The 115,343-nt window shown below is 46.6% G+C and carries 120 protein-coding genes, 2 tRNA genes and 2 pseudogenes (2 of these 124 cut by a window edge); 58 read left to right on the top strand and 66 right to left on the bottom strand.

Annotated features, from left to right (window positions below; translation table 11 throughout):
• From IPL85_04720 to recR, 7 genes are all read left to right on the top strand, one after another.
• On the top strand, positions 1-465 hold the 3' portion of the coding sequence (locus tag IPL85_04720; GenBank protein ID QQS19551.1) for a hypothetical protein. 45 nt of this gene lie to the left of the window's left edge; the window shows 465 of its 510 coding nt (coding positions 46-510); its start codon lies off the left edge, out of view; its stop codon occupies positions 463-465.
• A gap of 45 nt (positions 466-510) precedes the next feature.
• Positions 511-1,353: a DMT family transporter gene (locus IPL85_04715; GenBank protein QQS19550.1), complete on the top strand. Its 843-nt coding sequence runs from the start codon at positions 511-513 to the stop codon at positions 1,351-1,353.
• 196 nt (positions 1,354-1,549) lie between these two features.
• A complete protein-coding gene (dnaX, locus tag IPL85_04710) occupies positions 1,550-3,067 on the top strand; it encodes a DNA polymerase III subunit gamma/tau (protein QQS19549.1) in 1,518 nt (505 codons plus the stop codon).
• A gap of 32 nt (positions 3,068-3,099) precedes the next feature.
• Complete coding sequence (gene dnaB / locus IPL85_04705; protein QQS19548.1) at positions 3,100-4,455, top strand: replicative DNA helicase; 1,356 nt, start codon at positions 3,100-3,102, stop codon at positions 4,453-4,455.
• 108 nt (positions 4,456-4,563) lie between these two features.
• Positions 4,564-5,751: a hypothetical protein gene (locus tag IPL85_04700; protein QQS19547.1), complete on the top strand. Its 1,188-nt coding sequence runs from the start codon at positions 4,564-4,566 to the stop codon at positions 5,749-5,751.
• A 34-nt stretch (positions 5,752-5,785) separates the two neighbouring features.
• Positions 5,786-6,079, top strand: a complete 294-nt coding sequence (locus IPL85_04695) for a YbaB/EbfC family nucleoid-associated protein (protein QQS19546.1) — start codon at positions 5,786-5,788, stop codon at positions 6,077-6,079.
• A 6-nt stretch (positions 6,080-6,085) separates the two neighbouring features.
• Complete coding sequence (gene recR / locus IPL85_04690; GenBank protein ID QQS19545.1) at positions 6,086-6,691, top strand: recombination protein RecR; 606 nt, start codon at positions 6,086-6,088, stop codon at positions 6,689-6,691.
• Here the strand turns inward: recR and IPL85_04685 are convergent.
• Positions 6,688-6,957, bottom strand: coding sequence for a DUF1653 domain-containing protein (locus IPL85_04685; GenBank protein QQS19544.1), 270 nt, complete (start codon positions 6,955-6,957; stop codon positions 6,688-6,690). The genes recR and IPL85_04685 overlap by 4 nt on opposite strands.
• A 58-nt stretch (positions 6,958-7,015) precedes the next feature.
• Between IPL85_04685 and IPL85_04680 the strand changes: the two genes are divergently transcribed.
• A complete protein-coding gene (locus tag IPL85_04680) occupies positions 7,016-8,023 on the top strand; it encodes a DHH family phosphoesterase (protein ID QQS19543.1) in 1,008 nt (335 codons plus the stop codon).
• Positions 8,020-9,423, top strand: coding sequence for a cysteine--tRNA ligase (locus tag IPL85_04675; GenBank protein ID QQS19542.1), 1,404 nt, complete (start codon positions 8,020-8,022; stop codon positions 9,421-9,423). The genes IPL85_04680 and IPL85_04675 overlap by 4 nt, the downstream gene beginning before the upstream one ends.
• 34 nt (positions 9,424-9,457) lie before the next feature.
• Here IPL85_04675 and IPL85_04670 read toward each other — a convergent pair whose 3' ends face one another.
• The 4 genes from IPL85_04670 to IPL85_04655 are packed head-to-tail and all read right to left on the bottom strand — an operon-like array spanning position 9,458 to position 13,844.
• Positions 9,458-10,579: an AI-2E family transporter gene (locus tag IPL85_04670; protein ID QQS19541.1), complete on the bottom strand. Its 1,122-nt coding sequence runs from the start codon at positions 10,577-10,579 to the stop codon at positions 9,458-9,460.
• Positions 10,580-10,591: 12 nt separating this feature from the next.
• On the bottom strand, positions 10,592-11,725 hold the full coding sequence (locus IPL85_04665; GenBank protein QQS19540.1) for a glycosyltransferase family 4 protein: 1,134 nt from the start codon (positions 11,723-11,725) through the stop codon (positions 10,592-10,594).
• A complete protein-coding gene (locus IPL85_04660; protein ID QQS19539.1) occupies positions 11,703-12,866 on the bottom strand; it encodes a glycosyltransferase family 4 protein in 1,164 nt (387 codons plus the stop codon). Before IPL85_04660 ends, IPL85_04665 begins: the two co-directional genes overlap by 23 nt.
• Before the next feature lie 24 nt (positions 12,867-12,890).
• Complete coding sequence (locus IPL85_04655) at positions 12,891-13,844, bottom strand: alpha/beta hydrolase (GenBank protein QQS19538.1); 954 nt, start codon at positions 13,842-13,844, stop codon at positions 12,891-12,893.
• 208 nt (positions 13,845-14,052) lie between these two features.
• On the opposite strand from IPL85_04655, the gene IPL85_04650 reads away from it, so the two are divergent.
• Positions 14,053-14,871: a M15 family metallopeptidase gene (locus IPL85_04650; protein QQS19537.1), complete on the top strand. Its 819-nt coding sequence runs from the start codon at positions 14,053-14,055 to the stop codon at positions 14,869-14,871.
• Between the two features lie 110 nt (positions 14,872-14,981).
• Here IPL85_04650 and IPL85_04645 read toward each other — a convergent pair whose 3' ends face one another.
• Together IPL85_04645 and IPL85_04640 are read right to left on the bottom strand one after the other, a co-directional pair.
• A complete protein-coding gene (locus IPL85_04645) occupies positions 14,982-16,181 on the bottom strand; it encodes a CapA family protein (protein QQS19536.1) in 1,200 nt (399 codons plus the stop codon).
• Between the two features lie 231 nt (positions 16,182-16,412).
• Positions 16,413-16,880 carry an adenylyltransferase/cytidyltransferase family protein gene (locus IPL85_04640; GenBank protein QQS19535.1) on the bottom strand — a complete coding sequence of 156 codons (468 nt, stop codon included), beginning with the start codon at positions 16,878-16,880 and terminating at the stop codon, positions 16,413-16,415.
• Between the two features lie 410 nt (positions 16,881-17,290).
• Here IPL85_04640 and IPL85_04635 point away from each other — a divergent pair, with 410 nt between their 5' ends.
• A complete protein-coding gene (locus IPL85_04635) occupies positions 17,291-17,890 on the top strand; it encodes a hypothetical protein (GenBank protein ID QQS19534.1) in 600 nt (199 codons plus the stop codon).
• Here IPL85_04635 and IPL85_04630 read toward each other — a convergent pair.
• The 4 genes from IPL85_04630 to IPL85_04615 form a co-directional block, all read right to left on the bottom strand.
• Positions 17,861-20,161, bottom strand: a complete 2,301-nt coding sequence (locus IPL85_04630) for an ATP-binding protein (GenBank protein ID QQS19533.1) — start codon at positions 20,159-20,161, stop codon at positions 17,861-17,863. The two genes, IPL85_04635 and IPL85_04630, sit on opposite strands and share 30 nt — an antisense overlap.
• Positions 20,162-20,251: 90 nt before the next feature.
• Positions 20,252-21,463, bottom strand: coding sequence for an ATP-binding protein (locus IPL85_04625; protein ID QQS19532.1), 1,212 nt, complete (start codon positions 21,461-21,463; stop codon positions 20,252-20,254).
• A gap of 186 nt (positions 21,464-21,649) precedes the next feature.
• Positions 21,650-22,420, bottom strand: coding sequence for a DNA translocase FtsK (locus IPL85_04620; protein QQS19531.1), 771 nt, complete (start codon positions 22,418-22,420; stop codon positions 21,650-21,652).
• A 185-nt stretch (positions 22,421-22,605) separates the two neighbouring features.
• Positions 22,606-23,580 (bottom strand): IS110 family transposase, encoded by a 975-nt coding sequence (locus IPL85_04615; protein QQS19530.1) that lies wholly within the window; start codon positions 23,578-23,580, stop codon positions 22,606-22,608.
• A gap of 380 nt (positions 23,581-23,960) precedes the next feature.
• On the opposite strand from IPL85_04615, the gene IPL85_04610 reads away from it, so the two are divergent.
• On the top strand, positions 23,961-24,257 hold the full coding sequence (locus IPL85_04610; protein ID QQS19529.1) for a hypothetical protein: 297 nt from the start codon (positions 23,961-23,963) through the stop codon (positions 24,255-24,257).
• A 35-nt stretch (positions 24,258-24,292) separates the two neighbouring features.
• Here the strand turns inward: IPL85_04610 and IPL85_04605 are convergent, their stop codons facing one another.
• Together IPL85_04605 and IPL85_04600 are read right to left on the bottom strand one after the other, a co-directional pair.
• Positions 24,293-25,333 (bottom strand): P1 family peptidase, encoded by a 1,041-nt coding sequence (locus IPL85_04605; GenBank protein ID QQS19528.1) that lies wholly within the window; start codon positions 25,331-25,333, stop codon positions 24,293-24,295.
• Positions 25,334-25,543: 210 nt separating this feature from the next.
• The gene (locus tag IPL85_04600) at positions 25,544-26,602 is read right to left on the bottom strand and encodes a transposase (GenBank protein QQS19527.1); all 1,059 of its coding nucleotides are present in this window, start codon (positions 26,600-26,602) and stop codon (positions 25,544-25,546) included.
• Between the two features lie 335 nt (positions 26,603-26,937).
• Here IPL85_04600 and IPL85_04595 point away from each other — a divergent pair, with 335 nt between their 5' ends.
• Positions 26,938-27,564 carry a hypothetical protein gene (locus tag IPL85_04595; protein QQS19526.1) on the top strand — a complete coding sequence of 209 codons (627 nt, stop codon included), beginning with the start codon at positions 26,938-26,940 and terminating at the stop codon, positions 27,562-27,564.
• Here the strand turns inward: IPL85_04595 and IPL85_04590 are convergent.
• Positions 27,495-28,418, bottom strand: a complete 924-nt coding sequence (locus tag IPL85_04590; GenBank protein ID QQS19525.1) for a DDE-type integrase/transposase/recombinase — start codon at positions 28,416-28,418, stop codon at positions 27,495-27,497. The genes IPL85_04595 and IPL85_04590 overlap by 70 nt on opposite strands.
• Before the next feature lie 332 nt (positions 28,419-28,750).
• On the opposite strand from IPL85_04590, the gene IPL85_04585 reads away from it, so the two are divergent.
• Both IPL85_04585 and IPL85_04580 read left to right on the top strand, forming a co-directional pair.
• Complete coding sequence (locus IPL85_04585; GenBank protein QQS19524.1) at positions 28,751-29,902, top strand: glycosyltransferase; 1,152 nt, start codon at positions 28,751-28,753, stop codon at positions 29,900-29,902.
• Positions 29,899-31,041 carry a hypothetical protein gene (locus IPL85_04580; GenBank protein ID QQS19523.1) on the top strand — a complete coding sequence of 381 codons (1,143 nt, stop codon included), beginning with the start codon at positions 29,899-29,901 and terminating at the stop codon, positions 31,039-31,041. The genes IPL85_04585 and IPL85_04580 overlap by 4 nt, the downstream gene beginning before the upstream one ends.
• 218 nt (positions 31,042-31,259) lie before the next feature.
• Here IPL85_04580 and IPL85_04575 read toward each other — a convergent pair whose 3' ends face one another.
• Positions 31,260-32,402: an ATP-binding protein gene (locus IPL85_04575; protein ID QQS19522.1), complete on the bottom strand. Its 1,143-nt coding sequence runs from the start codon at positions 32,400-32,402 to the stop codon at positions 31,260-31,262.
• A gap of 233 nt (positions 32,403-32,635) precedes the next feature.
• Between IPL85_04575 and IPL85_04570 the strand changes: the two genes are divergently transcribed.
• Positions 32,636-32,851 (top strand): hypothetical protein, encoded by a 216-nt coding sequence (locus IPL85_04570; protein ID QQS19521.1) that lies wholly within the window; start codon positions 32,636-32,638, stop codon positions 32,849-32,851.
• A 15-nt stretch (positions 32,852-32,866) separates the two neighbouring features.
• Here the strand turns inward: IPL85_04570 and IPL85_04565 are convergent, their stop codons facing one another.
• Positions 32,867-34,084: an ATP-binding protein gene (locus tag IPL85_04565; protein ID QQS20442.1), complete on the bottom strand. Its 1,218-nt coding sequence runs from the start codon at positions 34,082-34,084 to the stop codon at positions 32,867-32,869.
• A gap of 153 nt (positions 34,085-34,237) precedes the next feature.
• On the opposite strand from IPL85_04565, the gene IPL85_04560 reads away from it, so the two are divergent.
• Positions 34,238-35,140 carry an IS982 family transposase gene (locus tag IPL85_04560; GenBank protein ID QQS19520.1) on the top strand — a complete coding sequence of 301 codons (903 nt, stop codon included), beginning with the start codon at positions 34,238-34,240 and terminating at the stop codon, positions 35,138-35,140.
• Positions 35,141-35,237: 97 nt separating this feature from the next.
• Here IPL85_04560 and IPL85_04555 read toward each other — a convergent pair whose 3' ends face one another.
• The 13 genes from IPL85_04555 to IPL85_04495 form a co-directional block, all read right to left on the bottom strand.
• Positions 35,238-37,472 (bottom strand): hypothetical protein, encoded by a 2,235-nt coding sequence (locus IPL85_04555; protein QQS19519.1) that lies wholly within the window; start codon positions 37,470-37,472, stop codon positions 35,238-35,240.
• A complete protein-coding gene (locus tag IPL85_04550) occupies positions 37,472-37,651 on the bottom strand; it encodes a hypothetical protein (protein ID QQS19518.1) in 180 nt (59 codons plus the stop codon). The genes IPL85_04555 and IPL85_04550 overlap by 1 nt, the downstream gene beginning before the upstream one ends.
• A gap of 188 nt (positions 37,652-37,839) precedes the next feature.
• Positions 37,840-38,397 (bottom strand): hypothetical protein, encoded by a 558-nt coding sequence (locus tag IPL85_04545; GenBank protein ID QQS19517.1) that lies wholly within the window; start codon positions 38,395-38,397, stop codon positions 37,840-37,842.
• Positions 38,398-38,418: 21 nt separating this feature from the next.
• Positions 38,419-38,958 (bottom strand): hypothetical protein, encoded by a 540-nt coding sequence (locus IPL85_04540; protein ID QQS19516.1) that lies wholly within the window; start codon positions 38,956-38,958, stop codon positions 38,419-38,421.
• Between the two features lie 525 nt (positions 38,959-39,483).
• Positions 39,484-40,470 (bottom strand): Fic family protein, encoded by a 987-nt coding sequence (locus IPL85_04535; GenBank protein QQS19515.1) that lies wholly within the window; start codon positions 40,468-40,470, stop codon positions 39,484-39,486.
• A gap of 206 nt (positions 40,471-40,676) precedes the next feature.
• Positions 40,677-40,751, bottom strand: a tRNA-Gln gene (locus IPL85_04530).
• Between the two features lie 213 nt (positions 40,752-40,964).
• On the bottom strand, positions 40,965-41,888 hold the full coding sequence (locus IPL85_04525) for a flippase-like domain-containing protein (GenBank protein ID QQS19514.1): 924 nt from the start codon (positions 41,886-41,888) through the stop codon (positions 40,965-40,967).
• An 18-nt stretch (positions 41,889-41,906) separates the two neighbouring features.
• Positions 41,907-42,764, bottom strand: a complete 858-nt coding sequence (gene cyoE / locus IPL85_04520) for a protoheme IX farnesyltransferase (GenBank protein QQS19513.1) — start codon at positions 42,762-42,764, stop codon at positions 41,907-41,909.
• The gene (gene cyoD, locus IPL85_04515) at positions 42,761-43,162 is read right to left on the bottom strand and encodes a cytochrome o ubiquinol oxidase subunit IV (GenBank protein ID QQS19512.1); all 402 of its coding nucleotides are present in this window, start codon (positions 43,160-43,162) and stop codon (positions 42,761-42,763) included. The genes cyoE and cyoD overlap by 4 nt, the downstream gene beginning before the upstream one ends.
• A complete protein-coding gene (gene cyoC / locus IPL85_04510; protein QQS19511.1) occupies positions 43,162-43,752 on the bottom strand; it encodes a cytochrome o ubiquinol oxidase subunit III in 591 nt (196 codons plus the stop codon). Before cyoC ends, cyoD begins: the two co-directional genes overlap by 1 nt.
• Complete coding sequence (locus IPL85_04505) at positions 43,749-45,701, bottom strand: cbb3-type cytochrome c oxidase subunit I (GenBank protein ID QQS20441.1); 1,953 nt, start codon at positions 45,699-45,701, stop codon at positions 43,749-43,751. Before IPL85_04505 ends, cyoC begins: the two co-directional genes overlap by 4 nt.
• 109 nt (positions 45,702-45,810) lie before the next feature.
• Positions 45,811-46,839 (bottom strand): ubiquinol oxidase subunit II, encoded by a 1,029-nt coding sequence (gene cyoA, locus IPL85_04500; protein QQS19510.1) that lies wholly within the window; start codon positions 46,837-46,839, stop codon positions 45,811-45,813.
• A 53-nt stretch (positions 46,840-46,892) separates the two neighbouring features.
• Complete coding sequence (locus tag IPL85_04495) at positions 46,893-48,557, bottom strand: FAD-binding oxidoreductase (GenBank protein ID QQS19509.1); 1,665 nt, start codon at positions 48,555-48,557, stop codon at positions 46,893-46,895.
• Positions 48,558-48,671: 114 nt separating this feature from the next.
• On the opposite strand from IPL85_04495, the gene IPL85_04490 reads away from it, so the two are divergent.
• From IPL85_04490 to IPL85_04480, 3 genes are all read left to right on the top strand, one after another.
• Complete coding sequence (locus tag IPL85_04490; GenBank protein ID QQS19508.1) at positions 48,672-49,874, top strand: FAD-dependent oxidoreductase; 1,203 nt, start codon at positions 48,672-48,674, stop codon at positions 49,872-49,874.
• A gap of 191 nt (positions 49,875-50,065) precedes the next feature.
• Positions 50,066-50,752, top strand: a complete 687-nt coding sequence (locus IPL85_04485) for a UvrD-helicase domain-containing protein (GenBank protein ID QQS19507.1) — start codon at positions 50,066-50,068, stop codon at positions 50,750-50,752.
• Between the two features lie 20 nt (positions 50,753-50,772).
• A complete protein-coding gene (locus IPL85_04480; protein QQS19506.1) occupies positions 50,773-53,388 on the top strand; it encodes an ATP-dependent helicase in 2,616 nt (871 codons plus the stop codon).
• 131 nt (positions 53,389-53,519) lie between these two features.
• Here IPL85_04480 and IPL85_04475 read toward each other — a convergent pair whose 3' ends face one another.
• Together IPL85_04475 and IPL85_04470 are read right to left on the bottom strand one after the other, a co-directional pair.
• Positions 53,520-54,293 (bottom strand): aquaporin, encoded by a 774-nt coding sequence (locus tag IPL85_04475; protein QQS19505.1) that lies wholly within the window; start codon positions 54,291-54,293, stop codon positions 53,520-53,522.
• A gap of 91 nt (positions 54,294-54,384) precedes the next feature.
• Positions 54,385-55,578 carry a hypothetical protein gene (locus IPL85_04470; protein ID QQS19504.1) on the bottom strand — a complete coding sequence of 398 codons (1,194 nt, stop codon included), beginning with the start codon at positions 55,576-55,578 and terminating at the stop codon, positions 54,385-54,387.
• A gap of 134 nt (positions 55,579-55,712) precedes the next feature.
• Here IPL85_04470 and IPL85_04465 point away from each other — a divergent pair, with 134 nt between their 5' ends.
• Entirely contained in the window at positions 55,713-55,988 is a 276-nt protein-coding gene (locus IPL85_04465) for a hypothetical protein (protein QQS19503.1), read from the top strand.
• 233 nt (positions 55,989-56,221) lie between these two features.
• Here the strand turns inward: IPL85_04465 and atpC are convergent, their stop codons facing one another.
• The 9 genes from atpC to IPL85_04420 form a co-directional block, all read right to left on the bottom strand.
• Entirely contained in the window at positions 56,222-56,647 is a 426-nt protein-coding gene (gene atpC, locus IPL85_04460) for an ATP synthase F1 subunit epsilon (GenBank protein QQS19502.1), read from the bottom strand.
• A gap of 51 nt (positions 56,648-56,698) precedes the next feature.
• Positions 56,699-58,072: a F0F1 ATP synthase subunit beta gene (atpD, locus tag IPL85_04455; protein ID QQS19501.1), complete on the bottom strand. Its 1,374-nt coding sequence runs from the start codon at positions 58,070-58,072 to the stop codon at positions 56,699-56,701.
• Between the two features lie 11 nt (positions 58,073-58,083).
• Positions 58,084-58,953 (bottom strand): ATP synthase F1 subunit gamma, encoded by an 870-nt coding sequence (gene atpG / locus IPL85_04450; protein ID QQS19500.1) that lies wholly within the window; start codon positions 58,951-58,953, stop codon positions 58,084-58,086.
• Positions 58,954-59,051: 98 nt separating this feature from the next.
• On the bottom strand, positions 59,052-60,587 hold the full coding sequence (locus IPL85_04445; GenBank protein ID QQS19499.1) for a F0F1 ATP synthase subunit alpha: 1,536 nt from the start codon (positions 60,585-60,587) through the stop codon (positions 59,052-59,054).
• A 14-nt stretch (positions 60,588-60,601) separates the two neighbouring features.
• Complete coding sequence (locus tag IPL85_04440) at positions 60,602-60,985, bottom strand: F0F1 ATP synthase subunit delta (protein QQS19498.1); 384 nt, start codon at positions 60,983-60,985, stop codon at positions 60,602-60,604.
• A 97-nt stretch (positions 60,986-61,082) separates the two neighbouring features.
• Positions 61,083-61,637 (bottom strand): F0F1 ATP synthase subunit B, encoded by a 555-nt coding sequence (gene atpF, locus IPL85_04435; protein QQS19497.1) that lies wholly within the window; start codon positions 61,635-61,637, stop codon positions 61,083-61,085.
• Between the two features lie 38 nt (positions 61,638-61,675).
• Positions 61,676-61,885: an ATP synthase F0 subunit C gene (locus tag IPL85_04430; protein QQS19496.1), complete on the bottom strand. Its 210-nt coding sequence runs from the start codon at positions 61,883-61,885 to the stop codon at positions 61,676-61,678.
• 132 nt (positions 61,886-62,017) lie between these two features.
• Entirely contained in the window at positions 62,018-62,764 is a 747-nt protein-coding gene (locus IPL85_04425) for a F0F1 ATP synthase subunit A (GenBank protein QQS20440.1), read from the bottom strand.
• A gap of 71 nt (positions 62,765-62,835) precedes the next feature.
• A complete protein-coding gene (locus tag IPL85_04420) occupies positions 62,836-63,108 on the bottom strand; it encodes an AtpZ/AtpI family protein (protein QQS19495.1) in 273 nt (90 codons plus the stop codon).
• Positions 63,109-63,398: 290 nt separating this feature from the next.
• On the opposite strand from IPL85_04420, the gene IPL85_04415 reads away from it, so the two are divergent.
• The gene (locus tag IPL85_04415) at positions 63,399-64,529 is read left to right on the top strand and encodes an IMP dehydrogenase (protein QQS19494.1); all 1,131 of its coding nucleotides are present in this window, start codon (positions 63,399-63,401) and stop codon (positions 64,527-64,529) included.
• A gap of 1,178 nt (positions 64,530-65,707) precedes the next feature.
• Entirely contained in the window at positions 65,708-66,232 is a 525-nt protein-coding gene (locus IPL85_04410; protein ID QQS20439.1) for a hypothetical protein, read from the top strand.
• A 16-nt stretch (positions 66,233-66,248) separates the two neighbouring features.
• Here the strand turns inward: IPL85_04410 and IPL85_04405 are convergent, their stop codons facing one another.
• Entirely contained in the window at positions 66,249-66,872 is a 624-nt protein-coding gene (locus tag IPL85_04405) for a hypothetical protein (GenBank protein QQS19493.1), read from the bottom strand.
• 308 nt (positions 66,873-67,180) lie between these two features.
• On the opposite strand from IPL85_04405, the gene IPL85_04400 reads away from it, so the two are divergent.
• Genes IPL85_04400 through IPL85_04380 form a run of 5 tightly spaced genes read left to right on the top strand, consistent with a single transcriptional unit; the run spans position 67,181 to position 70,146 of the window.
• On the top strand, positions 67,181-67,423 hold the full coding sequence (locus tag IPL85_04400; GenBank protein QQS19492.1) for a glutaredoxin family protein: 243 nt from the start codon (positions 67,181-67,183) through the stop codon (positions 67,421-67,423).
• Positions 67,424-67,473: 50 nt separating this feature from the next.
• Positions 67,474-67,929, top strand: coding sequence for a GNAT family N-acetyltransferase (locus IPL85_04395; GenBank protein QQS19491.1), 456 nt, complete (start codon positions 67,474-67,476; stop codon positions 67,927-67,929).
• Positions 67,930-67,975: 46 nt separating this feature from the next.
• Positions 67,976-68,545: a cob(I)yrinic acid a,c-diamide adenosyltransferase gene (locus IPL85_04390; GenBank protein ID QQS19490.1), complete on the top strand. Its 570-nt coding sequence runs from the start codon at positions 67,976-67,978 to the stop codon at positions 68,543-68,545.
• Between the two features lie 6 nt (positions 68,546-68,551).
• Entirely contained in the window at positions 68,552-69,550 is a 999-nt protein-coding gene (locus IPL85_04385; protein ID QQS19489.1) for a hypothetical protein, read from the top strand.
• 26 nt (positions 69,551-69,576) lie between these two features.
• Positions 69,577-70,146, top strand: a complete 570-nt coding sequence (locus IPL85_04380) for a thermonuclease family protein (GenBank protein QQS19488.1) — start codon at positions 69,577-69,579, stop codon at positions 70,144-70,146.
• 14 nt (positions 70,147-70,160) lie between these two features.
• Here IPL85_04380 and IPL85_04375 read toward each other — a convergent pair whose 3' ends face one another.
• Positions 70,161-70,964 carry a glycosyltransferase family 2 protein gene (locus tag IPL85_04375; protein ID QQS19487.1) on the bottom strand — a complete coding sequence of 268 codons (804 nt, stop codon included), beginning with the start codon at positions 70,962-70,964 and terminating at the stop codon, positions 70,161-70,163.
• A 45-nt stretch (positions 70,965-71,009) separates the two neighbouring features.
• Here IPL85_04375 and IPL85_04370 point away from each other — a divergent pair, with 45 nt between their 5' ends.
• Positions 71,010-72,122 (top strand): beta-galactosidase, encoded by a 1,113-nt coding sequence (locus tag IPL85_04370; protein QQS19486.1) that lies wholly within the window; start codon positions 71,010-71,012, stop codon positions 72,120-72,122.
• Between the two features lie 74 nt (positions 72,123-72,196).
• The gene (locus IPL85_04365; GenBank protein ID QQS19485.1) at positions 72,197-73,096 is read left to right on the top strand and encodes a hypothetical protein; all 900 of its coding nucleotides are present in this window, start codon (positions 72,197-72,199) and stop codon (positions 73,094-73,096) included.
• Positions 73,097-73,106: 10 nt separating this feature from the next.
• Here the strand turns inward: IPL85_04365 and IPL85_04360 are convergent, their stop codons facing one another.
• Positions 73,107-73,856: an ATP-binding protein gene (locus tag IPL85_04360; protein QQS19484.1), complete on the bottom strand. Its 750-nt coding sequence runs from the start codon at positions 73,854-73,856 to the stop codon at positions 73,107-73,109.
• 98 nt (positions 73,857-73,954) lie between these two features.
• Between IPL85_04360 and smpB the strand changes: the two genes are divergently transcribed.
• Positions 73,955-74,443 (top strand): SsrA-binding protein SmpB, encoded by a 489-nt coding sequence (gene smpB / locus IPL85_04355; protein ID QQS19483.1) that lies wholly within the window; start codon positions 73,955-73,957, stop codon positions 74,441-74,443.
• Positions 74,444-74,684: 241 nt separating this feature from the next.
• A tRNA-Asn gene (locus IPL85_04350) sits at positions 74,685-74,759 on the top strand.
• 74 nt (positions 74,760-74,833) lie between these two features.
• Here the strand turns inward: IPL85_04350 and IPL85_04345 are convergent.
• Entirely contained in the window at positions 74,834-75,145 is a 312-nt protein-coding gene (locus tag IPL85_04345) for an IS30 family transposase (protein ID QQS19482.1), read from the bottom strand.
• Between the two features lie 5 nt (positions 75,146-75,150).
• The gene (locus IPL85_04340; GenBank protein ID QQS19481.1) at positions 75,151-75,768 is read right to left on the bottom strand and encodes an IS30 family transposase; all 618 of its coding nucleotides are present in this window, start codon (positions 75,766-75,768) and stop codon (positions 75,151-75,153) included.
• Positions 75,769-76,003: 235 nt separating this feature from the next.
• Here IPL85_04340 and IPL85_04335 point away from each other — a divergent pair, with 235 nt between their 5' ends.
• The gene (locus tag IPL85_04335; protein ID QQS19480.1) at positions 76,004-76,942 is read left to right on the top strand and encodes an aminoglycoside phosphotransferase family protein; all 939 of its coding nucleotides are present in this window, start codon (positions 76,004-76,006) and stop codon (positions 76,940-76,942) included.
• Positions 76,943-77,221: 279 nt separating this feature from the next.
• Here the strand turns inward: IPL85_04335 and IPL85_04330 are convergent, their stop codons facing one another.
• Positions 77,222-77,719: a hypothetical protein gene (locus IPL85_04330; GenBank protein QQS19479.1), complete on the bottom strand. Its 498-nt coding sequence runs from the start codon at positions 77,717-77,719 to the stop codon at positions 77,222-77,224.
• A 186-nt stretch (positions 77,720-77,905) separates the two neighbouring features.
• Between IPL85_04330 and IPL85_04325 the strand changes: the two genes are divergently transcribed.
• The 3 genes from IPL85_04325 to IPL85_04315 all read left to right on the top strand — a co-directional run bounded on the left by IPL85_04325 (position 77,906) and on the right by IPL85_04315 (position 80,721).
• Positions 77,906-78,889, top strand: a complete 984-nt coding sequence (locus tag IPL85_04325) for an IS30 family transposase (protein QQS19478.1) — start codon at positions 77,906-77,908, stop codon at positions 78,887-78,889.
• 347 nt (positions 78,890-79,236) lie between these two features.
• Positions 79,237-79,887, top strand: a complete 651-nt coding sequence (locus tag IPL85_04320) for a Type 1 glutamine amidotransferase-like domain-containing protein (GenBank protein ID QQS19477.1) — start codon at positions 79,237-79,239, stop codon at positions 79,885-79,887.
• Between the two features lie 186 nt (positions 79,888-80,073).
• Positions 80,074-80,721 carry a hypothetical protein gene (locus IPL85_04315; GenBank protein QQS19476.1) on the top strand — a complete coding sequence of 216 codons (648 nt, stop codon included), beginning with the start codon at positions 80,074-80,076 and terminating at the stop codon, positions 80,719-80,721.
• A 353-nt stretch (positions 80,722-81,074) separates the two neighbouring features.
• Here the strand turns inward: IPL85_04315 and IPL85_04310 are convergent, their stop codons facing one another.
• Positions 81,075-81,674 carry a Fic family protein gene (locus IPL85_04310; GenBank protein QQS19475.1) on the bottom strand — a complete coding sequence of 200 codons (600 nt, stop codon included), beginning with the start codon at positions 81,672-81,674 and terminating at the stop codon, positions 81,075-81,077.
• Complete coding sequence (locus IPL85_04305) at positions 81,674-81,850, bottom strand: antitoxin VbhA family protein (GenBank protein QQS19474.1); 177 nt, start codon at positions 81,848-81,850, stop codon at positions 81,674-81,676. The genes IPL85_04310 and IPL85_04305 overlap by 1 nt, the downstream gene beginning before the upstream one ends.
• Positions 81,851-82,076: 226 nt before the next feature.
• Here IPL85_04305 and IPL85_04300 point away from each other — a divergent pair, with 226 nt between their 5' ends.
• The 7 genes and pseudogenes from IPL85_04300 (at position 82,077) to IPL85_04270 (ending at position 85,217) form a co-directional block, all read left to right on the top strand.
• Positions 82,077-82,253 (top strand): hypothetical protein, encoded by a 177-nt coding sequence (locus IPL85_04300; protein ID QQS19473.1) that lies wholly within the window; start codon positions 82,077-82,079, stop codon positions 82,251-82,253.
• Positions 82,254-82,434: 181 nt separating this feature from the next.
• Positions 82,435-83,013, top strand: coding sequence for a serine hydrolase family protein (locus tag IPL85_04295; GenBank protein QQS19472.1), 579 nt, complete (start codon positions 82,435-82,437; stop codon positions 83,011-83,013).
• Positions 83,006-83,251, top strand: coding sequence for a hypothetical protein (locus IPL85_04290; GenBank protein QQS19471.1), 246 nt, complete (start codon positions 83,006-83,008; stop codon positions 83,249-83,251). The genes IPL85_04295 and IPL85_04290 overlap by 8 nt, the downstream gene beginning before the upstream one ends.
• On the top strand, positions 83,220-83,390 hold the full coding sequence (locus IPL85_04285; protein ID QQS19470.1) for a hypothetical protein: 171 nt from the start codon (positions 83,220-83,222) through the stop codon (positions 83,388-83,390). The genes IPL85_04290 and IPL85_04285 overlap by 32 nt, the downstream gene beginning before the upstream one ends.
• Before the next feature lie 352 nt (positions 83,391-83,742).
• The gene (locus IPL85_04280) at positions 83,743-84,300 is read left to right on the top strand and encodes an NUDIX domain-containing protein (protein QQS19469.1); all 558 of its coding nucleotides are present in this window, start codon (positions 83,743-83,745) and stop codon (positions 84,298-84,300) included.
• Between the two features lie 290 nt (positions 84,301-84,590).
• Positions 84,591-84,878, top strand: a pseudogene (locus tag IPL85_04275) (hypothetical protein).
• A gap of 90 nt (positions 84,879-84,968) precedes the next feature.
• Positions 84,969-85,217, top strand: coding sequence for a cytoplasmic protein (locus tag IPL85_04270; protein ID QQS20438.1), 249 nt, complete (start codon positions 84,969-84,971; stop codon positions 85,215-85,217).
• A 463-nt stretch (positions 85,218-85,680) separates the two neighbouring features.
• Here the strand turns inward: IPL85_04270 and IPL85_04265 are convergent, their stop codons facing one another.
• A complete protein-coding gene (locus tag IPL85_04265; GenBank protein QQS19468.1) occupies positions 85,681-86,361 on the bottom strand; it encodes a hypothetical protein in 681 nt (226 codons plus the stop codon).
• Between the two features lie 487 nt (positions 86,362-86,848).
• On the opposite strand from IPL85_04265, the gene IPL85_04260 reads away from it, so the two are divergent.
• The 4 genes from IPL85_04260 (at position 86,849) to IPL85_04245 (ending at position 90,268) form a co-directional block, all read left to right on the top strand.
• Positions 86,849-87,139, top strand: a complete 291-nt coding sequence (locus tag IPL85_04260) for a hypothetical protein (GenBank protein QQS19467.1) — start codon at positions 86,849-86,851, stop codon at positions 87,137-87,139.
• 364 nt (positions 87,140-87,503) lie between these two features.
• Positions 87,504-88,247 carry an SDR family NAD(P)-dependent oxidoreductase gene (locus IPL85_04255; protein ID QQS19466.1) on the top strand — a complete coding sequence of 248 codons (744 nt, stop codon included), beginning with the start codon at positions 87,504-87,506 and terminating at the stop codon, positions 88,245-88,247.
• A 318-nt stretch (positions 88,248-88,565) separates the two neighbouring features.
• Positions 88,566-89,117, top strand: coding sequence for a Fic family protein (locus tag IPL85_04250; protein QQS19465.1), 552 nt, complete (start codon positions 88,566-88,568; stop codon positions 89,115-89,117).
• A 377-nt stretch (positions 89,118-89,494) separates the two neighbouring features.
• Positions 89,495-90,268: a hypothetical protein gene (locus IPL85_04245; protein ID QQS19464.1), complete on the top strand. Its 774-nt coding sequence runs from the start codon at positions 89,495-89,497 to the stop codon at positions 90,266-90,268.
• Between the two features lie 199 nt (positions 90,269-90,467).
• Here the strand turns inward: IPL85_04245 and IPL85_04240 are convergent, their stop codons facing one another.
• Both IPL85_04240 and IPL85_04235 read right to left on the bottom strand, forming a co-directional pair.
• Entirely contained in the window at positions 90,468-90,911 is a 444-nt protein-coding gene (locus IPL85_04240; GenBank protein ID QQS19463.1) for a hypothetical protein, read from the bottom strand.
• A gap of 12 nt (positions 90,912-90,923) precedes the next feature.
• On the bottom strand, positions 90,924-91,910 hold the full coding sequence (locus IPL85_04235; GenBank protein QQS19462.1) for a transposase: 987 nt from the start codon (positions 91,908-91,910) through the stop codon (positions 90,924-90,926).
• Between the two features lie 347 nt (positions 91,911-92,257).
• Here IPL85_04235 and IPL85_04230 point away from each other — a divergent pair, with 347 nt between their 5' ends.
• The 3 genes from IPL85_04230 (at position 92,258) to IPL85_04220 (ending at position 94,010) form a co-directional block, all read left to right on the top strand.
• A complete protein-coding gene (locus tag IPL85_04230; GenBank protein QQS19461.1) occupies positions 92,258-92,719 on the top strand; it encodes a GNAT family N-acetyltransferase in 462 nt (153 codons plus the stop codon).
• A 96-nt stretch (positions 92,720-92,815) separates the two neighbouring features.
• Positions 92,816-93,073 (top strand): hypothetical protein, encoded by a 258-nt coding sequence (locus tag IPL85_04225; protein QQS19460.1) that lies wholly within the window; start codon positions 92,816-92,818, stop codon positions 93,071-93,073.
• A 121-nt stretch (positions 93,074-93,194) separates the two neighbouring features.
• Positions 93,195-94,010 carry a YitT family protein gene (locus tag IPL85_04220; GenBank protein QQS20437.1) on the top strand — a complete coding sequence of 272 codons (816 nt, stop codon included), beginning with the start codon at positions 93,195-93,197 and terminating at the stop codon, positions 94,008-94,010.
• Positions 94,011-94,180: 170 nt separating this feature from the next.
• Here IPL85_04220 and IPL85_04215 read toward each other — a convergent pair whose 3' ends face one another.
• Genes IPL85_04215 through IPL85_04205 form a run of 3 tightly spaced genes read right to left on the bottom strand, consistent with a single transcriptional unit; the run spans position 94,181 to position 95,288 of the window.
• Positions 94,181-94,495 carry a YdeI/OmpD-associated family protein gene (locus IPL85_04215; protein ID QQS19459.1) on the bottom strand — a complete coding sequence of 105 codons (315 nt, stop codon included), beginning with the start codon at positions 94,493-94,495 and terminating at the stop codon, positions 94,181-94,183.
• A gap of 26 nt (positions 94,496-94,521) precedes the next feature.
• Complete coding sequence (locus tag IPL85_04210) at positions 94,522-94,869, bottom strand: DUF1801 domain-containing protein (protein ID QQS19458.1); 348 nt, start codon at positions 94,867-94,869, stop codon at positions 94,522-94,524.
• The gene (locus tag IPL85_04205; protein QQS19457.1) at positions 94,866-95,288 is read right to left on the bottom strand and encodes a DUF1801 domain-containing protein; all 423 of its coding nucleotides are present in this window, start codon (positions 95,286-95,288) and stop codon (positions 94,866-94,868) included. The genes IPL85_04210 and IPL85_04205 overlap by 4 nt, the downstream gene beginning before the upstream one ends.
• A 513-nt stretch (positions 95,289-95,801) precedes the next feature.
• Here IPL85_04205 and IPL85_04200 point away from each other — a divergent pair.
• The 3 genes from IPL85_04200 to IPL85_04190 are packed head-to-tail and all read left to right on the top strand — an operon-like array spanning position 95,802 to position 98,122.
• Entirely contained in the window at positions 95,802-96,998 is a 1,197-nt protein-coding gene (locus tag IPL85_04200; GenBank protein QQS19456.1) for a DEAD/DEAH box helicase, read from the top strand.
• Between the two features lie 21 nt (positions 96,999-97,019).
• Positions 97,020-97,268, top strand: coding sequence for a hypothetical protein (locus IPL85_04195; protein QQS19455.1), 249 nt, complete (start codon positions 97,020-97,022; stop codon positions 97,266-97,268).
• A gap of 47 nt (positions 97,269-97,315) precedes the next feature.
• On the top strand, positions 97,316-98,122 hold the full coding sequence (locus tag IPL85_04190; GenBank protein ID QQS19454.1) for an aminotransferase class IV: 807 nt from the start codon (positions 97,316-97,318) through the stop codon (positions 98,120-98,122).
• Positions 98,123-98,253: 131 nt separating this feature from the next.
• Here the strand turns inward: IPL85_04190 and IPL85_04185 are convergent, their stop codons facing one another.
• On the bottom strand, positions 98,254-99,546 hold the full coding sequence (locus IPL85_04185; GenBank protein ID QQS19453.1) for an adenylosuccinate synthase: 1,293 nt from the start codon (positions 99,544-99,546) through the stop codon (positions 98,254-98,256).
• Between the two features lie 54 nt (positions 99,547-99,600).
• Positions 99,601-100,656, bottom strand: a complete 1,056-nt coding sequence (locus tag IPL85_04180) for a polyprenyl synthetase family protein (GenBank protein QQS19452.1) — start codon at positions 100,654-100,656, stop codon at positions 99,601-99,603.
• Positions 100,657-100,789: 133 nt separating this feature from the next.
• On the opposite strand from IPL85_04180, the gene IPL85_04175 reads away from it, so the two are divergent.
• A complete protein-coding gene (locus tag IPL85_04175) occupies positions 100,790-101,638 on the top strand; it encodes a zinc metalloprotease HtpX (GenBank protein QQS19451.1) in 849 nt (282 codons plus the stop codon).
• A 30-nt stretch (positions 101,639-101,668) separates the two neighbouring features.
• On the opposite strand, the gene IPL85_04170 is transcribed toward IPL85_04175, so the two are convergent.
• From IPL85_04170 to IPL85_04155, 4 genes are read right to left on the bottom strand one after another with little or no spacing between them, the layout of a single operon-like run.
• Complete coding sequence (locus IPL85_04170; protein QQS19450.1) at positions 101,669-102,742, bottom strand: diguanylate cyclase; 1,074 nt, start codon at positions 102,740-102,742, stop codon at positions 101,669-101,671.
• Between the two features lies 1 nt (position 102,743).
• A complete protein-coding gene (locus IPL85_04165) occupies positions 102,744-103,448 on the bottom strand; it encodes a hypothetical protein (GenBank protein QQS19449.1) in 705 nt (234 codons plus the stop codon).
• Positions 103,417-104,232: an orotidine-5'-phosphate decarboxylase gene (pyrF, locus tag IPL85_04160; GenBank protein QQS19448.1), complete on the bottom strand. Its 816-nt coding sequence runs from the start codon at positions 104,230-104,232 to the stop codon at positions 103,417-103,419. The genes IPL85_04165 and pyrF overlap by 32 nt, the downstream gene beginning before the upstream one ends.
• Positions 104,233-104,289: 57 nt before the next feature.
• Positions 104,290-105,474 (bottom strand): hypothetical protein, encoded by a 1,185-nt coding sequence (locus IPL85_04155; protein QQS19447.1) that lies wholly within the window; start codon positions 105,472-105,474, stop codon positions 104,290-104,292.
• 311 nt (positions 105,475-105,785) lie between these two features.
• On the opposite strand from IPL85_04155, the gene IPL85_04150 reads away from it, so the two are divergent.
• Positions 105,786-106,709 carry a DMT family transporter gene (locus tag IPL85_04150; GenBank protein ID QQS19446.1) on the top strand — a complete coding sequence of 308 codons (924 nt, stop codon included), beginning with the start codon at positions 105,786-105,788 and terminating at the stop codon, positions 106,707-106,709.
• Between the two features lie 177 nt (positions 106,710-106,886).
• On the top strand, positions 106,887-107,645 hold the full coding sequence (locus IPL85_04145; protein ID QQS19445.1) for an SGNH/GDSL hydrolase family protein: 759 nt from the start codon (positions 106,887-106,889) through the stop codon (positions 107,643-107,645).
• Positions 107,646-108,006: 361 nt separating this feature from the next.
• Here IPL85_04145 and IPL85_04140 read toward each other — a convergent pair whose 3' ends face one another.
• Together IPL85_04140 and IPL85_04135 are read right to left on the bottom strand one after the other, a co-directional pair.
• Positions 108,007-108,543 carry an NUDIX domain-containing protein gene (locus IPL85_04140; GenBank protein QQS19444.1) on the bottom strand — a complete coding sequence of 179 codons (537 nt, stop codon included), beginning with the start codon at positions 108,541-108,543 and terminating at the stop codon, positions 108,007-108,009.
• 24 nt (positions 108,544-108,567) lie between these two features.
• Positions 108,568-109,134, bottom strand: a complete 567-nt coding sequence (locus IPL85_04135) for a class I SAM-dependent methyltransferase (protein ID QQS19443.1) — start codon at positions 109,132-109,134, stop codon at positions 108,568-108,570.
• Between the two features lie 183 nt (positions 109,135-109,317).
• Between IPL85_04135 and IPL85_04130 the strand changes: the two genes are divergently transcribed.
• Positions 109,318-110,304 carry a transposase gene (locus IPL85_04130; GenBank protein ID QQS19442.1) on the top strand — a complete coding sequence of 329 codons (987 nt, stop codon included), beginning with the start codon at positions 109,318-109,320 and terminating at the stop codon, positions 110,302-110,304.
• 101 nt (positions 110,305-110,405) lie between these two features.
• On the opposite strand, the gene purB is transcribed toward IPL85_04130, so the two are convergent.
• The 4 genes and pseudogenes from purB to IPL85_04110 form a co-directional block, all read right to left on the bottom strand.
• Complete coding sequence (gene purB, locus IPL85_04125; protein ID QQS19441.1) at positions 110,406-111,818, bottom strand: adenylosuccinate lyase; 1,413 nt, start codon at positions 111,816-111,818, stop codon at positions 110,406-110,408.
• Between the two features lie 102 nt (positions 111,819-111,920).
• A pseudogene (locus IPL85_04120) lies at positions 111,921-112,879 on the bottom strand (phosphoribosylaminoimidazolesuccinocarboxamide synthase).
• Positions 112,880-113,123: 244 nt separating this feature from the next.
• Positions 113,124-113,528, bottom strand: a complete 405-nt coding sequence (locus tag IPL85_04115; GenBank protein QQS19440.1) for a YggT family protein — start codon at positions 113,526-113,528, stop codon at positions 113,124-113,126.
• Between the two features lie 98 nt (positions 113,529-113,626).
• Complete coding sequence (locus IPL85_04110) at positions 113,627-113,878, bottom strand: GlsB/YeaQ/YmgE family stress response membrane protein (protein ID QQS19439.1); 252 nt, start codon at positions 113,876-113,878, stop codon at positions 113,627-113,629.
• Between the two features lie 532 nt (positions 113,879-114,410).
• Between IPL85_04110 and IPL85_04105 the strand changes: the two genes are divergently transcribed.
• Positions 114,411-115,343, top strand: partial view of a CHASE domain-containing protein gene (locus tag IPL85_04105; GenBank protein ID QQS19438.1) — the 5' portion only. The gene runs 882 nt beyond the window's last position; 933 of the gene's 1,815 nt are visible here — the first part of the coding sequence; its start codon is at positions 114,411-114,413; its stop codon lies off the right edge, out of view.

Raw genomic sequence — 115,343 nt, 5'->3', positions numbered from 1 at the left:
ATACAAGAAGCGGAAACCAACTTGGCAGCCGCAAATGAGCTCTTGATAAGTCTCGTTGGTGACGATATTAAAGTTCAGGCTAAGGTCAGCGAAGAAGCACTGGGCAAGGTTATTGAGGGTGTTTTTGACGGGCAAAACATGGTCGGTAGCGATGGCAAAACCTATCCCGTTCCAGCAAACTATGCCAGTAAATCAAAACTGGTTCAAGGCGACATTTTGAAACTTACAATTGCCGATGACGGTGCGTTTTTATACAAGCAAATTGGTCCAATCCCACGCAAACAGGTTGTCGGACAATTAAAGCTCGAAGGTGGTCATTACTTCGTATCAGTAGGCACAAAAGATTACCGCGTCCTTCTTGCCAGTGTCACTTATTTTAAAGCAAAACCTGGCGATCAAGTTTCAGTCAACGTACCAGAAGACGATGCCAGCGCAGAGTGGGCCGCTCTGGAAGCTGCTCTCTAGGCAACTATGTGGCAGGTTGCTCTTTGTATCAATATGCTTCTGTTTGTGGCCTCGACACTTCTTAGAAGGCGTTTCGCGCAAGCACAAACTGTCCCCGCCAGCATTAGCGTCGCACTTTCATATCTGATTGGCTTAATGCCGCTGAGCATTGTTGCTGGGCTCATAGCACCGCATGACATCACCTGGTCTGTCTGGACATTGTGGCTGCTTCTTAGCGCAAGTTTTCTGGTGGCAGTTTTTGTGCTGTTATCATTTATGGCCATAAAACATATGCCGGCAGCATTAAACCAAACAATATTCCAAGTACGCATTATCATCACAATTTTACTCGGATGGCTGTTTTTGGGTGAAAAACTAACCATTATCCAGCTGCTGGGTGCCGGTTTAGTGCTTGTGAGTGGCGTCATCGCCGTTTGGGCACCGGCAAAAGCGCATCGCAACGGCACAAGCTCATATGAGCATATAGCCAAAGGTATTCTTCTGACACTAATATCCGCAGCTTTTCTCGGTGTCGGTGTCGTCGTCGAAAAAGCAGCTATCCAGTACATGGATATCGGCGCGTTTTTTATCTATGGCTTTGGGCTGCAAACTTTTTGGCTGACGCTTTTTGCGGCATACGATTATCACAAGCGTCGTTCAGTTCATATTTCAACCAGGCTGATTCGGGAATCTGCACTGCTCGGTACGGTGATAGCAGGGATTGGGATTAGTTATTTCATAGCTCTAGAAAAAGCAAATAATGTTTCTCTTATTGCCTCACTGTCAGCATTTGTACTGCCACTGACAGCCGTAGCAGCGCATTATTTTCTGCATGAAAGAGATAACGACAAACTGTTATGGGTAGCCGTCGCACTTGGCGCTATCGGTGTAATCATCACCTCATTCTAAGCAAAATGCCGCTCGCACTTATTACTGTAACTGAGCCTTTACGGCGAGTTCGCCTTATGTTTGCTCGTAGGGAGTTGGGGGGGAAAGTAGTTTCTTAGCCGAGTACAGGGTGGGGGATTGCATCAGCCCAGTTAAGTACTCGATTGTAATTACTACATTCGGAAATCGCTCACGCAGCAGCTATACTTAAGGGACAATGGGGAAAGCACTGTACAGAACATACCGGTCTCGGTCACTGAGTGAAGTGGTCGGTCAGGAGCACATTACTACCACACTCGGAAATGCTTTGCAGCAGGGTAAAATTGCTCACGCCTATCTTTTGACGGGTCCACGGGGGGTTGGCAAAACATCAGTCGCACGTATTCTCGCCCATGAAATTAACCACTTGAGTTACAGCGAAAAGCCCCACTTTGACATAATAGAAATCGATGCCGCAAGCAATAACGGAGTAGAAGACGTCCGAGACCTGCGCGACAAAATAATGTCTGCTCCCTCTAGTGCAACATACAAAGTATTTATCATCGATGAAGTGCATATGCTCAGTAAAGCCGCCTTTAACGCACTGCTTAAAACGCTTGAGGAACCACCCGCGCACGTTGTCTTCATACTTGCCACCACGGAGGCTCATAAACTCCCAGAAACAATAATAAGCCGGACACAACGTTATCGGTTTAAACCAGTGTCGCTAGAAAAAGTTGCCGCGCACCTGCGCCATATTGCGAAAAAAGAACAAATTTCCATAGACGATGAGGCGCTTCATCTAATTGCCGAGCATGGCGAAGGAAGTTTTAGGGACAGCATTAGCCTCCTCGATCAAGCAAGTTCGACAAGTAGCAATATTACTCGGGAGCAAATTGAACAGTTGCTCGGGCATGCTCCCTCAACCTCGATTACTCAGCTAAGTGATGCACTAAAAAACCAAACAGTACCGGCTACGCTTGCTGCACTGCACGAGCTGTCCGAGCAGGGGTATGAACCAGTTATGATTGCCCTACAGCTGGGGCAGATGTTAAGATCTCAATTTTTAGACGGCAACGCTCCTTCATACGCACTAGATTTGTTACGTGATTTGCTCGATGTCCCACCGGCTCATAATCCGCGGGCACTGCTAGAAATCACACTCCTAAAATACGCCGGCTACGCTAGCCCCAAGTTAAATGAAACAGAGGTCACAGAGGCGTCCCAGGTAAAAAAAGTAACTCCTAAACCCGAGTCAACAACTGTCAAAACAGTTCAAGAAAAAACTTCCTTGCAGGCTGACAAGCCCGCGCAAGCCCCTGAAACACCGACACAAGCTGACGAACCTATCGTAATTGACACGCCGCACCCACCGACCGCGGAGCGCTTAAGTCATGATATAGCACCTCAGAGTTCCAGCCCAACCACCGACAACCACAACATCGACACGCTATGGCAAGCCGTGCTACAAGATCTCAAGCAGACACATAACACACTATATGGCATTGCCCGCATGGCACGACCAAGCCTAGACGGCGATACGTTGACGCTAGAGCTCAATTTTTCATTTCATCAAAAACGTTTGAACGAACCACGCAATCGCAGCATCCTGGCTGCGCTAGTTGATTCGGCTCGTGGTGTTCCCACGGAAATCCGTTGCCTTACAAGTAGCGCCCCCAAGACGGCACTAGCAGGATCAGAAACAGTGGCAGCCATAAGCAATATCTTTGGCGGTGCCGAACTGCTAGAATCATAAAGCACGACAAATAAGAAGGGTCGAGAGAATAAATGGCCGTAGAACCACTACCACAGAATATCGAGGCGGAAGCATCGCTACTAGGCGCAGTGTTGATAGACACCGATGCCATCATAAAAATCGCAGACAGAATAACACCTGACGATTTTTTCGACGCCCGCCATGCCCGTATCTACGAAGCCTTGCGCGCGCTGTACGAAAAACGTTCTGCCATAGATGTTCTGACGCTCGCCGATCAGCTCAAAGGTAATGGTTTTCTGGAAATGGTGGGGGGGTCAAGCTATCTCACCGAACTGACAAATTTCGTGCCAACAGCGGCTCACGTTGAACAATACGCCGACATTGTCGCACAGAAAGCACTGCGCCGCCGTCTTATTTCGGCCAGCGCCGAAATGGCAGATTTGGGACGAGATGAATCAAAAGCACTTCAAGAACTCATCGAGGAAGCTGAGGCTCGACTATTTGCTGTTAGCCAACAACACGTCAAGCAAAGTGTCGTTAGCTTGGAATCAGTTCTTGCTGACAGTTTTGAGCGTCTCGACGACCTCCACAAAGACAAAAACAAGCTACGGGGTGTTCCCAGCGGTTACCGCGACCTCGACAATATTTTGGCTGGCTTCCAACGGTCAGATTTGTTTATTATCGCAGCTAGGCCATCAATGGGGAAAACCGCCTTTGTTTTGAACCTTGCCCACAAAGTAGCGACACTGGCAAAAGAATCTGTGCTCATATTTAGCCTAGAAATGAGCAAAGAACAGTTAGTTGACCGCTTACTCGCCATGGAATCAGGCGTAGACGCTTGGGCACTGCGTACCGGTAAACTAACCGATGACGACTTTGAGCGTCTCGGCGAAGCAATGGGTACCCTCAGCGAAGCAAAAATTTTCATAGACGACTCCCCCGGGATAACTGTGAGCGACCTACGAACAAAATCAAGACGCGAAGCCCACACCCAGAAGCTTGGCCTCATAGTCGTAGACTACTTGCAGCTTATGAGTGGCGGCGGCAAGTACAGCAACGAGGGCAACCGCGTACAAGAGATATCGGAAATTTCTCGCGGACTGAAAGGTATTGCCCGCGAGCTCAACGTTCCTGTCATAGCCCTCAGCCAGTTAAGCCGGTCAGTCGAAAGCCGCAACCCAAAAATACCACAACTATCAGACTTACGTGAATCTGGTTCTATTGAGCAAGATGCCGACGTCGTCGCATTTTTATACCGCGAAGATTATTACGAGCCAGAAAGTGAGCGCAAAAACATCATGGATGTTCTCATTAAAAAACACCGCAACGGTCCAACTGGCGGGGTCGAATTGTATTTTGACCGAGAAAAACAGCGTATTCGCTCGCTAGACAGTAGCCACGCGGCAATACCGTTTGACGCTCAGTAAAAAATCAGAAGCTCGCTTTCGGCTTGTTCGCTTCGCTCATTTTAGCGTAAAATATGGAAATCCGGTGGTACTTATGTGGAACTGAGGTTATACTTAGCTATAATACTTATGGACAGAATACTCAATTTCATAACCGTGCATTGGCGATTACTACTTGCGTGGCTCGGCCTCGCACTGTTAGCCTATGTGCTCCTTTTCCGTGGCTTAACAACACTGATACCAAACTATGCTCCGCTTGAACAAGCTTCGCAACAACAGTCAATCAGTCTTCGTACCATATACAACAATCCAGTAGATGCTCCCTATAAGAGTCTGGTGTGGATTGGGCATAAAATGGGTCACCAAAGCATTGCGGTGACACGCATAGCCGCAGCGTTAATTGCAGCGACTTTTGCGCTACTTTTTTACTGGGTCGCTGTTCATTGGTATTCTAAACAAGTTGCACTCCTCGCGACCATACTGTTTGTTAGTTCTTCTGGATATTTACATTTTGGTAGAATCGGTGCGGCATTTATCCTGCAGATGGCAACAATAGTTTTAATTGCCTGTACGTTTCTGCTACGCAAAGCCAAAAAAGAACGGCTTATGTCGTATGCAATTGCTGCTATTTTTGCGCTCTGTTTATATATTCCGGGAATGATTTGGTTTGAGCTTATTGGAATTGTGCTTATGCATAGGCGAATACTAGGTATTTTCCGACAACTTGGTGCGAACCACTCTGCGCTTCTCGTGCTGACTGGCGTTATTATTACTATTCCGCTAGTGATAGGGGCAGTCCGGTCGCCAAATGTCCTACTGACCGTGCTAGGGCTTCCCACTTCGCTCCCATCATTACAGCTGCTTTTTGATAATGCTATGCACCTCGGTTCTTCGGTAATATTTAAGGGCTATTGGCCGCCGGAATATTGGTTATACGGCGCTCCGCTGCTAAGTGCCGGAGAAATTATTTTGTTTATAGCTGGTTTTATTTTACTTTTTTCAAGACCTCGCATACGAGGAAATTACTTACTATTTGGTATGCTCGCGGTTTCGTCTGTGCTAATTGTTCTGGGTGGCAGTGCAGCCATGGCTATGATTATTCCGCTCATCTATCTTACAATTGCCGGTGGCATCTACTACTTGCTTGATCAATGGCTGAGAGTTTTCCCCAAAAATCCACTTGCTCGGCTTGCTGGTATGGCACTCCTCGTTGTGCTGGTTGGATCCTCGACCCTCTATCATATCAAAGCATATTACACCGCTTGGCCAAATGCCCCTGAGACAAAAGCTGTTTACACTATAAACAAGCCGTCATAATCTGTTACAATAGTATCTATAAACGGAGGTGAATATGAGTCGATTTGATCAAGCAAAAATGTTGCTACAAGTTAAAAAAATCCAAAAAGAACTACAAAAAATGGTAATTACTATCGAACAGGGCGATGGAGCCGTGCGGGTTGAAATAACTGGCGAACAAAAAATTAAAAAAATTAAAATTGACCCAGAATATGTCGACCTTGACGATATTGAACAGCTTGAACGTTGGGTAGAAGACGCTGTAAAAGATGCAATTTCAGAAAGTCAAAAAGTAGCCGCTGAAAAAATGCAGCCATTTATGGGCATGCTCGGCAATCTTGGCCTGTAAAGACCAATGAACATTCTTCCCGTTGCGCTTGAAACCCTTATTGAGGCGCTAGGCAATTTGCCTGGCGTTGGTTCACGTACCGCCGAAAGATATGCGTATTTTTTGGTACGGCATGACCGGGGAAAGTCTCAACAAATCGCCGCTGCGCTTGCCAATCTACACGACAGCGTCAAATATTGCCCTCGAACATTTGCTCTAATTGATGCAGCGAAGGATATTTCGCCGCTCTATAGTGATCCAAAGCGTGACAAAAGCCTAATTGCCGTCGTTGCCGAGCCGCTCGACATTGTCTCTCTTGAGAAAATCGGCGCTTTCCACGGCACCTACCACGTTTTAGGCGGTTTGGTTTCACCGATTGACGGTGTACTGCCCGAAGAATTGCACATCGCTCAGCTTATGCAGCGCATTGATGAAGATGACGTAAAGGAAATAATCTTGGCAACTAACGCCAGTGTCGAAGGCGAATCGACGGCCTTATACATCCAACAGCAAATTGGCGACCGGGAAGTTAAAATAACTCGTTTAGCGCGTGGACTGCCCATCGGTGTTGACCTAGAATACGCTGACCAGATAACCCTCAGCCGTGCCCTTGAAGGCAGGCAGCTGCTTTAGCCTGACGTGTGCTCAAAACGAGGAAGGGTGGCACCTTGCCATGCGACAGTCTCAAGCCAAATGCTCATCCAGCGAGCAAAATGAATATCTGGCGCCTCAATTGGCGAATAAATAACTTCGAACTCTAGCGTTTCCTCGTCAAACGCGATCGCCGTAACAATATATTCTCCGCCCTTATAGTGACGCCACCTAGATCCGACTGGCACAAGTTCGACCGCCTCAGTCAGCATTTCTCTTAGTTGTTTAACGCCTTTTTTGCTTCTCATATTGCCATCATACCACAACTACTTTGTGTATCAGTCACACCAACGTACAATACAAGGTATGGAAAACCAAATTCGTGGGTCAGTAGACGCGGCAGCTACAATCGTTATTGTCCAGGCTGATAACCCTGACGCGGATAGCCTCGGCAGTGCTCTTGCGCTTGAGCACATTCTCGGTGACATGGGCAAGAATGTTGTACTGTACTGCGGCGTCAACGTACCAGAATATCTTCGCTATATGCACGGCTGGGATCGGGTAATCGATTCGCTGCCAAGCCAATTTGACTTAAGCATTATAGTCGACACTAGCACTTACACACTACTGGATAAGCTTAATAAAAGCGGCCAGCTGACGTGGCTTAAAAGCAAACCGTGCATTGTACTTGACCATCACGCTACTGTTGAAAATAAAATTGATTTTACGCAGCTGCAAATCATCGATGAACATGTTGCTTCCACCGGGGAATTGATCTTTCATCTGAGCTCTTCACTTGGTTGGAATGTATCCAGTGAGGCTGCCGAACATATCATGACCTCCATCCTTGGCGACACGCAAGGTCTTATGAACGACTTGACAACCGCTGGAACGTACCGCGTCATGGCTGATCTGACTGAGCTGGGCGCCAACCGCCCACGGCTTGAGGAGCTTCGACGTGAGTATGGCAAAATGGTTGAAAAAATCTTTCGCTACAAGGGCATGCTAATTACGCGAACAGAGTTTTTTGCCGACGGTAAAATTGCCCTGGTACACATTCCTCAGCCCGAAATCAACGAATATAGCCCTCTCTATAACCCGGCACCACTTGTTCAGTTTGATATGTTGCAAGTCCGGGGCGTGGCGCTGGCTATTGTGCTCAAAAGCTATGATGACGGCCGGGTCACAGCAGCGCTTCGCGCAAACAATGGTTACCCGATAGCCGCTCAGCTTGCCGAGCATATGGGCGGAGGAGGACATAGTTATGCTGCTGGTTTCAAAATTACCGATGGCCGCAAGTACGCCGACATCAAGGAAGAATGTTTGCGCATGGCAAGTGATCTGCTTCTTCAAAAGTACCAGGATATCGCATGAAACTATACAACACGCTAACTCAAGGAAAAAATACGCTTCAAACGCTTGAAGCCGGTAAAATCAAACTTTACACCTGTGGTCTCACTGTATATAGCCAACCGCACATCGGAAATTGGCTGCCATACATATATTGGGATGTGCTGGTACGCACACTTCGTTCCGCTGGATTTAGCGTCGAACACACGCAAAATATTACTGACGTTGGTCATCTTACCAGCGACGATGATAATGGCCAAGACAAAATGGAAAAAGGGGCTCTTAGGGAAGGTATAACCGCCTGGGACGTGGCCAACAAGTACATAAGCGTTGCAGCCACAGAAGCAGGCCAGCTTGGGCTCCTGAAGCCAACACATTTAGTTCGGGCGACCGACATGATCCCCCAGCAGATTACTTTTGCGCAGACGCTGGCTACAAAAGGCTACTTGTACGAAATTCCGGGTGATGGAATGTATTTTGATACATCGAAGCTAACAGATTACGGCAAGTTAGCGCGACTAGATATTGACGGTTTAGAAGCCGGCGCACGCGTCAGCGTAGAAGGTAAAAAAAATATTACAGATTTTGCAGTTTGGAAGTTTTCACCGCCAGACAGTAGGCGAGACATGGAATGGACCAGCCCTTGGGGAGTTGGATTTCCGGGTTGGCATTTGGAATGTTCGGTTATAGCAAAAGAAACACTCGGCGAACAAATAGATATACATACAGGAGGCATAGACCACATACCGGTACACCACACAAACGAAATCGCCCAGACTGAAGCGGTGACGGGCAAACAATTTAGTGCCTTCTGGATGCACGCCAACCATCTAAAAGTCGACGGCGGCAAAATGGCGAAGAGTAAAGGAAATATTTACACACTGCGGGACATACTAGAAAAAGGTTACAGCCTGAAAGCATTTAAAGTGTTTTCACTTGGGAAGCACTACAGAACAGAGGGAAACTTTACCTGGGATAATTTGGAAGCTGCCCAAAACCGCCTAAATCATTGGCAAGAAGCAATGGCAACCCGCTGGCAGGAAGCGCTGATGCACATAGGCACGCAAGATATCAATCCAGCCGATTTTGACCAAGATATGCAGGCTGCGCTTGCTAACGATCTTGATACACCACGCGCGCTCCAGCTTGTCGACGAAATCGCAGATAAGGCAATCTCAGGGTTTGCTAGTGCTGCCAGCCTAGATAGCATTGCACGACTTGTCGATGAGCACCTGGGTATTTACATTGGCGAGGAAGATATTAGTAATGAGCAGAAGCAGCTGATAGTAGAACGGGGCATTGCGCGCACCAACAAGGACTGGAAGGCATCAGACAAACTGCGAGACCAATTGGCTACAGAAGGTATTGGGCTACGAGACACGCCGAGTGGTGCCGTTTGGTACCGACTGTCGCACCCAAATTGAACACACCACCGGCTTCTGAGCTATCTAAAAAAACTTATAGTGCGCCGCCGCGTGTCTTAGCGTCTTCAACGGTAGCTGGAGACAATATGTCCCGCCGCTCTAAATAGTCGAGAACAAGAATGCGGAGACATCCGGCTACCGGAATAGCAACAAGCGCGCCCAACAATCCACCGAAGTTGGCGCCCATAAGGACGGCTACAAACACGAGTAGCGGAGACATGTTGGTTGAGTTGGCCTGCACACGGGGCTGAACAACGTAATTTTCTATCTGCTGGTACAGAATGTAGTAGGCGAGAACAAATATTGCCGCGGCCGGTGAAGTAAAAAGAGCTACCAGTGTACAAATAATGGCGCCAATGGTATGGCCGACCATTGGTATAAGACCGCATATGAAGACAACGACCATTAGCGCGAGTGGGTAGGCAACGTGCATAGCAAACAACATGGGTACAATCAAAACTGCGGCAACAGCTGCCAAAATGACCTGACCGTTTACATAGCCGCGCACAACTTTATTCATATCCCCCGTCAGGCGATGAGCCCATTCGCGCCGACCAACCGGTAGTAGCCCCTCAAGTAGTTTTCCCCATTTCGGGCCTTCAACAAGCATCATCACAGTCAAAACTATAACGGTTAGCACAGCAAAAATACTGCTGCCGATCTTTGAAACTGCTGTTACCGCCGAACCACCGACATCGTCAAGTCGAGTAGACAGCTGAGATGACAGCTTTTCGACCTGAGAATCTAGGTTATATTTTTCTACAAACGCCCCAAGTGCACCTTCGCCGTTACGTGTATCATCTATAAGCTGCGGCAAATCACTAAAAAATCCGGCAGTTTGCTTGGCGATTGGCGGAACAACTGCGACCAAAAATCCTGTAAGCGTTAGTAGGATAACCCCTATAGATATACCAGTAGCGAGTGAACGTCGGTTTTTTTTCTTTGCAGGCAAGCGACTGGCTAGCCATTGCACTGGACTGTTCAGTGCCAGGCTTAAGAAAAATGCTGCTCCAATAAGTGTCAGCGTACCTGCGCTTTGCTTAATAGCAAAAAAGAGCAGTATCGTAAGCATAGTGAGTGAAATAACACGCACTATGGTATGAGTTGATATTGTTACCTCAAAATCTGAGTTTTCTTTTGGAAATAATCTTGCCATAAAAGCATTATGTCATGACCGAGGTCGTTTTTGCAAAGCTTGATTATACACTGCAACAATTTTAGGACCAATTTCGTCAATATCATACTGGCGCACATACTGTTGTTGTAGCCGCGCCATAGATTCCCGACCAGTATCGTCGTCCAGCCAGTTGGCAAGTAGTTTTGCAAATGCCTCTGTGTCTCGCGGGTTGAAAAGCTGTTTTTTGTCAGCGACAACACAGGCGTATCCCAAATTATCACCCGCCAAAACAACACCTTGGCTCGCTGCCATACCCTCAAGCAGACTTATCCCAAAACTTTCACCAGATGTGCTCGGAAAAACGACTAGATCACCACTAGCTAACAGTTCTGCTTTCTTGTTTTCTTCGACAAATCCAGTAAAAGTGACTACTTTTGAAAGTCCTTGTTTTTCTACAAACCGATTCAGCTCATTTAGAAGCGGCCCCCGTCCGGCTATTGTCACTTCGTATTTTACCTTGGTCAAGTTGGTGCTATAAAGTAAAGCAACGGCCTCCAGTAGTTCCCGTGGACCTTTTCTAGTGACAAGTCGACCCAAAAAAACTATTTTTTTGACCACATGTGGTTTGTTTTTACCACGTCTGGCAACAGAGAACTGGTCGTGATAAAACGGATTCGCCACTACAATACTGCGAAAACCATAATACCTGCCGGCAAAGACTTGTGTAGGGGCTGAGACCGCCATCATAGCGTCAAAACGTTTCGCGGTCGAGGTATTAATTTTCCCCAGTATGTCGCTTCCCAGTCGTGATGCACGGCTATACGGCAAAATATGAAAAGTGCCAACAACCGCAACTGAAGGCTTTACGCTGCGAATAAGCCGACCGGCCAAGAATGGGCTATACGGAGCTTGTACATGTAGCACGTCAAGTTTTAGATCGTCCAACAGCCAACGCAGCTTTTTATATGAGGCCGGTGCTGGCATAGACAGCTTGTTTCCGTTGAATCGAACGTTTATGTTAGTACTTACACTAAACATATTTTCAACATCGGTTCGGTGTGACTCCCCAACAATGTAATACACTTCATGCCCGTGTTTTTGAAGCCACCGACCAACACAGAGCATGTACTGCTGAATACCATTCGGATTATCTAGTGTGTCGTCAAGAACGAAGCCAATCTTCACGTTTCCTCCTTGGGTTATCTGCCAATTCTTTAATTGCTCTTTCGTACGATGCCAGATACATTGCAGCCACTTTGTGATATTCAAACTGCCTGACATGTTTCTTCGCCCATTTTATCCATAGATCTCGTATACCTGAGTCGTTCAGTAACAATTCCATGCGGTGAGCAAATTCTTTGCTATCGCGCGGGTCGACAAGTGAAAGTTGTCCCAGCCCGGTCATAACACTTTCGTATCCAGAGTTATTACCCGCGATTGTAACAAGCCCGCTAGCCATCGCCTCAAGCAGCACAATTCCAAAACTTTCTCCATAAATTGCCGGGGAACAAAACAGATCAGCGGCGTGCAATAATTCCAACTTTGTGCGGTCGTCAATGTAGCCATAAAAGCTAACCTGTTTTACTTCTAGTTGCTCGGCAAGTTCTTCGAGTTTTTCTTTGTCAACGCCGTCTCCAGCAATAACCAAACGCACATCGGGTTGTCGCTCCTGCAGAAGCTTAAACGCTTGTAAGAGATAATTGACACCTTTGCGTTTTTCAAGACGACCAATGTACAAAATAGTCTTGCCGCTGTGCGAAACCTGAGCTGCGTGAGCAGGGCGACGGAAATGTCCTGTGTGAATACCATTGGGGATGATTTGAATTTCAGCATCAGTCAGCGATCGAACATACTCGGCAGCTGCATTAGACACGGCTGTGTAGGCATCTATGTGCTTAAGTAATGGTTTTGTGTAGGGTATGATAACTTTTGCCAGCGCTCGGCTCGCAATAGTTTCCGGCAACTTTGCGTGAAACGTTGCAACGTTAGGACACTGGCTGCGGCTTAAAATTTGTCTACTCAGCACGGGTATCCACGGTTCATGAAAATGTAGTACGTCAAATTTTTCATATTCGAGGATGCTATCGATTTCATCGGTCAGCATGCTTGCACTGATTTGTGTGGTTGTTGCAGCAGCTTTAAAGTCTGTCGAAGTGCCAATAAAGACAACTTTGTGATCCCGATTTGTAAAGGGTTCTTTCGGTTGAGGCGTAATGATAATAGCTTCGTGCCCAAGCTTTATGTATTCTCGCTGCAAAGCTTTTACAACTTCCTGAACACCGCCACCTTTGGCAATACTGTATGGGCAAACCAATCCAATTTTCATACTATATCCTAGTATACCATTCGCTTACGCACGTTTTTTCTCTTTACTAGCTGACTGCCTTAATGCACTTCTTAGCTCTCTTGGAATGAAGGCAGCGGCCTCCTTCTTAGTGGCAATAACACTAGGGGCGTGCGTCTTTGACTGTAAAGAGGCGGGAAAGAAGTCTGCAAATACCACGCGCATTTGCTGTTCTATAACTTCATTGTCAAAATAGTTATCATGTGGCGTAAACACATGCCAGACAGGTAAATCAATATTTTTCTCACAGTTGTTGACAGTCAGCATTTCTACAGTCGTCCGCATATGCGTCCTGACATCGTTCTTGTGCCATAGGGTAACTTCTACGTCCATCATGGCGTTAAATATATCGGGGTTATTATTTGCCTGTTTAAACTTATGCTTTGCGTTATTCGTCCGTGCATAAGCGGCACGAAGCACCCGTTCGCTTAGAGCAGTGTGTCTAAAAATAATCGGAAATGGCGGAATTGAAACAACTTCTGCAAGATATTTATAAAATCTATATCGTGCCGGAGAAAACTTGAAATTATCCCGATGCATAAATCCCATAGCGCTAACAAGCACTTCCACTTTACTTGCTAGTTCTGGATACCGCTGCAGCATTCGGGTGGCGACTAAGAATCCGAATGAGATGCCGACAATGCTAACTTTTTTCCGTCTGTACCGCATCTTGATAAACGCAGCCATATAGTCGGCATAATTATCTAGTGTCGCCGGCTTGCCGATAGTATAAAAGCTGTCCATGCCACCAAACCCAGGTAGATCGGGGACGGTCACTGCTCCGTAGATATTAAAATTTTGCGACAGTCCCCACCAGCGCTCGAGCGAAGAATGATGGCCATAAATAACCAAAATATTACGCGCATTTTTATGACGAGCCGGTAAAAACATCATTCTGCCGCGCATACCGTTTATATGCAACGGCTCAATGTAGTCAGCTGCAGACGTTTTGTTTGTCATGACCCCTCGTTTTAGTAATCTTATCTGTTATCATACGTTTTTTGGCGCCCACTGACAAGCCCCTATAATCTTCGCGAACAAATAGTTGCTGGCAAGCGCACACTAGCAGGTAATCCAAAGTCATCCATCAGGGATTCAAGAGAACTGTTTACTGCGGGGGAAAAGCAACTTCTACTTTGGTTGGCGTGAGTCGGGTATACTAGTTGGTATGAAGAAACAGACCTGGGCAGTAGTACTACTTACTTTGGTAGCCCTTGTACTGGGTGGGTTAACGGTCATATCAGCACCAACTACAAAGAAGCAGCCAGAGCAGGCAAAAACTGCCGCTGCGCCATCCCCTGTAAAACCCACATCTGTCAAAATACTCATCCCGGGTGAAGCTCCTTTCGACGCACTCCACGAAGACTACAACACACCGAGCAGCCTTTGGGTGCTCGTAAGCAAGGCGCATCCCCTCGCCGACCCCAACTACGTTCCAGCAAACTTAAGTGTTCCAGATGTTAAAACTCGTAGCGACAAATCTGTAGCAGAGCAGTCACTGCGCTCAGATATTGAGCCCTCGGTAAAAAACCTCTTTTCTGCAGCTAGTACAGCCGGACACGACATTATGCTTGCCAGTGGCTTCCGTTCGTATGCTCTGCAACAAACATACTTTTCAAATTACTCTCGTCTTTACGGTGAAGAGTCCGCAAACAAGTTCAGCGCTAAACCAGGGCAAAGCGAACACCAGACAGGGCTTGCTTTTGATATAAGCCTTTCCTCGCGCGTCTGCTACCTCGAAATCTGCTTTGGCGACACCGAAGCAGGCAAATGGCTAGCCGCTCACTCCTATGAGTACGGTTTCATCTTGCGCTACCCGGCAGATAAAACTGCGATTACGCAGTACCAATACGAACCATGGCATTTTCGCTATGTCGGTTATGACCTCGCTAGCGCTCTACATAAAAACAACCTGACACTGGACGAAGCCTATCCCTACCTCCAAACAGCCTTAAGTGAACTAAATAAAACTAACACTGCCCCCTAACACAATTATTCTGCTTAACCCACGACTGGTAGTTTATTGTCCCGAGTATGATAACTACCGAGCTCCGGCTGGTTTTCAGCACCAGTGCTAGCACCTTGAGGAAGCGGCGGCTATGGCGTAATGACAACAGCCGCTTCAGTTCCTAGCGTAGATCGTACATAACTCTCCCGTTCGGCCTGCGTATACTGCGAACCGAACATATTCACGGACGTATCTCCACTATCTCTGAGCGTACGAAGTTGCAAATTTGACCGCGTCTCAAGCAGCTGAGCCGTTTTGTCTGCCGCTGCCCAATCGTAGCTCATAAACGTAATCTGTGCAGTTGGAGAAGACACAAGCACACCGCCATCCTTTTTTTGCGTGAGTGTGAAACCTGCAATCACGCCAGTTAGCTCGTTAGCCTTCAGTTGTGATGAAAGCATATTGCCTATGCTATACCACACAAGTGTTTTGCGTCCATCCGCTGCGGCAACTATTTTTACAGGCTGTAGCACATGAGGACCAGTCCCTATGACCACATCGGCACCGCTATCAGCAAGCAGTTGCGCCGCGGCTGTCTGGTCAGCGTTTACCACATTTGCATCTTCCGTCCCCCAATGTGCTGACACAATCACTGCGTCGGCATTTGCTCGGGCTTCGCTGAGCAAACGTTTGACCAGATCGGTATTATGGTAAATATTTACCCCATAGGAAGTAAGGTTTTTGTTATTGCTATAGTCAGCAAACGCCACAAACCCAACTTTGACACCATTTTTAGTAAAATACTGCACTTTGGCCTGTTCTTCTGGCGAACGGTTTGCGCCGCTGAAAGCCAACAAATGCAAATTTTCCCACACCGCTACGTTGGCATCAATAGCCGTTTGGCCCTTGTCATTCATGTGGTTGTTGGCCAGCCCAATCACGTTGCAACCCGCGCCCTCGACAAGGTCACGAGCAAATTCTGTCGGCGCGTTGAAAGAAGGGTAGCCACTCACGCCAAATTGCGCGCCAGTTGTCAAACCCTCGGCATTACAAAAAACAGCGTCGGCACTTTCATACAACGGACGAATGCCTGCAAAATACGGCTTAAAGTCATATGTCTCACCACGTTTCGCCTGCGCGATCACACTATCATGTGCTAGCATATCTCCCATTGCCGCAAACCTCAGCACACCACTCGGTTCGGGCGGTTTTAGCTGTGTTTTTTGTGTCGCAGTTATAACTGTTTCAACTTTATGAGATTGATCCCAAGCGTAGAGAGAACCTAAACCTAACGCTACAGCCACTAGAACCAGCAAAAGGTATATTTTTTTGCGGCCAAGTTGCTTCATGGTAAAAGTATAGCGCGTTGTCTTATACAAAAGAACTCCAAACCGCGTGGCTCACAATGACTCGCATTTTCTGCTCTAACGCAGTTCAAAAGTATCGCAGCAGCCCAACAGGGCATAGGCGCAGATGATGTACTAGGTCATGGGTAATGGGTAATGCGTGATGAGCTTAAATAAGCCAGCAGTGCAACAGGGCTCTGCCGGTAAGCAGCTGACTTGTGCGATATGGGCGTTCTAGAGCGCTTGTATTTGCTCAATGATAGAAGTGGTCGAGGTGTCTAGCTGCGTTCGCTCTAAAATGATGAATTTAGACTTGTCCATTAAATCGACGAATCTAGGGTCTGGGCCATCAGTCACATAATAGTCTGGCTGTAGTTTCCGGAGGATCTCGTGGTGATTATAATCAGTTACGTTCGGGTTTAACTCTGAATTGTCCACAATAACATAGTCAACTATCTTGAGACTATCCAATATGCGCGCCCTGTCTACTTCAGGAATGATTGGTCGGCTTGATCCTTTTCTGCCCTTAACTCTACTGTCACCGCTGAGTAGAACAACCACCACATCGCCGTACTGCTTCACTTGCTCAAGATAACTCAAATGGCCAACATGAAACAAATCAAACGTACCGCTGGTGAGAACAATTTTCTCACCACGGTGCTTGGCGCGTATTTTTGCTAAATCTTCGTATTTTAATATCATAAACGTCACTTTCTTTGTGTTGTCTTTTACTGAGAATAACTGCCTGTACCTGCACGGTCAATGCGTTTTTGTAAGTTTTGGTTTACGAAATAATAAATACAGTATCGGTAATATACCCAAGCTGTTAATAATTATAATAACAACAAACCACACCTGATCGCTATTTCTAGCAGCTTTCCAGAGGGCAAAGCCCTTCCATACCATGTCCCACACGAGAGCTACCGCCAATAATACGGCCTGCGTTGTTGTTATGCTATCTAAGTTTACCATCTTCTATTTAGTGAAAATTATCATCTGTGGTACGTATGAGCAATGATCTTTATCACACAAACATAATGTGAGAAATTAGTTTTTTTTGGCTAGGTAAACACGTATAGCGCTTAGGAACATAAAGTAATATTATTAGATTAATGAAAGGTAAAGGTACACTGAAACTTGAGCGGCTTTACGATCTTATACTGTCTGCTGGTGGAACTACAGGGTTAATAGCCATGGCTTGGCAGGCCAGCGAACGGGTGCACATGCTAAAAAATCCTGATCTTGCCTTGGGTTGTAACTTAAGCCCAATCGTAAACTGTAGTGGGGTGCTCGGCGATCGACTAGCCGCAGTCATGGGCTTTCCCAACGCATTCTTAGGGATGGTGTTCTTTTCAATATTAGCCACAAGTGGCTTAGTGTTATTGTCCGGAGGAAGGTTTTTGGGTTGGTATCGTCATTTTGTAATGGCTGTCTCATTGGTTCTGATTTTATTTAGCGTTTGGTTCTTTGGGGTCAGTTTGTACGTTTTAGGAAAAATCTGTATTTTCTGTGTCGTAGGCTGGGTAGTTATCGTGCCTATATTTTGGTATGGCCTGCTGTACTACTTGCAGTCAGCTACGGGAAGGTTTAAGCAGTCTACACTCCAGTTTACAAAGTTTGGACGTAAGCATCATGTTGATGTAGTCGTCTTTGTCTATGCAGTTATGATTGTGCTGTTTATCCTACGGTTCAAAGATTACTACTTCAACTAACTCACAGCTAGGCGTGGACGCTGCTGCTTGCGCCTGCAGATGTAGATATGGGTGCGATGCGGTTAAAACAGTTGGATGTAGCGAGCCCCGGAATTTGGGTTGCTCGGTGAGGTGCCACGACCACGAACAGTTGGCCGCTGCATTGTTGAGTAGGTCGTTCCAGTTGATTTCTTTTTGCTGTGAGCCAAACAGGCGCTCTTCTACCTTGTCGCGGAAGCTGGCACTCTCGATATCTTGTGACGTGCTGAATTTGCGTTCTTCTATGAGTGCGGCACGGATCTGCTTTTCGGCGTCAAAGTTGTTACCGGTGAACTGGAATGATATCTCGGTTTTGTCGAGCCGATCGCCGCTGTTGTCGCCCCGAGGGAAGTACAGCGTGATGAATGTTTCACGGACTGCCGAGGTGATTTGGATGTAGGTTTTGTCGCGTTTGTCGATGGCTTTTTTGTACTGCGGGTCGCTTTCGGAGGCGCGCTCGTCGATCATGACACTGATGACAGTGTTGACGGCTTTTAGTTCCTTGAAGGCTTCGATCAGGCTATCCCACGTTTGACGTTCGCCACTCATGAACAAAAAGCGGTTTTTGTATGAGTGTTCGCTCCAATACTGGCGGACTTCGTGCGACAAGCCTTCTTCGAAGTGGCTTGGCTCGGTGACGATGAGCGTCACTTGCTTGGCATTGATATCGAACTCTTCGATACCGGGGAAGACCTGGACTTTTTGATACAAGTCGCCAACGGTCGGTTTGAGCTCACTCTCTAGGTAAGCGCGCACTTCTTTGCGGGCGCTTTCTTCGTCGTAACTCTCGACCAATGCTTTGAGCTGGGCGTTCAAGTTTTGGTTTTGCTGGAAGAACAGGCGGTTGTCTTTGTCGGTCGCGAGGTACCAGGCTTCGCCGTATAGCTGCTCGCGTGCCGAGCGGATGTCTGTGACCTTGACGCCTGGACGGGCGATAATTGCCGTAATCTCGGTTTCATTTAACCCTTTGAGGCCGTTTGGGACAGACGAAAGTGACGATACGAGGAGTAGTCGGGCGACGTCTTCGACAAGCACATCACCGCGCTTGGCACTGTTGAGCTGCGCAACCGAGTTGCCGTCGAGGTTGTGGATGTCGTGACGAGTAGCAGGAGCCAGCGACGGATTGAGCTGCTCTATTTCGGTACGGAGACGTTGGTTCGACAGGTTGATATCTTGCGGTGAAATAAGTTGTAAGTTTGCTTTAGTTTCGTGGATATCCTGTACCATACTGCGGACGAGGCGGATAACGCCGCGCGTCTGCTGGAAGCCTTCGTTTTCTTTGAACCGGTTATACAGGTCGATGAACGATGGGTGAAACGGATAGTTTTTAACAATGAGCGATGCAAACTGGGCTGGCTCGACATTAACGAGGCCCATTTGTTTAGCTTCGGTCAGCACTTTTTTGTATTCATCTGCAACTTCGCGAATTGCATCCTCAGAAGGCATAACTTCGATAAGTTTAGTCTTAAGTATCTCTACCAGTTCGTTTGATTGGTTATTAACAGGCGTAAGGTCGAGTGACACACGGCGCATTTCACTGCCGAGGTTTTTTATCACCTCTTTGATCATCTCGCTACCTTCGGCGTGACTACCAGCGAGGTCGGCGACAACGATGAGGACATTCGCAAGGCGGCTGTCGTTGAGGGCATTAAAAAGGTTCGAGAGTGCGATACCGGTGACTTGGCTGAGGTCGGAGTTGCCGACAGTTTTTGACTTGGCGTTCACGAGGTAGGGAGGGATCTCGTCGAGCAAAATAAGCGTTGGCGCACCCTGGAGCATGGTAATCCAGGCTTCGGAGCCAGGTGCAGCAAATTGTGGATTGTAGTATTCTTTGAAGTCTTCTTCTTTGCCGAGCTGTTTGGCGAGTTCGCCCCAGATACCGAGGTTGGTGTCGGTTTGACGGCCGGTAAAGCCGATAACTCGTACGTCGCCTTCAAATGAGTTGTCGCCGAGGAATCGCTTGCGGTGTTCGGGGTGTTTTGCAAGCAAGCCCAGGGTAATCATGCTGTGGGTTTTACCACCACCCATGTTTTGGGTGAGCTTTACGACACCGTGGTCGTCCTGACCGGCAAAGCGGGCAAAGGCGGTTTTGAGCAGAACGTCGATACCTTCGGTAAAGTAGCTTTCGCTAAAAAATCGTTCGGGGTCGATACTGTCTCGGAATAAATGGCTGATTTCTAGGACGTCGTCTTTCGACGAGTTATCGAGTGCTGACTGACGAAATTTAATAAGATCCACAATATTTTTGCTCACAATACCCCTCTTTCACTACATATCATTACTTGTATTATAGCCGATAAACCACTGGTTCGTATCTGTTCGCGTTTTATATGTTTCATAGGCTCAACGGTCCTCGCCAAGTAGCCAGTCAATGGCATTTAGCTGTCGTATGCCACTATCGCTATACTCCCCGGCGTCCATGGTGAGGATGAACTTTGGAAAGTGGTCTTTGATGTTTTGGAGGGGACGGGTCTCGCGGTCGCGTGTCTCGGGACCTAGCATCGTTTCGGCGACTTGGTAGTATTCGGTATCGCCGCTATTGGTCTGGACAACAAAGTCGATTTCGGTATCGTTGTTTTTGCCTATCCAAACGTGGCGGTTACGGCGCAGCAGTTCCAAAAAGACGATATTTTCGAGGATATGCCCACGGTCACCGCTCATGGTTCGTCCCAGTATCATCTGGCGCAGGCCGATATCAACCAGGTAGTATTTACTATAGCGCTGCAGGAGTTTTTTGCCCTTCACGTCGTAGCGATCCACTTGGTACAGCAAAAAGCTTTTGGTCAGGGCATTTAGATATGAGTCGACGGTGGGGTGGGATATCTTGTCGCCGTTGCTGGTCATCGTGTCGGCAATTTTGCGCGGCGAGGTGGTGTTGCCGATGTTGTCCATGGTGAATTTGACGAGATTGAGCATTTTGGTCTCGTCCTCAGTGTTTAGCCGAGCGATGATATCCTTATACAGAACCGTTTCGTAGATGCCTTGCAAATAGGTGTCGACCGCTGCTTCACCTTCTTTGAGAAGGGTTGGGACATACGGAAACGAGCCGAAGTTGACGTAGTCGCTGTAGAGTTTTTGACGGTCGGTTTGCTTTGGAAATGCCGTGGCGTACTCGGCAAGTGATAGCGGCAGCATTTTGATCTCGATATAACGCCCCGACAGCACGGTCGAAAGCTCAGATGATAAAAAGTAGGCGTTTGAACCGGTGACGTATAGGTCGATATTTGGCTCGACATAAAGTCCGTCGACGAGTTTTTCAAACTCTGGTACGGTTTGGATTTCGTCCAGGAAGACATAGGCATGTTTGACGCCCTTTAGCCGCTCGGTGATATCCTGCCAGAGGTCACGCCAATTGATGTTTTCGAGCATGTAGCGTGGCGACTCGAAGTTTATGGTGATAATCTGGGAGTCTTTGACACCTGATTGACGAAGTTCATCCTGAAATAACGCAAATAATGTTGACTTACCACAACGGCGCACGCCTGTGGCAATTTTGATCACGTCTTTGTCTTTAAACTGACGTAGTGTTTGCAGATATTGTTCGCGTGGGATCATACTATTTACTATACTGCTAACTAAAGTTTTGTAAAGGGCGTTTTCCAAACATACTATTTCGTTATGATTTGGAAAGAGTGGTACTTATGGATACAAGCTGCGCTTTGCGCCATTTTTTAGTAAAGAAGATTCCTGTTCTCTCGCAAGCGTTAGAACACGAATCTTCTAACTAGATTATAGCAAACTCTATTTTTCGAGGTCTTTTATCCGATTAACTTCTCTAATGACTTCCTCGTCAGAGACATAGGCGGCCATAACATTCTGTTTCGGCGCTACAACTGATTCGGCAAATATGAGGCGACCTTGCCCTGTAATTTTTTCTGCACCCGAGTCGCCTAGTAGCCATTCACTGTCAGAAGCAGACGCTACTGCAAATACAAGTCGGCCAGATACGCCACCCATCAATTCACCTGGAAGCACATCCTCGCTTGGACGCTGTGTTGCGATATACATATGAATTCCAACTGCCTGGCCCAGCATCCAGATTTTGTTGAACGCATCACCATAGAACTTGTTATCTACCATCATCAAATCAGCAATCTCGGTGCAAAGTAGGATGATAAACGGGAGCTTGTCTTCGGTCTTTGCGTTGTACTCAGCAATTTTGTTCATTTTAGCATCAGCAAATAGTTCGAATCGTCTATCCATCTCTTCTATCAAGTCGGTTACTGCAGACTTTGCATCTTCGGGCGTAAGAGATAGCGGTCGCCACAAATACGAGATACCCTCATATGGAGTCAGTTGTACTTGCTTAGGATCAATCATGACGAACTGCAATTCATCAGGTGAGTAGTTTTGTAGCAGATTTGTGACGAAGGCTGCTTCGTCGTAGCTTGCATGCCCTGATCCCACATGTCCAGACGATATAAAGTGACCTGATTTTTTAAAGTCTCCGTAAACTGTTTTGCCGTCGTCGGTAGTGCCTACGAGGAACTGAAGGGTCGTGTCATCATTCATATCTAGATTATAGCTGAAAATATCATGTTCCTTTACGTACTGCCTCATTATACGTACCGAGCAAACCCGTCAAGGTCGTTCGTCCCAATGGTAAACGTCAAGGGGCGCTCCACCTTGACAGATTTGCCATGCGGCACCGTGTTTTAACTCCGTTACGTAAAGACCTCATATATTAAGTCAACACATTAATCCCAAAAACTGAGGTCGTAATTTTTCTCGGTGATCCATACCGCTCTCGCAATAGTGAGGAGCTTCCGCGCAACAACGCAGTTGGCGACCGTGTACCGCTTACCCTCAGCTCTTTTCTTGTCATACAGCGCCTGGAAGTATGGGTCGTGTTGTCTGGCTATGTTAGCGGCTATGAATAAGCTCCGTCTAAGATAGCTGGAACCGCGTTTCGTTAACCGCCCCGTGCTGTTTAAGCTTTTGCCGCTTTGCTTAATGCGAGGGTCGAGTCCAGCATAAGCAATAATAGACTTGGTAGTAGTAAAACGTCGCATGTCTTGTACCTCACCAATAATACTGGCAGCTACGTACGGTCCGATGCCCGGTATAGTTTGAAGCCGGCGAAAAACTATACCATCCGCCGAAACCGCTAAGTCTTTGTAGAGCTGCGCCCGTGCTTCTTTGATGGCTACCTGAACACCGTCAAGCACTTCTCTCAGCTCATCGCTCATTGTATCGTCAACGAGCGCACTGAAGTGGTTTTTGTATTGCCGGAACGAGCTGTTCAACACAGATAGTCGTTGGCAGCCACGACCATAATACTTGGTGGTTTTGTACGGATCGGGTGTATATGGCCTACCTTCGCCACGTAGTCCTAGTCGGGCGATCATGAGAGCGTCGGTTCGATCGGTTTTCTTCCCTCGTACCGATGCTCTAATCTGCTGTTTAGTAATGAGTGGATTGTAAACGCGACAGACGATACCGAGATCGAAACACGCATCAGCAAACGCCAAGTGGTAGCATCCAGTAGCTTCCACCACACAGACGAACTCATCGTCGGGATACGCACCAGAAAGCGTCAAGAGCATAGTAGCGACGTCTCTCGGTTCGTTTAGTATGGTTGCTGTTAACTCGGGCATTTCACGCCCCACAGAATTAACCACGGCGATATCTAGCTTCGCTTTAGCCGTATCACAGCCAATAAAAAAGGTCATAACAAATAACTCCTCCGGCTCACATAGTGAGCCCCAAGATTATGTAGTGGTAAAAGATATGGCGGCATCCGCTTCCCAAAAAAGGTGCAATGGGGATACAATAGACTTGTTCGTTATTGACCGTAGAAGAGCCTTGGTACACCTCCTGTCTGTGTCGACATACACGTCAGAACAGAGGTGAAACACCAAGGTTTTTCTCGTATAACCTCATCATAGATTGTTATCTCCAGAATGCAGGAAGCAATAGACTTTACGACGAGATGCTGCCGACTGAGGCAACTCCCAAGTAAGATAGCGATTGTCCTCCATACCATCCTTTAGTGTAGCCCTTAACAGATGTGAGGGCTAGGTATGAATATACAAGTAAAGGAGAAATAACAATGAACGTAGCAGAAATGCAATCACAAACTGTAGTCACCGAGTATAACGGGTGGAGTAATTACGAGACATGGCTCGCAAATCTGTGGCTCACGAACGATGAGTCAAACTATGCACTTTTGCAAGAAGCACTCAGCAAGGACATGTGGCGGACATATGAACAGGCGGAGTGGCTTGAGATGATGCTACGATACGAGCTTGACGACCAGATTGACGAACCGTGTCTGTGGCAGGATTTGCTACGAGCCGCTTTCGGTCGAATCGATTGGAGTGAGATAATTGAGAATAATATCGAGTAACTTTTCCAGTCCTGAGCATGACGATAAAAGGCTCGTTAAGAATTCGATTCAGAATGTGCTTTATCAGACGGTATTTTGCCTTCATGGGCATATTTATACAGTATCGATTCCGCCGAATAGCAGGCGTCGTAAATACTCTTCTGAACAGCTCTTGCTGCTGCTTGAGCAATCACATCGACATATAGTTTGTACCAATCGCCATCTTCAATTACCGCACCAATGTGCGAAAGATGTGGAGCAAGTTCTTCGGTCGAGAAAGCGAATACCGTATCGCCATCTAGCGAAGTATTGACCGGGTTGATAGCTCGCACCTGACCGTGTGTCGCGATCTCGGCAACGCGCCGTAAGTCTTCTTGTGTGTTTAGTGTAACGTTTATACCAACGATGGAGATTGTGGTATTTGATTTTTCTGTAATGTAGTTGCTAAATCCTTCAAATGTCCTGTATTTTGAGTCGTCATTGTCATGCCTATTGCCAGCGATGATAGCACCATCTTCGCCAATAATGTTTCCCATGGCGTTTACTACAGTCAGTGCCGTAACGATGACGCCGCCGCCAAGTTCAATTTTTGCTGAACCAACTCCGGCCTTCATGCACATGTTGACTCCGCCAGGGTTAAATGAGAACTTACCGACTGTCGTACCAGTACCAGCGCCGACATTTCCAGATTGCACAGGCTCGGTTGTTGCGTTATTGACTGCATCGATACCAAACTTTGGATTTATTTTTGCTACGTACATGCCGAGCGACTGAACGCATGCGCCAGAAATAGACGGTATGATGTTTTTACCAATCGTGTAGCCAACATTACGATCACGTAGTGCTTCTGCTATGTACGCAGCAGTTTCCAGGCCAAGGTGCGCGCCATCGGCGATGAACAAAGCATGCTTCCGATAAAATGATTTACCTTGTTCAAGGGTTGTCGTGTCGTACGTTCTAGGTGTGCCGCCATTGGATGTATAGGCGACGGGATAGTCTTTTTCGAAGAGAACGACCGTGCAACCCGTCAAATTATCTACGTCTGTTGCGTGACCAACTTTCACGCCTTTAATAGCTGTCAGAGTTTTATTATCCATAACTCAATCATAGCAGAGCTCATTATGATGCGAATATAGCATTGATTCAAAAAGCAAACTCAACATGTTGCAATTTAAGGTTCTTCCTTCTTCTGTATTCCTCATTATAAGAGCGCACGTCCCGTGTCAATATCGTTCGTCCCATTGATCAACGTCAGGGGGCTCCTTATTTGACCCGCTTTCGCGAAATTAAACTGAACCACCCACACTTCAACCCCCACCCCAGAGCAGCAGGCCATAGGCCTGGTGTAATTGTTCAAGTGCACTTCTAATCCAAGAAGTGCGTTTCTTGGGGTTCGGGTGTTGGTATTGTTTGCTTGGTTTGGTAGCTATGTACAGCAAGGCAATGCCAAGGAACATTAGCCACAGGATAACTTTTAAACTGTTGGGTTTGTTGAGGCGGGTACGACGAAACTCAAGGACATGTTTGAGGTCTTTGAAACTCTCCTCAATCTCGAACCGATGGTAGTAAATCCGGACAAGTTTGGTGCGGCTACTGGTCATGTCATTGGTCAGAATGTACCAGGGTTCGTCACTCTTCCCGTCCTTACGCGAGCGGACAACTCGCAAGCTGAGCCCATACAACCAGACAGTGGTGTCTTTCTCCGTTAGGTCTTGGATCTTCTGTCTCTGGCCGTCAAACTCGACATACCTGCCAGCTTTGACCCGTATGTAAAAAGTGGCACCCTCAGCAACCAAGTGGGTCACAATCGATTCGTTACCGAACCCTCGATCAAATACCAGCTTGGGCCAGAAGCCCAAGCGGTCTGCAAAGTCTTGGAGGGCATCAATAGTATGGCCAGTCAGGCTCCGAAACTGGCGTTCCTCGGCTCTAGCTTTTCGCAATGCTCGCTTCCTGGGTGAGGCATCTTTTCGTGCACTAAGACGGTCAGAGTAGGTGGTTTCCACAAAGCAAGGAATGGCTCGGCCAAGCCTGGTTTGCAGCGCTCCCACCAGCGCCATGAGACCGTTCATGTCAGAGTGGTCGACGTTGACCAGACTACTTGGCTTTACCAAGCCCAGACAGTCAAATACCCTACCGAGATGGTTAGCTAAGTTCTGGTTGGCAAGCAACCGCTCACTCTTGCGAGCAGCTGTATTGACATTAGTCTCTACTCGACGGGCGTTGCCCGTCGCACTTTGGAACGTCTGTAGACTGTATGCTTGTAGGCCAAACTGAAACTGTTTATGCCACTTCTTGGGCACGTTCGAGAGCAGTTTGTTTTGAATGATAGTACGCATGTCACGTACAATATCTGTTGACGGCATATATTTTCCTTGTTTGTTTTAGTGGATGACCAAGAAAAAGTATGCCGTCTTTTTTATCTACAAACAAGTTGCCCGGCTTACGCCGGGTTGAAGTGTGGGTGGTTCAGGAAATTAAACTTGAATGATTTGAAGGATGATTGTATCATAGTAGACTGGAAAGAATATATTTTAACATAAATGATAAGTCTTATTAACTTCGGTGCTTCTCCCTTCAGGATACTATTCTCTATAGTATTCGGCATTTTTATTGCTGTTATTTTTGTTAACATTGTGGCCTCTATGATTCGATTTTTTGTAGACTATCGCACAATACAGCTCGCAAAGAAGAGGGGTCTATGGCAAGATCTAAAATAAGAAAGATAAAAGACTTCACAGTGCTAGCAATCACGATGGTAGCAATCGGAGTCATTACTCTCATCGCTACTATCAATACCTCTGAAGTGATCTTCCGGCGCGACACACCACTCTCTGACGTAATAATCAACGTAGATTTAACAGATGATGCTCTGGCCAACAGAGAACTCATCACACAAGAATCTAAGTCATATGAAAAAGGAAGCTTCGGTATCCCTAAAAAAATTAAGTTTCCTGAAAGCAAGACCCACTATGACATTGTCGATTCACGAGTCGAGAATGGCGAGTGGAAGGCTACTAAAGGAATCGCGCATACCTTTATCACTGAGGAGCCAATACAAAAAGTGTTCGGCGAGGCAGTGATCTATATTAGAACCAATACGCCGACTACCCAAAACATTGGAGATATCATGAGTGGTGATCTTATAAACATCGTCACTACCGAAGGCTGGCAGCTCGGATACAAGGTAAAGGATGCGAGAGTTAATATACCTGAATTATCAGCTAAAACTCGTTCAGCCTCTACGATCGTAAAATCTCACCCCAAACGCGACTTTCGTAATACTTTCGCTAATTCCAGTGTAGCAGTCTCTGGGCTTTCTGCGTAGTAGCGCTGAAACTGGGCTGGGGTCATGAGGTCTGGTAAGCCCATGTGCCAGCGCCGGTTCATGTAATGTTCGGCGTACTTGTCGGCCTGTTTCTGGAGCTTTGGTATGTCAGATTGTTGGTAGTCACCCCGAGGAAAACACTCGCTTCTCAGTGATTTGTTAAAGTTCTCAATGTGCGATTGTTCGTTTTTCTTGTAGGGTCGGCTGTAGCGGTGTTCTGCGACAGCCTCGACGGCCTCACGAAAGGTCGTCTGAAATTCGCTACCGCCGTCAGACTGGTGCAGTAGGGTGCGACCATAGAACTGGTGGTGCTTGGTAAAGGCAGTGGCACCAGTGGCCATCTCTAGGTTATTACCGATGTAGACGCTGGGCTCCTTGGAAAATATGTCAATGGCGGTGTAGGCGTAGACGCCACCACCGAGATCGACGGTGTCATGCTCGACCACCTCACGCGGTGCGTGAGCCGTCACTAGGGCTTTGTGCTTCTTGTAGCGCTGCACACTAATAGCAGCTTTGGTAAAACGTCTGTGGAGGTACCGGTATACGGTCGAGAGGGCTAGGCTAATACCATGGTTTTCTTTGAGCTCTTTACGTATCTTGGCTCCACACCAACCAAACTCGTTACGAATGTCGACAATCTTCTGGATGACATATTCGGGAGTCTGAGCCCTAGGGCGACGCACCTTGCAGGCTGCTTTGCGACGGTGGAACTCACGGATACCAATCTGGCGAATCTTTGCCAGCCAGCGGTAGACGGTAGCCCTGTCCTTACTGACCACGATTGTTATTTGTTCCATGGTTGAACCAGCTCGGGACATATTCCAAGCTACTTCGTAGTGTGTTAGTGTACGCATGAGCGAAACTCCTTCCTTTGTTTAGTTAGTCCTAAACGAAAGTATACGGGTGTCGCTCTTTAGTTAGCTCCGCTTTGTCGCATTGTTAGTGGGAATTTTCCGCGATAGTAGTCATTTTGATAGATGATTTAAATGCTAAAGTCCGAACCGTTGAGGCTTCGTTGGCTAAAGTAGGAGAAAGAATTTAAAGTCATATGGATAACGAGTTAATATATACACTAATTCGTGACCTCACCAGAATATTCGCAGCAATAATGCTGTTCAAATATACCATATTTTTATTGACCGCACCTTTTCATCAAGTGAAGGAGTCCGTACGAAGATACAAGATTGTGAAGAATCGTAAACAAGAATTCGAACCCTTGGTATCTTTAATCATTCCTGCATGGAACGAAGAAGTCGGGATTATCAACACTGTGAAATCTGTTATTAGCAACACTTACCCCAACATAGAAATAATCGTTGTAAATGATGGGTCAACGGATACTACACACGATATAGTCACGCAGTTTGTTAAGAATTTTAAGAGACGAAAACGCAACGACAAGAAAAAAATCGTATACCACAGCAAGAAAAATGAGGGTAAAGGTGTCGCGCTAAACCACGCTATCGAACGAACTAAAGGTGAAATAATAATTACGATGGATGCTGATTCGATTGCAGATCAATTTATGGTTGAGCGGATCGTTGGATATTTTGAAGATCCATCAATAGACGCAGCTGTTGGCAATGTCAAAGTCGCCGGAGAATTTGGCTTCATAAACTTATTACAGAGACTAGAGTACTTGTTTGGTTTTTACCATAAACAAGCTCATTCCTTATTAGGCGCAGAGTACATATACGGTGGTGCCTGCGCAGCGTTTCGAAAGGAAACAGTCTTCGATAAAATCGGCCTTTTTGACACTTCAAGCATCACTGAAGATATAGAGATGTCCATGAGAACACGCGCTAACGGTCATAATGCGGTATACGCTGATGATGCTTTATGCTACACGGAAGGTGCGAGTACAATAATGGGTCTGATCAAGCAACGAACGCGCTGGAAAAGAGGGAGATTTGAGGCTTTTGGAAGGTATAAAAAGCTGTTTCTGTCTACAAAAATGCATCACAACAAATGGATGACGTGGTTTATTTTGCCTTTTGCACTACTAGCAGAGATACAACTCCTCTTTGAGCCAATAGGTGTCACTCTACTACTCATTTACAGTTACATCACTGGTGACTATAGCTCACTGCTTCTAGGCGCGTTATTCATGGGCATAATGTACTTGGTCGTTGGGCTGATGACAGAAAAAGCTAAGAACTGGTGGATTGTTCCTCTGGCACCATTTACTTGGATGATATTCTATATCCTAGTCTGGGTAGAATATATGGCTCTCCTCAAATCAATCGCGAGTCTCATAAGGGCGGAGGGTCTTACATGGCAACGCTGGCAAAGAAAAGGCATCAGTACTTCATCAAATAGCAACGGAGCGAAGATATGAAAATAAAAAACATAATTGTATATAACATAATTCTAGCAGTTGTAGTTTTTATAACGGCTCAGGTTGTCACTTTTCAGCTGACAGGTAGCTACATTCTCCAAAACAAGCCGGCATCTGCTCCAAAGTTAGCCAGTAAAAAATGTACAAACAATCCAATCGCTTCAAGAGGAAGTACCAACGACCCTCAGCTCAAAGCACTTGTTGAGTATGAAAATGTGTGCCAATCTGCTTTCGTAGATAACCTGATGGTGTTTACTAATATGCCCATATCGACCGAAGATGCAAACACTATGGCTGACGCAATGGCCGGAAGGCTGAAGCAATTTGACAAGTTCTCTGTTAAACCTATTGTGATTGTTGAGCCAGACACCGAGTGGGGACTTGTGGATTTTCATGAGTATGCAAACGGTTTTTATGACCTATGGATCAAAGACTATTTTGTTCGGCTAAAGAAAAATGGGGTTACAAATGAACAAATGGGCATCTGGATACCTTTTCCGGAGCCACAACAAGAGTTCTGGAACAACAATAAAGATCCTGATGATTTCGCTAATTCTGTCAACAGGTATTTTGAGACGCTTCGTACAGTATTCCCTGCAGCGCAAACAGGCATACTACTTGACTCACAGACGGGCGAGACTGATCAGGCTCCACAACTGCTTGCTTACACTCGGCTAGTCAAGGAAGGTCTTGTAGACTATGCCGGCCTCCAAGGCTTTCCGTGGCACCCTCGTGAAGAAAGCGATACACGCAGTAGCGTTATCTCCGCCGAAGTGTTTGCGCCAGCATACCTAGCAGAAGAAGTTGCTAAGTCTTTAAGAATCAACAAGATTATCCTAAATACTGGATCCTACCGACACAAGAAGGCAGAAAATGGGGGAGCTATTACGATAACTACTGACGAAAGGAAACAGACTCTTGACAGTATATTCACCGAAGCTTCTCGCCTTAAAGATGATAAATATGAGGTAACTGTCAATATATTTGCAGAAAATAAAATCGAAACCAAAGAAGGGGTAGACTGGTCTTACTGGCAGGCCGGTCTATATGAGCAATCGGATCATAAGCTGTTATTTACGAACTTAGTCTATGATTTGAACCAAAAGGGTATAAAGATCAGTATTTTCGACGCTCGGTAAATCATTATAGTCATCGAGCATGGGGTAATGACAAGAAAATCGACAAGGTGTTAAGGAAAGTTAGAGGGTGACACCAACTCGGCAATTTCCCATACTCACTGCTCCCAGTATCACTGCCAAGAATTTGCGCAGTGCCACAAACATCACAGCCACACTAATTTAATAAGTAAACGAAGGACAATTATGGGGAAAGTGCCAGACTAAACATAACCATCGTTTTAAGTAGTTGCCTCGTGATTTGAGATGAGTTTGTCGGCAAAATTATCTGGATTAATCGTATCAAATATTTGAGAAGGGTACATTTTGCTAAAAGCTAATGGGACACGTGCGGGTTTTTTAGTATTAAGCTTGCATTCGTAAGCTCGTATCTCTTCATTCTCTTCTTCGATGATATCGATTTCTCGCTGATCAGCGTTACGCCAGTAGTAAGACCGAACCCTGCGTTCTTCGGCCTGCAGATATTTAAGCCGCTCTATAACGCAAAAGTTCTCCCATAGAGCTCCAATATCATCTCTCGTTTCGAGCGGTTTAAAATTTTCAATTATTGCGTTACGGATGCCTAAGTCGGCAAAGTAGACTTTTCGTAAACGACCAACCTCAACTCTTTGATTCTTACGGTACTGATTCCTGCGAAAGATGATAAAAGCTTTCTCCAGTAAATCTATGTAGCGCATCACGGTTTCTTTACTCACAGACAATTTAGCTGCTAGTTCGCCATAGCTGACTTCTTGCCCAATCTGGTAAGCTAGCAGACGCAACAAATCGTTGATGACGGTCTGATCAAACATAACTTGGGGACCAAAGGCATCGCGATATACGTAATTGTTGGCAATGCTGCTCAATCGCGCGTGTGCATCTCGAGCTGAAAGATGCCACATCGCAGGGTATCCGCCCCTATCTAGCATAATGCGCCAGTTTGCATCCATCTCAACACGATTGCTTGATACTTCGTTAATACTTAGCGGATAGAGGATTATTTCTTCTGACCGACCAGTAAGTGGCTCTGTTATTTTATTTGCTAAGTCTAAGCTTGAAGATCCCGTCACTAAAATGTCAACTTCTGGGTAGGTATCATGGAGGAGTTTAATGGTTATGCCGATGTTTTCAACTCGTTGACCTTCGTCAATCACCACTAGGTCGGCGTTGCCGATATATGATTTTAGCTCGACTGCAGATTTGTTCGTAAGACTAATCACTACGTTTGGATCATCGCAGTTAAGATACAGTGAATTTGAATAATCTTTAGCAATTTCTTTTGCTAAAGTAGTTTTGCCGACTTGACGTGCACCATATAAAATAGCAACAAGTCCACTATGTAGAACTTTTTCTATTCGTGATTGTTCGTGTCTTGTGATGTACATGCGCGTATTATATCAAGAAAGTATGATTATCGCGAGTCAACATGCGAAAAAGTGCCATTTAAGGCGAACGCTTATGGTTTATATACTCAAATATTGATTAAAGTTGTGTAGGGTTACAAAATCTTACTATTACGTGCACGATACTACCTCATCCTATGAGCATTATTGGGGCAGCCAGGGCATGAGGGATTCAAACCTGAAATAACAGATGAGAATGTGACTAAAACCAAAATATGCCAATCTTTTGGCATATTTTACCACTGTTACTAAATTTGGCTGGGACGGAGTGTGAAGTTGCAAACACCTCAACCCCTGTTTTTGTGATAACCCACAAGACACTGAGATCCATCGAAAAACTCGTCGAAAACTTGAAGAAGCTCGGCGTCAAGGACGTCAATGGCGAGCTAGTCTACGACGAAGAGGAGGCTGGCTATGAGTATATTTGTTGAAAATATTCAGACTAGCTATACTTCTGTTTTTAATAACCAATCTACAACGTTTACCTTTTTGATACCCAAAAACTCCTCATTTATTAAATCTGTTGTCAAGATATACTTGGGATAATTATCATTAATCTTTTTGAATGGGGCGAGTTCTCGTTCAAGGGTTTTTTCGTTATCGTTGATCTGATAAGCCACCTGATAATACTCACGCTCCCCGCCTGGTTTTTGGACAATAAAATCGACTTCACTATCATCTGTTTTACCAACCCAAACTTCTCCCTCATTACGACGCAGCAGCTCAAGATATACGACGTTCTCTAGCCGATGTCCAATATCAGAAACCTGTGAGCTGCCTAGCATTATCTCTCGCAATCCCAAATCAACCACGTAATACTTATCGTTAGTAGTGAGCAATTTTTTACCCTTCACATCGTATCGGCTGACCGGATAGATTAAGTAACTTTTAGTTAAATATTTTAGGTATCGGATAACAGTCGCATGATACGTTTTGTTATCCTGATTAGTGAGAGCCTTTGCGATACTAGTAGCGGATAACGGGCTTCCTATGCTATCAAAGACAAATTTTACAACTCTCGTGAAGTCATCCTTGTCTCTAACCTCATACCTATTTGAAATATCATTGTTGACAATTGTTTCATATAAATCTTTCAAGTATCTGTTAGAAAGAGCGGGGTTCGTCTTAGATAAGGTTACTGCTTCAGGAAATGCGCTAGAAGATAGATATTGAGCTAATAGCCTATCATTACTTCGAGTATCGGGCATCGCTAGCCGGTATTCGGCGAATGAAAATGGTAAAACGTGGATAGAGATATACCTTCCCGTCAAAAGTGTCGCTAGTTCGCTTGATAACAAGAACGCATTTGAACCAGTCATGTATATATCTACGTTACTTTTCACAAATAACGAATTGACGACTCGTTCAAAATTATCTACAATCTGGATTTCGTCGAGGAACAGATAATTCATTTTGCCATCAACTAGCTTGGACTCAATGCTGTTGTGCAAAGAAAGCCAATCTGTGAGATCGACATTTTCGGCTTCTTCGAAATTTATTGATTGGATCTGGCGCTCGGCAACACTAGACTCAATAAGTTCTTCCTTAAACGATTGGAGCAACGATGACTTGCCTGAGCGACGAATGCCAGTAATGACCTTTATCAATCGCTGATCTTTAAGTTGTCGTAGTGTCTGTAGATACTGTTGTCGTTTTATCATGATACTTACTATAATCGAAAAATATCTCAAATACAACTTTTCGACTATAGTTAACCTCAGCTCGACATAAGCGTCTCCTCGTTTCGTCTAGATAACAGGACGTAAGTCTTGTTATGCTTTGTTTGTACAACATAAACAAAAAAAGGAGACGCCAATATGGAACTGGTAGCTTTATTCTACATCATTGATGAATTTTTTCAGGAGTTTGAACCGAAATGGCGGGCCGAACGGATTAGCTCTGGGCTATGCCAACGAAACAAGCCAGGGCGTCTTAGCCTGAGTGAGGTACCTACTATCATTATCCATTTCCATCAAAGTAATCATCGGAATTCCAAACACTACTATCTCAATCATGTTTGTACCAATCTGCGGGCTGACTTCCCAAAGTTAGTCAGCTATACCCGTTTCTTGGGGCTCATGAGCGAGGTTAATGTGCCACTACTCACGTTTCTGGCATGCTTGCTCAGTGTCCCGACTACGGCGAACTATATCGACTCAACTAAACTGGTCGTCTGCCATAACCGACGTATACGCAGGAACAGAGTCTTCAAGGGTTTAGCTGAACGTGGTAAGAGTAGTATGGGCTGGTTCTTTGGTTTCAAATTGCACCTAATCGTCAATGAATGCGGTGAAATTGTATCGTTCTACGTAACACCCGGTAATACACCCGACAACAGTATTGAAACAGTTACCAGGCTTGCCGACCGTATACACGGTAAACTTTTTGGTGACCGAGGCTACATTTCGAAAGATTTGTTTGCTGCGCTCTGGGACCAGGTTACGCAGCTTATTACGGGTATTAGGCGAAACATGAAGAACAAACTGCTCCCACTGTTAGATAAGGTGATGCTCCGTGGTCGTGGCATCATTGAAGCAATCAATGATCAACTCAAGAACCAAGAACAGATAGAGCACAGCAGACATCGAAGCCCCATTAACTTTGGAGTCAATCTAATTAGTGGTCTCATCGTCTATCAGTTACAACCAAAAAAGCCCAGTCTTAACTTTACAGATTCTGAGAAAAAGCTACTGACGCAACCGCTACTGTTGGGTGTGTAAGGCTGAGGCTTGTGCCGAGTTGAGGTTAGTTAACGGCGCGTTCAAAAAAAACGACAGAAGCCTTAACGTGACCAATATTGACAAATCATATACATTTTTACTGTATATTTGAGCATGTGCCGTAAACGTAGTTTAGGTCGTTATATAGACTGATTGATTTTTGAAGTGCATCTGCGATTTTAAGCATTCTTTCTGTTTCGACAATAGCGTCGCCGTGCACCGCTACGATCTCATCACTTACGCCATCGTACACAATTGCGTCAGTATTTGTCTTTAGCTGCGAAAAGATGTTATCGAGAAAGGTTGATTTTACAAAACCTTCGATAGACGGGAAGGATATAAATTTGTATTTGTCAGCAAAATCTATCGTACCATCTATACATGCAAGTCGTCTGTTAGCCTCAGCGCATGCGTCCTGTAATCCATCATTGCAATCGATGCTGATTTTGTTGAAAAGGTCTAAAAATGATTTGTTGATCGTTACAAGTTGACCGGCTTCAGTTGCGGCTGAGTCACAATTATTTGATGTTGCTGGCTTTGTTGTTGTGTCATACTTCGTGCCGTCTCCATCGTACCACGGAGAAAAAACTACTGCACCACATATACCATCATTGGCCGGAGTTACTCCGCCTATCCAGGCAGCGAAGCTTACATCAACTAGACAATTTGGGCTTCTTAATAAGCGGTCCCAATTACAAGATGCCACCCCCTTGTTTGTCATTGCGTCGAGCGTTATCCCACGCGCAGACACCTGCCCGCCTATACTAGCAATGCCATAACTGAAATTATGAATACTTGATTCATATATAAAGGTTTTTCCACCCTCACTAACAACTCCAGTATGGCCTAGCCATAGTTCAGAATTCTCAATTATACTCTCACCATCAATGGCCACGAAAGCCTTGTTGGCATGTAGGATCATGGTCTTATAGAGTGCGATGTAACCGCCGTTGTTGATAAAGGCGGCCTTGTAGGACGTTGACGTATTATCGGTGACTCCATCGCCTAACGTATCACCTCCGACGCTGTCATCGCTCAATACAGTGACGACAATGGGTGAAGTAGTAGTACCGTTGCTTCGTATCTCTCCTGCGCCACTTGTAGTGATGCCAGATGCACCGTCAGCAATCTTGATACTTGTTCCTGGGTTAAAGGTAAGTTGCCCCCTGATCGTAAGATTATTTATTACGAGAGCTGGCAAATTATGCTCTTTACGTAGCGTCCAAGAAGAGTCATGGCTAAGGTAGCTATTAACAAACTGAACACTTAATCCATTTTGATTATCTTTAATTATTTTATTTGCTTCAACTCCGTCAAAGGAAAGAATGGCAATATCTGAGTTTTCAAGATATGCCGAAGGGTTTCCGACACCACTAACCACAGGATGCCCAACACCAGCAAAGGTGTTGCGAAAAATCGAGGTATCGGTCTTGGAACGATCACGGATGTTAACCGTGCCGCCAAAGTAATTATCACTAAGAGATAAGGTTCCTTGGCTTGCCCCAGAGATAATGAGATCGTTTTGCGCGTACTGGAACTCAGTATGGCTTATTCGTAGCCTACGTGCATTGCGTGCACTCATTGCCACCCTATAGTAGTCACTGCTTCTGCTGCTGAGTTTTGTAAATCTGATTGGCTTATCGGGCGATCCATCCATCTCGACAGTTCCATTTTCTGAGACATCAATACCATACGATGCCACGCAGTTACTGATGGTATCGCCGATACTTACTACTACACCTGGCTGGATAGACAAAATCCCACCACTATTAACTCCAAGCGCTCTTGATCCGCGACACTCGCTTAACATGTGAACTTGCATGTCTTGTCCAATCGAAAGTGAGCCATCAATAGAAATTAGTGAAGCTTCAAGCACCTGCACACCACTAGCGGGGTTTACGAACCATGATTTATCGGCGGGTAAAACAGACTGACTAACTTTAAGCTTAGCCGTACCTAATGACTCAAATGTGTTAGAATCTACCCCGTTAAGCATAAAAACACTAAGGTCAGAAATGTTATCAAGATAGGCATTATGGTCTATTATACGATTACGCTTAAATTCAAGATTTGATTCACCACAATAATTAGCATAAATATCGCCGTGAAATATGTTGTCTGAGATACTCACCTGGCTATCTACAAGGCTACAACGTGTATGCAAAGACTCTTCAAAATCACGAATATCAGTGTAGTGCATATCCAGTGACCCATTACTCATGATAGCTACGCGAACGGCTTCATTTTCGTTGCCACCATTTGGATCACTACCCCCAAGAGAATCATTATGTCCAAAAGCCATGTAAATGTGTCGCGTAGGGGTGCCATTCATTATAAGTTTACCGCCCCCGAAACCTCGATTCCAACCTGGTTTACGTCGTATTGCCGTACCTTCAAAATAACTCCAGGCTGGATAGTCAGGCTGCCGCCATCGAGTATACCAACGTTATTAAGCATGTAAATGCAATGATCATCCCAAACCTGAACATCGGATATACGTACAGTATCCATATAACAAGTTGGTTTTTGTTTGGTTTTGGCAACTATTTGGTTGTTGCTGACCTCAACGGTATTTGGATTAAGTGCCAGAAGGTTGGCGGAAAAAAACAGGCAAAATGACAGTGATAATAACGGCGATAACACCAAAAATTTAATTGTGTAACCACTACGGAACCCGAACAGGCTATTAAACCGCCTACTCATAGCGGCTTGCCCTCAAACTTCAGGTCAAAGTTGTTTATGCGAACCTGTGCTTTCATGTCGCTATCGGGTTTTATGTCGAGAGAAAGCGTGTAATTTCCACTGCGTGCTACACTACGGGGATCGCCCTGGACTCCTGCGTCAAGAGGGGAACACGGTAACTGCAACGAGTCACCGCTAGAGAGTTTCATTAGAGTTGCCGAAACGGTTTGCTGGCATTGTTCGCCAGTTACTTTCACGATGACTGAATCAAGTGAATCGATACCCGTTGAGTTAATCCGACGATCTGTAACAATGAGTCTGACCACGAGTGGTTTATCTGTTGCGTTGCGTAGGTAGATGGATGTTGATGCACCAATACCTGGGGTAATTTCAGTGGCACGAATACCTCGAGTGCTGTTGACCCAAGAGCCCTTGTCGTTAAGCACTTCCAGTATATTTGATTTTCGATTACTTTGTGCCAGGGTAAAAGCTGACGGTATTATTGCATATTCAGCTATTAATACGAGAGTCAGAAACACAGGTAGTGTGATAGTTCGCAGCTGTGGAATTCGCATAACTTAGTTTTTGCCTCTAAGCTACTCTTGTGCGGTCAATTTGAGTGCAAAAGGGTTTGAGGTTACCTCAGCCCCAGATGTAATCGCATCCACATCCATACCGAATGATACAGTACAGTTTGTTGTTGCACCTGCGGCAAGTTTTGTACTTGAAATGACAGAACTATTAACTAGTGCTGTGGCTGTACCGTTTGCGGTAATCGAAGAATCACTACAGTTTAGTATAGCGTTAAGTTTGTCGTTATTGACGGTGCCACCGCTAAAGCTGATTGCCTCTGCAAGGCCGAGACCAATCGCAAGTGGTTTCGAGGTTGTGTTTTTGATTGTAAATATCTCAGAAGGAGTAGCAGTGTCCCCGACGATGATATTAAATGTAAAACCACTCAATTGGGTGCCATAGGCTGACCCAGCTTTACTGATCAATAGGCCCGGTGAAGCGCTAATAGTGTTGCCCGATAGGGTCGCCTGAGCTGTAATAAGTGCGTACGCCACACCCACTGGTATGAGAGCGAGGCTAGCAAGACCTAATGTCAATTTATTGAATAATCTATTGCGTATCATAGTAGCTCCATATTCTATTATCTTCTGTTGGGTAGCATTATATCACAATAATTTATTTAATGGAGTCTATGCCTCGCTGCCGTTAACTTAAGCCCCCACCAATAAAACCACTGGCATTTTGTAACGCTCCCAAGATACAATAGTACCCACTAACATAGTGGAGTACTTATGAAAAAAACAGTTCATCTCGAGCGTACGCTAACACTCCTGCACGACAAAACATTCATAACTCGTTACAAACGCAGCGTGCAAGATTTCACCCGGTCACGGGTGCTTACCTTTCAGGTCATTAGTCTTATGCTCCTAGCTCAAGGAAAGAGGTCCCTACAGTTGGCGCTAAACGAAATCATCCCTAAACTCGGTACTATACAATGTAGCATTTTCCGTCTTTTTCCCATCGTCTTGCGAAGATGTCGTCGCGTCCACGGAAGAGTGACCTATACAGTGTGATTTTATCTTCGCCTTGTGTAGACATATCTTATAAATGCAAGCTAATTAATGTTGTCGACGCGCTCTAGTTGATGTTTACGTATTGCTTATCACCCAATGCCCCGTCTTGTCCGAACCTACCCGAGAAACGATTCCACGGTCTTTTAAACTGACTAATGCACGCTGAACAGTTTTAGATGTCTTTTCGATCTTTTGGGCAATCTCTTGGTAGGTAGCGTAAGGGTTGCTCAGGATAGTATCTAGTACCGCTTGTTCGGTTTTACTGAGTGGTGGTTCTAGCGGTGTGCCAACCGAGCCTTGATTGTTCTTGAACTCCGCTACAGCTTCTGCAAGCGCAGTTAACATAAATTCAGCGAAGATAGCACTGTCATTTTCTTTTGTTGAGCGCTGGATTGCATCATAGTATTGACTTTGACGATTCGCAACAATCGTTTCTACCGGCAACCACCCAAACACTGGGTTTTCTTGGTATAAAAGTAGCGTTTGCCACATCCTGCCCATACGACCATTACCGTCGGCAAACGGGTGAATAAACTCAAATTCATAATGGAAAATACACGATTTTATAATTTGCGGTAAATTATCAGTCTTTGCCCAAAACAATAGCTGCTCGACTAGTAGGGGAACCTGTTCCGCAGGAGGCGCAACATGAATTGGGATGTTACCAGCAAACACGCCTACCCCGTGACTACGAAATCGACCCGATTCGTTTACAGTGTCCTTTGTCATGAGTTTGTGCTCAGCTAGCAAATCTTTTAGGCTATATGGGTCGCAGTCCAAGAGTCTATCGTACGCTTCCATGGCGTTTTTTACTTCGTTGATATCTTGCAACGGGCCAACAACGTTCTTACCATCTATAACATCAGCTACTTGCTCTAGACTTAGGCTGTTTGCCTCAATATAGAGCGATGAACGAATAGTCTTGATACGATTTTCACGACGAAGGTGAGGCGTGAGAACTTGCTCGCGAATAATATTAATACGCTCCAAATCCTGTGCTATCTGGTACACCAAGCTGGTAATCTTAGATGTAATTGTATATACCGGCGCGTAGTCTTTCATAGTTTAATTATATCACACAAACTGATAAATGTCCTGGTAAATGTCTAGGTAAGTGTCCTAGAAAAATACTCTTGGGTGCTGGCTAGAACACAATCAGAATAGAGAGATACGGCTTAAGGGATTCGAACCCCAGATAACAGAGGTGGTGAAATCGAGAAAACAAAAAATGCACAAAAATGTGCATTTTTCTTCTCTATAAAACTTCATGGCTGGGGGTGAGGGATTCGAACCCCCGAATGCCAGGACCAAAACCTGGTGCCTTACCACTTGGCCAACCCCCATTATTGATAGATAAATTTTAAAATGTACATTGGCTGCGAATGGTATCCGACTCACCTTTAACGAGCCCGCAGCTTTCATACTAGCAGGCTAGCTGCAAATCTGAAAGACTGCCTTGCGACCCGCCGCAGACGGCTCTCACACTTGGCCAACCCCCAACAAATAGTATCAAATACCAGATGTTATTCTACTTGAGATGACTAGCCAATACAACTTCAGAGTAGCTTTAACCGGCGGCAGATCATAAGCGAGATAAAACCAGGCACAATCGGCACCCAGTAAGTTACCAGACGAAAAGAGAGCGCGATAGCAAGCGCGGTAGTGCCAGCTATACCATAGGCTAGAAAGCCGCCGACAAGACCGGCTTCCACACCGGCCAAACCACCGGGCGTAGGCACCGCAGCCCCCATAAAAACTCCTGCGGTGTAGACAACAAACAGTGAAGGTGCATCGAGCAAGACGCCAAAGCTACGAGTGGCAAGGTGTAAAATTAGTAAATTTATGAGCGTTAGCGCCAACAGTGCGAGCGCTGCATACGCTAGTTTGTGAGGCTGTTTTTCGTAGTGCTTAAAACTTACAAGCAAATTATGTCCAAACTGTTTTAGTTTTTTGCGCACCGGCGCAATCAAAAGTAAGGCGCCAACCAAAATTACGATCCCAAGTAAAATCCACCCCTGTTTAAGCTGCCATCCCAAACGAAATTGCCCAGCAGCACCTGACGCAATAACGGCGCATAAAAGCGACAGATGGATAAAAATGCCGAGCAGGTTATTTATACTAACAACAGCTGTCGCCTGAGCAGTTGAATGTTTGCGGTTATGTAAGTACAAACCGTGCAAGCCCAAACCACCAAGCCCAGAAGGAATCAGCCGATTTATAGCCGCTGCCGCCAGTTCAACCACAAACAATTCCCGCAGTTTTAGCCGGCGAAACGCCAAAAAACTATATGCCGCCGCAGCCAGAAAGAATGTCAACGTAAGAAGCGGAATACTGGCTGAAAAATCGCTATGCGGAACACTGCGCATAACGCGCACGCTGTCGACAAACTTCTGCCAGTTCTGAACCACAAATATAATGATTGCCGCCGTGAAAATCAGCGAAACACCTGGCCGAACCCAGTTCTTTTTTAATCGAACCATAAGTATATTGTACTCCTCCTAAAGCAGTACGTGAGACATGGCTAGAAAAAAACAGAGTGCAATAAGTACCTGCAATGATCGCTTAAAAACAAGCTGTGCTGTTGCTTCTGTTGCTCGGCGCCAGTTTGGGCTAAACATTGGCTGCAACCAGTATAGACCCATGGTAATCATGGCTAGTCCAAACATAAAACCAGCTTTTTCCCACCGAGCTAGCAGAAAACAAGCTACTATAAACAGTAGACCGTAGAAGCGCATTTCCCATACAGTTCGGCTTAAACCTTTCGCCAGGGGCAATATGGGCAGATTAGCTCGTTTATAATCTTCCATGCGAAAAATTCCTACCGCGTAAAAATGAGGCATCTGCCAGACAAACATAATAATAAACAGCAGCAGGGCGGCTCTATCCAATCTTCCGGTCGCAGCGACATACCCAGCGAGCGGTGGCGTAGCCCCAGGGAATGCGCCCACAAAAGTACCCCAGTATGTCCGCCGTTTGGCATGGTAATAGACCGATGTATACAGCACGGCACCCGTCAGTCCGATTGCTGCCGTGGGAATATTTGTCAGCCAAAGCATCAGCCCAAAACCAAGCAAATACATAGCGGCCGCATAGTACAGAGCAATCCGGTAAGGTATGATGCCTGTCACTGAAGCCCGTTTTGCCGTACGGTGCATGCGGCGGTCTATATCACGGTCGAGATAGTTGTTTAGCACACACGACGCCGCGATTATTAGAAGCGCGCCAAATACAGCACCAACAAGGGCAGTAAAGTGCACTCCGTCCACCGAACCGTACAAAAAGCCGCCCAAGACCGCTAGCGTATTCCCGACTACAATTCCCGGCTTTGCGACCAGTATAAAGTCTTTCAATCTCACGGCTGTCTGATGCTTTCTTCGTATTCTATGTGCTCTGTTTGATTTGTTGGCATCATGTTGTAGTCAAGGTTTTGCATAATCCAGATAGAACCAACTACCAGGCACAGGACTACAAATATTGTAAATATACCTCCGTAGAGGTTCATTTTTAGTCGTCGTTCAGTCGACATATGCAGGAAAAACAAAACCTGAACGACAATTTGGCTTGTCGCCAGCACGGCTAAAACAAGTAGCAGAAAACCACGACTAAATATTAATCCGTCAGATACACGGTAAGCCCAGACGAGCGCAAAAGCAGAAAGTGTCAAAGCGACTGAAAGTCCAAACCCAGCGAGGTAAGTTGCCAGGCTGGCTTCACGAAAGTTTGGTAGCCTCTGTATGTAACTAGGTAGCTTCATTATATAACCCCCACCAGATACACAATGGTGAATATGCCAATCCAAACAATGTCTAGAAAATGCCAAAACATGGTAAACATTGTCAGTCGTTGCAATAACCGTGGGTTAAAAGTCCGTTGCTTCAAATGTAGCAGTATCGCTGCCAGCCATATGAGGCCTACAGAAATATGAAGTCCGTGCGTCCCAACCAGCCCAAAGTACGAAGAAAGGAAAGCACTGTTAGTCCAACTATGGCCATCTGAGACAAGTTTGCTAAACTCGTATACTTCCATACTAACAAAAAGCAAACCAAGCATACCTGTTATCCCGAACCAGAGGAACACACCATGTCGACTACGTCGGTGCGCGGCCAACAGTGCCAACCCACTCGCCAGGCTGCTTGCTAGTAGGATGAGTGTTTCGGCAAGAACAAAGGGCAGTTCAAAAATGTCGCTGCCCCCAACGCCACCAGCCGTGTTGCCGCGCAGCACAATAAACGTCGCAAAAAGGCTGGCAAAAAGTATACAATCGGTCATTAGGTATACCCAAAACCCAAATAAACCTTTGCTATCCGCGGCCGGCAACTGAGACGGCAAGCTTCCTTTACTCATACGTCCGCCTTTCTGGCCTCTTTGTCGAGCCGTTTGGCTTCCGTGGCAGAAACATTATAGTCAATGTCATCTTCAAAGGTTCGCCGGATGAGCAGGTAGGCCAGCCCAGCAGCAGCCAGAAGCACTAGCCACCATAAGTGCCAAATCACTGCAAAACCAAAGAGACAAGCAAGACCACCGGTAAACACACCAATGCTAGTATTTTTTGGTAACTCAAACGCCTCATAAGGTCCAGAAAACAGCGCTTTTTTAGTCTGTTTTGCTTCCCAGAAGGCGTCGCGTGTGCCTACGACAGGCAACCTAGCGAAGTTATAATGCGGCGCAGGTGAGGGGACTGACCACTCTAACGTTCGCCCATTCCAAGGATCACCAGTGTTGTCCCGTAGCTCCTTACGCTTCCATATACTATAGCCGAGCTGAAGCAACTGAAAAACAACACCCAGCCCGATTATTAACGTGCCGATACCGGAAACGACAAACAATCCCTGCCAGCCCATGCTTGGATCGTAATGGTCGAGCCGACGGGTAGCGCCCATAAAGCCAAGGATATATATTGGTATAAAGGTGACAAAAAAACCAACCACCCAACACGTTACTGCCGCTTTACCAAGTCTCTCATGCAAACGAAACCCAAAAATTTTAGGAAACCAGTAGGCAATACCAGCTAGGTAGCCAAAGACCACACCGCCAATAATGGTATTGTGAAAGTGAGCGACCAAAAACAAGCTGTTATGCACCTGGAAATCAATCGCCGGAACCGCCAAAAGCACTCCCGTAGCTCCACCTATAAGAAACGTCGTTACAAATGCCATAAACCACCACATGGGTGTCATAAATTCAATCTTCCCCTTATACATCGTAAACAACCAGTTAAATATTTTAACACCCGTTGGGACGGCAATAATCATGGTCATAATCCCAAAAAACGCGTTAACGTTGCCACCGGCACCCATGGTAAAGAAGTGGTGCGCCCAAACTAGAAAAGAAAGAATCGTGATAATCATAAGTGCCCAAACCATACTCGTGTAGCCAAACAGCCGCTTTCGACTAAAGGTAGCAACAATTTCGCTGAACATACCAAATGCCGGTAGTACCAAAATATACACTTCAGGGTGCCCCCAAGCCCAGATAAGGTTTATGTACATCATGGCGTTGCCACCAAGATCGGCCGTAAAGTAGTGCATGCCCATAGTTCGGTCTAGCGAAAGCATAAACAGCGTCGCCGTCAAAATGGGAAATACTATAACCGTAAGCATCATTGCACCGAGCACACTCCACGCAAAAACCGGCATTTTCATAAGGGTCATACCCTTACAGCGTAGCTTCAAGATTGTCACAATAAAATTTATGCCACTGAGCATACTGCCCACGCCGGCTATTTGAATACTCCACAGCCAGTAATCAACACCGGGACCAGGGCTATAAGCTAGTTCAGAAAGCGGTGGATACGCCAGCCAGCCGACGGCACCAAATTCACCGTAGAGCAGCGAAACATTTACCAGAACCACACCTGCCAAGTAGAGATAAAAGCTCATGGAGTTGAGCGTAGGGAAGGCAACGTCCCGTGCTCCGAGCAGGAGTGGCAACACCAGGTTAATAATGCCAAACATCAAGCCCATCGCCACAAAGAAAATCATAATAGTGCCGTGAGCCGTAAATATTTGCTGAAAATGTTCACTTTCCAAGAAACCATCACTCGTTCCGCTCGCTAGTGCTTGCTGTAGCTTCATCATAATGGCATCGCCAAAACCGCGTAGCAACATTACGACGGAAACGGCAATATACATGATTCCAATCCGTTTGGCGTCTTGCGTCGTTAGCCACTCTCGCCACAACCATTTCCATTTTTTAAAATATGTCAAAAGACCAATCGCCGTAAGCAGCCCGAGCACCAATCCGGCCTGGCCACCAAACTGAACCCAGCCGTGCCAAAAGTAACTCCATTCCATCCGGCCGAGAAAATCTGCAAAAAACATCAGCTATTCCTTCCCAGTAAGCTGCACTCGCAGCAAGACGTACCATATTCAACAAAATGCAAAATGGAAGCTGAGACACTCATTAGTGCATCCCTTCTGATTGCATCATTGGCATATCATGAGTTGGTTTCACCGGGGATGATGCTTTTTCCTCTGAGGGTTTTGTTTCATTTTCAGCCGTCTGCGTCGTACCATGTTCAGTCATATACTTCATTATAACTCGGTCGTACAGCTTTGTTTCCTCGAGCAGGTAGTGCAGGGTTGCCGATTTACCTGGCCGAGCAAGGACTTCGTAGGTTTGTTGGTTGAGCTTCTTGCCACTGCCTTTTACCCCAGCGACCCATGCGTCATAATCAGTCGTTGACATTGCCCGGGCGTTAAAACGCATATCGGCAAAGCCCTTACCACTAATATTAGCCGATAAACCCGCATAGGTACCGACGCTGTCGGCTGAGACATGAAGTTTTGTCGACATACCGCTCATAACATATATTTGCCCGGCAAGTTGCGGAATCCAAAAACTGTTCATCGGCGCATCGCTAGTCATAGTAAATTCCACTGGGCGGCCGACAGGGAAGGCAACTTCGCCGACGCTCGCGATTTTTTCTTCGGGATAAATAAACAGCCATTTCCACTGCAAGGCAACAACCTGCACCTGCAGCGGCTTTTGCGTGGATGAGAGTGGTTTAAAAGGGTCTAGACTGTGAGAAGTAACCCAAGTAACCGCCGCCAGAACCACAATGATAGCCAACGGTACGCCCCACCACAATGTTTCGTAACCCTTGTGTGAATCCCAATTTGGTTTGTAGTCTTTTTTGTGTCCTGCGCGGTAACGCCAAGCAAACGTAAACAGCATTACGTAAACCGGCACAAGTACAATCACCGCTAATCCAGTCGCAAATAATAGTAAATCACGTTGTCGGTTGGCAATCTCCCCACGCGTTTGCAGCAACGGAAACGAATGGTTTAGCGACAACATAGTTAGCACAGCTACGACGACAAGAGCACCTCCAACCAACAACCACGTCATCTTGACTCGGGATAAGCGAGGTACAGCTGGCAGCTGTACCTCTGCTAGCTTTTTCGTAAGTTTCTGCAGCGCCCTCATCATGCTTACGCATCATTGTACATGAAAAACCTGCAATCCGTCGACGAAAAAGTGTGTTAGAAGTGCTCTCTTATGTGCGAAAAACTGTAGTCCCAGTCGGAGTCGGTTTTTTTGTGCGGGTTAAAGATGTTTTCGGGATCAAAAATGTGTTTTACTTCTTTGAACAAGGCAAGAACAATCTTGCCGAATTGGGCTTCCAGCCAAGGGCCCCGCACGAGACCATCGTTGTGTTCGCCGCTGAGTGACCCATTGTATTTCAGAACCAAGTTGTTGACTTCCCTTTGACTTGGCTCAATTTTTTTTCGTTCACGGTCATCTTCTATTTTCATGAGTGGGATAACGTGGAAATTACCATCCCCCATATGTCCGGCAATCGTAGCAAACAGCTTGTATTTTCTGATAATTTTTTGCAGCTGAGGTAAAAACGCTGTGAGATGTTCTGGCGGCACGGCAAAATCATCAATGTACGGCGCGGTGTGCTTGTCTTTCACTGTACTGCGCAGTATCTGAAAACTGTAGCGACGCATTATCCAAAACTTTTCGCTTCTTCCTTCTGTGGGCGTTTCTTCGAAGCCGTTTATTTCGTAGCGGGCGCGGTAACGACCCAAATCACGGTGCAGGGCAGCAACTTTGGCGCGGACTTCTTCTTCGGTTTCACCGTTAAACTCAATCATAAGAATTAGTTTCGGTACACCACGGAGCAACTGCAGACCATCGGGTATAAGGCTCCACAGTAAATGAACAAATTTTCTAAAACCAAGCCTTTTATAAAACGCGGGCATAAACCGAAGACTTAGTAGTAAAGTCTGGTCGTCAAAACTTTCAAACGTAGCTGGTTTGTGTTTTAGAACCGCGGGGATAATATCGCCCAGATGGTTAATGTTCTTCAAAAAAAGCACTAGCAAACCAGAGTGGGGTCGGTGTGGAACCAACCGAAAAGTTGTTTCGGTCACAAGTCCCAGCGTACCTTCCGAACCAACTATGAGCTGCCCAAGATCAAATACTCCAGTCTGACGATCCCAGACATTCCACAGCCCATAGCCCATGCTGTTTTTGCTCACCTTGGGACGCGCTTCCTTGATGATGTCGTAATGCTCCTCGCACAAGTTGAAAATACGCTGATATATTTTACCCTCGTAGTCGCCCTGGTTAATCTTGGCCGCAAGCTGCTTTTTGGTGAGAGGCTTAACGACGTACTCTTTTCCGTCAGCAAACACCACTTTTAGCTCAGTCACAAACTTTTCTACTTTACCGTATTCTAACGATTTTTCGCCACCAGAATTATTAGCCGTAATGCCACCTATCATGCACAGGTCGCGGCTGGCCGGATACGATGGCATAAGCACACCTTTTTTCAGAGTCTCACGCTCAAAATCTCGATAAAAAACACCGGGCTGGGCGGTTCCCGAAAAACCCGTTATGGAACCAATTTTTGTAAAATGTTTCGCAAAGTCGACAATAATTGATTCATTGATTGCACCGCCCGCCATGTCTGTTCCGGCGGCTCGGGCTGTCAAAGATAGGCCAGGATGTTTCTTTTTGTTTGACGAGACAAACCGAACCAGCCGCTGCAAATCTGCCGAATTTTTTGGCGCTGCTACAAGCTCAGGCCGCAGCTCGAACATACTGGCATCATGACTAAACAACTCTAGTGCTTCGGCCGTATTGTCTAGCTCACCTTCAAACCCATGTTTAACCAGTTTTTCTTTTAGCCCATCCATATATACCTTAAGCTTATCACATTGCAAGCCAGTCGGAATAGCCAGAATATTAAAGAATTCGGGCGTATATCCTGATTAGTTTCTACTTATGCTTACTGGTACAATTAGGTGAAGATGAAAGAAGATAAAAAACTTCCTCGTACTAAGTTGGTCGTGGTCGGAGGTGGCTTTGCTGGCGTCCGAGCAGCCATTGAGCTCGGCAGGCAACCCCATCTAAAGGTTACTCTTGTGACTGAAACGCTTGATTTCACCTACTACCCAACACTGTATGAAACGGCAACGGGGGGCAGTAGCGAGCAATCCTCTATACCACTTGAACAAATACTAGCCGATGACCCGGTCCAAGTTATTGTCGGCAAAGCAACAAGTCTCGATAGCGCGAAAAATACGCTAACGCTAGAGGGTAACAAAACCCCAATCAGCTACGACAAATTGGTACTCGCGCTCGGTACTGTAACAAATTATTTTGGTATATCAGGTCTAGCAGAGTATAGCTATAGTATAAAATCTGTCTACGAAGCAGAGCGTTTTAAGCGCCACCTGCACGCACAGCTTATCGCTGAGCATGAGCCAGATCTAAACTACATAATCGTTGGTGGCGGTGCAACCGGTATTGAGCTGGCTGGTTCGTTAGGCGATTACCTGCGAGAAACCATGGCCAAGCATGGGCTTCCCGAACGACCGATACACATTGACCTAGTTGAAGCAATGCCACACCTAATGCCGCGGCTTCCGAAACCAGTTGGGAAAACCATAGAAAGGCGCCTGCGTAAACTCGGCGTTCGTCTGTACCTCAACAGTAAAGTGGAGGGTGCAAGCGCACAGGAGCTTACTGTTTCCGGAAAACCTATCCGTAGCCATACTATAGTTTGGACTGCCGGCGCCATGAATAACCCATTTTTTACTGATAATAATTTTGTTCTGAGCGATCGAAAAAAAGTGGTCGTTGATGAGTTTTTGCGCGCTGAAGGGCAGAAGAATATATTTGTCCTCGGAGACAACGCTGAAACGCCTTTCAGCGGCATGGCGCAAACTGCGCTTTATGATGCCGACTTTATTGCGCACAATTTTAGAGCCGAGAGTGAGGACAGGCCAAAACTTGCCTACCGCCCCATGGAACCTGCCTATGTCACGCCAGTTGGCGCAAACTGGGCTTCACTGGTTTGGAAAGATGTGCATCTTCACGGGAGGTTGGCGTACTGGTTACGCAATGTCGCGGACCTAAAAGGCTTTGCCGAGCTCCTTCCTGCTCACGAAGCCACGGTACAATGGAGTAGCACGCTCGACAGAGAAAATCTCTGCCCGATCTGTAGCTAGTTTGCCTAAAACACCCCGCAAGCTACTTAGCCCGGAAAGGCACCGCTCTCGCTCGCCTAACGCTAACAGTGGCCCTTAACACCAGGCTGTGGTTCAGTAAGGTATTTATTCCGATAACTCGGACGCACATAGTTAAGTTACTGGAATGTTATACTGTGGGAAATGATGCTGCTACAGAATGAGGGAGCGAAGTGAGCAAGTTCACAGATGTATATAATCGATTAAATACGGCGCAGCGCGCAGCAGTTGACGCGGTCTACGGGCCAGTCCTTGTCATAGCCGGGCCAGGAACCGGCAAAACACAGCTCCTAAGCGCCCGCGCAGCGCACATTTTGGAAGTAACAGATGCATTGCCACAAAATATATTATGTTTGACGTTTACTGAAAGTGGCGCGCAAAATATGCGCGAGCGATTGCTGTCTATTATCGGCCAAGCTGCCTACGATGTGCAAATAGGGACATATCATGCGTTTGGGAGCACAGTGATTAACCGATTCCCCGAGTATTTCACCGAGCTAAGGCTTGAACGACCAGTCGACGAACTCGGAAAACGTCAAATACTTTCAGAAATATTGGAATTAACCGACTACCGCAGCCCAATTAAACAAGTTCGACACCATCTTGGCGATTTGGTAAGCACCATCAGCGAAGTGAAACGCGGGCTGCTGAGCGCCGACAACCTGCGAGCCATTGCCGCCCGAAACCTAAAAGTCATCGAAGCGACCGCACCAGCCGTTGCGTCGACGCTCGCACCTTACCGAGCGCGAATGCCAGGGAAGGTAACGGTTGCACGGCCGCTGTATCAGTCAATTGTTAGCCTACTTGAAAGTGCAAAAACCCCGAACCAGAGGTTACTGTCGGTACTATTGAGGATATAGCAAAGCTCGCACAATCTGATTTGCTGCGGGCGCTAGAGCAAGCCGATGACGACAACTCGACCAAACCCCTGACTGCCTGGAAAAACAAATGGCTCGTAAAAGACACCGAGAATCAGTTCAAAATAGCGGGCGAGCTGGAAGCAAAACGTATTATTGCGCTCGCAGATGTACTTGAGCAATACCAGGCGCGGTTGAGTAATAAAGGGCTTTACGACTTTGACGATATGATTTTGCAGGCAATAAACGTGCTCGAAAACAATGATGATTTACGCTTCACACTTCAAGAACAGTACCAATTTATTTTGCTCGATGAGTTCCAAGACACTAATGCGGCGCAGTTTAAACTCGTGCGGCTGCTAACTAGCAACCCCGCGCACGAAGGCAAGCCAAATGTGTTGGCGGTCGGTGATGATGACCAAGCAATCTACGCGTTTCAGGGAGCTGAGTACAGCAACATGCTAGATTTTTATCATGCTTTCCGTGACGTCCAGGTAATTTCGCTAGAGGAAAATTATCGATCCCAGGTGAAAATTATAAGTACTGCTTCAAATATCGCTGAGCAAATTGAAGCCCGCCTTCATCATCATTTTGAGGGTGTCACAAAGCACATCCTCGCGGCTAACTCTGCGCTGCCTGAAGCATCGCTGTCGCGGCATGCATACCGAAGCGCCGTAGCAGAACGAACAGCAGTAGCAGATCAAATTGCCCAGCTAGTTCAGCAGGGGGTTAAACGGTCGCAAATTGCCGTACTGGCTCCAAAACACAAGTATCTAGAGCCACTCGTACCTTACTTGCAAAGTCGCGAACTGGCAGTGAGTTACGAAAAGCGCGAGAATATTCTAAGTGCGCCAGTTGTCCGTGAGCTTCTTACCATGAGCAAACTCATCCTAGCTCTCCGCGAAGGTAATCACGCCCGAGTCGACAGCCTTTGGCCGGAAGTACTGAGCTACGATTTTTGGGATTTCTCAACCTCCGACATTTGGCAAATGTCTTGGCAGGTAGGTAAGGAACAAAAAACCTGGAGTGAGCTACTGTTAAAAAGTCCTGAGTTTAAGCATGCCGCCTTGCTACTACTGACGCTCGCCGGCAAAGTGGAAACCGAATCAGTTGAGTACCTGCTGGATGCCCTTATCGGAACAACCGATGTTTCAACGCATGACCGCGAGCTGCCAAGTGTACGCAGCCCGCTTCGCGAATACTACTTCAAAACCCGCGGCGAAACAGTGCTGTACGAGACTGTAACACAACTGACTGTACTGCGCGCTCGTCTGCGCGAACATCAAACCGGAGAAGGCCAAGAACTAAAACTTGCTGATTTACTTATGTTTGTCGCAGCTTACGAGACTGCCGAGCAACCAATGCTAAATACCAGTCCATACAACCAATCTTCCGACGCCGTACAACTTATGACTGTATATAAGGCAAAAGGGCTTGAGTTTGACCACGTCTTTCTAATTGCCTGCGACAACGGTGTTTGGGGCAGCAAGGCAACGGGTACGGGCAACAAACTGACGCTTCCAGCCAATTTGGCACCGATTCGTCACGCCGGCAGTACCAACGACGAACGGCTGCGCCTGCTGTATGTTGCCGTCACCCGTGCAAGGTACGGGCTACACCTAACCAGCCACGAATACACGTTTAGCGGACGGGCGACTGACGCAGTCAAGTATTTCAATGAAGCAGTCAGTGAAAACCAGAATAAGCTGATACAAATATTACCGCCTGATAACCAACTCGTTATATATGACGACATCGAGCAGCCGAGCCTAGAGGCTTTGTCTATGAACTGGCAGCAACGACACTACAACGCTGCAGCGCCACTCAGCGAGCTACTCGCGGAGCGGTTGAAGCGGTACCAGCTCAGCCCCACTCACTTAACGCACTTTCTTGACCTCAAATACGGCGGTCCAGAAAGTTTCCTGCTCAGCACTATTTTAAGATTCCCGAGCGCACCGAGCATCGATGCCAGTTTTGGCAACGCCATACACGAAACGCTGCAATGGATGCAAAATGAGCTGAACCTTGGCGGCAAGCTACCTGGACAAACCACTGCGGTCCAGCATGCCAAAAAATACTTGAGTCAGGCCAGTCTGAGTGCAGAGCAACTAGTGGTGCAGTCTGACAGAGCCGACCATACGCTACGAGCGTTTTATAAGCAGCATGAAAAAGATTTTCATGCTGGAAACGTCGCCGAGAAATCTTTCCGAGATGAGGGAGTCATGGTCGGAAATGTGCACCTGGGGGGTAAGATTGATTTGCTCGAAATTGACAAAACCAACAAAACAATCACCGTCGTTGATTATAAAACCGGTCATCTCGGCACAGACCCTACCAAGCTACACCGTTACACACTACAACTCTACTGCTACAAACTGCTTGTCGAAGGGTCACATAGCTACCGCGGCTTCTCAGTAGAGCAGGGGAGGCTTGTGTTTGTCGAGCCAGGCAGCGACGGAAAGATAATGCAAAAAGCCGTCACGTTTACCAGTCAAGAGGTTGAGCGAACAAAACAACTCCTAGCTGCAATGTGGCACTGCGTACAAACGCTCAATCTGCCTGACACAACCGCCTACGGCGACTCCATGAAAGACATGACAGCATTTGAAAATTGGCTTATTGACTCGAGACCTCAGTAAGAACTTTCGCATCCCCTCAGACTCATATTGGAGCAGCCCTGAGTTACTTTTATCTATTACGTCGAAAAGGCTACACCGTACTAAAAAACCGCTCGTTATGGGCGGTTTTTTATGCATTAAATACTATTTGATTATTTCTTTGCGACCGTCTTTCGTTTGACGGGTGCCTTGCGAGCTGTCGTTTTTTTAGCAGCAGCACGCTGAGCAGAAACTGTTTTTACCGCCGAACGATTTGCCTTACGATCTTCTGCAGCTTCGGCCTTTGCTTCTTCTGCTTCAGCAACTTCTGTTTCTACAAAAAGCAGGTTGTATAGGTTAAAACCAATAACCGCGCCAAGCACTGGGCCAAGCACATAGGTACCCCAGCCAAACTGGTGGATACTGAAAGCAACTGCTGGATTTAGAAGACCCATAGAACCAAGTGATGCAATGAGCGCACCAGCCGTTAAACCGCCACCAATCATAAATGCCTTGAGACCGAGGTTGAGCTTTTGATAGATTGCAGCCGCCATTACAAAGGAGAACACAAACGTTCCCAGCACTTCCGCGACAAGCAATTTTGCGCTGTACGTGCCTTGGTTTTTCGCTTCACCTAGGTCGGTAAAGTAAACGAAAAGGTACCATGCAGCTGCTGCACCGGCAAACTGTGCTGCAATGTAGCTAAGCGCTTGCAATGTACGTAGCTTGCGTACTGTCCATAACCCAATGGTGAGTGCCGGGTTAAACACTGCACCAGAAATACCGGCGAGTGCTACCACCAGCAGCGTCAGTGACAAACCGGCTGCGGTTGCGACGAAATACGGATAGCTTAGTTGTGAATGGGTCACTGCTAGTACAGCCAGGGCTAGTACGGCGGTGCCCAAAAATTCACTCACGAGCATCGCGAGTTTGTTTTTACGAAACATAGTTATTATTCCTCCACTTATTTGTGATACTTCAAGCTTACAGAGATATCCCGCTTTTGTAAAGAGTCACGTTCTTCAATACAGAGATTCGCTAAGATTTTTCTGTAACAAGAAACGTCCTGAGGCTTCCGTCAGTCAAGGTTGCAGCGGTCGCAAATTGAAACGCAACCCCTGCAAAGAGCGCAATGTCAAATGCTCGATCGCTGTCTTTGCGACCTTTTGCCATTGTCCGTGCAAGCAACACTATGCGCGGCACATCAACAACAAATACTTGGGGAAGTTCAGCTTCTGATATGTTTGGAAATTGATCCTGTAGCTCCTGTAGCTGTTTTTTAAACGCTGGTTGAGAGAAGCTTTTACCTTCGCAAAAGTTTAACACAACAAATGCTTCATTGTGTCCGCCCCTGAGATGTTTGCTTGTTGATATGGGATAGTCAGCGCCAATCTTTTTTTGTTGCGTTGCTATATAATCCATAATTCTTTTGTAGCGAGTGACACCGTTGCTGCCTTTAAAATAGCTTTCATGTTCCACAGTGCCTGCCCAGCCGGCTTTAACTCTAGTAGCAGCCGATTCGTCGTATGCCAAACCTACATGCGTATATATTTTCTGTATTACATTAGTAATATTACCAAAGTAATCGATACCGTTCTTAAATATCTTTTCGAGATTATCATTTGCACCACAATCAGTTAGTTCATCACTTTGATGATCTCCTATGTGGGTTCCGCAAATGACTCCTTCCCCCATAAGCTTCTCTGCCACTTCTGTAATCTCTTCATCGACACTCTTAACATGGCTGTCTAGAGCATTTTTCATAGAGAGTGCTGTCAGATAGCCCGCACCAGCTATTTTTGCTCGCAAATGCTCGCCCGCTTTCGTCCATTTTTTGACAAATTTACCAGCCGCATTTGCAAACGTCGCCCACACGGCACCTCGGCCGTCCATACAACCATCGTCTTTGTCGGTGATTTTAGCCATACAAAAACCGCTCTCAATAATACCTACTGCGATGCTCTCTACTTCATCACTAAGCCGTTTTTCAGCTTTTTGCTTGGTATAACTTATCTTTGCGTCTTTAGCGCCAAAACCCATTGGAGGAATTTCTTTAACTAGATAATCTTTCATGTCATTTATTTCTCCGTTAATGTTGTTAGAACCAAGCGCAGCTGAGCCAATAATATACACAGTAGTATCAGTCACCGTTTCGCGAGGTGGCATTGAAGTATCACCCCAATTTTCTACAGGGGGTTTAGTTTGTTTAGTGCTAGATGGTTGTTTTGTCATGTTTACATGTAATATATATCACAAAAACTCCACCTATGGTACCTCGTTGACAAACTTTTGTCTATATATGTAAATATGCCGTGCAGTAAGAATAATCACTGGCACCAAAACACATAACAGTTATAGTAAGAATTATGATGGAATCAGGTAAAGATAGAGCACCTGGTGCAGACACCGTTTTAAGATGCGGTTTAGTGGGTGACGCTGCATTTATGGAGCAAACTTTACGGAGCCTACCGCCCCCAGTATTACAAGCTCTTCAAAAAACTGCCAGATCGTTATATCAACAACCAAACAGTGGCTACCTCAGCCCTGAGGCTGCATTCATGACTGGCGCTGCGGTAGCAATAGCAGTAATACGGGCGGAAGCAGCCGTAGCACAGGTTGAAGCAATATTTGTGGAGCACTAAGGTTTAGCATACCTGCCGTAGCTGCTACATCTGTATAGCTTAGCAGGCAGGGCAGTCATAGGCTTACGCTTATTTCTTGTGCAATACTTCGATCAATCCCATCCCCCCACAGAGTACTGAACCAAACTCAACGCATCCCCCGGATCGATCCACGTTGCTTGCCACTCATCAAATGGCATGACTGAACTCATCACTTACAGAGTTGCTGTAATAAAATATTAGCATCCGCTCATCTAGCCGCGGCGGTGGCGGCGATGGAGGTCGGCAACTTTGAGCCGAACCAGGTGGCGGTCAACCAGCTGATGGGCTTTTTCAAGTTCTACCTGATTTGTTGCCGATGCTTGAAGTTTGAGAGCACGCTCTAGCGCTTCTTTGGCTTCTGCTTCGGTAATCTCAGAACTATGGTCAGCGTCATCTACAAGAACATTGACAATTTTGCCGTCAATTTCTATAACACCGCCCGTAACCGCGTAAACCTCCAACAAGTCATCACTGTCTGTCGCTTTGCGGCGCACAGAAATAACACCGGGCACCGCAACCGTGACAAGGGGCTCATGGTCAGGAAAAACCGCAATATCTCCGGCAGCTGTCGGCAGCATCACTTCGTAAACGTCTTCATCTACTTTTGTTCCAGTTAAAGTGACTAAACGTAGTTTCATCGTTCACTCCGTTCACGTAGTAGCTTGTAGCATGTAGCTTGTAGCATGCGACTAGTCCTTTTTACTGCTTAATGGGCCGCCGGCCATGTAGAACCAGCTCTCTGGTTTATCGTCGTATTTGCCCGAAAGAATGTCGCGGCAGTCTTTTACAGTGTCCTCAACCTTAATGAAGACGCCAGGGTTGCCGGTGAATTTCTCAGCGACAAAAAATGGCTGAGCCATAAAACGCTGCAGGCGACGAGCGCGGTTAACAATAAGCTTCTGGTCGTCACTAAGCTCTTCCATACCAAGAATGGCAATAATGTCCTGTAGCTCCTTATACTGTTGCAATACGCGCTGAACCTCACGAGCAACCTCGTAGTGTTCTTGGCCAACAATTTCTGGATCCAAAATGGTCGAGTTACTGTCCAGCGGGTCAACAGCAGGGTAAATACCGATCTCAGTCAGCCCACGGTTGAGCACAATAGTTGAGTCTAGGTGAGCAAATGTTGTCGCTGGAGCCGGGTCGGTTAAGTCGTCTGCGGGGACATAAACTGCCTGGATAGAGGTGATCGATCCTTTTTTGGTCGACGTAATTCGCTCCTGGAGAGCACCCATTTCTTGCTGCAGGTTCGGCTGGTAACCAACGGCGGAGGGCAGACGACCAAGCAAAGCAGACACCTCGCTACCGGCCTGCGTAAAGCGGAAAATGTTGTCGACAAACAATAGGACATCCTTACCCTGGTCGCGGAAACTTTCTGCCATGGTTAAACCACTTAGTGCCACCCGAAGGCGCGCCCCAGGTGGTTCGTTCATTTGACCAAACACCATACTCGTTTTATCAAGCACACCTGCATCTTTCATTTCGTGGTAAAGATCGTTACCTTCACGAGTACGCTCACCGACACCAGCAAACACTGAGTTACCACTGTGGAACTTCGCAATGTTATTGATAAGCTCTTGTATAAGCACGGTCTTGCCCACGCCGGCGCCTCCAAAAAGACCGACCTTACCGCCTTTAGCAATTGGCGCAATCAGGTCAATCACCTTAATGCCGGTTTCCAATATTTCTGTCTTGCTACTCTGCTCGTCTAAGCTTGGCGGTTCACGGTGTATCGGCGCACGCTTGCCCTTTGGCGCTGGCAAGCTGTCTATGGGGTCACCAACGACATTAAACATGCGACCTTGCGTTTCTTCGCCAACCGGAACAGATATCGGTGTTCCAGTGGAGGTAACCGTTTCACCGCGCCTTAGGCCGTCCGTACTTTGCATAGAAACAGCCCGAACGGTGTGTTCGTCTAGATGCTGCGCAACTTCGAGCGTTAAGATTTCATTTGCGTGCTTGATTTCAAGTGCGTCATAAATGTTTGGTAGCTCATTACCCTCAAACTCTACGTCTACAACAACGCCGACCACCTGAATTACTTTTCCGTTAGTATTACTCATCAATATTCTCCTTATCCTTTCATCGCTTCGGCACCGCCGGATATTTCCGCCAATTCCTGGGTTATGGCCGCCTGACGGGCCTTATTCATTTCAAGTGTTAAATCATCGACTAGCTCACTCGCATTGTCAGTTGCGTTTTTCATAGCGAGCATACGCATGCTGTGTTCGGAAGCTCGCGCGTCAAGTAGCGCCTGGTATAGCTGCGCCTCAACTAGGCGGCGCACAACGCTTTCGAGCACAACTTCGCTACTTGGCTCATAGACAGCATCTTGCAGTGACTGACGTACTTCGGTGGGCGTCCAGCCGGCCGGTAAAATACGGTGCATGCGCGGGGTTTGTGTCATGCTGCTGACGAACTCTGTATATATTAGGTCAATGGCATCCACTCGGCCACTGACAAAAGCGTCATATGCCTGAGTAATTATTGCTGAGATTTCAGAGCCAGACGGCTGGTCGGACAAATTGTCGTACGAGCCAAGCAGGGAAGCTCCTTTTAAGCGAGCAACAAATTGCGATGCTTTACGGCCAACTGCAATCGTATGACTATTGTGGTTTTGTGCTTCATCTCGGCGCAGTTCTGACAAATAGGCTTTCAGCACATTTGCGTTATACGCTCCAGCCAGCCCTTTGTCGCTCGTGACCACAATATACAAACGGTTTCTAACTTGGCGTTCAGTAAACAGCGGATGGTCTTTGGTCGCACCTTGATTGGCAAGGTGTGTCAAAATTTCATTGGCAACTCGAGAGTATGGTGTCGAAGCCTTTGTGGCATCTTGCGCTCGGCGCATTTTACTCGCCGCCACCATCTGCATGGCTTTAGTAATCTGCTTGGTACTCTTGACAGAGCGAATCCGCCCTTTAAGCTGCCGTGTACTAGCCATTGGTAACCACCCGTCGCGGAATCAAGAAGTACAAACTAGCCGCACTGCGAATGACAGTCTCACGTACCCAGTTCATGATTCCAGATTCATGATTCATGCTAGCCCTCAAACCCTTTCGCGGCTGCATCGGCAACTTTCGCCAAAAGCTTTCCGGTTGGGCCACTAGACTCAACTTTTTCAGCCCCTGTGTTTAAGGCGTCCATTTCTTTGCCATGTTCTTTAGCGAGCTTGGCTAGCAAAGCAGCTTGGGCATCTTTGATTTTCTCGCGGGGCACGCGGTCAAAATGACCTTCGTTGACAGCAAAAATGGAGGCAACTTGTTCCCATATGCCAAGTGGGCTGTACTGTGGCTGCTTGAGCAACTCTGTCAGGCGTTGGCCGCGTTCAATCTGTTTTTTCGTGGCATCGTCGAGGTCTGAACCAAACTGGGCAAAAGCTGCAAGCTCGCGGAACTGGCTGAGGCCAAGTTTTAGACCACCCGCAACCGATTTAACCGCTTTTGTCTGGGCTGCACCACCAACGCGTGACACTGAAAGTCCTGCCGATATTGCCGGCCGTATACCCTGATAGAAGAGATCCGTTTCCATGAAAATCTGACCGTCAGTGATGGAAATAACATTAGTTGGAATATACGCAGAAATATCACCGGCTTGCGTTTCAATAATAGGCAAGGCTGTTAGCGAACCGGCGCCCAAATCATCATTGAGCTTAGCCGCACGTTCGAGTAGGCGTGAATGCAAGTAAAACACATCCCCAGGAAAGGCTTCGCGACCCGGTGGGCGGCGCAGGAGCAAGGACATCTGGCGGTAAGCAACGGCGTGTTTTGTAAGGTCATCGTAAATGATGAGGGCGTGCTTGGCGTTATCACGGAACCATTCGCCCATGGCGGCGCCAGCGTACGGGGCAAGATACAGCAGAGAGGCAGGGTCACTTGGACTTGTTGCCACCACAATGGTTTGATCCATAACGCCTTCTTGCTTCAGCCGCTCCACAAGCCGAGCAACTTTGGAAAGTTTTTGGCCAACAGCAACGTAAATGTTGACCACACCAGTCTTCTGCTTTCCTTGGTTAATCATGGTGTCAAGTGTAATAGCCGTTTTACCAGTTTGACGGTCACCAATGATAAGCTCGCGCTGTCCGCGACCAATCGGGAACATAGCATCTATAGACATAACTCCCGTCATCAGTGGCTCGTGGACACCTTTGCGGCCCATTACTCCAATAGCCGCGCGCTCGACGCGACCAGTTTCTTTAGCCTTTATGGCCGGTCCACCGTCCATTGGCTGACCAAGCGGATTCACCACGCGGCCAAGCAGCTCTGGCCCAACTGGAACCTCCAGCACTGTGCCTTTCAATTTCACCGCACTGCCTGCGACAACATTTTTGTCGCTACCAAGCAAAACTGCGCCAATTTCATCTTCCATAAGGTTGAGCGCAAAAGCCTCAACAACACCGTTTTTGGTCTGAATTTCCAGCACTTCGGCGTACCCAGCGTCGCGCAAGCCATGCACCCACGCCACACCGTCACCCACGCGAGTCACCACGCCGGTCGATTCCATATTTTCACCACTCTCCAAACGCGCAATGGCGTCTCGGAGACCTTTTGATACTTCTGTCACTGCTATGTCTGCCACTGTTGTCTTCCTTCCTATAGTTTCACGGCGCGTAAGGCCTGTAGTTTATTTTGCACTGTTCCATCATATGACGCATCAGGTGTTTGCAAGCGTATTCCGCCTAACACACGAGGGTCAATTATTTCACGAAGGTGTACTTCTGTACCGCCAGTTTGCTCTCGAACTGCTGCGCGGAGGGCATCATCCAGCGGGCGAGCCGAAGTGATAGTTGCTACCACAACACCGCGGTCTGCCAGGGCATCTTCGATAGCCCTTACAACCAGTGGCAGCTCGCGCACACGGCGCGATTCCATAAGGTAGGCAGCAACCTCCTCTACGACATGCTCCGGTACCACGCCATTTTGTGCCTGTGAAGCCACATAGGTAGCTATCTTGCGGCGGCTCAGTCTTGCTTGCATCAGCAGACACTCCGAATTTCTAGAGTCACGAAACGTAAGTCATGTGCTTGGCACGTTGACAACTGCCCCTCGGCTACTGACTTTTGAGCGTTGACTCTCACTTGTTTACCTCTTTGAGAGATTCGCTAATGATTTTCTTGTCAACTTGATCAGTCACGGTTTTACCAACAACTTTTTCAGTCGCAAGCGCAACCAGCTCTATCGTTTCATTGTGAAGCGCTTTTTTGGCGGCTAATACGTCTTTTTCAATCGACTCGTGTGCGGCAGCGACAATACGCTCAGCCTGTACCTTCGACTTTTCTTCACTCTTCGTCAGCATCCCAGACGCCTCAGCTTTAGCCGTTGCCACAATATCTGAAGCTTCGGCGCGAGCCTTTTTCAAAATTACCGTCATTTTCTCTTCAGTAGCAGCGGCTTGCTTTGCTGCCTCTGCGGCAGCGACGTTGCCTTCGTCAATTCGCTTCTGCCGCTCGTCGACCGCTTTCATAAGCACTGGAAAAACGTACTTGCTGAGCAACCATGTCAGCAGCGCAAAGGCTATTATTTGGAAAACGAGTAGCTTAACGTCAATGCCGAGTGCTTTCACTGGATTCGTCGCTTCTTCTGCCTGCGCCACTTCACTTGCAAATTGTGTAAATAATGTATGTATCACTTGGTTTTTCCTAACGTCAAACGTCTAACGTTCAACCCCTAACCCTTCGCCAAAAAGCCCACAATGATACCTATGATGGCCAGTGAGTCGGCAAAGACGATGGCGGTAATCATGAGTGTGCGCAACTCACCAATTTTTTCTGGATTGCGGCCAGCCGCACCCAATGCACCCTTACCGATAAGTCCCACACCCATCGCTGCTCCAAGAGCTGGAAGCGCGTAGGCAAGTGCAAATGCTAGATTTTCCATTGATATTTCTCCTTATTTAACTTGGTTGATTGTATATGGTTTCTGTCATTCCGACCGAAATGGAAGAATCTTCTCTGTTATTTAACTTTGGAAAATACTTCGACTTCGCTCAGGATGACACCTGTTTTTACCTCATTGCGCGGTAGCTACCTCTCTTTGGTTTACCGAGTCATGAGCAGAATCATGTGAGCCACCATGGCTGGCGGTGGCAAGGCTAGCAAAAATAAGCGTCAAAACATAAAACACATAGGCCTGAATAAAGCCGATAAACAGCTCAAATGCCATGAAAAACGGCAGGACTGCCGAAGCGGCATATGAAGCCAGCCCGGCGACAATCGCCAGCAAAGCAGCGCCTGCGAAGGCATTACCAAATAGTCGCAAACTAAGCGCAATCAGTCGTGAGAATTCGCCGATCAGTTCAAGAAAACCCTCGAAAGCTCCGATTGGGTTCTTGAGCGGGCTTACCAGGTAGCGCCTGGCATTGCCAATAAAGCCGTGCTGTTTCACGGCGTAGTACTGCACGGTGACCATAGATGTTATTGCTAGTGCGATGGTAAAGTTCAAATCGGTCGGCAACGAGCGAAGCAGCTCAGCGCCGTGCCAGCTCACGGAATGACCCACACCCGGTAATATGTCTGCCCAGTAGGAAATGAGTACTGTAAAGAAAATGGTCAGTGCCAGCGGTGCAATGCTGCGCGCCATGACGCGGTCTGGCACAATGTCATACACTGCTTTGTACATCCCTTCAAATGCCCACTGCACCAGTCCGACAAAGCGATTTGTGCGGCCTTTTTTTACCATAGAAGCGGTATAGAAAAACATCCCGAGCAGTAAGGCAACGCTAAATCCGCCCAGCAGCATAGCGTTTGTAATAGGCATAGGGCCAATGTGAAAAATAGCTTCTGTCGGCAAGACGATATTGAGCTTCTCAGAGGCAAAAAAATGAGGTGTCATTTTATGGCACCTCCGCTTTCCTGATCTTCTGGTTTCATTTGACGGCGAATAAGCACGGCCGCAACGAGCGCGCCGACACCCACACCGACCAGCATAAGCCACGGCTTGGTGCCAAATTTAAGATCAAAGTGGCGACCCACTAGCAGCAGGCCGACCGTTGGAATAAAGAGTCGCCAAGTAGTATCTGCCATATCCAGCAGTACAGCGTTCGTCACACTAGAGGAACGCGCCTTGCCAGAACCAGGCGTGGTTATAGGAGTTTCCGCCATTGCGTTTTATTGTAACAGAGGCCCCCACAGGCTGTAAACAGTTCCTACCACAATATTGTAATATTTCTCACAGACACGCACTTCGCACTTTGAACTCATGCACATTTTCTCCTCGAAGCACGGAAGGAGCCGTACTTACGGTACGGCGAGGGAGTACTGGAGGGGAAAAATGTGCAGGAGATTAAAGAAGCCAGCAGTGCTTGACGGCTCTGCCGGCTGAGCAGGCTGGCTGATGCGATGTGCGTGACAGACAGTCTTGGCAGGATAGTTGTAGTGCGGTAGAATGAGACATGGAACAATTTTCACTTTCACTCACATTTAACGACGTGCTCCTTCGTCCGGGATACTCCGGTTTCGACCGAGCAGACATTAACCTAGAAACGAAACTTACAAAAAAATTGGCGCTCAAAGCGCCTTTTGTGTCTGCGCCAATGGACACAGTTACCGAAGCTCGTCTCGCAATCGCACTCGCCGAACAGGGCGGGGTAGGCATCATCCACCGTAATCTCACCATTGCGCAGCAAGCTGCTGAGGTCAAAGCCGTCAAAGACGCCGGCCAGATTGTCGGTGCCGCCGTAGGAAGCAGCCCCGGCTATGAGTCCCGAGTAGGAGCGCTGCTAGCGGCAGGCGTCGACGTCATAGTGGTTGACTCTGCTCACGGCTACGCCAAGAAAGTTATTGAAACCGTAAAATATATAAAAGCACACTACGATGTTGAGGTCATGGCAGGAAATGTTGCAACGGCCGACGGCGCCCAAGCGCTGATTGATGCTGGTGCCGATGCGCTCCGTGTCGGCATGGGCCCTGGCGCCATCTGTTCTACCCGCATTGTCTCCGGTATGGGTGTACCCCAGCTGTCAGCCTTACTCGAAATCAAGCCAGTTGCGCTCAAAGCCGGCGTGCCAGTCGTGGCTGACGGCGGCCTCGTAAACTCCGGAGATGTCGTCAAGGCGCTGGCTGCAGGCGCATCAACCATCATGACGGGAAGCTTATTTGCCGCCACCGAGGAATCTCCCGGTGAAATCACACGTATCAAAGCAGACCAAGTACCGTCTCGTTTCCGGAGCATTCTGGATGGTTCGGACGATTACGCCTTCAAGGCATACCGCGGGATGGGTTCGATTGGCGCTATGAAAAAAGGCCTCGAGATAAGTTCGGAAGATGAATTCCACGGCAAAAGTTTCACCGGCGAGGTACTGGTTGCAGAAGGCGTGGAAGGGCTAGTCCCTTGCAAGAGCACGGTAAAAGCCTTCATAGATATGTGGATGGGAGGCATATATAGTGGTATGTACTACGTTGGCGCAAAAACTATCGCCGAGCTGTGGGAAAGCGCAGAATTTGTACAAATCACACAAGCATCCCTGGCGGAGAGCCACCCTCACGACCTATTCATTACCAACGACGGCGGTAATTACCAGTGAGTCAGGAAACACTTGTTATCCTTGATTACGGCAGTCAATACACACAGCTTATTGCCCGAAAAGCGCGCGAACTTGGCGTATACAGCGTCATTCTTTCTTTTCGAGCCGGCTACGACGAAATACAGGCATATCAACCAAAAGGCGTGGTACTTTCTGGCGGCCCCAACAGTGTATATGAAAAAGACGCACCAGGCTTGAACCCAGACATTTTCAGTCTGCAAGTACCGATTCTCGGCGTTTGCTACGGCATGCAGCTGTTTGCACTTAATCTTGGTGGCAAGGTTGAGCCAGGCACAACGCGGGAATATGGCAATGCAAATATTCAGCTCGCTGCAAAAAGTTCGCTTTTTTCTGCGGAAGAGGATGGATCTACTATCTGGATGAGCCACGGCGATCATGTTGCGGTCGCTCCCGAAGGCTTTACTGTTACCGCCAAAAGCGGCGACATCATCTGTGCCATGGAAGACGCCGCTTTAGGCTTGTTTGGGCTACAGTTTCACCCAGAAGTTGCGCACAGCCAACATGGCAAAATTATTCTGGGACGGTTTTTTGACCTCTGTGGGTTTAAGCGCGATTGGTCGGCGGGATCCATAATTGACCAAGCCGTTGCAAACATTCGTGCGACGGTTGGCGACGCCAAAGTCGTCTGTGCGCTTTCCGGTGGCGTCGACTCGTCTGTTGCCGCAACACTGGTAGATAAGGCGATTGGCAAGCAGCAAACCTGCATATTTGTAGATACCGGTTTACTACGGCAAAATGAATATTCAGAAGTGCTTGCTGCCTACAAATCCGTTGGACTCAATGTTAAACCCATCCGCGCTGCCACAGATTTTTACGACAAACTAAAAAATGTCGATGACCCAGAAACAAAACGCAAAATCATTGGTGCAGAATTTATTGCCATTTTTGAGCGCGAAGCCAAAGCCATCGGCCAGGAGGTCAAGTTTCTTGTACAGGGCACACTGTACCCAGACGTTATTGAGAGTGTGTCAGTCAATGGCCCAAGTGTAACTATAAAATCACACCATAATGTAGGCGGCCTGCCTGAAAAAATGCACCTCAAGCTCATTGAGCCCCTGCGCGAACTTTTTAAAGACGAAGTAAGAGAGCTCGGTGCCAAGCTTGGTTTACCAGAAAAAATGGTACAACGACAGCCGTTTCCCGGACCTGGTCTCGCCATCCGAATCATTGGTGACGTGACGGCCGAGCGTGTCACCCTGCTGCAAAAAGCCGACGCCATTGTACGCGAAGAGATTGACTACTATCAAAGTCAAGAGGCTCACGCGCTTTGCACATCGAGCGAATGTGCGTTTTCTCCACGAGGAACGGAACAAACTGTATCTAAATACAGTGAAGTGAATACCGCAGCGGAAAAACGCGTAGACGCCGATGAGGCTGGCAACGTTGGCAGCTCTGCTGACAAGCAGGACAGCCGGTGCGAAAACCGTGAGAAGGTGTGGCAGTTCTTTGCGGTACTGCTTCCTATCAAATCGGTCGGCGTCATGGGCGACGGCCGCACCTACGAGCAAGTCTGTGCAGTACGCGCCGTAAGCAGTAGCGACGGCATGACGGCCGACTGGGCAAAGCTACCACACGAACTCCTCGCAAAAATCTCCAGCCGTATCGTAAGCGAAGTCCGCGGCATTAACCGCATCGTCTACGACATCACCAGCAAACCCCCCGGCACCATCGAATGGGAATAGATTTTTGCACGAGTACTTAACTTCTGTTTGCGATAATTTGAGCATTTTCCCCAAATACACCAGCTTCCATAGCAACACGGTACGCTTCACGCTCCCTTCGACCCTGAATATACCGTCTGTAAGCTGGATTATAGGCTATCGTTGCTTCGACTAAGCGCTGCGCGACACCGTACAGTGTTACGCTAGTTTCTAGCATTTGCTCAAGGCTTGTCACCATGAATACGTTAGGGGAGGCGTTCAGTGCCATATGCGCCACCGCCAGTTTCCTGGCCCGTATAGATTCATTCATTGCAACAACATCATCAAGCGATGGATTAAGTTCAAGCTCAATCATAGGCAAGACAAATTTCGGATAAGGTGACTCCGATCGAAGACTTGCTAGTATCGAATAACCTTGCTCGGTAAGCGAACCGGCACCATAAGTTTCACCAGTAACCGGCCAGCATTGAACTACGTCGAAAGCCAAGTGATCAGCCTCGTCCGCTGAACATTCCGGCCTCCAGGTTCCTGCTGGTAATTGAGGATTAAAGTAAGGTATACCAAGCCTATCATACTCAGGTATGAATAGATCTTGGCGAAATGTCGAATCACCGCAAGTACCAAATAGCCCTATGCACGGCTGTTTTTCAAATGCACTCATAATGTTATATTCTATAACGTTTTTTTCTTTTGTCTAGCTGTTTATCTTGACACACCTGCAATTCACAAAAAATTGCACCATGACACCGTCATCTTCGGCGAAGCCGATATGGCGATCAAATCTCTCCATTTCACTCGAGACGATTACGCCAGACGACGCCTAGAAAGGTTAGTTTTCTATCACTATTTTTCTGTTCTATTATCAGACTTTTCCCCGGCAAATTTACAACGCACTAATCAGATCATGCATATTGCTTGATTTCTAAGATAATTTAAACTATACTTTGTATAGTAAAGAAGGAGATCCCTATGTCAGATACACCACTAGTAACCGTTTATTCCGCCGACTGGTGCGGTTATTGCCAAGCCGTCAAGCAGTACCTTGACCGCTCCGGCGTCAAATACACCGAAAAAAACGTCGATGAAAAGCGAGAGTTCGCTGAAGAGTCAATGCAAAAATCTGGTCAAACCGGTATACCCGTACTCGACATAAACGGAACAATCATAGTCGGGTTCGACCGTCCAAAGATCGACACCGCTCTCAAAACATAATCATCAATAATATTTCTGCTGAATAGAGTATTTTGTGATATAATAAGTATATGTCAGAAATCGTTAGTATGGATTTTTCTAGCGATCATCTCCATCTAAGACCTCAGGCTGATACAATCCTAGGGTTACTAGGTAATTATATTTTTCCTACTGACCGAAATGCTCTTTATGCTGAGGAAGAAGGCGAAACTTTTGGGGCATTTGTAGATGAAGGCAGTAATGCTCGTCGCCTTGTTGGTCTATCATTCCTTCGCTATGTGAGTGATAACGAAATTAACAGACCACACGGGCTAGTTGTTGCACTTGCTGTTGATTGGAGATATCAGGAAAAGGGGCTTGGAAGCGCGTTGCTCTATGCGGCCGAAAAGAGTACTGCCGAAGAAGGTCTAAATCTAATAGCAGTTCCGCCCGATCAAGATAGTACTCGTTTAGGTGATCTTGGGAGATTCTTTATCTCACATGGCTATACAAAAAACCAGGCTGGTATTTATACCAAAGAAATATAACCGTTGTCTGCTTGCGAAGCGTTGAAATGACACTTATAGTTAGCGTATGGCCTTTGAGGATTTTCAGACCAAAGAATCTGTAGTGGTGGTGTATACCGGTGAGGGGAAGGGCAAGACTTCGGCTTCCCTTGGTTTGATGGTTCGCGCCCTAGGTAACCGCTGGAAGGTAGCCTACGTGCAGTTTATAAAGTACTGGGGCGTGGGCGAGCATACATTTATACGCGATATTTTGCCAGTATACGGTGATGATTTGCTATTTTACAAAGGGGGCAAAGGGTTTTACAATGCCGGCGATCTTAGTGCCTCAGATGTCACCCCAGAGCAGCATAAACAGGCGGCAGCAGAAACGTATTTAACCGCATTTGAGTCTGCCACCTCTGGTAAGTTTCACCTCGTTATCTGTGACGAAATAAACAACGCCGTACATGATGGCCTGCTCACCGAAAAACAACTGCGCGAGCTTATAACCAAGCGAGACCCCAAAACCAGTCTCTGCCTTACGGGTCGCAATTTTCCAAAATCATTGCTAAAATATGCAGATATTGTAACCGATATGACAAAACTAAAACACCATTACGATGACAAATTTCTCGCCAACAAGGGCATCGATTACTAACAGCGCATGAAACCTAGGGCGACAATTTATCATAAGCTTGAACAGTTTGGCGACATCGGTACGCCAATATTTCTTGTTAACCCACACTCAACTCGTGCCAAAAAAGGCTTGGGCTACGTAGGGAACGCGATTAAAAATCATCCCTTCTTTGCCGCTGCCGCCGTTGTCGCTACCTCTGCCGCCATTAACGAAACTATCAAAATGCTACAAGACAGGCTAGATACTGGCAAAACACATGTTGTCATTCCGGTCGGCGGAGACACCACGTTCAACCAAGCAGCTATGGCGGTCGAGGGGAGTAGTCACGTTTTGGTAGCGATTCAAGCAGGCAACGCTACCAACGCCGCCTTAAACTTACAAAAACAGGGAAGACGTATTCTGCTACCTCACGAGGTACTGGAGCAGGGAAGCGTCAAAACTATCCGGCCAATCGATATGCGCACCGACGGAAGCCGCCGGATAGCCTTCGGATTATCTGAACTGGGCTTAATGTCAAATGGTGCTAAGTTCTTAAACGGACCGTTGCGTTCTGTTCCCGGCTATCATAACGACGTTGTTAGAAACTTTTTACATGAACGAACCCTACTGGTCGGCAGAAGCCTGTTTAACCGACGTTTCCCCTTGTCAGAACTTATAGAGCATGATGGCGAGGAGCAACTTGAAGAGCGCAATGTACTAAGCTTTGCAATAGCAAGGCTTCCACGTATCGGCCACCATGCATTTTTCCCCCAAGTCTCACTCGAAAGAGATGCCGGCTTCGCTTTTGAGCTACCGAGTCATCGCGAACTGCTACGTTATACACGAGATATTCAAAATGGTACACTTGACGGCCAAGTCCTACAGCTCGGCCATAGCCGGGCTGTCCGTGTCGGCAGAACCATACTTGGCTCCGTGGACGGTGATACATTCCCTGTTGAACAAGGAGAGATTGTATCCTTCGCAATCAGCTCTCGCGATGTTAATGTCTTTGGTCTTGATGAGCCTCCTCAGGCGTTAGCCGCCTAGTTCCAGCCTTGCTATACTTAGTGTCTATGAGCCGAAAACAAAACAAAGCTTTCGTGATATTTGCGGTGCTGCTGATTGCATTTGTGGGCATAATGTACTGGCAGGGGTGGGTGAAGCCGGTTGATTCGGCGCAGTTTATGCGGTGGGAACCAGGTTCGTACGCAGTAAAACAATTTGTCGATGGCGATACCGTGCTAGTAGACATGAATGGCACAGAGGAAAAAATACGGTTTATAGGCATAGACACGCCGGAAACACACAAAGAAAACACACCGGTACAGTGCTATGGTCCAGCTGCCGCCGCCTATACAAAAAACCGGATTGGCACGCAGCGTATCCGCCTAGTAGCCGACAGCCTTACGACCAACCGCGACCGCTACCAGCGCCTGCTTCGTTACGTTTACCTTGTAGACGGCAGCAATCTGAACCTTGAGCTGGTTCAGAAAGGCTACGCATTTGCCTACGCCTTTCCGTTTGCCAAAAGCCAGGAGTTTCACTCCGCCATGGAACAAGCCCAGCAAGCCAAAACTGGTCTTTGGGGCAATTGTAGCCCGACACAGCTATCTACAGGCCAGTGGCAAAGCAGCGACGAATAAGCAGGCCACCTAACCTATGCCCTCCTCTTTATTCGAAGTATACGTAGAGTGTTTTCGTATATAACAGGAAGCGGCGAAGCAACGTAAAGTAGTGCCGCTCCAACGAACCAACAGATAGGCCACGTTCTGTAGCCATGTCTGCGGAGTGTGCGCGGCCACATTTGAAGGTAGCCCCACAATGCTTCTCTTTCGGTATGCACACGGCGCATTTCAACACGCACGCGCGAGGACGCATCGTAGTATATGCTCCCACCAGCCAAGCGCACATGAAACGCAAGGTCAAGGTCTTCGTGTAGTAAATTATCGAGGCAAACGTCCTGAGCAACTTTCTGCCACATGGAACTGCTAAGTGCCATGTTTGACCCCCATAAGGTTGGTTGGCCAGTTAAAAAAGTGTTGAAACGAAAGATGAGCCAATTGTATGCCCAGCTAATTAACCCACTTGGCTGCATGTTGTAAAAGTGAGCCCCGCCAGTTAATGCAACGGCCGCGTTTCCTTTAGCGTAGAACGCTGTAACCCAGGCAACCCATTCTGGGGGCACAACGGCGTCTGCATCTATACGAGCAATAACATCACCAGTGGCTGCTCGGAACCCGGCATTACGCGCAAAAACACGGCCGCGCTCAGTTTCGTGGATAACAGTGGCAAACGGGTAGTTCTGAGCCACAGCCAACGTGCCGTCTGACGAGTCATTATCTACGACAATTACTTCGTAGGGTTTAATCGTTTGAACGGCAAGGGCATCAAGACAGGCTGCCAAGCATAGTGCCTCGTTGTAAGCAGGAATGATAACTGATACGTTTAGTGGTTTCGACACGGTATAATGGTAGCATGTGTTGCGACACGGAATACGGAACGACAAATGAAGACTGAAGAAAAAAAACCAAAGCCTGAAGCCCAAAGCTTAAATTTAGAAAAGAAAGCTTTTCGCTCACGGTTCGCCGTTTTTAGTTCAAAACAATTTTGGGTGCGTACGATACTTATTCTTGCCGCTTCCGTCTTTCTGCTTTCAACTACTTTTTATGGTGTTGCTCTGTGGTACCAGCATACGCAAAAAGGGAAGCCTTATCAGCTGGGGGTGACCTTCATACCAAGTTATGCCGAGTACTTAGGCGTTGACCCGCACAAGACACTAGAAGCTATCACCAGCGACCTTGGCGTTCGGCAGTTTCGGCTCGTAAGCTACTGGAACAAAATAGAGGTTTCGCCTGGTATGTACGATTTTAGCGAGCTGGACTGGCAGTTTGAGGCTGTAGAAAAAGCTGGCGGAACGGTCAGTTTGGCGGTTGGTTTAAGGCAGCCTCGCTGGCCAGAGTGCCACGCCCCGTCTTTCTACGACACAAAAAAACCACGGCACAATTGGCAGAAACAGCTTGAGGCTTTTATGACCGCTGTCGTTAATCGCTACAAAACATCACCCGCGCTGGACAGTTATCAGCTCGAGAACGAGTTTTTCAACCACTTTGGCGAGTGCTATAATTTTGACCGCCAACGTCTCGTAGAAGAGAAAACTCTATTAAATAAATTAGATAGTAAACACCCTGTCATCATTAGCCGTAGCAACAACTACGCAGGGTTTGCGCTACGCGAACCGCTCGGTGATATAAACGGAATATCACTCTACCGACGCGTTTGGGACGGCACACTGACGAAACGCTATCAAACGTACCCATTTCCCAGCTGGCACTACGCTGCTTTGGCCGGTTCCCAAAAAATCTTAACGAGCCAAGACAGCGTCATCCATGAGCTTCAAGCTGAACCGTGGCCACCGAATGGCAAGAATATTACAGACATTAGCCTTGCCGAGCAAAACAAAACCTTTGATGCGGATCGTTTTATCGGCACACTGAAATTTGCAAAGCAAACCGGTATTCGCCGTATCGACCTTTGGGGGGCAGAGTACTGGTATTACCGCTGGAAAGTACTCGGTGACGATAGTGTGTGGCGGGAAGCGCGGGAAGCGTTTGACAGGTAGCAAACTATCTATTGGCAGTTAGCCGATAAGGCGCTTATAGCTAAGTAACCTTAACGTCTGTTATATTTAAAGCAATGATAGATCCCCACAAGTACGGCGTAAGCTTCAGTATAAAACAGTGTCGAAACTTTGGGCTTGACCCCAAAAAAACCTTGGCCTGGCTGTTAAAAATGGGCTGGCGGCGGTTTAGGCTAATGAGCTACTGGGATGAGTGTGAGAAAACAGAAGGGAAATACGACTTTAGTAATTTGGACTGGCAGATGAAGATGATAGAGAACGCTGGTGGCGTAGTAACGCTGTGTCTTGGCGTAAAACAGCCGCGCTGGCCGGAATACCACTGGCCGACTTGGGCATACACCCTGCCTGAGCCGCATAAAACCAAAGCACTGCTCGGGTTCATCACTGCCGTTGTGCAGTGGTACCAAGATGTTCCGTTTATCGAAAGTTATCAGCTAGAAAACGAGGCCTTACTGCGCGGATTTGGCAGCCAAATAGACATAAGTCGCCGCCGGCTCCGCAAAGAATACAGTTTACTCACTCAGCTCGACCCTGTGCGACCAATCTTCATGAGTACGAGCAATGGTTGGGGCATACCGCTTCGTCGACCGCACCCTCGCGGTGGTGTTGGTTTCAGCATATACACTATGATGTACGACCACGGCGCCTACCGAGCAACCATCCAAAAGCCATGGTTGCATCGGTTGCGTCGTTTTCTCATAGAAAAGATCATCCGCAAAAAAGTGTTTATTCATGAACTGCAACTTGAGCCGTGGGGTGAAAAAGACATCTGGAAAATGAACTCCGAAGAACAGGCGGTTTCTATGAGCGCCGAACGAATTAGTTTTAACATAAACTTCGCCCAGCGCGTCGGTGCACTACCCATAGATTTGTGGGGCGCGGAATGGTGGTACTGGCGCTGGCAGCAAGGCGACAAAAGCATCTACCAGTCCGTTAAAAAATCTATCGCAGACTGAAATACAGGTATTAACCCCAGATACTATTATCAGGACGATGATCTGGGCCAGAAAACTCCAAGAATTTTATCGCAGCCGCGACGCGGCTCCTGAACGACGCACTAATTTCAATAGCGGCCTTACGACGCCGTTCCGCAAGTGCGGCCATTTCATCAGGAGCCTCTTGTGCGGCACGTGCTTCGAGCAATATATCCTCAGGCGACTTAGCCGGGACCGGTTCCTCTGCAATGAGACGAAATGGATCAGTATGATTCGATGTCATAATGATAAGACCTCCGCGATGCGCTGCTGCCTCGACTGCTATATAAACCGCTGGCCTAACTTCTGGTGTATAGTCATCCAAAATAAGAACCGGCTTTCTATACCTTTCACTTTCTAACCCTCGACCAGTTGCATGCGTACCGAAAATATGAGCTAGATTTTTTGGCTTGCCATCTTTATCAGCATCGTACCCCAACCATTGAGGTAGAGTACGCATATCATTTATGCCCACAAGCTCTGGAGCATATTTGTAATATACAGTTGCCCCAGCTTGTTCATGCATTTTACGAGCAATCCCAATCGCCGCATGTGTTTTACCGGTGCCGGGTGGGCCATACATATAGAGCAAACCAAATTTATCACCGTTCCACCGGCTCACTAAAGCATCGGCTGCGAGAAACGTTTCATCTAACTGACCCTCTGTATTCCACTTTCTTAACTGCTCAAGGCTCGAGAACTCATGCTCACCAGGGTACAGCCCCCCAGCGCTCAAGCTCATCTAAACTGCGTACTGGTTGTTGTATCTCAATCATTTTTGTATGATATCACTCTTTTCTATATTTGTCAATGATGGCATTGATGCGTACAATGTAAGGTATGGCAAAGAAAGCTAGTCGGCGCGGGCATAAAGCGCAAGTAAACCAAGCAAAGTCGATCACCAATCGACGGGCTCGGCATGACTACGAGCTGGGAGATTCGCTGGTAGTCGGCCTCGAACTGACAGGTGCCGAAACAAAAAGCTTACGCATGGGGCATGGGCAACTGCGAGGAGCCTACGTAACAGTCAAGGGCAATGAGTTGTATCTGCTTAACGCGACCGTCCATGGCTCACCAGGAATACCTGTACCTGAAAACATACAATCACGCACCAGAAAACTCCTGGCAAAACGCCGTGAAATCGATGCACTTACAGCGGCCAAGACCACAGGCAGAACCATTGTTCCTCTCGAAATCCTTACTCAAGGACGGTATATTAAGATAAGGCTTGCCGTAGGCAAAGGTAAGAAAAACTGGGACAAACGCGAAACTCTGAAACAACGGGACGATGACCGGTCGGCTCAACGAGCCATGAGAGCAAAACAGTAGCCACCCCTGTTGATAATATATTTTACAACAATTTTGTGTGATATAGTTTACATCCACGTTTGAAGGAGGTATGATAGACAATGTATCTTTCGTAAGGAAGTAAGTACCTTATATCTACATCGCTCCGGTGCTGTTCCCTGGTTTTGATACAATTGTATCGGCGGGAAGGGTATCGGAGCACTATTTTTTTATTTGTCCCTTTTCTGTACAATAATGTCTGGTAAACGCACGATTTAAACATTCCGGGGTAGCTCAGTGGTAGAGCGGGTCGCTGTTAACGACTAGGTCGCTGGTTCGAGCCCAGTCCCCGGAGCCAAGATTGACTAAATTTTTAATAGTGTTATACTATTTTTATGGCAACAATCGTACAGGATACCCCCAAGTAGGACACTAAACCTGTATTGTTAATCTCTCTAAGTATACTTCATTCGCAGTTCTGTAGCCCAAGACTTGTCTTGGGCGTTCGTTTAGGTACGCTAGTACTGTAGCGATGGTTTCTTTGGTAACCGTGCTCAGGTCTGTTTTTTTCGGTATGAAGTGACGTATCCATTTGTTCGTATTCTCGACTAAGCCCTTCTCCCAGCTATGGTAGGGATGGGTGAAAAAGAACGGTGCTCCGAGCAGCTGCTCGAAATATTTCCAGTAGGTGAAGGCGATGTCATTGTCGGTCAGTATGGTCTTGACGACAATGCCGTCAAACATCCGCTTCAGAGCTCGTGAGAGCTCTTTTTGGTTCGGTTTGGGAGCAGCTCGATAAGGGTTCGTTTGCTTAGGGTGTCGACGGCCACCAGTAGGACAGCTTTACTGCCGCTTCTCGTTGGGCTGACAATGAAGTCAAGCTCGTAGTGACCAACTTCGTCGCACAGTATCCGTTCCTCAATCCATTTACGTTCGCCAATGAGCCCACGTCGGTACATGGCCTTTCTCCGTTTCGGCTTACCCTTAAAGTACAGCTTGTGCTGCAGGGAATAGAGTGTGACATAGCGGTAGATAGTCCGTTTTGAAACAGGACAGTCACTGCTGCCAGCGATCTCACCAGGTGACCAGCCTTTGTCGAGACTGTCGTCAACGTATTGGCGCAGTGTCTTATCTTTTGCTACCTTATTACTCGATGTACGCGCCCAGTAGCGTTTTTGGTATGCCTTGACACTGGCTTTACGAGCAACATACTCACCAGAGACCGCTAGATTCTTCAATTCATAACTATTAGTATTGGGGCTACGCCCCAACTCGCTCGCTATGTAGCGAATACTTTTGCCGCCCCTGTGCCAATGCTCTATCTTTACTCGATCTTCGTAGCTTAAATGACCATACTTTTGACCCATAGCTACTATTGTAGATTTGGATCGACTTATTTTAGGGATTTTTCTATACCGTTTCATATGCACTAGCCTTTCTGGCTAGTGTCCTACTTCAAAGGGACCTGGAGGAATAATTAATAGTTAATGACTTCACGCACTTCTGTGTAGCTTTGCTATTAATTAATACTTTCTAAAAAAACCGAGCACATGCGTGAACCTTATTGGTAAGCGTTGCTCGGTTTTTTAATTGGAGAATATAATGTCATTTGAAAAGATGAATCTTAAAGTAGAACAAATCAGAGAATTTCAGCCTCATTACAGCGAAAGTCCAGTTACAGGTGTTATTGGACTTAGTGGGGGCGAATGGTCTCAGGCCTTTGCATTTAAGCAAGGTGGTAAGGATTATGTGCTCCGCCTTAGCGAAAGCGAAGACGACTTTCTAATAGATTCGTTTGCTAATCGATTTAGTACGATACGTTTGCCGATACCGAAAATAGTCGAGCTTGGTGCTGCATTTGGTGGATATTATGCAGTATCGGAGCGTGCCTTTGGAGTCATGATTGACGACTTAGACAAAGCCTCAATGAAGCGGATCATCCCTTCTCTTTTTGAAACACTAGACGCCATAAGAGTGGCAGACATTTCTGGCACTAATGGTTTTGGGATATTAGATGTGAATGGTAATGGCGTGAACCAATCATGGAATGAGTTTTTGCACAGTGTTGCAGATGATGCTCCAAATAGAAAGGTGCATGGATGGCGCGAGGGATTAAAATCATCTCCTTTGGGCGATGAACCATTTAATCGCGCCTACGCAAAGCTAGTAGAATTGTCGCGCGATTTACCTGAGGTGCGCTCGTTAATGCATAATGACCTCATGCACTTTAATGTGTTGACCAACGACGATAAAATCAATGCGGTATTCGACTGGGCAAACGCTAGCTATGGTGACTTTCTATATGAATTAGCGAGTATCGCATTTTGGGGGCCACTTTACGAGCCGATCAAGGAAATTGACTGGATTGCCGAAGCTGAATCTCACTTTAAAGAAATTGGTTTAGAGGTGCCTCAATTCGAAAAAAGATTACAGTGCTATATGATTCGAGTTGGGCTGGATGCTCAATCCTATTATGGCTTCAAACGTAATTGGGATTGGCTCAAACCTGTCGTCGACAGAACTATGGAGATTGCGAAGTAAATTCAATCGAGAGGTCTAGAATGTTGCTAAATCCTACTTGATGGCAGTTATGGCTTCCTCAATCGTGGTGAGCCAAGCCGTACTAGATGAAGTCAGAACTGTTAATTCGGTTCTGACTTTTTGTATACCCAGACTGGGGTTGAACACTGTTGAACTGCTGGTACAATTAAGGAATCGATGAGATTATCAACGAATAGAAAGAATATATGAACACATCCTTAATACAGAGGGTGATGACAACGACAAAAATATGGGATATTTACGATTATTACTAGCAGCCTACTCACCCTGGGGTAACATACCAAAACCACTCAACACTCTTGTAATTTCATCTTCGTGTGGAATGTAGCGAAGAGTAGGCAGAGTTTCTTCAGCATCTCCTGGTATTTCTGTGGCTACTTGTAAAGTGGATTGAAGACATACAAGTGATGGAACAACAAGATTTCCCAACCCGTACATTAAAGTTAGGGTGTGCTTCCGACTGTCAAAGACATTTCCGTCAACTTCACGGGTTTCAACGCGACGATAGGCAGTTGTTGCATACCCTTGACCATTCTTCAGGCGCTCGCGCGGAAAGTTAACCCTAATATCACAAGCTGCATACGGGTCTGAATCCATAGGAAGAGCAACTGTCGCATAAAATAGGCCGCTGCGATCTTCCGGGTTTCGTAATGCACTTTGGTTTAAGGCGTTTTCGAATCGCCAAGCATTATTTGGGAACTGTTCACGATGCCTCGCTTTTAAAGCATCTAACGCACGCATTTGTACTGATTTCATATATATTATTATATATACTTTCGCTATTAAGTCAAGTTGTCGGACCTAGATTCCATCTCGAAAAGCAACATAACCACAATGCAAAGGGTGGCGCCAGCCACCCCAACGGGTAAACCAAAAAGCACCTCTGTCCCGTGTCTTGTAGACTAGTAGTTACCAAACAAACTAACTACAAGGAGAACAGAGATGCATTTCCATCTTACACAAGAACAACGAATTGAGCTAAGCCTAATGTGGCGGCTCGGGCATAGCCAGCGCAACATCGCTCTCGTACTGGGCGTTAGCCCCAGTACTGTTTGCCGCGAGTTGCAACGTAACACCACTGAGATGGGCGGCTACCATGCTCAGACTGCACGACTACACAGTGCAGCTCGACGCTGTGCTGCCAACACCCTGCGAAACAAGCTACTGGCCGACCCCACACTCGCCAAACTGGTAACTCGTAAACTCAAACGTAACGACTCACCCCAGCAGATAGCCGGTTGGTTACTGGAAACTAAGCGGCTCTTACGAGTCAGCACACAGACTATCTACGACTGGGTGTACCTACATGCCCGGCATTTGCTCAAACACCTGCACTGCCGCAAGGGCAAATACCGCCGCACAAGAGAGGCTAGTCTCAGAAAAGCCTTTCGTGACAAGCAGAAAGCTGCCCGCAGCATTGATGCTCGCCCAGCTCATATCTTAGCTCGGAAGACCTACGGTCATTGGGAAGGTGACAGTGTCGTCGGCACCAGACAAAGTGGAGCGATTGCCACGTTCGTGGAACGTAAGAGCTGTTATCTCATGGCAGCCCTGCTACCTGACAAGAGCGCCAAGAGCTTCGAAGTGGCTGCGGCTCACTGCTTCGCGACCGTACCCGGCAAATACCGCAAAACCTTGACACTGGACAATGGTGTTGAGATGAGCAATTACGAAGAGATGGAGCGTACCAGCAAGATCCAGATCTACTTTGCCCATCCCTACCACTCCTGGGAGCGTGGTACGAACGAAAATACCAATGGGTTACTCCGGTTCTACTTCCCGAAAAAGATGAGCTTCGCTCACCTAACACAAGAAGAGCTTGACCTAGCGGTCAAGCAGCTCAATACTAGACCAAGGAAACGAATAGGCTACAAAACGCCGGAACAAGTGTTTAAAGCGAAGTGGGGGCGTTGCGATTCGGACTAGAATCTAGGGGAACTCATTCACGACCTTTGCAGTATAGAAGGAGTCAAAAGGCCTGGCCTTTTACGGCTAGTTTATCAAGTCGGACAATTTGATAATTTACCTAATAGTTCGAAGGGTAATTTCGAATTTGAGATATATGCTGAATCGTTGAATTCTAGCCTCAACAGTTTAATAGACACTCATACTAGTTTTAAGCCCTTCAGTATCATCCAATGATCTTATTGAATCACGCTTAATTACGGTTATAACTTCCTCTATCGTTGTGAGCCAAGAGTATATACGTGACAAGAAGTCCAGTAAGCATTCTCGCTACTGGATTTTTTATCATCTACGTTATACTGATTAATATGAGATTATTCCTTGCATCCAGCGGTCTTGAGTATATAAAGACATTTGTTGGTAAACACCCGGAAGAAACTAAGTTACTTTTTATCCCCACAGCTGGCAATCTTGATGATGACGTATGGTGGATTAATAAAGATCTAGATGTGCTAACAAAAATGGGCTTTCAGATTACCGAGCTGGATATAGAACAGTCCTCTAAAGAAAATACACAGGAGGCATTAGGCAACACCGACATTGTTTATGTCGCTGGTGGTAATACCTTTCACTTACTCAAGCAACTCCGTGAAACTGGGTTTGATAAAATGCTCGATAACTTCGTTAACAATGGTGGCCTGTATGCTGGAGCCAGCGCAGGTGCATTAATCGCCGGACCGGACATTGGAGCAATATCATCAATTGACGAACCCGAAAAAGTTACTGGCCTGAAGTCCACAGAAGGTCTGAGGTGGGTTAATGTTGTGCCTATTCCACACTACGATATGAAAGCAAGAACCAAAACCATAGACGAGATAAAAGAAAAATACAGCCAAGACAACGAGATGGTGCTATTAACTGATGATCAAGCCCTACTTGTAGAGGACGGCAATTGGAAGGTTGTTGACTCTCCAAGAAGTGCTATAGAACATGAATGGTTCGCCAAAAACCACATGTAGTAACTCATTTGTAGCGTTTTACCCTGTTAAAAATTCGTGACCTGTAAGCGGAGCCAAAGAAAAAAGCCAAGGCATTCACTGCCTAGGCTTTTTTCTTTGTTTTGAAGGTTACGCTAAAAGCGGCTACCGCAGCGCGGAGTGATGCACGGATGGTATATCTTAGTATAGCCGTGCTAAGATAACCGTATGATTTTCCAAAAAAATGGCAGCACACTCCAAATTATCGAAAAAAACACCCTACAATTTGTTTATGGTCTAAGTGCCGGTAGCGTTGGTGTTGTGCTTGCAGCGATTGGCCTCTATACCCAAGAACTGCCTTTTATTGTAGTTGGCTTATTATTAACCGTCTTCGGTATATTCATGGTGAAGTATGTCGAGACTCGTACAGTCACAATGGCATCGGACGGCACCATCACTATTGAATACAAGCGAATGATTGGCGACAAGCGATGGATTAGGCGGCTTGACCGTACAGACGTACGCAGTCTGGACTACTTGAAGGGTTTCGATGGAAACGAGCATATTTTTTTTGGTGATAGGTGGTGTACCCTATACCTGAATGTAGTTTTTGACGAACAGATTGAAATAGCAGATAGGTATATGGTGGAGTGGAATATCAATAGATTCGGACTTCCTTTCTATAAGGCGAGCGTTCCGCTTGATGCCGAAGCAACTGAGATTGGAAATTTACTCGGAATACCCATCAATATTATTAGCTATGTGGATTTACGGAAAACACTTAATAGTATATATATACCTCATGATAAGATGGCTCCTTTAATGCAGAGGCCAACACAGACACAGCTCGATCATGAGCGTGATGTGCAAAAATAGCAGTTAGCATGTGTAATAACTTTCGCTCGTTAAAACGTCCCCAATTACTAGTAGCTTGTGTTTATCAAAATAGATACTAACAGTTCACAACTCATCCGCTAGCTGGAGCCAGACCAAGCAGAGAAATACCCAGACCGGGTTCCATGACAAGGTTTTACTTCTCTGATTAGCCTTGCGGAAGGTTCGAAAGCAGTTCGAACCCGATAAACGTTAGAACCACCAGAAATGGTGGTTCTTCGTATTTACCTCTGTTATTCTGGTTCGAACCTTGACCAGTCGCCCCTATGGAAGCTGGACAGACAGAAACCAGACCGAGTTCCCTGACCGAAAAGTTTTACTGCTGGCACAAGAGTTTATTGTAGTGAGCTAATAATCTTTGCAAACATCGCAGTAAGTGGAGATAAATCCATCTTTTCTGCGGCGATGCGTGATGCTTCGTCGTTTTCATTGCCAACTACTTCGTCCCAACCTATCTCATATCCAGCACCGTGAGCAATTCTTGTCCAAAAGACTCGTTGCGTACGACCGTTGCCTTCACGAAACGGGTGAACATAGTTTAGCTGGTCATAAAAATAGGCCAAACGTTCTACGAATTTTTCTTTATCTAAATTTTTCAAATAGTTTTCCTTGGTAAGCTCAGCAAAAACATACTCGCACGCACCTAATATCTTGCTAACAGGTAAGAAATACTCGGCATTATCGCTATTTTTCTTAATATCGACAGTACGTATATCACCAGCCCAATCGTACACGTTACCGAACAGCTGTTTGTGAATTGCCAGTAATTCAGATAGGTCACTAGTTCGTTTTATTCCGATTTCTTCGAGTTCTAGTTCGTTGGCAAAAACTATTTGAGCCTCTAGATCTTTTAACTCATCATTCGTCCCGGCATTAAGTAGATTGCGTAAGATGCCGGTCTTGTCATCCAGGTAGGGATCGACAAAATCGGACATTACAGCACCCCGTATCGTGCTCGTATTTTAGAGGCGGCTTGCTTTGCAGAAGCCTTACCAGAAATATATTCGCCAGCAATTTTTCGGGAATCTTCAGATACCTTCAAGCCCTCGAGTCGTTCATTGGCAACAGCTCGATTAACGTTTTTGGTGCGTTTTAGCTGTGGCTTATTCATGTTCTAATGATATCACATTCAGACATTAAAAACCACAATAAAAGTTGACATATAACAGGGGTAAGATAAGCTAAAACGAACCTAAAATTAGGCGGTGATTATTATTGGTTCGAATCCTTTCCCCGGAGCCAAGTATAAGCACCTTCCGAAAGGAAGGTGTTTTTGCTTTGCGGTATAGATTTACCAAAGCTGGGTGTAGAATAGATATAGATGGAGGCTGAACAGCATGAAAAAAGAGTATTACTTCGTTGAAGTAGACCTAACTAACATGACGATTGTAGACTGGGGCATAACGACAAAAGCGACACTTACTGGAAATACAAGTAAGCCAAACATCCACAGGGTCTTTTTGACAAAAGGGCAATACAATAAGTTAGTGAATAAACTAAGCAGCCGTCGCTAAGATTGCCTTTATTTCATTCAAATTACTTTTATCAAAATCCAGACAGGCGGTTCGCAATGCGTCTGCTAGTGTGAGCCAGACCATAGTAGACAAAGTCAGAGCTGTTAATTTAGTTCTGATTTTTATATAGGCACCCTAGATTTGAAACCAGCAATGTGTTCGTATCTGTTATTATTATGTAATGACTGAAGATAAACCAAACATTTTTATTTTTCATGGCACAGAAGGCCACCCGCAGGAAAACTGGTTTCCTTGGCTAAAAGGCGAGCTTGAAGCAAAAGGATACGAAGTTACTGTTCCGCAGTTTCCGTCGCCACCCGTTGTTCCTGCAAAGATTTCTGAGTGGGTTGATGTTTTGAAAGACTACGGAGATAAGATTACGGAAAATACAATTATTATTGGACATAGCTTAGGCGGAATCTTTACACTTCGTGTTTTAGAAAAGTTAAAACACCCTATTAAGGCAGCATTCTTTGTCGGCGCACCAATAGGTGTTAGGCCAATTCTCAATTATGATCGCGACAGTGCCTTTAGTGGCTTTGATTTTGAGTGGGACAATATTAAGCAGAAAGCCAAAGACTTCATAGTATACCAGTCCGATGATGACCCTTATGTGGGACTAGACAATGGCAAAGAGTTAGCAAAGCACTTAGGAGTTGAGCTGTCGTTTATACCTAATGCAGGGCACTTTAACGCTAGAGCTGGGTACACAGAGTTTGAAGACTTGAAAGAGAAATTGCTACACATTTTGAATGAATAAAGATCGATTTCATAAACGGCTAAAAGAAATTCTCTCAGCAAATCGTGGACCACATAATAGTCCTGATAAGCAGTTTCATGAAGTTATGAATAAGGAAGTCCAGGGTCGCTCGAAAAAAGATTGGGATGAAGAAGTTGCAGCGCAGGTAATTAGAGAATTTGAATGGGCTACAGGAACACTGCCCAAAAGTAAGGAGATCCCTGAAAGTGAAATTAAATCAGGTAAGTGGAAGTGGTGATAAATTCTATCAAGCAAGCTATATTATCAATGAAGATTCAAAACATTCTAAAGAATGCATGGAGTTGGTGAATAATTTATCTCAAATGAAAGTATCAAGCATGGGCATGGATAATATAATTTCGTTAAAACCAGCTTAAGCAACGCTGGACACCGTTAAATCCAGCATAATGGCGGTTATAACGTCCTCTATCGTTGTGAGCCAAGAAAAGACGAGTCCTTTTGGGCTCGTTTTTTCTTGCTTTGAGACTGGCTTTAACCTGCGACCAGCGAACAAAGTGAGCGTAGGTCGCTGGTTCGGTGTAGCGATATAGCGCGCAGAAGCTTGCTTCGAGCACTATTGAGCGGAAGAGCGTAGCGACCCAGTCCCCGGAGCCAAGCTGGAACAGATGAAGTCAGAACTGTGAAAATGGTTCTGACTTTTTCATACCCAGACAAGAATTGAAACCGAACGATAAAATGCCCATGTTTTTTGTGGGGTATAATGTACGAATGATTGATTGGCAAATTTATACTAAATATGGCACGCAGGTTCCACAAAAAGGCACAGGCCATGAACGTGCATTTTCTAGTGGCATACCACATGCAGCAGCTCACATTTGGATTTGGAAAAAAGAAAATGATGAACTATACCTATTATTCCAAAAGGCTGCACCAAAAGTTGACTACAAAGTAGGATTACTAGATATTTCTGCAGCTGGACACATTGACCTGAATGAAGATGAGGTTGCAGCAGCAATACGAGAAACAAAAGAAGAATTAGGTATTTCAATTAACACAGACGATCTTTATTTTGCTGGGGTTGAACATTATCAGAGAAAAACAGAAGACAGTCACAAAGATGAATTAAGGTTCGTTTATACCGTTGAATACAGAGATGATATGACCTTCACTTTTCCAGATGGAGAGGTCGATGGAGTTGAATGGATAAAGGCGAAGAACAGCGAAGAAATCGTATCAAGGAATGAATTCAAAGAGCGTTTTGTCCAGCACACAAATCACTATTTTAATATAGTCTTTTCGGGCATCAATGGGCAAAATCTAATTTAATCGCAGTTATGACTTGCTCTATCGTTGTGAGCCAAGAAAAGACGAGTCCTTTTGGGCTCGTTTTTTCTTGCTTTGAGACTGGCTTTAACCTGCGACCACTCCGCAAAGCGGAGTCAGGCCGCTGGGTTCGGTCATTAGACTAATGCCCGAGTTTACTCGGCGCATAGATTAGTGTGTGCTGCCCAGTCCCCCGAGCCAAGGTTAGAACCAAACTAACAGAGACGAAAGTCTCTGTTAGTTTGGTTTGGGGTAAGCTGAGCCTGCAACGTTAGAACTGTTATACTACATTTATGAACTGGTTCAAGCGTGCCAAAGCTCCTAATATTAAGAACCGTGCCGCATGTGAAGTATGCGGTTTTCTTACCATAGATGCCGCTCATAAGGGCATGTATGATATATGCCCTGTGTGTTTCCGGGAAGACGACAGTATAGACGATGATCATCAAAAGAACCCAGACGAACCATGTTACGGCCCAAATCACGGACTTACCTTAAATCAAGCAAAGAAGAACTTTAGGACATTTGGGGCATGTAGTCAGGATATGGCATCCCACACACGCAAACCCCTACCCAAGGAAACTCCCTCGTTGACCGATCAACCTATTTCACAAAAAGAACAAGAAGAGTTTGACGAGCTAATCCAACAACTAGAAACTGCGAAATCCGCTATGCCTAAAGACATTCGTGAGGCCCATACGCACACCGCCAGGCATTGGGAAGAGGTTCTCGCCAGCAAAGAATGTGGCTGTTTCTATTGTGGAGATATATTCACACCCAACAAAATCGAAGAATGGGTCGATGATAATGACTGCGCGCTATGCCCCAAGTGCGGGATTGATTCTGTTATTGGTGACAAATCTGGTTTTCCGATTACAAAGGAATTCATGTCAGAGATGCACAAGCACTGGTTCGACTAAGAATTTTATGCATATGAGTCTTGCTTAATTGTGGTTATAACTTCCTCTATCGTTGTGAGCCAAATTATGACCGTCTCGAATGAGGCGGTTTTAATTTGGATCTCGAGATTGAGTTTGACCTAGCGACAAGCGAACAACGTGAGCGTGGTCACTAGTTCGGTGTAGCGATATAGCGCGCAGAAGCTTGCTTCGAGCACTATTGAGCGGAAGAGCGTAGCGACCCAGTCCCCGGAGCCAAGATATTTACAAATACCACTTAATGTGGTATTTTATTATGTATGTTGGCTGTTGTTAAGCATGTGAATGGCGTTTATGATCTTGAGACTGGTGTACATAGGCCATCGGCCTCAATGCCAGCGGGTTATTATGAGTACCTGTCGGAGAAACTGCACAGAACTCTGGCACGTGGCAATCCCGTAATTTATCAGCAAAACCGGCTTAAGACCATTTTTCGGTTGCTACCCTAATCTGTTGTTCTAGAGAAGAAACTACAAAGCAATATAAAAGTACGCCTTTTTGAGCACCCTCTGTGGGGTATGAGTCTGTCTTTCCAGACTCCAAATCTGCCGTCTAATGGGCTGGTTGTATTGGCGATTTGCTTGCCGGTCTGCTGAGTGTATTCTTGTAGATAATCATGCCGGAAGGTGAACAAATAGGGTAGATTCCTAATCAAACTAAAGTAGGCTCGTCTGGTACGTTCATGCGAGAACTTTCCCGTGACTGCATCGCGTTCCTTGAGCCATTCGCCGTGTTTGCTGTACCAACCGGCCAGAGCCTCTTCAAACGCCATCTCGCCCGTTCTACTGAGTGTCAGAGCAATGGCTCGCAGCTCGATGTTCTGAGTCAGTCTGGGTCGCTTCGTCAGACATTGGGTAATGGTCATGAGCTGATGAAACTGACAATGCTGGACGGGTATGCCTTTGGATTCAAGCATGTTCCGCACTCCTCGTCTGCCGTCAATCGTAGCAGCAATGATACTGTAGCCCATAGCCTCGACCGTATCTGTTGCGATCACGTAGTCACGGGTCTTTTCAGTGCCTTCAACCTCTGCGTAGTACAATACGACGTTCTCTCCTAAGCTTGTGTTCGCGTATGGATCGATGACAACCAAAATGCCCCAGCTGCCAAAGTAGGTAACATCCATGATGACGGCTACGGTATGAGGTTTTTGAGTTATGGGTAAAGGGACATAGGCGTTTAGTCTGGTCTGGATATAGCCTCTGCTTTTACTGCAATTACGAGCTAATTTTGCTACCGTCAGACCATCAAATGCATATTGATCCCACAGTTTGTTAAGGCTACGAATCGGTCGAGCTTTGTTAATCCAAGACGCCTCGCAGGAACAGCAGTAGTATCTTTGCTTGCTATTTCTCACCCCATTTTTCTTAACGTTGGTACAATTGAAATACGGACAGTGCTTAGCTCTCATTAGTTTTTTCCTTACTTAGTTTTGCAACTACAAGAATACATGAGGCGAGCCTGTCCGTATTTGTTTTGGCCTTGTTTTAAAGCTTTAGCAGCAACCAGATTTTGGTCTTAAGCCGCAAAACCTATATTTCAGCGGTCCCGGCGCACCCGATCTTTGGGCGGATACACAAACGAGGCGAAAGGCCTTAGACTCGGATCCGTTTTTGAATACTTTTGGCGATTATGTCAGCCTTATACTCTTTCCTGACATCAAAAAGCCGCTTGACATATTACGGAAGGAAATCGCTTATAAGGACGCACTGCTAAAAAAGCGCGGAGGAGCAGTAGTACTTGATGCTTACACTAAAATATGCGTAGCGGCAGAAGCAGCAAATCTCATATCGCGAAACCCCGGCTACGCGATAGGAATCGATCCAACTTTATCAATTGATAATGGCCATCGGTTTACAGAAGACCAGCATGCTGCGGTTCCATTGCAATATCTCGAAACGTAGGTTGCGAAGTGTCTTTATAGTACTCCAGAATAATCCCTCTTAATTACAGTCATAACTTCCTCTATTGCGAGGAGCCAAACCAAGCAGTGAAAAGTAGTGACCAGGTTCCGTGACCTGTTCCCACATTAACTCCTTGGTCAGACAAGAAGAATGTCAGCTTTAACAACTGACCAAAACCATCAGAACCGTCCGAAAGGACGGTTTTTGATTTATTACCCCTGATGGTGCGTTTCGTCAGTAACCATTTCCCTATATGGCAACCAGGTACCCCAAGAACAGACCTGTACCCACGACCTGTCTTTAGTTGTGCGCCATATACAGACAAGAGCATCTAGCCCATCGGTGATTGTGCTAAAATAAAAGTATGAAAATGTTTAAAAATACAATCTTAATTACTGGCGGTGGCTCTGGAATTGGGAAAGGTTTGGCCGAAATGTTCCATCGTAAAGGTAATAAAGTTATCATTGCGGGACGAAACAAGGCAAGACTTGAGGAAGTCGCTAAAGCTAACGAGGGCATGGAGACTTTAGAGCTCGATGTTACAACTAGCGAATCAATAGATGCCCTAGTCGCTCAAGTATATGAAAAATACCCTGATCTCAATGTACTGATACTCAATGCCGGAATGATGAAAGCAGAAAAGATTGGTGACAATGATATACAGACTGCAAAGTCCATAATCGCCACTAACTTAATCGGGCAGATGGAGTTAAATTCTAAATTGCTTCCAATTCTTGAGGGTAACAACGACGCTGTAATAGTTACTGTTTCTTCGGGATTAGCATTTATCCCAGGTGCAAGCTTTCCATCGTACTGCGCAACAAAAGCTGCAATACACTCTTACACGCAGTCTCTTCGTACACAGCTAAAAAATAGTGGCATTCAAGTCATCGAGCTTATTCCGCCTTATGTACAAACTGAACTAATCAGTCCAGAACAAGCTAACGACCCCAACGCTATGCCCCTTGCTGATTTCATTACCGAAGTAACAAATTTACTTGAAAACAATCCTGAAATAGATGAAATACAAGTAGAGCGAGTGAAATATTTTACTGATGCGGTTGCTACTGGTGAATACGAACATCGCTACAACGATTTAAATCAGTAGCAAAAAAGTTCGAGAGACGTATCGCAGAGCCGAGCTAAAAAAGATAAAGTCAGAACTGATAATTCGGTTCTGACTTTTTATATAGGCGGTCTGGAAATGAAATCAACACAACTCCAACTAATCAGAAAAGACGCCTCTGGGTCAGATTCAGTCCCGTATGCGTCTTTTACAGACTGTATTATAGGGTAAACACTACTTTATTGTCTAGATTTTCTTGGATTTAGTAATGACTATAACTTGTTTCAATTTCTTTGATGTTGCCATTTTAACAGGGGTTGATCTTATAAATAATCCGCCGTTTTGTGCTATAATTTAGTCATGCCAAACATTGACGAAATAAGCAAACAGCGGGCCGTAGAACTCTTTGGTAGCTCGGACTTGTCGGCTTTTGAGGTCGGCACAATAAATGGTTTACGACAAATTCACGAGTATCTTTTTGGTGGTCTATACGACTTTGCTGGGAAAATTCGTTCCAAGCACATTAGCAAAGGTGGCTTTACATTTGCATCCGCCGTTTATTTGGTTAGTGGCCTTGCCGAAATAGATAAAATGCCAGAAACGACTTTTGAAGAGATTGTTAAAAAATACGTAGAAATGAATATAGCGCATCCTTTCATGGAAGGCAACGGACGTAGTACGCGTATCTGGCTAGATTTGATATTCAAGAAAAATCTGAAACAGTGTATTGACTGGGAAAAAATCAATAAAAACGACTACTTAAACGCTATGGAGCGCAGTCCTGTGAATGATTTAGAGATTCGTGAGCTACTACGCACAGCATTAACCGACAAAATCGATGATCGGGAAGTATTCATGAAAGGTATAGAACAATCGTACTATTACGAAGAGCCAGACAACTATAAGGAATAGTATTAAGTACGTTTGTCGGCAATGCAATTTACCCTAAAAGCAAGCAAACTCTAGATTAATAACGGTTATAATTCCGTATATTGTTGCGTGCCAAATAAAGTTGCCTCACATTTGTGAGGCTTTTTTATTTACTTCCAGCCCTGGACGCGAACCAGACTGCTGGGAACCGAAGTTGATTCGGTGAGGTGCAGTTAAGAAAATACAGCATCATTTATGTGGTATTCTTTTAGAATAAGATGAAGATGGCTTTAGCCACTACCATGCTACCTGCTGATAGATTACTCAGGTCTTTTCCTCCAGTTCCACCGCCTTCAACTGCATTTGTATAATTCTTTAGTAAAATGTGATGAGTTTGCCTGTATAATTATAAGAATAAAATGTTTCAAAAACTTACAGATTTAAAAATCTTTTTTGTATCAATAATTTCAGCGATTGTGATTGTTGGGGTTAAATACTGCTTTCATGCTTTTGGCTGGGAACCAATTGAACAAAGCTCGCTACACAATGGAGTTATTTCAAGTGCTACATTTGTAATTGGTTTTTTACTTTCAGCGACTATTGCAGACTACAAAGAATCCGAACGTATTCCAGCAGAATTTGCAGCTAATATTGAAGATATGTACGCAGACGCAGAGGAAATTCATAAATCATATCCAAAATTTGACTTAGAGGGTTTCCGGGCACAACTACAAAAAGTTGCGTTCAAGTTTGAAGACGATACACGCAATGCAGCTAGAGGAATGAGCTCAAAAATTCGAGCCTTAAATCCTTATTTTGGACAAATGGAAAAAGCCGGAGTACCTGCGAATTTCATAGTTAAACTTAAGCAACAACAGTTACTATTGTTACGTCATCGTAAACGAGTTACTTACATTCAACGTATTAAGTTCATTCCGTCTGCCAGTATTCTGCTGAAGTCGATTGTTTTTTTCGTAATTGGTCTTTTAATATTAACTAACGTTGATCCTTTCTACGGAAGCTTAGCCATCATAGGCATCATAAGTTTTGTGTTGATCTACATTATGATACTAATCGGAATTGTCAGTACACCGTTTCATGACTCAGGGGAGACGCGGGACGACGTGAGCCTTTTTCTTATCGACAGCGCTGCAGATTTCCTAAAATCTAAGAAACAAGTAAAAAAAGGATAGTTTGTAGCTCCTCCTCAGCTGCAAACCGTTTTAAAAACTTCCATGAATAGCGTGCTAGAACGCCTTAAAAAATCAGCCGTTACCAAGTAATCCCCGGAACCGTCAGAAATGGCGGTTCTTTCATTTCCCCCCTGTGACTTAGTTCTAACCCAGCCCCTCAAAAGCAAACCCTTTCCCTGGACCGGAATGCCTCGGTTATCTAGTTGCTGGTATTGTTTGCCCAAATATGAGCATAGTCGTGCGCAAATTGTTTAAAAGCTGTCGGTTCTCGGCCTATAAGCTTTGCTATGTCGCTTTTCGTACCTGATGAAAAGTTGTGCCTAACGACAAAATAGAGCATTTTTTGCACTTTAATAAATTCTGCCGGTGAGCCGTTCGCACGTAGGCGTTCTACATAATATGCCACAGAAGGATTTTGATATGTAATCGTTCGCCCTAGTTCGCTACTTAGTAGCTCTGCAACCCGGTAGTAATCAAGCGACTCTGAGCCTGACAGCGTATATGCCTGGCCAATATGGTCAGTGCCAGTAAACACTTCTGCAGCGACTGCACCAATATCACGGACATCTACAAATGCCGTGCGGCCCTTACCGGCAGGTAAGAATATTTCGTCATTTTTGGCTATATCATCTTTATAGAACACGCATTTCGCACCTTAACCACGCATACGAGCAGCCAGCGCTAGCTGGATGCTCGGTTTTATGACCTCCCACTTTTGTTGGTACATGCTGTTTTGTATATTGTTTAGCCTGTCCTGAGATCTTCTCTTGTGTCTTTGTATCCAGGTGAGCATAGAGAGCCCAATGTGGTTTCTCTGTGCTCGGCCAGTGTTGGCCAGACAGCGAGTAAAACCACAGGTTTGTTTGAGTTCACGATGCAACACTTCGACGCTCCAACGTCTTTCAAAGTACTCTTTGACTTGGCTCCTGGATAGATCGAGCTTGCTAGTACCAATGTAATCCGTGCGACCGTGTTTGGTCACGAACCGGAATAGCTTGATCCATCCGTATCCTTTGAGGTGTACGACCAGACCTTCATCTGGTATCTCGAGGGTTTTAATCTGTACATGTGGTTTGTTGACCAAACGGTTACTACGTAACCCCATCACCCAATCCCAGCCATGAGAGCGAGTGGCTTTAAGGTTATCTAAACTGGAATACCAACTGTCGGCAACAACCATTTCAGGCGTAAGTTGACGCTGTTTTACAGCTGTCAGCATATCCCTGAAATGGTTGTTTTTAGTCTTGCCATCTTCCGACGGATTCCATATACGGTAGTCCATCGGCATGTAGTCTTCTTTACTGGTTTGCCATAAGGCATTAACTACACCAATACCTTTAGTTATGTCGTGCTTCGAGCCGGCATACTGCCAGTTTACTAATTCAGTCTTACCACTACGACTTTTGTCTATGACTACATCGTCAAAGACAAGGATACCAGGTTTAGAGGCTACCTCAGACTTAGCAGCCTGCCACAGATCCTTGGGCTGTACCTTTTCGTCTGCAAGCCAACGAGAGATGCTGTCATGTGATAGCGTCGATCCATCTGGAGCAACTTCGCTCAGTGACAATGCTGAATATCTATCTGCTGTTACTTCCAAGAAAGCACAATACAGATCGCGAGAACATTTTGATCGAGACATGTTTATTTTATCCTGCTTAGTTTTGCAGGGCTAACGCCCTGCTACTAATTATGCAGGTTGGGGGTTAAAGTGCGAAATGCGTGTTAGACCCAAATGACATGGCTTACGGGTTGGAAGATTTGTCTTGGGCTTGGGGGCGCTTTCCTAACCTAATATCTATCCAGCCGCAATAGCATTCACCATCCTTTGAGTTAATAGTTGTGAAGTACGTCTACCAGCGGGAGCCCGCAGTACATATTTATCGGGTTATCCAGGGCGCATTCACGCTATAGGTAGTCTGTATTTGTCTGATAATTTCTCGGGCGCGAGCTTGTTATAATTACTGCATAAAGTAGTTTCAAATACATATGGATAACATCGAAATACGCCAGCCAGACATGAGCGAGTTAACACAAGTGCAGCAACTACGGCACGTTGTGCTTGATACGGCACGACTTATCAAGACCGACCACCAGCTGACTGCAAAAGACTTTGCAGAAGAGACTATTCATATGGCAGCATTTGACTGTGGAGAAGTTGTCGGCACGGTGCGGCTTGACCTGGTCGGAACTGAACCTAATATTTATGAGGTGCGCAAGATGGTAGTAGTTCCCACAACCAGGGGTAAGGGCGTGGTCAGACTAATGCTGAGCGCAGCGCTAACCAAAGCGCAGTCTCGTGGCGCTACTGGTTTTACGCTTGATGCTCGCCGTGAAGCAATACCGTTTTTTAAAAAACTTGGCTTTGAGCTAACAGGCAAACGTATCGTACATGCCGACGGCGTGCCCAACTATGCTATGGAGCGAACGGCAGCCATCATCAGTTCTTAGTCCTTGGTACGTCCATAGGCTGTGCTAAAAGCATGCATTTTACAGGTTACGCTGTAAGCATTCGCACTTCCAACCAAAAAGGCTTACTATGTTTGTATGGCTAAAAAATTCACGCAAAAAGAAGCACGCGCAATCGGAGAGAAAATTGGTATAGATTTTAAAAAATACGACTTAGATGAGTTCAGAAAAGGACTAGCGGTGGAGCTCGAACACGGATCAAATGATCCAGGGACAAATGTAACAAATGGTGACCCCATAATCACAGGTAAAATAGCTTGGGCACATCTTAAGGAAATTCCTGATTACTACACTCGCCTGAAGAAAATGGAATCAGAAGCGGACGCTAAAAAATAACAATTGAACCCAGTACACCCCGTTTAAACCACTCTGTCTGGTTCAAAACCCTGTACAATATATCTATACATAAACAGAAAGGAAGCGTATTACCGAACACGTCAAACGAATCACATTTGTCATATTAGGGAGCATTGTCACTGCAGTCGGCCTGCAGTTTTTCTTATTACCAAACCATTTACTGGACGGGGGAGTGACCGGACTCTCTATTATCACTGCGAAACTAACTGGTCTGCCACTCGGTCTATTTTTGCTTATTCTAAACATACCGTTCGTCATGCTTGGTTACCGCAAATTCGGAAAAGTCTTTGCCGTGTATTCTACAATCGGCATCACAACACTCGCACTTTTGACATTTTTCCATGTCGATACTGGGGCAACGGATGTCCCAATGCTTGCAGCGATTTTTGGTGGCTTAATAGTCGGATTAGGAGTGGGGCTGGTAATACGTCATGGTGGCATAATTGACGGTGCGGATACCATTGCCGTCTTGGTCGACAAAGTGACTGTATTTACCGTTGGCGAGGCAATCATGGTCATTAACGGTACCATTATTACGCTGGCAGGGTTCGTTTATGGCTGGGAACAGGCAATGTATTCACTAATCGCCTACTTTATCGCCCATAAAGCAATCGACGTTGTCGTAGAAGGACTTAACGAAGATCGCTGTATGTGGATTGTTAGTATGCACGTCCGCGAGATTGGTGGGGCTATCAACCAAATGATCCGTGAGCCTGTAACGTACATTAAAGAAGCAAAGCCAGGTGACAATAATGAGCCTCACGGTATTATGCTCGCTGTCATCACACGGTTCGAAGAACAACGGCTCAAAGAAGCTATTCGCCGCATAGACAAGCACGCCTACGTCGTAATCACCAGTGCCCATGAGGTTGTGGATAGGGTATCGGAAGGCTCACTCTACAGACAAGCGTCGTAGCAAGGCAGCCAACCAACCGCTCAGCGTTGGCGTAGCAAATAAACCTACGGCAAAACTAAGTCATGTTCGTTTGCTCTACCTCTAGCCACAAAAAAACGTGTCGCCCCAAAAAAGCTCGAGATGAAAAACACCTCTGTTATCTAGCCGTCCCAGGTAAAGAACACACTAGCTTAGCCACGTGAATGAGAGCGTTTTTCCATAATACCTTTAACCGATGGGCTCAGTGGTTTGTCCGTGCGATGAATACACCCAATCCAACAGCAGGGGCGACGTTCGCCGCGGGACAGTTTGTCTTTGGCAACGAGGATGCGCCGGGCACGAGTTTCAGGTTTTTTCGCTTCTACTATCCAGCAAATAAACTCATTTCGAGCTAACGGTGTAATGCTTTGCCAAGCTGCCACCAAACCGCTGTCTGCCTCAAGCATTGTGCGAAGATCGGACGGCATAATGTGAACTGTCCCGCTAGCTAGTGTTTGCTTCTTCATACCACAAGTATACTAGATTTACTGCGTTAATTAACGCTCGCCGTGACCTCGGCAGCACGGAAGAGAACAATTTTTTCAACCAAGTTTAGCGGCAGCGGTTGGTCAAGAGGAAACTGAACCGAACCTTTACCTTGTTTGTAGGGAGCAAGCTCTTTTTTGAAAGCCGCATGGCCAGTGGGGGTTGCATACAGCCCAATGTGTTTGTCGTAGCCAGCAAAGTACACAAGTGGTTTACCGTATAGCATGTAAGCAGGCATGCCGTAGGAAAAAGATTCTTCCGCTTCCGGTACGCGTGTGTGTACAATTTCACGCATGGCAAGAAGCCGCTCTTTTACAGCAGCAGGGAACTGGTCAATGTACGCCTCAACTGTCATGTTTCGTTCGTCGCCTCATGAAAATAGGCGTTTTTTATCATTTTGCGCAACACCAGCTCGTCTACATCTGCCAGCGATTTCACATAAAGACAACCCTTGCCACGCGTGTATTTCCCGAGCGTACTCAGCAGGTGATTATTTGGTTCATTTTCATCGTAAAAGACTAGGCCGTACAACACGAGTGCAGAGGAGCGGGGCGAAAACCCAACGCGAAGCCAGTCGCCTTCACTTGACCTACCCTTGTAATGGTACGAGCCAAAACCAATCATGCTCGGCCCCCACATGACAGGATCTTGGCCGGTTATTTCCTGCATTATGTCCAGCAACTTAGCTCCGTCTTCCCGCCGAGTCGCATTCGACACGCCAGCCAAGAAAGACGCCGGATTAACGACAGTGGGCTTTGTTTTATTTTCTGCCATACATTTAACCCCGCTAATTATAAGTTGTTTATCCGCTGCGATTTTTAGCCTGCAAGCAGGTTCGTCGCCGATGTCAGTCATTCTCTGTTGGTATTACACTGTGCCACCGTGGTTGCCCCGTGTTGCGCGTATCGGCAGTGCCGGTTTTGCGCTCTCTACATGGGTGCTCACGGTACGTCAATACTATACACCACCACAAACCCAGAGTCAGCTACGCTAGAAATACCCGGGACAGCATGCCATTGTTGTTTGGAAGTAACATTTTCCTAGCTGTCTGGGCTAGAAACTTCGGCACGCTGGAAGCTGAAGAAGTGGCGCTCATGTAGTGAACCTCCACAGCCGCTTGCTTATCAAAAGTATTTATGCTAGAATTTTAAGTAATTGTTTCTATGATTCCTAGGTTGGTAGGTTAGTGCTTCGGTGTCATACAGGCAATACGACAAGACGTACATACGTTTATTATTGTCGGCTATACACTATAAACCACTTGACCTAAAGGAATACATAAATCTTATGCCAGTATCATCACGACGCGGCTTTGCCTATAAAAGCAGCCGTTCCCCCTATGCAAAACCAAAGCCTCAGCGCCGCGCACGCGGAGCAGGCCAGTACATTAACCCTGCACGCTTCGTTCAGGTTGCAGCTCCAGTTACGGCCGATTCATACGAAGCTAAACATGTTTTTGCGGACTTCGCATTTGACAAGCGCCTCCATGCCAACATCGCCACCAAGGGCTATGTGGCTCCTACGCCCATTCAAGATCAAACGATCGCACTCGGCCTAGCCGGCAAAGACGTAATTGGTATTGCCAGCACAGGCACTGGTAAAACCGCCGCTTTTGCGCTGCCTATCTTGCACCGTCTCATGGCCGACCAAAACAGTAAAGCACTGATTGTTGCACCGACACGAGAACTTGCTCAACAAATTGAAGCCGAATGCCGAGACATGGGTAAGGGCGGTGGCTTCAGCGGCGCTCTGTTGCTCGGTGGCATGGCTTATGGGCCACAGCTCCGCGATCTTCGCGCGGGCCCACGACTCGTTATTGGTACTCCAGGACGAATCAAAGACCACATTGACCAAAATACGCTTAAACTCGATGGGTTTAATCTAGTAGTACTCGATGAAGTTGATCGCATGCTCGATATGGGTTTTGTAAATGATGTTCGATTGCTGCTCAGCCAGCTTGCAGTCAAACGCCAGTCATTCTACTTTTCCGCCACTATGGACACGCGGGTAACTAACCTTATTCACACTTTTTCACCAGACGCCGAAATGGTTACCGTTAGAGCCAGCACGACAAGTGAAAACGTGCACCAAGACGTTATGCAATTTAGCGGCAAAACTGACAAGCAAGAAAAACTACACGATATCCTTCTTCAGCCAGACACCGAAAAAGCCATCATTTTTGAGGGAACCCAACGCAGCGTCGAACGGCTCGAAAACGATCTTACGGCGCGTGGCTTCCATGTTGCGAGTATCCACGGTGGCAAAAGCCAAAGCCAGCGCGCCCGCGCACTCAAAAGTTTTAAAGATAATACCGTAAAAATATTGGTTGCAACCGATGTCGCTGCCCGTGGTCTTGACGTAATCGACATAACCCACGTCATAAACTACACACAACCACAAACCTACGATGACTACATTCACCGCATTGGCCGTGCCGGCCGAGCTGGTCGCATCGGTTACGCATACACATTCGTCGAAAAATAACGTCATATTGAAGGAGTTTATATGGCAAGCACAATACCGGTTACTACTTTTCTTCAATCTGAAGAAGGCAAAATCTTTTGCCGGAAACTACAAGCTATGTTGGAAGACGAAGCTTTTACCACTACATCTTCTTACAACCCCAACGCAGAGATTTACCCCGACCACAGTATGTCATTTGTTGACAAACATGTTGCCTATCTCTGTGCGCACCCTGGGATAACCGCCGAGCAGTACCTCTCAAACCTTCGTCTTAAAACCCGCATCCGCTAGTTAAGAAAGTAGGTGGTACTTAATTGGGACTGAGGTAAAATACTGTTATGAGTTTTCAGTTTTTTTCGCACAACGGGGCAGTGTTGCCACTTGAGAAAGCTGTTGTGCCACTTGCCAGCATTGAATACAGCTATGGTTTTGGCGTGTATGAAACCATACGTGTTTCGGATGGTAAACCACGGTTTATTAAGGATCACTGCCAGCGCCTGCAAACCTCGGCTGACACCATCGGGCTAGAACACAATTATAAACCAAGTCAAATTGAAGCCTTCGTAACAGATATAGTCAAGGCAAATGAAGTTGAAACGTGTAATGTAAAGGTACTACTAATTGGCAGTAAGGCAGCGACTGATGCCGATATATACATCTTGTGTCTCGCGCCATATTTTGTCGACCGCAAACTGTATAAAACGGGCTGTCATTGCACGACATATGAGTACGAGCGCATGTACCCCCACGCTAAAACACTCAACATGCTACCAAGCTACCTCGCCTACCGAGATGCCGTGAGAGCTGAGGCGCATGATGCGCTGCTCATTAATCGCCGGGGCGAAATCACCGAAGGCACTCGCAGCAACTTTTTCGTCATGCGAGACACCACTATCTTTTCGCCCCCCGAGTCAGACATTCTCCTCGGTGTCACCCGTGACCATGTCCTGAAACTCGCGCGCGCCCAGGGCTTCGACATTGTCCATCAGCCCATTCCGCTCGACTCACTAGCAAGCTACGACACAGCTTTCCTAACCAGTACCAGCGCAAAAATCCTCCCGATTCATTCCGTCGATGCTCATTGCTTCAACGCCACCACACCAAGCCTAGCCAACCTCATCCACGCCTTCAACAAGACCTACTAAACAAATACACTTTAGGCATAACGTAAATATATTCCGCGGCCGTGAATTATATTCGTCAATAATATATTTGAATTAGGTTTAACGTTGGACAATACAATACTGGGCAGGGCAAGAGAAGCCTATATCAAAAGCTAGCGGATGATGACCTGGTCGCGTCGGGGGCCAACACCAATATAAGTAACAGGGAGACCTGTCCATTTTTCGATGGCTTTAACATACTTTTGTGCAGCCTCGGGCAGGTCTGAAAAGTTTCTCACTTCTGTAATATCTTCATCCCAAGCAGAAAGTTCTTCGTACACTGGCTCGCATTTCTCGAGAGCCCAAGCTGAATCAGGCGCCATTGAAAGTGTTTCTCCGCGGTACTTGTACGCCTTGCAGACTTTGATTTTACTGCCGTAGCGCGGTACCCAGTCAAGCTTTGTGATAGCAAGTTCAGTCGTGCCGTTTATCATATTTGCCCGGCGTATGCCAGTAATGTCAAGGTACCCTAGTCGCCGTACACGACCGGTCGTCGTACCTTTTTCTGCATCAATAGTCGACATATCGCCGTGCAAAACACTGAGCAGTTTTTCGTCATGAATTTCTGTCACAAACGGTCCACCACCAACATGTGATTGCACCGCTTTTACGATACCGATTGAGCGGTCTAATGTGTTGGGCGCTATCCCAAGACCAGTGGCCACCCCTCCGGCAGTTGTCGACGACGACGTCACAAACGGGTACATGCCGTGGTCAATGTCTAGTAAAAACGCTTGCGCTCCTTCCGCCAACAAACAAGCCCCCGCCTGGAGACGTTCGTTCACGTATACCGATGTATCGGTCACGAAAGGCTGTAACTTGAGTATGGCTTCGGCGTACAATTTAACTTCATTATCAATATCTACAGTGGGTAAATCGTGGTTTTTTCGTTCGATTTGCAAAGCCTCTAGTCCTTCCCGCACCACGCGCAGAAGCGACTCGTGATTACCAAGCACTCGCTCGACCCGTACACCAGCCCGCTGCGCCTTTGCAGCGTAGGTATCGGCAATGCCGGCTTTAGTAGTTCCCTGAGCAGAGCGACCAATTTCGCGAATTTCTTCCAGCTGTTTGTAATGGGGCAGCACAAGGTGGGCAGATGAGCTGACTTTTAGATTTGCAGGCGTTACGGCAATGCCTAGTTTTTCAATCTGGGCAACTTCTTCACAAAAACTAGCGGGATCGACAATAGTACCACCGCCAATGACGTTGACTGCGTCGTTATGTGCAATGCCCGAGGGCACGATATGTAGCGCAAGCTCACGGCCATCGGGCAAAACTACCGTATGCCCGGCATTGCTGCCACCGTTAAAGCGAGCAACTATGTCACATGACTCGGCAAGCATATCAACAACTCGGCCCTTGCCCTCGTCGCCGCGCTGCTGCCCAAATACACCGATTATTTTCACCCGCTTATGGTACTAGACCAGAGCGTTATTTGCAATGATGCCGCACTCACGCCCTTAAGCACATCGCCTTTTGAGAACTGTAATCAGTTCTTGTAGCGCTTGGCTCGCTTCGCCGCGCGGCAACAAGGCAAGTAACTGGTTTGCTCGCTCAGTATATTCATCGACAGCATGAACAGCTGCCTGTTTCGCTCCGCAATCATCTAAGATAGTGCGCAGTAGGCTAGCCTCTCGTTCAGACAGGTTGCTTTGCCCAAAATGGGTATAAAATTTCTTGCGCTGAGCTGGGTTCGCATGCCTCTCAAACTGGGCAATAAGGTAGCTGTATTTGCCCTCACGTAGGTCGCTCAGCGTTGATTTACCAGTAAGCTTTTCGTCACCAAAAACACCGAGAATATCGTCTGAGAGTTGAAATGCAATGCCCAGCTCTATACCAAATGATTCAAGCGTACGGCGTATATCGTTTGAGCAACCGGCCAACTCGGCACCGACCAGTAACGGATGAACCATGGAATATCCCGCCGTCTTATAACGGTAGATTGTTTCAGGCGGGGCTTTATCTTCCAAACCCATCGAAGCCTCCACATCGAGTAGTTCACCACCGCCCACCTCATACATACTTGCTAGAAGATGCCGAAGTGCTTTTTGCTGCTGTCCGGGATCAAACGCGCTGTCAAGTACCATCGAGATAGAGCCGGCTATACAAATATCTCCTGCCAGCAGGGCCACGCTCTCAGCAAAGTGTTTTCGCTTCGCTTGAGACGTTATTGATTGGTAAACTTCTATATACCTACCAGTAATGTTTAGTTTTCCGCGGCGGCGAACATCTCCATCAATAATGTCATCATGAATAAGGAACGCGTAATGCAGTAGCTCAAAAGCAGCGGCAACTGGCACAATAGAAGTGGTTTTGTCGCCGTACTTATAGCCCAACCACACTAGATACGGCCGCAGATATTTACCACCGTCCTGCATACTTTCGCCAGCTATACGCATCAGCCTTTCATAGTTTTTGTGTATAACTGCTGCCTCAGACGATTGTTTGTCGAACCAGTCACTAATATAGTCCGAGACCTCACGTCTGCACTTTTTGTAGCTTTCATCATCTATCATCTGGATTATTGTATCACCCCAAAATGATACTGCGCTAAGGGCGCTTTGTGCGGGAGTCGGTGAAAAAATAAAGCAGATATGAGATAATGGTGAAGCTGCAGAAAAAAATCTGGAGTAGAACTGGTCAAGAAGAATGAAATCATTTGCAAAAACAACATTACTACTGGGGGCACTGACAGGCCTGTTTCTGGCAGTCGGATACATGCTCGGCGGACGTAGTGGAGCTATTATTGCGCTGCTCCTCGCAACGGTCATGAACTTCGGCATGTACTGGTTCAGCGGCAGTATGGTACTAAAAATGCAACGCGCTGTCCCGCTCGACACCCAAGCTTTTCCGCATGTCGAAAAGGCCGTGCGCGAGCTTACGCAAAAAGACAACCTGCCTATGCCAAAGTTATACTTTGTTGATACACCGGTACCAAATGCCTTTGCCACTGGCCGCAGTCCGAAACACGCCGTTGTAGCCGTAACCCGAGGAATCACCGAAATATTAAACGAACGTGAACTGCGCGCTGTCCTTGCTCACGAACTTGGTCATGTAAAAAACTACGACATGCTGGTTTCTACCATTGCCGCTGCCGTGGGTGGCGCAATAGCTATCTTGGCTGAAATGGCGTTTTGGGGAGGCTCACTTTTTGGGGGTAGCGACGACGAAGGCAACAATTGGGCAGGTAGCCTTGCCATGCTAATACTTGCACCGTTTGCTGCCATGATGATTCAGATGGCGGTCTCGCGCAGCCGCGAGTTTGGCGCTGATGAACACGGCGCTAACCTTGTTGGACAGGGGAGCGACCTAGCAAGTGCCCTACAAAAACTGGAAAATTTCAAACCAAACATGGCCGGTTTACAGCCTCGCCCGAACGAGCAAGCCACAGCACACCTTATGTTTACCAATATGTTCAGCATGCAAGGTCTCTCCAGCCTGTTTTCTACCCACCCAAGCACCGCGGCTCGCATTGCCCGCCTCCAGCAGTATCGCTAAAATAACCCGAACTCGAGCGTAAACGCCAAGTTACTGCTTGTTAGACGACATAATTTCTTGGGCGAGCAGCGGATTCCACATTGGCGCAGTGACAGCTTGCACTACATCAGCACCAGCTGCTCGATATTCGGCGTAATCTGCCGGTGTCATGACGCCACCCACACCGATTATTTCGTAGTCATAGCCTTCTTTCGTGCGGAGCGCGTCAAGCCGCCGTACCATATCAAGTCCCGCCCATTTTATTCCTGCTCCGCAGACTCCGCTTTTCAGTCGTCCTGGTCCTGGTAATGCCTGCTCACCATTACTATCAACAATAGTTCCCTGCAATGTATTGATTGCGCTAATCGCCGCAACGTACTGATCAACGTCCCGAACAATTTCCTCAAGAGTACTTTGCTGCTCCTGGGTGAAATAACCTATTTTTATAACCAGCGGCATATTACCTAGAGCGGCTTTTGTCCGCTTGCATATTTCCGTCACCGCATCGTGGTTGTAGCAAATCACGCCCTCACTCGCCACATTTGGACATGACAGATTGATTTCGACCACTTGTGCGCCTGCCTCTTTTGCCAGAGCTGCTGCGCTCGCAAAATCATCGTAGTATTCGCTAGGTCCAAAATGTTCACGGATTGTTCCAACCACACTCATAACCAATAATTGACCTTTGCCCGCACCAGCCAAAGCTTTTGGTAGGTCGGCCGTCCAAACGGTTGGGTCGGGGGAAGGAACTCCAAATGAATTGGTTACACTCAGTTTCGAAACGTCTTCGGCAAAGGTATCTGCTACGACCAGTGGGTCTGAAAGCTTTTCGAGTGTCAGGTCGCCATCAATCTGAAGCGGCAAGACGTTAGGGTAGGGGTTACACGGGAACTCGTGAGCACGTTGGGTTTTATACACCACCACATCGTAACCAAGCCGAAACGCAGCATTTGTATGGCGCGAGGTAGGCAGGGAGCCGGCCGCAATCCCAAACGGAAAATTGATCGGGAAACCCAAGAATGTATACTTCGGCAGCTCGTTCGGCTTGCGGTAATCTTTGGGGTCGATGTCAAACGGCCCCTCCGCCACATTTTCATCAAATGACCTACTTGGTTCATAGAGCATGTTAGTCGTCCAGCAGTTTTACAAAGCCACCGCTGTAGTCGGGATGGGCTTTTTGATAATCATCACCATGACCAATGTCTATCACTATCGGTTCAGCTTTTGCGCACAAACCGCTAACCGGACATTCCTCAGCCGTCCAAACGTCGTACTCTACGCTTGTCAGTTTTACAAACTTCGGAACATTTAGCTCCTCGGCTGTTGCTCCTTTGTTGGCTGCAATGCAACCGACGCCCACCACAGTACCGCCTGCAGCGCGAACGGTTTTAATCATTGCTTTTACGGACGCCATCTGGTTTACCATGTCTTCAAGTATCAGAATCCGTTTGCCTTGAACTGCCTTAGTAAATCCCTCGCGTTCAAATATAAATTCACGCTCGGCAGAACCGGAAACTTTATCGGCCCAGACACCTAAAATATCTTTGTCGGTTCCTGCCATGAGATGTTGCGCGGCCCAGTGTGCAAATGGTATTGCCCCAATAGCAGGCGATGCTACCACTTCAACATCATCATCCTTAAAGTTTTCCACTAACTGTTGTATGAGTTGTCCCACCTCACGGACATGTGGTATGAGCGGATCTATATTGCAATATCCAGCCAGGTGCTTTGTGCTTACGCCGACAAAATGACCACTATATACGCAGCCCATTTTCTTAAGTACGTCTTCGGGTTTCACTTCATTTGCCCTTTCTATAGCTGTTAACTTCACTTCGGAGTGTTATCGTTGCCTGACGGGCGGCCTCGGCATAATCGACACCTGAGCTTGCAAAAATAATCCCGCGTGATGAGTTTATAAGTAGCCCACTGCCACGGCTGTTTTGCGCGGCCTCCATGGTTTTTTGGACATCGCCACCTTGCGCACCGACACCAGGAACAAGAAACCACATGTTATCACCCACTGCCTCACGGATAGCTCTGGCTTCGTCTGGATAGGTTGCCCCAACCACCAGCATGCAGTTGTCATTGCCATTCCAGTCTTTAGCAACCATGCACGCGACATGCTCAAACAGTTTATGACCATCGAGATATTGATCCTGAAATTCCCCAGCTCCGGGGTTCGAAGTTCGGCAGAGAACAATCGCCCCCTTGTCAGCCCGCGCAAGAAAAGGTTCTAGAGCTTCATGACCAAGGTAAGGGTGGAGGGTTATACTATCGGCCCCTAAATAGTCATACGCAAACTGCAGATAGCCAGCATTGGTATTGCCAATGTCTGCGCGCTTGGCATCAAGGATGATGATTACACTAGGTGCTTTCTGGTGTATATATTCACAGGTTTCTTTTAAAACTGTGATACCTTCAGCGCCACGCGCCTCATAAAATGCCGTGTTTGGTTTATACGCCGCTACCAAGTCATGTGTCGCATCAATGATGGCTTTATTGAAACTCAGCTGGTCAACTCCCTTCGGCAGTTTTGCAGCGTCACTATCTAACCCAACGCACACAAGCGAATCGTTACGTACCACAGATGCCTGCAACTTATCTATAAACTTCACTTGCGAACCCTCCAGTTCTTCTCACAGTGTACCTAATAAAGTCTTAACGGTAAATAATCATGTGGCCTGATTTCCCGCAAAAAATGAAGCAACGAGCAAATCGGGCACAAGCATGGTACTTAACGACCCAGCCCCTTTATGCCTCTTGATGTCCTCTGCGCTCACAGCCCCGACATGTTGCGCGATAGCCGCCGGATACCCACTGAGGTATGTGGTGTACCTGCGCAACTCCTCTCTAGCCCAATCGTAATCTTTTTTACGCCGATAGTACTTTACTTCAGCCAATCTTAAATTATCGCCCGTGAGAGTGGATTCTGCTGGATGATTATCCTTATCAACTTCAGAATTGTGGGACATTTCTATTTCTTTTACTTCTGTTATTATGCCTTCAAAACCGCTTGGCGCTACTGGTGCTGCCGAAGCCAGCTCACGAATATAGTCATACCAATTGCGCCGACCACTCAAGCCAACAGTTTTTGTTAGCGGCAACAGCCCGTCGGAAGCATAGTCTGCTACTTCTTCTGTGTAACCGAGATACTGTAAAAGCATGTAATGAACGAGAGGTGTCATGTGTACTTTTTTCTTTGCCAAGAAAGAATGGTTCCGTTTACCCTCTTCGCTAGACATATCATCTTCAATCTCATCGTGAGCGTACAACACGTACTTCAAAATAGCAGACTGTACGCTGTACTGTTCTGGCGACACAGTACCAAACTGTCTTTTTTCAATCACTTCAGCGATCATGGTACTTTCAAGGGGGTGCTGTGCGTATTGATTGCCGTTACGGCGTCTCTGCCCTAAATGAGAGAGGCTGCTACCCATAGCTCCAAAAAGTAAGATGCGTTCTGGATCTTCTTTTTTTGCTTGCGCAGCGATATCAGGATAATCACACAAGAGACGAGAGATGCCCTTTTCCAGCGCTCGGATGGTACGATGTGCATCAAAATATGCTAGATCAACAATACTGTCCAATTCTTGATGGGGTATGTTCAGGCCACCAGCGTTATCATGCCTACCGATGGCTATTAGACGAGTATGTGCTAGCTCACGAGCTAAGATTCTTGAACCAACATGCAAACTAACATCGGGGTCTGGTGAGATGCTGCGACCACGGGAGAGCCATAGCAATTGTTCAGCGGTATCACTTCGCTCAAAATCGTGTCGAGGATCATAAAATAACCGGAATTCATTTGTTAATGCTTCCGGCGCTGATCGCCGCGAGGGTGGTATAAAAATGTCCACGATTCGTAAAGTATAGCAATACATTGCACAATATACAATTTTTATGAATGCTTGAATCATGAAAAAACATCAAAATAGATTGTACGGCCGGACAATCTATTTTTGTGTGCTTACGGCTGAGGTATGGTAAAGTAGGGTTGTAAAACTAACCAGGGTGGCGTGAAATTCGCCAATCGGACGTGATAGGTCCTACGGCCTTAAGTCGTCGACCAAGTTTTCTTGGATGAGAACGTGCAATTCGTTCACCGGCCGTACAGTCGGAAACTCGAGCAATCGAGTTGCTGCAATAGCAGTAGAAAGGGAACTGATCAATGAATAAATTTGCCCATGCGGGGGCTTTCGCTGTGATAGTTGCAGCATTGCTTTGGAGCGTAGACGGTCTGCTACGGCGTAATTTATATAGCTTGCCACCTTCAGTCGTTGTGTTTTATGAACACGTGCTGGGAGTAATACTTCTGGCGCCGTTTCTGTGGTCTACGCGCTCAAAATTCCGTGGTCTAACCCGTAAGCAATGGTGGGCTATGGGACTGGTTGCGCTCCTGTCTGGCGCACTCGGCACCATTTTGTACACCGCGGCACTTGGGCAGGTAAACTTTATAAACTTCTCGGTAGTTGTGCTGTTGCAACAATTAAACCCAATTTTTGCGATTGCTACCGCAGCGATGTTACTGCGCGAAAAACTAAGCGCGAAGTTTCTTAGCTTGGCCGCAGTCGCACTTATTGGCGCCTACCTAGTCAGCTTCCCGGACCTCACAGTTAATCTTGATACAGGCAAGGGAACCCTCATCGCCGCACTTTATGCAGCTGGCGCAGCTGCTGCATGGGGCATTGGCACCGCGTTTTCAAAATACGCGCTGAAGGGCACTTCATACCCGCACGTTACAGCTGCACGATTTGGTTTGACGGCAGTGATTTCGCTCTTTTTTGTACTCGGCTCTGGCTCAGCCGCAGCCGTTTCGCAAATCACTCAGCCACAGTTTTTCTACCTGCTCGCCATCACCTTTAGCACTGGCCTAGTGGCGTTACTCATTTACTACTACGGCCTCCAGCGCGTTACCGCCAGTCGCGCTGCTGTACTTGAACTAGCCTGGCCACTCAGCGCCGTCCTCATTGGCTGGGCGTTCCTACAACAGGGCCTGACACTCACGCAGGGAGTTGGTGCGGTTATTTTGCTAATATGCACATACACACTGTCGATGAAAAATACGGTTCTGGAAGATAGTCATAGTTTGTAAAGACAAACAAGCATACACTGGGCAGATGCAGACATGCACTTCAGCCAAAGCCATACACGGGCAATTCAGGTCCTTAATTTCTGTCCAAAAAATTGATATGTAGAACGGCTCAATATCGACAACCCTTGATTTAGTAAGAAAAAAGTGATATGGTTTATATATTAATCGAGGAGTTCTATGAAAAATAAACTAATGATCCTTACGGGCGCTCTAATAGTCATATTGGCAATATCGGTTGGTCTGCAGGGACGCACAACAAACGCAGCCGGACAGACGGTATGGGCTTTTGGTGATTCAATCATGGCGGGTTCAGTAACCAACCAATGGCGCTCGACAGCATATCCAACACTGGGAGCGACAATTCCAGAAATGGCCGGCAGCCTAAGCGGTACCACGATCACAAATTATTCGATTGGTGGTTCGGTTTTGCGCGCCCATCCCACAGCCCCAACTCAAATGACACTCAAAAAGCAAATCCAAAATGCGTTGGCCTCGACAACCGAGCGTCCGACTACTGCTATTATTTTGATAGGTCACAACGATATCTATCAATTCGCTGAAAACTACAATTTGAATGATCCGAACTCTTTGGAGCTGTCGAAATGGGAAGCGGTCTACGCCGACCAAGCACTGCGTGATGCCGGAGTAGCAAAGGTATATTGGATTACACCTATGCCCCGCACCACTACTACCCAGGTCTCCGACGTAGACTCTCTCGCCATAGAACATAGGCGCGATTGGTATAATGAGTGGCTTTCGGCTTGGCTAGCTCCTCAAGGCCGAATAATTGACACACGAGGCTTACTGGGCGAAAAAATAGCTGCGACCAACCGTTCCGAACTAGCTAACACGGCATTTTTCACTGGAGACGGCTTGCACCTAAACGCCGCAGGAAATGCCCAAATCGCGCCAGCAGTAGCAGCAAAAATCCGATAGTTTGCGCTGTTACAAACATTTGATCAGCCCCACCCTCAGCGCCCTAGTCCTCCTGACCACAACCTACCTCATCACTCATGAAACCAGCGAAACTAGTAACCAAGAACGCCCCACCACGTAGAATTATTTTCCATAATACAGTGAATAGAAACATATTTTCGTCTTTTCCGGGAAAGACTGTGTGTTGATTATAAGGGGAAGATGACGGCGAAGTTAAAGTGCGAAAAGCGTAGTAAGCAAAACGGCCGAGACGGACAACGACACAAAATCACATATTTTTTCTCTGTCGAAGGTCGGCAGGTCTTCTAGCCAAAATGTTCGCCGAATTATCAGACACCACCAGTCTACTTTATGCCAAAAATCATAGGCTCCTTGTTAGATTTCTTACAAAGTCAACATAGTACTTTAGGGTAGCGACGTGAAGTGAAAAGATCTTCTCGGGAGATTTGTTTAGCAACTCGTCCAGCTCATCAATAGATACCCAACGGGGGTCTTTAGCTTCACTAGTTTGCATGGAAATTGTGCCCGTAGCTTCGCAACGGAAGACAAATCCTACCCATGGAAGGCCACCGTTAGTCTCGAGTACTTGCTGACATATAAATGGTCGAAAAGCTATTGAGGAATCTCCAAGACGAGCATACGTAACTGGCGTCTGAAAATCATCAATAAAACGAATGATCTCAAGGCCTGTTTCTTCTTTGACTTCACGTTTAACCGAATCATACACGTTCTCATATCCATCAATACCACCAGCCGGAATCTCGAATACGCCTAAATAGGTAGGGCTTGCTTGTGGCTTCCAACGTGTTTGCATGAAGACAAACCACATTCCATCTTCAACTTTTTCGATTATTGCAGACACAACGACACGTGGGTTTGACGTAGATGAATCAATCATAGTTTCTCGATTATATAGGTAATGTTATTTGGTTGCTACTAAACGGAGGAACGTTGCATCAGTACCTGCCCATTTTTCTTTAATTGTATCTTGATTTAATGAAATCCAACCAAAAATACGACAGATTTGTTGAAGTGTTTCTGGAGACCATATTCGACGTAGATGCCCATTTTCCTCTGGGTCCACGGCTAATCCGTTACCCAAGTTTATACTACGTGCAATTTTGGTATCATGAGTGCTTTTGCCTTCGATAAATACAACACCTTGCGGACGTAAACGACTATCAACATCAGCCAAAAGGGCCATTAACGTCGCGTCATCAACGTGCAAAGCTGATCTCGCATAGAAACCATCGAAACTGTCCACCTCCTTGGGAAGCCTGCCGGAATTGGCATCGAAGTGCCATGGCTTGATTAGATCTGCTACTCCTTGCCGCACTGCATGCATTACTAACTGGTCAAGTGCGACCTGAGAGAAATCCAAACAATGCACAGTATGGCCCCCAAATTGAGCCCAATATCTAGCATCTCGTCCATTTGCAGATCCAAGCTCTGCAATAGTTGATTTAGGTGGCAGTAAGCCGTTGAACATAACTGCTGCGTCATTTGGTTCATCAACAATTCTGGCTCCTTCAAATCCACCCTGTCCCCCTCGAAGGGCATGTTGGGTGTCCCAAAGAGTCTCTTGATTTCACGCATTTCGCACTTTAACCCCCAACCTGCATAATTAGTAGCAGGGCGTTAGCCCTGCAAAACTAAGCAGGATAAAATAAACATGTCTCGATCAAAATGTTCTCGCGATCTGTATTGTGCTTTCTTGGAAGTAACAGCAGATAGATATTCAGCATTGTCACTGAGCGAAGTTGCTCCAGATGGATCGACGCTATCACATGACAGCATCTCTCGTTGGCTTGCAGACGAAAAGGTACAGCCCAAGGATCTGTGGCAGGCTGCTAAGTCTGAGGTAGCCTCTAAACCTGGTATCCTTGTCTTTGACGATGTAGTCATAGACAAAAGTCGTAGTGGTAAGACTGAATTAGTAAACTGGCAGTATGCCGGCTCGAAGCACGACATAACTAAAGGTATTGGTGTAGTTAATGCCTTATGGCAAACCAGTAAAGAAGACTACATGCCGATGGACTACCGTATATGGAATCCGTCGGAAGATGGCAAGACTAAAAACAACCATTTCAGGGATATGCTGACAGCTGTAAAACAGCGTCAACTTACGCCTGAAATGGTTGTTGCCGACAGTTGGTATTCCAGTTTAGATAACCTTAAAGCCACTCGCTCTCATGGCTGGGATTGGGTGATGGGGTTACGTAGTAACCGTTTGGTCAACAAACCACATGTACAGATTAAAACCCTCGAGATACCAGATGAAGGTCTGGTCGTACACCTCAAAGGATACGGATGGATCAAGCTATTCCGGTTCGTGACCAAACACGGTCGCACGGATTACATTGGTACTAGCAAGCTCGATCTATCCAGGAGCCAAGTCAAAGAGTACTTTGAAAGACGTTGGAGCGTCGAAGTGTTGCATCGTGAACTCAAACAAACCTGTGGTTTTACTCGCTGTCTGGCCAACACTGGCCGAGCACAGAGAAACCACATTGGGCTCTCTATGCTCACCTGGATACAAAGACACAAGAGAAGATCTCAGGACAGGCTAAACAATATACAAAACAGCATGTACCAACAAAAGTGGGAGGTCATAAAACCGAGCATCCAGCTAGCGCTGGCTGCTCGTATGCGTGGTTAAGGTGCGAAATGCGTGGATTTGTGGCTAATTCTTGAGCAATACCTATCATATTGGCGGTGTTATCTTTCTGAAAAACTTAGTTAAAAATCTTGTCTATCTTATTACATATGTTGTATGTTTGTCAAATTTAGAACTGCTAAACTATGTGCTCTCATCATTGCGAGGCCAGTGTAGTGGATTTCTGGGGAGAGGATTAGTTCGCGCTCTTTTTCGGTGAATTTTGCCCAATAGGGGGCGATGGTTTCCGCCTGGGATGCCACTTCGTACAGGGGTACGTTTTGTTCCATTGCTTTGTGGGCGAGAGCCTTGGATACTTCGTGCGCTGTGGTGTGCCCGTACTTTTCGAGCAGTAAGTACAGAGGTTCGGCGGCAATTGCTCCCTTAGTAAGATAAAGATTCCGCTTCATGGCCGCTTCGTCAACTTCAATCTTACTCATCACCTCTTGCAGCCGTTTCGCCATGGACGCAACGAGCGCAAATGAAGTCGTGTAGAAACGAGCAGACGATGAATCGGTCAGGTCGCGCTGGTGCTCACTGCTAATATTGAGGTTCGCGTTCACAACTTGCGCCGTGACTTGTTTCCACATGCCAATGACGTTTTCGAAGTTCCATGGGTTGCGCTTGTGCGCCATGGTCGAAGATCCCGTCTGGCCTTCCTCAAACTTTTCACGCACCTCACCAATTTCACTACGCTGTAGGTTGCGCATATCGTGCGATAGGTTTGCCATCACACCGGCAGCAATTGCAAGCTCATCTAGAAGGCGTATGTAACCCTCTGCTGGGACAATTTGCGTCGCAGCCGGAGCAGGTTCAAGCCCGACAAACCCAAGTACGGTTTTTTCGAACTTTAGCGGGTCATCGACAAACACTGAAATAGCATTGTATGTACCGACCGCACCAGAAAATTTACCCTTCAGCTCGCCGGCCAAAATATCAAGATGCCGTATACTGTCGTCTAGCCGCTCTACATACGTAGCCAGAAAATATCCAAATGTAATTGGCACGGCATGTTGACCGTGTGTGCGACCTATTTGTACGGTTTCGGCGTAACGTTCCGCGAGCTGCGCCAGTGTTTTTTGCAAGTCTTGCAGGCGCGGCAACACCAGCTCACGAATCGCCCGGCGCAGCTGCAAACTCATGGCGGTTGAAACAATGTCGTATGATGTCGCGCCAAAATGTACATAGGGCTGCGCCGTTTCGGGCAGCTCTTTTTTAATAGTGTTGACAATGGCTTTTACGTCATGACGGGTGGTTTTTTCTTCTTCTGAGACAGCCTCCACGCTAATCTTTCGGCTCGCGGCATCTATCTGCTCGGCAATTTCCTGACTGCACAGCCCAAATTCAGCCAGCCCATAGGCAAGGGCAGCTTCCACGTGCGCCTGCGTCAAAATACGTGTGCGCTCAGACAAATATCGGGCAATTTCGGGATCATAGTACCGACCATCGAGCGGATCTATGCTGTTAAAGCGATTGTCTCCAGAGGTAGGTGAAAAATCTAGTGGTGATAAGGTCATCGTCTTTCCTCCTTAGCGGTTAAAGTTAAGGGATAGGATATGTGAGTTAAGGCACGAAATGCACTATGCAAAGCACAATTCTTATCTCCTATCTCGTAACCCTTAACTATCATATTGACCCAGCGCTTGACGCAAATTTGTTTCAATCCGTTTTTCAATATTTTCCGTATCGGGCTGCTCAAAAACTTCGCCTGTCAGGCTTTCGTAAACAAACAGGTAGCGGCGCTCCAACTCGGCAATTATATCGGCTGGCACTTCTGGCGCGGGCGTGTCACTGTAGGGGTCGAAACGCTCCTTGAACCACAGTCGCAAATATTCTTTGTCATAGTTTTCTGGTTCCATGCCCTGGGCAATGCGCTGATGGTAGGTTTCGGCCAGCCAATAGCGCGACGAATCCTGGGTGTGTATTTCATCTATCAATATAATTTCACCTTGTGGGGTAAGGCCAAACTCGTACTTAGTGTCGACCAGCAGCAGTCCTTTTGCTTCGGCTTTTTCTGACCAAATGTAAAAAGCTGAACCGCAAAGTTACTGACGCGCTGCCAAACTTCGTCCTTCAAAAGTCCTTCTGTCAGCGCTTCGGCCGGTGTCAGGTTGCGGTCATGGATTTCGAACTTCGTTGTCGGCGTCAGCACTGGTTCGGTTAGCTTATCATTCTTTTTCAGCCCGTTTGGTAGAGTGAAAGCACCGTAATTACGCTGACCTTCTGAGTAGGTATGCCACAGGGATGTATTTGTCACGCCCGTTATGTAGCCACGTACAACCATTTCCAGCGGTATAACTTCGTATTTGTGGCAGTAGCTGACGTTTGGATCGGGGTAGGAAATAATATGATTCGGTACTATGTGCGCTGTTTGCTCGAACCACCAACGGCTAGTTGCCGTCAGTAGTGCACCCTTGTTAGGGACCACCGCCAGAATCCGGTCAAAGGCGCTATAGCGGTCGCTCGTTACCATCATCAGTTTGTCGCCAAAGTCATAGACATCACGTACTTTGCCGTGATACACCGCCTGTTGACCAGGCAACGAAAAACTCGTTCCCTCAAGAATTTTTTCACTCATGCTTTCAGTATACAGAGTTATGGGTTTAGAGTTAAGAGTTCTCCGGTGCAACCCGCACATCAGCACCTACAGTGATGACATAATGCTGGCTACAGTGATTTTAAGAAGATGAATAAAGTGGATTATTCTGGGCAATAAAATATGCCCGCTGAATTTCAGCGGGCATATTAATGTAACTTCAGTTCGATGTAAACACCACTGCTAGCGCGTTCAGGCGCTAGCAGGCAAAACCCGCCCCTTTTATTCAGTCTGTATCCTTACGAATACGAACAATACGTACCAGCACCCAGGCAATTAAACCGTAGACAAGGAGAGCGACCAGTGTCTCGATCTCAAACCGACCGGTACCATTTCCAACCGTTGTATCAACACTGAACAGCGATCGAAATGGAGCAACAAATGGGTTTGTTATGTTGTAAATCAGATTTGCAAAGCCATTGTTGCCGTTCGCTCCAAGGAGCGAAAGTAAAAAGCGAATAACATGCAGCCCTGCAACAATGCCGTAAACAAGCCAAATGACATTTCGGGCAACTCCTGAATTACTGGCCGCGTTTTCTTCCTGACGAACGACGCGTTGTGACTGCACATCATTGCCAGCCTCATCAATACCGCTTTCGCGGGTTACTTCGACTTGTGATTCCTGAACCATGGTATTTTTCCTTTTCTTATCCTTGTTATTGTAACCTGGTGAACTGCCCGGCCATTTTTTAAGGATGGGATATCCGGGCAGAGTGCACTAATGTGCTCTTAGCTCCGTGAAAGTTTGCGGTAAATGAAGAGCGTAACGACTGCACCAAGAACGGCAACCAACATACTATAGAGGTTAAACCCTGTTACGCCGCTTTTATCAAGTAGCTGCATGAGGAATCCACCGACAAAAGCACCAATAATGCCAACAATTATATTAGCAATAGCCCCCTGACGCGCATCTGTTCCGGCAATAAGTGATGCAATCCATCCAGCAAGTGCTCCAAAAATGATCCAAAGTAGTATATTCATAGTTTTTTTCCTTTATATAATGTAATTTAATTATTTTTTATTGTAGTATGCCGAGCGCGGCCACAGTAGTGTGCGCCCGACCGATATCTCTGACTGACCGCGAGCCAGCAACCGGACCGTTTAAACGGCTCGCTGCTGGCCCTGTCATTATCTAGTCTAGCTAGTGTTAAAAATGTCGGGAAACTCACGGGTTTTTCGGTTTAAAAACCGCTCAATCCGTATTTCAAGTTCCAAATGTTTCATATCGTGTTCCTTTCTGAAGAATTTAAGTGGAGCTAAGACTGTTAGCGTCGCTCTACACTGGTTTCTCTACAGAGCATTGATTTCTTGGGACAAAGGGTAAGCCGGCTAAAGGACCTGTCGCATGATCCGTTAATAGTGCTTGGCTGTTTGTCAAAGTGCTGCGTGGCAATGTTTCTATGGCAACATCTCCATAATAGGCCGCTTATAAAATCAAAACTATGAGCCCGCAAACCAACAATGTGTGGCCCAGCTCACATAGCGATTGGCGGGTATCTGTTAGGATAGCTACATGAAACGCTTCTTTTTAGGGCGAGTAAAACGAGCAGACCGACAACGTCTCAGCACTGCAGCCCTTGTCATCGCCATTATCGTTACCGCGCTCGGCACTTTTACGACATACGTTTACATCCATATCGTTGATACGCAGTATCGACGTGATTACGCCCTAGCAGAAAGGCAACAGCTCCAAAACGCTGAAGCCTACATACAAAACAAATTTATTGCCTACGAACAGATTCTTCTCGCTGGAGCTACCGCAGCCTACATAAAGGGAGATGATGCAATCAACCGGGCAGACTGGAGTACGTACTACCAAACCAATGGTATCAAGGCAAAATTCCCAGGTATATTGGCGCTCGGTTATGCGCGCTATATCACAAATGATCAAAAAAGTACCCACTTTGCACAAATGCAAGCAGACGGATTTACTGATTTTCAAATCATACCAGCAGGCGAACGAAACTTTTATGTACCGGTGACGTTCATAGAACCATATAACTCTAACAACCAGGCTACCGTTGGATATGACATGTTCTCAGAGCAGGCACGCAGAACAGCAATTGCCAAAGCCACGGATAGCGGTAGCACAACTCTCACCGCCCCAATAGACTTTTTTAAACAGTCACCACGAACGGACCAAGCTTCAAAAAATGGAATTTTGTATTATCCAGTCTATGCTGGCGGCCGAGATCCTAAGGCTCAAGACGCCCGTCGACTATCCATTAGAGGGTTCGTCTACATCGCGTTCTACGTTTCTGACATGCTACAACCATATGCATCAGAGTCGGAAGCAAAGGGAGTGAGCTACACCATAGATGACGTCACCGATGGCAAACCACAGCGCTTGTTCTCTTCCGAAAAAAGCAGTGCCATCTCTGGCAATATGGTTAGCGACACCTTGCGCGTGAACTCACGCGTCTGGCGCCTTAGCATGCATGTCCCA

It is taken from the genome of Candidatus Saccharibacteria bacterium, from assembly GCA_016699955.1.
GTDB lineage: Bacteria > Patescibacteriota > Saccharimonadia > Saccharimonadales > UBA4665 > JAGXIT01.
Note: the sequence above shows the minus strand (reverse complement) of the source record. Positions and strands in the feature narration are given on the sequence as shown.

Bases quoted from the DNA above. Each gene is read 5' to 3' on its own strand.
- dnaX (QQS19549.1), top strand. From the start codon at position 1,550: ATGGGGAAAGCACTGTACAGAACATACCGGTCTCGGTCACTGAGTGAA.
- dnaB (QQS19548.1), top strand. From the start codon at position 3,100: ATGGCCGTAGAACCACTACCACAGAATATCGAGGCGGAAGCATCGCTA.
- IPL85_04700 (QQS19547.1), top strand. From the start codon at position 4,564: ATGGACAGAATACTCAATTTCATAACCGTGCATTGGCGATTACTACTT.
- IPL85_04695 (QQS19546.1), top strand. From the start codon at position 5,786: ATGAGTCGATTTGATCAAGCAAAAATGTTGCTACAAGTTAAAAAAATC.
- recR (QQS19545.1), top strand. From the start codon at position 6,086: ATGAACATTCTTCCCGTTGCGCTTGAAACCCTTATTGAGGCGCTAGGC.
- IPL85_04685 (QQS19544.1), bottom strand. From the start codon at position 6,957: ATGAGAAGCAAAAAAGGCGTTAAACAACTAAGAGAAATGCTGACTGAG.
- IPL85_04680 (QQS19543.1), top strand. From the start codon at position 7,016: ATGGAAAACCAAATTCGTGGGTCAGTAGACGCGGCAGCTACAATCGTT.
- IPL85_04675 (QQS19542.1), top strand. From the start codon at position 8,020: ATGAAACTATACAACACGCTAACTCAAGGAAAAAATACGCTTCAAACG.
- IPL85_04670 (QQS19541.1), bottom strand. From the start codon at position 10,579: ATGGCAAGATTATTTCCAAAAGAAAACTCAGATTTTGAGGTAACAATA.
- IPL85_04660 (QQS19539.1), bottom strand. From the start codon at position 12,866: ATGAAAATTGGATTGGTTTGCCCATACAGTATTGCCAAAGGTGGCGGT.
- IPL85_04655 (QQS19538.1), bottom strand. From the start codon at position 13,844: ATGACAAACAAAACGTCTGCAGCTGACTACATTGAGCCGTTGCATATA.
- IPL85_04650 (QQS19537.1), top strand. From the start codon at position 14,053: ATGAAGAAACAGACCTGGGCAGTAGTACTACTTACTTTGGTAGCCCTT.
- IPL85_04645 (QQS19536.1), bottom strand. From the start codon at position 16,181: ATGAAGCAACTTGGCCGCAAAAAAATATACCTTTTGCTGGTTCTAGTG.
- IPL85_04640 (QQS19535.1), bottom strand. From the start codon at position 16,880: ATGATATTAAAATACGAAGATTTAGCAAAAATACGCGCCAAGCACCGT.
- IPL85_04635 (QQS19534.1), top strand. From the start codon at position 17,291: ATGAAAGGTAAAGGTACACTGAAACTTGAGCGGCTTTACGATCTTATA.
- IPL85_04625 (QQS19532.1), bottom strand. From the start codon at position 21,463: ATGATCCCACGCGAACAATATCTGCAAACACTACGTCAGTTTAAAGAC.
- IPL85_04620 (QQS19531.1), bottom strand. From the start codon at position 22,420: ATGAATGATGACACGACCCTTCAGTTCCTCGTAGGCACTACCGACGAC.
- IPL85_04615 (QQS19530.1), bottom strand. From the start codon at position 23,580: ATGACCTTTTTTATTGGCTGTGATACGGCTAAAGCGAAGCTAGATATC.
- IPL85_04610 (QQS19529.1), top strand. From the start codon at position 23,961: ATGAACGTAGCAGAAATGCAATCACAAACTGTAGTCACCGAGTATAAC.
- IPL85_04605 (QQS19528.1), bottom strand. From the start codon at position 25,333: ATGGATAATAAAACTCTGACAGCTATTAAAGGCGTGAAAGTTGGTCAC.
- IPL85_04600 (QQS19527.1), bottom strand. From the start codon at position 26,602: ATGCCGTCAACAGATATTGTACGTGACATGCGTACTATCATTCAAAAC.
- IPL85_04595 (QQS19526.1), top strand. From the start codon at position 26,938: ATGGCAAGATCTAAAATAAGAAAGATAAAAGACTTCACAGTGCTAGCA.
- IPL85_04590 (QQS19525.1), bottom strand. From the start codon at position 28,418: ATGCGTACACTAACACACTACGAAGTAGCTTGGAATATGTCCCGAGCT.
- IPL85_04580 (QQS19523.1), top strand. From the start codon at position 29,899: ATGAAAATAAAAAACATAATTGTATATAACATAATTCTAGCAGTTGTA.
- IPL85_04575 (QQS19522.1), bottom strand. From the start codon at position 32,402: ATGTACATCACAAGACACGAACAATCACGAATAGAAAAAGTTCTACAT.
- IPL85_04570 (QQS19521.1), top strand. From the start codon at position 32,636: ATGCCAATCTTTTGGCATATTTTACCACTGTTACTAAATTTGGCTGGG.
- IPL85_04560 (QQS19520.1), top strand. From the start codon at position 34,238: ATGGAACTGGTAGCTTTATTCTACATCATTGATGAATTTTTTCAGGAG.
- IPL85_04555 (QQS19519.1), bottom strand. From the start codon at position 37,472: ATGAATGGCACCCCTACGCGACACATTTACATGGCTTTTGGACATAAT.
- IPL85_04550 (QQS19518.1), bottom strand. From the start codon at position 37,651: ATGGATACTGTACGTATATCCGATGTTCAGGTTTGGGATGATCATTGC.
- IPL85_04545 (QQS19517.1), bottom strand. From the start codon at position 38,397: ATGCGAATTCCACAGCTGCGAACTATCACACTACCTGTGTTTCTGACT.
- IPL85_04540 (QQS19516.1), bottom strand. From the start codon at position 38,958: ATGATACGCAATAGATTATTCAATAAATTGACATTAGGTCTTGCTAGC.
- IPL85_04535 (QQS19515.1), bottom strand. From the start codon at position 40,470: ATGAAAGACTACGCGCCGGTATATACAATTACATCTAAGATTACCAGC.
- IPL85_04525 (QQS19514.1), bottom strand. From the start codon at position 41,888: ATGGTTCGATTAAAAAAGAACTGGGTTCGGCCAGGTGTTTCGCTGATT.
- cyoD (QQS19512.1), bottom strand. From the start codon at position 43,162: ATGAAGCTACCTAGTTACATACAGAGGCTACCAAACTTTCGTGAAGCC.
- cyoC (QQS19511.1), bottom strand. From the start codon at position 43,752: ATGAGTAAAGGAAGCTTGCCGTCTCAGTTGCCGGCCGCGGATAGCAAA.
- IPL85_04505 (QQS20441.1), bottom strand. From the start codon at position 45,701: ATGGAATGGAGTTACTTTTGGCACGGCTGGGTTCAGTTTGGTGGCCAG.
- cyoA (QQS19510.1), bottom strand. From the start codon at position 46,839: ATGATGAGGGCGCTGCAGAAACTTACGAAAAAGCTAGCAGAGGTACAG.
- IPL85_04495 (QQS19509.1), bottom strand. From the start codon at position 48,557: ATGGATGGGCTAAAAGAAAAACTGGTTAAACATGGGTTTGAAGGTGAG.
- IPL85_04490 (QQS19508.1), top strand. From the start codon at position 48,672: ATGAAAGAAGATAAAAAACTTCCTCGTACTAAGTTGGTCGTGGTCGGA.
- IPL85_04475 (QQS19505.1), bottom strand. From the start codon at position 54,293: ATGTTTCGTAAAAACAAACTCGCGATGCTCGTGAGTGAATTTTTGGGC.
- IPL85_04470 (QQS19504.1), bottom strand. From the start codon at position 55,578: ATGACAAAACAACCATCTAGCACTAAACAAACTAAACCCCCTGTAGAA.
- IPL85_04465 (QQS19503.1), top strand. From the start codon at position 55,713: ATGATGGAATCAGGTAAAGATAGAGCACCTGGTGCAGACACCGTTTTA.
- atpC (QQS19502.1), bottom strand. From the start codon at position 56,647: ATGAAACTACGTTTAGTCACTTTAACTGGAACAAAAGTAGATGAAGAC.
- atpD (QQS19501.1), bottom strand. From the start codon at position 58,072: ATGAGTAATACTAACGGAAAAGTAATTCAGGTGGTCGGCGTTGTTGTA.
- atpG (QQS19500.1), bottom strand. From the start codon at position 58,953: ATGGCTAGTACACGGCAGCTTAAAGGGCGGATTCGCTCTGTCAAGAGT.
- IPL85_04440 (QQS19498.1), bottom strand. From the start codon at position 60,985: ATGCAAGCAAGACTGAGCCGCCGCAAGATAGCTACCTATGTGGCTTCA.
- IPL85_04430 (QQS19496.1), bottom strand. From the start codon at position 61,885: ATGGAAAATCTAGCATTTGCACTTGCCTACGCGCTTCCAGCTCTTGGA.
- IPL85_04425 (QQS20440.1), bottom strand. From the start codon at position 62,764: ATGCCTATTACAAACGCTATGCTGCTGGGCGGATTTAGCGTTGCCTTA.
- IPL85_04420 (QQS19495.1), bottom strand. From the start codon at position 63,108: ATGGCGGAAACTCCTATAACCACGCCTGGTTCTGGCAAGGCGCGTTCC.
- IPL85_04415 (QQS19494.1), top strand. From the start codon at position 63,399: ATGGAACAATTTTCACTTTCACTCACATTTAACGACGTGCTCCTTCGT.
- IPL85_04405 (QQS19493.1), bottom strand. From the start codon at position 66,872: ATGAGTGCATTTGAAAAACAGCCGTGCATAGGGCTATTTGGTACTTGC.
- IPL85_04400 (QQS19492.1), top strand. From the start codon at position 67,181: ATGTCAGATACACCACTAGTAACCGTTTATTCCGCCGACTGGTGCGGT.
- IPL85_04395 (QQS19491.1), top strand. From the start codon at position 67,474: ATGTCAGAAATCGTTAGTATGGATTTTTCTAGCGATCATCTCCATCTA.
- IPL85_04390 (QQS19490.1), top strand. From the start codon at position 67,976: ATGGCCTTTGAGGATTTTCAGACCAAAGAATCTGTAGTGGTGGTGTAT.
- IPL85_04385 (QQS19489.1), top strand. From the start codon at position 68,552: ATGAAACCTAGGGCGACAATTTATCATAAGCTTGAACAGTTTGGCGAC.
- IPL85_04380 (QQS19488.1), top strand. From the start codon at position 69,577: ATGAGCCGAAAACAAAACAAAGCTTTCGTGATATTTGCGGTGCTGCTG.
- IPL85_04370 (QQS19486.1), top strand. From the start codon at position 71,010: ATGAAGACTGAAGAAAAAAAACCAAAGCCTGAAGCCCAAAGCTTAAAT.
- IPL85_04365 (QQS19485.1), top strand. From the start codon at position 72,197: ATGATAGATCCCCACAAGTACGGCGTAAGCTTCAGTATAAAACAGTGT.
- IPL85_04360 (QQS19484.1), bottom strand. From the start codon at position 73,856: ATGAGCTTGAGCGCTGGGGGGCTGTACCCTGGTGAGCATGAGTTCTCG.
- smpB (QQS19483.1), top strand. From the start codon at position 73,955: ATGGCAAAGAAAGCTAGTCGGCGCGGGCATAAAGCGCAAGTAAACCAA.
- IPL85_04345 (QQS19482.1), bottom strand. From the start codon at position 75,145: ATGTTTGACGGCATTGTCGTCAAGACCATACTGACCGACAATGACATC.
- IPL85_04340 (QQS19481.1), bottom strand. From the start codon at position 75,768: ATGGGTCAAAAGTATGGTCATTTAAGCTACGAAGATCGAGTAAAGATA.
- IPL85_04335 (QQS19480.1), top strand. From the start codon at position 76,004: ATGTCATTTGAAAAGATGAATCTTAAAGTAGAACAAATCAGAGAATTT.
- IPL85_04330 (QQS19479.1), bottom strand. From the start codon at position 77,719: ATGAAATCAGTACAAATGCGTGCGTTAGATGCTTTAAAAGCGAGGCAT.
- IPL85_04325 (QQS19478.1), top strand. From the start codon at position 77,906: ATGCATTTCCATCTTACACAAGAACAACGAATTGAGCTAAGCCTAATG.
- IPL85_04320 (QQS19477.1), top strand. From the start codon at position 79,237: ATGAGATTATTCCTTGCATCCAGCGGTCTTGAGTATATAAAGACATTT.
- IPL85_04315 (QQS19476.1), top strand. From the start codon at position 80,074: ATGATTTTCCAAAAAAATGGCAGCACACTCCAAATTATCGAAAAAAAC.
- IPL85_04310 (QQS19475.1), bottom strand. From the start codon at position 81,674: ATGTCCGATTTTGTCGATCCCTACCTGGATGACAAGACCGGCATCTTA.
- IPL85_04305 (QQS19474.1), bottom strand. From the start codon at position 81,850: ATGAATAAGCCACAGCTAAAACGCACCAAAAACGTTAATCGAGCTGTT.
- IPL85_04300 (QQS19473.1), top strand. From the start codon at position 82,077: ATGAAAAAAGAGTATTACTTCGTTGAAGTAGACCTAACTAACATGACG.
- IPL85_04295 (QQS19472.1), top strand. From the start codon at position 82,435: ATGACTGAAGATAAACCAAACATTTTTATTTTTCATGGCACAGAAGGC.
- IPL85_04290 (QQS19471.1), top strand. From the start codon at position 83,006: ATGAATAAAGATCGATTTCATAAACGGCTAAAAGAAATTCTCTCAGCA.
- IPL85_04280 (QQS19469.1), top strand. From the start codon at position 83,743: ATGATTGATTGGCAAATTTATACTAAATATGGCACGCAGGTTCCACAA.
- IPL85_04270 (QQS20438.1), top strand. From the start codon at position 84,969: ATGCCTAAAGACATTCGTGAGGCCCATACGCACACCGCCAGGCATTGG.
- IPL85_04265 (QQS19468.1), bottom strand. From the start codon at position 86,361: ATGGATGTTACCTACTTTGGCAGCTGGGGCATTTTGGTTGTCATCGAT.
- IPL85_04255 (QQS19466.1), top strand. From the start codon at position 87,504: ATGAAAATGTTTAAAAATACAATCTTAATTACTGGCGGTGGCTCTGGA.
- IPL85_04250 (QQS19465.1), top strand. From the start codon at position 88,566: ATGCCAAACATTGACGAAATAAGCAAACAGCGGGCCGTAGAACTCTTT.
- IPL85_04245 (QQS19464.1), top strand. From the start codon at position 89,495: ATGTTTCAAAAACTTACAGATTTAAAAATCTTTTTTGTATCAATAATT.
- IPL85_04235 (QQS19462.1), bottom strand. From the start codon at position 91,910: ATGTCTCGATCAAAATGTTCTCGCGATCTGTATTGTGCTTTCTTGGAA.
- IPL85_04230 (QQS19461.1), top strand. From the start codon at position 92,258: ATGGATAACATCGAAATACGCCAGCCAGACATGAGCGAGTTAACACAA.
- IPL85_04225 (QQS19460.1), top strand. From the start codon at position 92,816: ATGGCTAAAAAATTCACGCAAAAAGAAGCACGCGCAATCGGAGAGAAA.
- IPL85_04215 (QQS19459.1), bottom strand. From the start codon at position 94,495: ATGAAGAAGCAAACACTAGCTAGCGGGACAGTTCACATTATGCCGTCC.
- IPL85_04210 (QQS19458.1), bottom strand. From the start codon at position 94,869: ATGACAGTTGAGGCGTACATTGACCAGTTCCCTGCTGCTGTAAAAGAG.
- IPL85_04205 (QQS19457.1), bottom strand. From the start codon at position 95,288: ATGGCAGAAAATAAAACAAAGCCCACTGTCGTTAATCCGGCGTCTTTC.
- IPL85_04200 (QQS19456.1), top strand. From the start codon at position 95,802: ATGCCAGTATCATCACGACGCGGCTTTGCCTATAAAAGCAGCCGTTCC.
- IPL85_04195 (QQS19455.1), top strand. From the start codon at position 97,020: ATGGCAAGCACAATACCGGTTACTACTTTTCTTCAATCTGAAGAAGGC.
- IPL85_04190 (QQS19454.1), top strand. From the start codon at position 97,316: ATGAGTTTTCAGTTTTTTTCGCACAACGGGGCAGTGTTGCCACTTGAG.
- IPL85_04180 (QQS19452.1), bottom strand. From the start codon at position 100,656: ATGATAGATGATGAAAGCTACAAAAAGTGCAGACGTGAGGTCTCGGAC.
- IPL85_04175 (QQS19451.1), top strand. From the start codon at position 100,790: ATGAAATCATTTGCAAAAACAACATTACTACTGGGGGCACTGACAGGC.
- IPL85_04170 (QQS19450.1), bottom strand. From the start codon at position 102,742: ATGCTCTATGAACCAAGTAGGTCATTTGATGAAAATGTGGCGGAGGGG.
- IPL85_04150 (QQS19446.1), top strand. From the start codon at position 105,786: ATGAATAAATTTGCCCATGCGGGGGCTTTCGCTGTGATAGTTGCAGCA.
- IPL85_04145 (QQS19445.1), top strand. From the start codon at position 106,887: ATGAAAAATAAACTAATGATCCTTACGGGCGCTCTAATAGTCATATTG.
- IPL85_04140 (QQS19444.1), bottom strand. From the start codon at position 108,543: ATGATTGATTCATCTACGTCAAACCCACGTGTCGTTGTGTCTGCAATA.
- IPL85_04135 (QQS19443.1), bottom strand. From the start codon at position 109,134: ATGTTCAACGGCTTACTGCCACCTAAATCAACTATTGCAGAGCTTGGA.
- IPL85_04130 (QQS19442.1), top strand. From the start codon at position 109,318: ATGTCTCGATCAAAATGTTCTCGCGATCTGTATTGTGCTTTCTTGGAA.
- purB (QQS19441.1), bottom strand. From the start codon at position 111,818: ATGACCTTATCACCACTAGATTTTTCACCTACCTCTGGAGACAATCGC.
- IPL85_04115 (QQS19440.1), bottom strand. From the start codon at position 113,528: ATGGTTCAGGAATCACAAGTCGAAGTAACCCGCGAAAGCGGTATTGAT.
- IPL85_04110 (QQS19439.1), bottom strand. From the start codon at position 113,878: ATGAATATACTACTTTGGATCATTTTTGGAGCACTTGCTGGATGGATT.